Source organism: Neorhizobium sp. T7_12 (assembly GCF_002968535.1).
Classification (GTDB): Bacteria; Pseudomonadota; Alphaproteobacteria; order Rhizobiales; family Rhizobiaceae; genus Neorhizobium; species Neorhizobium tomejilense.
The window spans coordinates 1-93,124 of sequence record NZ_PVBK01000020.1 but is presented as its reverse complement, the minus strand read 5'-3'; the positions used below and the strand labels follow the sequence as shown (position 1 = coordinate 93,124).

General features: G+C 57.5%; 82 protein-coding genes and 3 pseudogenes. 38 read left to right on the top strand and 47 right to left on the bottom strand.

Going from position 1 to position 93,124, the window contains the following annotated elements; genetic code table 11:
• The 6 genes from C5J26_RS27740 to C5J26_RS27715 all read right to left on the bottom strand — a co-directional run.
• On the bottom strand, positions 1-548 hold a 548-nt coding region (locus C5J26_RS27740), incomplete at its 3' end, for an AMP-binding protein (RefSeq protein ID WP_371681958.1).
• A 170-nt stretch (positions 549-718) separates the two neighbouring features.
• A complete protein-coding gene (locus tag C5J26_RS27735) occupies positions 719-2,053 on the bottom strand; it encodes an FAD-binding oxidoreductase (protein ID WP_105404703.1) in 1,335 nt (444 codons plus the stop codon).
• Between the two features lie 179 nt (positions 2,054-2,232).
• Positions 2,233-3,111, bottom strand: coding sequence for an ABC transporter permease (locus C5J26_RS27730; protein ID WP_105404697.1), 879 nt, complete (start codon positions 3,109-3,111; stop codon positions 2,233-2,235).
• A gap of 35 nt (positions 3,112-3,146) precedes the next feature.
• Positions 3,147-4,097: an ABC transporter permease gene (locus C5J26_RS27725; RefSeq protein ID WP_105404696.1), complete on the bottom strand. Its 951-nt coding sequence runs from the start codon at positions 4,095-4,097 to the stop codon at positions 3,147-3,149.
• A gap of 66 nt (positions 4,098-4,163) precedes the next feature.
• Positions 4,164-5,834, bottom strand: a complete 1,671-nt coding sequence (locus tag C5J26_RS27720; RefSeq protein ID WP_105404695.1) for a peptide ABC transporter substrate-binding protein — start codon at positions 5,832-5,834, stop codon at positions 4,164-4,166.
• 37 nt (positions 5,835-5,871) lie between these two features.
• Positions 5,872-7,536, bottom strand: a complete 1,665-nt coding sequence (locus C5J26_RS27715) for an ABC transporter ATP-binding protein (RefSeq protein WP_105404694.1) — start codon at positions 7,534-7,536, stop codon at positions 5,872-5,874.
• A 228-nt stretch (positions 7,537-7,764) separates the two neighbouring features.
• Between C5J26_RS27715 and C5J26_RS27710 the strand changes: the two genes are divergently transcribed.
• On the top strand, positions 7,765-8,433 hold the full coding sequence (locus C5J26_RS27710; protein WP_105404693.1) for a FadR/GntR family transcriptional regulator: 669 nt from the start codon (positions 7,765-7,767) through the stop codon (positions 8,431-8,433).
• 413 nt (positions 8,434-8,846) lie between these two features.
• Here C5J26_RS27710 and C5J26_RS27705 read toward each other — a convergent pair whose 3' ends face one another.
• Positions 8,847-9,716 (bottom strand): LysR family transcriptional regulator, encoded by an 870-nt coding sequence (locus tag C5J26_RS27705; RefSeq protein WP_105404692.1) that lies wholly within the window; start codon positions 9,714-9,716, stop codon positions 8,847-8,849.
• A gap of 107 nt (positions 9,717-9,823) precedes the next feature.
• Between C5J26_RS27705 and C5J26_RS27700 the strand changes: the two genes are divergently transcribed.
• The 4 genes from C5J26_RS27700 (at position 9,824) to C5J26_RS27680 (ending at position 14,546) form a co-directional block, all read left to right on the top strand.
• Positions 9,824-11,035: a four-carbon acid sugar kinase family protein gene (locus C5J26_RS27700; protein ID WP_105404691.1), complete on the top strand. Its 1,212-nt coding sequence runs from the start codon at positions 9,824-9,826 to the stop codon at positions 11,033-11,035.
• Positions 11,032-12,006: a 4-hydroxythreonine-4-phosphate dehydrogenase PdxA gene (pdxA, locus tag C5J26_RS27695; protein ID WP_105404690.1), complete on the top strand. Its 975-nt coding sequence runs from the start codon at positions 11,032-11,034 to the stop codon at positions 12,004-12,006. The genes C5J26_RS27700 and pdxA overlap by 4 nt, the downstream gene beginning before the upstream one ends.
• Before the next feature lie 11 nt (positions 12,007-12,017).
• On the top strand, positions 12,018-12,734 hold the full coding sequence (locus C5J26_RS27690) for a 4-hydroxythreonine-4-phosphate dehydrogenase (RefSeq protein WP_105404689.1): 717 nt from the start codon (positions 12,018-12,020) through the stop codon (positions 12,732-12,734).
• 489 nt (positions 12,735-13,223) lie between these two features.
• Positions 13,224-14,546 carry an FAD-binding oxidoreductase gene (locus C5J26_RS27680; RefSeq protein WP_105404688.1) on the top strand — a complete coding sequence of 441 codons (1,323 nt, stop codon included), beginning with the start codon at positions 13,224-13,226 and terminating at the stop codon, positions 14,544-14,546.
• Between the two features lie 400 nt (positions 14,547-14,946).
• On the opposite strand, the gene C5J26_RS27675 is transcribed toward C5J26_RS27680, so the two are convergent.
• The 3 genes from C5J26_RS27675 to C5J26_RS27660 form a co-directional block, all read right to left on the bottom strand.
• On the bottom strand, positions 14,947-15,783 hold the full coding sequence (locus C5J26_RS27675) for a GNAT family N-acetyltransferase (protein ID WP_172723942.1): 837 nt from the start codon (positions 15,781-15,783) through the stop codon (positions 14,947-14,949).
• Between the two features lie 294 nt (positions 15,784-16,077).
• Entirely contained in the window at positions 16,078-16,431 is a 354-nt protein-coding gene (locus C5J26_RS27665; protein ID WP_105404685.1) for a cupin domain-containing protein, read from the bottom strand.
• A 108-nt stretch (positions 16,432-16,539) separates the two neighbouring features.
• The gene (locus tag C5J26_RS27660; protein WP_105404684.1) at positions 16,540-18,048 is read right to left on the bottom strand and encodes an NAD-dependent succinate-semialdehyde dehydrogenase; all 1,509 of its coding nucleotides are present in this window, start codon (positions 18,046-18,048) and stop codon (positions 16,540-16,542) included.
• 491 nt (positions 18,049-18,539) lie between these two features.
• Here C5J26_RS27660 and C5J26_RS27655 point away from each other — a divergent pair, with 491 nt between their 5' ends.
• The 5 genes from C5J26_RS27655 to C5J26_RS27635 all read left to right on the top strand — a co-directional run bounded on the left by C5J26_RS27655 (position 18,540) and on the right by C5J26_RS27635 (position 23,348).
• The gene (locus C5J26_RS27655; RefSeq protein WP_105404683.1) at positions 18,540-19,601 is read left to right on the top strand and encodes a homoserine dehydrogenase; all 1,062 of its coding nucleotides are present in this window, start codon (positions 18,540-18,542) and stop codon (positions 19,599-19,601) included.
• Complete coding sequence (locus C5J26_RS27650; protein WP_105404682.1) at positions 19,601-21,016, top strand: aldehyde dehydrogenase family protein; 1,416 nt, start codon at positions 19,601-19,603, stop codon at positions 21,014-21,016. The genes C5J26_RS27655 and C5J26_RS27650 overlap by 1 nt, the downstream gene beginning before the upstream one ends.
• Positions 21,017-21,061: 45 nt before the next feature.
• On the top strand, positions 21,062-21,940 hold the full coding sequence (gene dapA / locus C5J26_RS27645) for a 4-hydroxy-tetrahydrodipicolinate synthase (protein WP_105404681.1): 879 nt from the start codon (positions 21,062-21,064) through the stop codon (positions 21,938-21,940).
• A gap of 162 nt (positions 21,941-22,102) precedes the next feature.
• A complete protein-coding gene (locus tag C5J26_RS27640; RefSeq protein WP_105404680.1) occupies positions 22,103-22,888 on the top strand; it encodes a phosphotransferase in 786 nt (261 codons plus the stop codon).
• A gap of 16 nt (positions 22,889-22,904) precedes the next feature.
• Complete coding sequence (locus C5J26_RS27635; RefSeq protein ID WP_105404679.1) at positions 22,905-23,348, top strand: Lrp/AsnC family transcriptional regulator; 444 nt, start codon at positions 22,905-22,907, stop codon at positions 23,346-23,348.
• 315 nt (positions 23,349-23,663) lie between these two features.
• Here C5J26_RS27635 and C5J26_RS27630 read toward each other — a convergent pair whose 3' ends face one another.
• Genes C5J26_RS27630 through C5J26_RS27620 form a run of 3 tightly spaced genes read right to left on the bottom strand, consistent with a single transcriptional unit; the run spans position 23,664 to position 25,682 of the window.
• Positions 23,664-24,017, bottom strand: a complete 354-nt coding sequence (locus C5J26_RS27630; RefSeq protein ID WP_105404678.1) for a cupin domain-containing protein — start codon at positions 24,015-24,017, stop codon at positions 23,664-23,666.
• Positions 24,018-24,045: 28 nt separating this feature from the next.
• Positions 24,046-24,504: a RidA family protein gene (locus C5J26_RS27625; RefSeq protein WP_105404677.1), complete on the bottom strand. Its 459-nt coding sequence runs from the start codon at positions 24,502-24,504 to the stop codon at positions 24,046-24,048.
• The gene (locus tag C5J26_RS27620) at positions 24,504-25,682 is read right to left on the bottom strand and encodes a DSD1 family PLP-dependent enzyme (RefSeq protein WP_105404676.1); all 1,179 of its coding nucleotides are present in this window, start codon (positions 25,680-25,682) and stop codon (positions 24,504-24,506) included. The genes C5J26_RS27625 and C5J26_RS27620 overlap by 1 nt, the downstream gene beginning before the upstream one ends.
• A 90-nt stretch (positions 25,683-25,772) precedes the next feature.
• Here C5J26_RS27620 and C5J26_RS27615 point away from each other — a divergent pair, with 90 nt between their 5' ends.
• Positions 25,773-26,702, top strand: a complete 930-nt coding sequence (locus tag C5J26_RS27615) for a LysR family transcriptional regulator (RefSeq protein WP_105404675.1) — start codon at positions 25,773-25,775, stop codon at positions 26,700-26,702.
• On the opposite strand, the gene C5J26_RS27610 is transcribed toward C5J26_RS27615, so the two are convergent.
• Positions 26,696-28,123 (bottom strand): aldehyde dehydrogenase family protein, encoded by a 1,428-nt coding sequence (locus C5J26_RS27610; protein WP_105404674.1) that lies wholly within the window; start codon positions 28,121-28,123, stop codon positions 26,696-26,698. The genes C5J26_RS27615 and C5J26_RS27610 overlap by 7 nt on opposite strands.
• Before the next feature lie 529 nt (positions 28,124-28,652).
• Here C5J26_RS27610 and C5J26_RS27605 point away from each other — a divergent pair.
• Positions 28,653-29,969: an FAD-binding oxidoreductase gene (locus tag C5J26_RS27605; protein ID WP_105404673.1), complete on the top strand. Its 1,317-nt coding sequence runs from the start codon at positions 28,653-28,655 to the stop codon at positions 29,967-29,969.
• A 323-nt stretch (positions 29,970-30,292) separates the two neighbouring features.
• Here the strand turns inward: C5J26_RS27605 and C5J26_RS27600 are convergent, their stop codons facing one another.
• The 3 genes from C5J26_RS27600 to C5J26_RS32910 all read right to left on the bottom strand — a co-directional run bounded on the left by C5J26_RS27600 (position 30,293) and on the right by C5J26_RS32910 (position 32,591).
• Entirely contained in the window at positions 30,293-31,138 is an 846-nt protein-coding gene (locus C5J26_RS27600; protein WP_105404672.1) for a GNAT family N-acetyltransferase, read from the bottom strand.
• Positions 31,139-31,613: 475 nt separating this feature from the next.
• The gene (locus C5J26_RS27595) at positions 31,614-32,090 is read right to left on the bottom strand and encodes an Lrp/AsnC family transcriptional regulator (RefSeq protein ID WP_105404671.1); all 477 of its coding nucleotides are present in this window, start codon (positions 32,088-32,090) and stop codon (positions 31,614-31,616) included.
• A 312-nt stretch (positions 32,091-32,402) separates the two neighbouring features.
• Complete coding sequence (locus C5J26_RS32910) at positions 32,403-32,591, bottom strand: hypothetical protein (protein ID WP_172723943.1); 189 nt, start codon at positions 32,589-32,591, stop codon at positions 32,403-32,405.
• A 343-nt stretch (positions 32,592-32,934) separates the two neighbouring features.
• Here C5J26_RS32910 and C5J26_RS27590 point away from each other — a divergent pair, with 343 nt between their 5' ends.
• The gene (locus tag C5J26_RS27590; protein ID WP_105404702.1) at positions 32,935-33,807 is read left to right on the top strand and encodes a GNAT family N-acetyltransferase; all 873 of its coding nucleotides are present in this window, start codon (positions 32,935-32,937) and stop codon (positions 33,805-33,807) included.
• Positions 33,808-34,367: 560 nt separating this feature from the next.
• Here the strand turns inward: C5J26_RS27590 and C5J26_RS27585 are convergent.
• From C5J26_RS27585 to C5J26_RS27570, 4 genes are all read right to left on the bottom strand, one after another.
• Positions 34,368-35,705: an aspartate aminotransferase family protein gene (locus tag C5J26_RS27585; RefSeq protein WP_105404670.1), complete on the bottom strand. Its 1,338-nt coding sequence runs from the start codon at positions 35,703-35,705 to the stop codon at positions 34,368-34,370.
• A gap of 67 nt (positions 35,706-35,772) precedes the next feature.
• Positions 35,773-36,897: a phosphotransferase enzyme family protein gene (locus tag C5J26_RS27580; RefSeq protein ID WP_245437495.1), complete on the bottom strand. Its 1,125-nt coding sequence runs from the start codon at positions 36,895-36,897 to the stop codon at positions 35,773-35,775.
• A 164-nt stretch (positions 36,898-37,061) separates the two neighbouring features.
• Positions 37,062-37,730: a haloacid dehalogenase type II gene (locus tag C5J26_RS27575; RefSeq protein ID WP_105404668.1), complete on the bottom strand. Its 669-nt coding sequence runs from the start codon at positions 37,728-37,730 to the stop codon at positions 37,062-37,064.
• Between the two features lie 686 nt (positions 37,731-38,416).
• Complete coding sequence (locus tag C5J26_RS27570) at positions 38,417-39,013, bottom strand: TetR/AcrR family transcriptional regulator (protein WP_105404667.1); 597 nt, start codon at positions 39,011-39,013, stop codon at positions 38,417-38,419.
• A 103-nt stretch (positions 39,014-39,116) separates the two neighbouring features.
• Here C5J26_RS27570 and C5J26_RS27565 point away from each other — a divergent pair, with 103 nt between their 5' ends.
• Positions 39,117-40,193, top strand: coding sequence for a trans-acting enoyl reductase family protein (locus C5J26_RS27565; RefSeq protein ID WP_105404666.1), 1,077 nt, complete (start codon positions 39,117-39,119; stop codon positions 40,191-40,193).
• Between the two features lie 236 nt (positions 40,194-40,429).
• On the opposite strand, the gene C5J26_RS27560 is transcribed toward C5J26_RS27565, so the two are convergent.
• Together C5J26_RS27560 and C5J26_RS27555 are read right to left on the bottom strand one after the other, a co-directional pair.
• Positions 40,430-42,058: a thiamine pyrophosphate-dependent enzyme gene (locus C5J26_RS27560; RefSeq protein WP_105404701.1), complete on the bottom strand. Its 1,629-nt coding sequence runs from the start codon at positions 42,056-42,058 to the stop codon at positions 40,430-40,432.
• A gap of 32 nt (positions 42,059-42,090) precedes the next feature.
• Positions 42,091-43,278, bottom strand: coding sequence for an amino acid aminotransferase (locus tag C5J26_RS27555; RefSeq protein ID WP_105404665.1), 1,188 nt, complete (start codon positions 43,276-43,278; stop codon positions 42,091-42,093).
• A 133-nt stretch (positions 43,279-43,411) separates the two neighbouring features.
• Between C5J26_RS27555 and C5J26_RS27550 the strand changes: the two genes are divergently transcribed.
• Entirely contained in the window at positions 43,412-43,900 is a 489-nt protein-coding gene (locus C5J26_RS27550) for an Lrp/AsnC family transcriptional regulator (protein ID WP_105404664.1), read from the top strand.
• Positions 43,901-44,259: 359 nt separating this feature from the next.
• Here the strand turns inward: C5J26_RS27550 and hpaI are convergent, their stop codons facing one another.
• From hpaI to C5J26_RS27510, 7 genes are all read right to left on the bottom strand, one after another.
• Positions 44,260-45,069 (bottom strand): 4-hydroxy-2-oxoheptanedioate aldolase, encoded by an 810-nt coding sequence (gene hpaI / locus C5J26_RS27540; RefSeq protein ID WP_040124765.1) that lies wholly within the window; start codon positions 45,067-45,069, stop codon positions 44,260-44,262.
• Between the two features lie 9 nt (positions 45,070-45,078).
• Positions 45,079-45,882: a 2-oxo-hept-4-ene-1,7-dioate hydratase gene (gene hpaH / locus C5J26_RS27535; protein ID WP_105404662.1), complete on the bottom strand. Its 804-nt coding sequence runs from the start codon at positions 45,880-45,882 to the stop codon at positions 45,079-45,081.
• A gap of 1 nt (position 45,883) precedes the next feature.
• Complete coding sequence (locus C5J26_RS27530; protein ID WP_105404661.1) at positions 45,884-46,753, bottom strand: fumarylacetoacetate hydrolase family protein; 870 nt, start codon at positions 46,751-46,753, stop codon at positions 45,884-45,886.
• Between the two features lie 12 nt (positions 46,754-46,765).
• A complete protein-coding gene (gabD, locus tag C5J26_RS27525) occupies positions 46,766-48,232 on the bottom strand; it encodes an NADP-dependent succinate-semialdehyde dehydrogenase (protein WP_105404660.1) in 1,467 nt (488 codons plus the stop codon).
• A gap of 81 nt (positions 48,233-48,313) precedes the next feature.
• Positions 48,314-49,294, bottom strand: a complete 981-nt coding sequence (hpaD, locus tag C5J26_RS27520; protein ID WP_105404659.1) for a 3,4-dihydroxyphenylacetate 2,3-dioxygenase — start codon at positions 49,292-49,294, stop codon at positions 48,314-48,316.
• 93 nt (positions 49,295-49,387) lie between these two features.
• Positions 49,388-50,905, bottom strand: coding sequence for a 5-carboxymethyl-2-hydroxymuconate semialdehyde dehydrogenase (gene hpaE, locus C5J26_RS27515; RefSeq protein ID WP_105404658.1), 1,518 nt, complete (start codon positions 50,903-50,905; stop codon positions 49,388-49,390).
• Between the two features lie 56 nt (positions 50,906-50,961).
• Entirely contained in the window at positions 50,962-51,351 is a 390-nt protein-coding gene (locus C5J26_RS27510) for a 5-carboxymethyl-2-hydroxymuconate Delta-isomerase (protein WP_105404657.1), read from the bottom strand.
• Positions 51,352-51,471: 120 nt separating this feature from the next.
• On the opposite strand from C5J26_RS27510, the gene hpaR reads away from it, so the two are divergent.
• Positions 51,472-51,930, top strand: a complete 459-nt coding sequence (gene hpaR, locus C5J26_RS27505; protein ID WP_077979360.1) for a homoprotocatechuate degradation operon regulator HpaR — start codon at positions 51,472-51,474, stop codon at positions 51,928-51,930.
• 82 nt (positions 51,931-52,012) lie between these two features.
• Positions 52,013-53,428: an aldehyde dehydrogenase family protein gene (locus tag C5J26_RS27500; protein WP_105404656.1), complete on the top strand. Its 1,416-nt coding sequence runs from the start codon at positions 52,013-52,015 to the stop codon at positions 53,426-53,428.
• Between the two features lie 120 nt (positions 53,429-53,548).
• On the opposite strand, the gene C5J26_RS27495 is transcribed toward C5J26_RS27500, so the two are convergent.
• The 3 genes from C5J26_RS27495 to C5J26_RS27485 all read right to left on the bottom strand — a co-directional run bounded on the left by C5J26_RS27495 (position 53,549) and on the right by C5J26_RS27485 (position 56,138).
• Entirely contained in the window at positions 53,549-54,349 is an 801-nt protein-coding gene (locus tag C5J26_RS27495; RefSeq protein ID WP_105404700.1) for an amino acid ABC transporter ATP-binding protein, read from the bottom strand.
• A 52-nt stretch (positions 54,350-54,401) separates the two neighbouring features.
• Positions 54,402-55,304, bottom strand: coding sequence for an ABC transporter substrate-binding protein (locus C5J26_RS27490; protein WP_172723944.1), 903 nt, complete (start codon positions 55,302-55,304; stop codon positions 54,402-54,404).
• 72 nt (positions 55,305-55,376) lie between these two features.
• Positions 55,377-56,138, bottom strand: a complete 762-nt coding sequence (locus tag C5J26_RS27485) for an SDR family NAD(P)-dependent oxidoreductase (protein WP_105404654.1) — start codon at positions 56,136-56,138, stop codon at positions 55,377-55,379.
• Between the two features lie 178 nt (positions 56,139-56,316).
• On the opposite strand from C5J26_RS27485, the gene C5J26_RS27480 reads away from it, so the two are divergent.
• From C5J26_RS27480 to C5J26_RS27465, 4 genes are all read left to right on the top strand, one after another.
• Positions 56,317-56,982, top strand: coding sequence for an amino acid ABC transporter permease (locus tag C5J26_RS27480; RefSeq protein ID WP_105404653.1), 666 nt, complete (start codon positions 56,317-56,319; stop codon positions 56,980-56,982).
• 5 nt (positions 56,983-56,987) lie between these two features.
• On the top strand, positions 56,988-57,644 hold the full coding sequence (locus C5J26_RS27475; protein WP_172724408.1) for an amino acid ABC transporter permease: 657 nt from the start codon (positions 56,988-56,990) through the stop codon (positions 57,642-57,644).
• Between the two features lie 84 nt (positions 57,645-57,728).
• Complete coding sequence (locus tag C5J26_RS27470; RefSeq protein WP_051900455.1) at positions 57,729-58,460, top strand: GntR family transcriptional regulator; 732 nt, start codon at positions 57,729-57,731, stop codon at positions 58,458-58,460.
• Positions 58,461-58,464: 4 nt separating this feature from the next.
• Positions 58,465-60,051, top strand: coding sequence for an FAD-dependent oxidoreductase (locus C5J26_RS27465; protein ID WP_105404651.1), 1,587 nt, complete (start codon positions 58,465-58,467; stop codon positions 60,049-60,051).
• Between the two features lie 154 nt (positions 60,052-60,205).
• On the opposite strand, the gene C5J26_RS27460 is transcribed toward C5J26_RS27465, so the two are convergent.
• The 4 genes from C5J26_RS27460 to C5J26_RS27445 form a co-directional block, all read right to left on the bottom strand.
• Positions 60,206-61,708 (bottom strand): tripartite tricarboxylate transporter permease, encoded by a 1,503-nt coding sequence (locus C5J26_RS27460; protein WP_105404650.1) that lies wholly within the window; start codon positions 61,706-61,708, stop codon positions 60,206-60,208.
• Positions 61,709-61,711: 3 nt separating this feature from the next.
• Positions 61,712-62,401, bottom strand: a complete 690-nt coding sequence (locus C5J26_RS27455; RefSeq protein WP_105404649.1) for a tripartite tricarboxylate transporter TctB family protein — start codon at positions 62,399-62,401, stop codon at positions 61,712-61,714.
• 68 nt (positions 62,402-62,469) lie between these two features.
• Positions 62,470-63,450 (bottom strand): tripartite tricarboxylate transporter substrate binding protein, encoded by a 981-nt coding sequence (locus C5J26_RS27450; protein WP_105404648.1) that lies wholly within the window; start codon positions 63,448-63,450, stop codon positions 62,470-62,472.
• A 187-nt stretch (positions 63,451-63,637) separates the two neighbouring features.
• Positions 63,638-64,537 carry a LysR family transcriptional regulator gene (locus C5J26_RS27445; protein ID WP_105404647.1) on the bottom strand — a complete coding sequence of 300 codons (900 nt, stop codon included), beginning with the start codon at positions 64,535-64,537 and terminating at the stop codon, positions 63,638-63,640.
• Between the two features lie 110 nt (positions 64,538-64,647).
• On the opposite strand from C5J26_RS27445, the gene C5J26_RS27440 reads away from it, so the two are divergent.
• Positions 64,648-65,739: a 4-oxalomesaconate tautomerase gene (locus C5J26_RS27440; protein ID WP_105404699.1), complete on the top strand. Its 1,092-nt coding sequence runs from the start codon at positions 64,648-64,650 to the stop codon at positions 65,737-65,739.
• A gap of 392 nt (positions 65,740-66,131) precedes the next feature.
• Here C5J26_RS27440 and C5J26_RS27435 read toward each other — a convergent pair whose 3' ends face one another.
• From C5J26_RS27435 to C5J26_RS27425, 3 genes are all read right to left on the bottom strand, one after another.
• Positions 66,132-66,953 (bottom strand): DeoR/GlpR family DNA-binding transcription regulator, encoded by an 822-nt coding sequence (locus C5J26_RS27435; RefSeq protein WP_105404646.1) that lies wholly within the window; start codon positions 66,951-66,953, stop codon positions 66,132-66,134.
• Complete coding sequence (locus C5J26_RS27430; RefSeq protein ID WP_172723945.1) at positions 66,950-67,966, bottom strand: protein phosphatase 2C domain-containing protein; 1,017 nt, start codon at positions 67,964-67,966, stop codon at positions 66,950-66,952. The genes C5J26_RS27435 and C5J26_RS27430 overlap by 4 nt, the downstream gene beginning before the upstream one ends.
• A gap of 147 nt (positions 67,967-68,113) precedes the next feature.
• The gene (locus C5J26_RS27425; protein ID WP_172723946.1) at positions 68,114-69,103 is read right to left on the bottom strand and encodes an extracellular solute-binding protein; all 990 of its coding nucleotides are present in this window, start codon (positions 69,101-69,103) and stop codon (positions 68,114-68,116) included.
• A 131-nt stretch (positions 69,104-69,234) separates the two neighbouring features.
• On the opposite strand from C5J26_RS27425, the gene C5J26_RS27420 reads away from it, so the two are divergent.
• Genes C5J26_RS27420 through C5J26_RS27410 form a run of 3 tightly spaced genes read left to right on the top strand, consistent with a single transcriptional unit; the run spans position 69,235 to position 72,165 of the window.
• Complete coding sequence (locus C5J26_RS27420) at positions 69,235-70,287, top strand: ABC transporter ATP-binding protein (RefSeq protein ID WP_205412899.1); 1,053 nt, start codon at positions 69,235-69,237, stop codon at positions 70,285-70,287.
• Between the two features lie 2 nt (positions 70,288-70,289).
• Complete coding sequence (locus tag C5J26_RS27415) at positions 70,290-71,930, top strand: iron ABC transporter permease (RefSeq protein WP_105404642.1); 1,641 nt, start codon at positions 70,290-70,292, stop codon at positions 71,928-71,930.
• Between the two features lie 19 nt (positions 71,931-71,949).
• Entirely contained in the window at positions 71,950-72,165 is a 216-nt protein-coding gene (locus C5J26_RS27410; protein WP_105404641.1) for a hypothetical protein, read from the top strand.
• Between the two features lie 20 nt (positions 72,166-72,185).
• Here C5J26_RS27410 and C5J26_RS32905 read toward each other — a convergent pair whose 3' ends face one another.
• Positions 72,186-72,386 (bottom strand): hypothetical protein, encoded by a 201-nt coding sequence (locus C5J26_RS32905; protein ID WP_172746112.1) that lies wholly within the window; start codon positions 72,384-72,386, stop codon positions 72,186-72,188.
• Positions 72,387-72,388: 2 nt separating this feature from the next.
• Positions 72,389-72,823: pseudogene (locus C5J26_RS33400) on the bottom strand (NUDIX hydrolase); the annotation flags it as partial.
• Between the two features lie 113 nt (positions 72,824-72,936).
• Here C5J26_RS33400 and C5J26_RS27400 point away from each other — a divergent pair.
• From C5J26_RS27400 to C5J26_RS27395, 3 genes and pseudogenes are all read left to right on the top strand, one after another.
• Entirely contained in the window at positions 72,937-73,368 is a 432-nt protein-coding gene (locus C5J26_RS27400) for a hypothetical protein (protein WP_172746111.1), read from the top strand.
• 194 nt (positions 73,369-73,562) lie between these two features.
• Positions 73,563-73,709 carry an aldo/keto reductase gene (locus C5J26_RS33730; protein ID WP_371681957.1) on the top strand — a complete coding sequence of 49 codons (147 nt, stop codon included), beginning with the start codon at positions 73,563-73,565 and terminating at the stop codon, positions 73,707-73,709.
• A gap of 136 nt (positions 73,710-73,845) precedes the next feature.
• Positions 73,846-74,166: pseudogene (locus tag C5J26_RS27395) on the top strand (integrase core domain-containing protein); the annotation flags it as partial.
• A 258-nt stretch (positions 74,167-74,424) separates the two neighbouring features.
• Here the strand turns inward: C5J26_RS27395 and C5J26_RS27390 are convergent.
• The 3 genes and pseudogenes from C5J26_RS27390 to C5J26_RS27380 all read right to left on the bottom strand — a co-directional run bounded on the left by C5J26_RS27390 (position 74,425) and on the right by C5J26_RS27380 (position 79,313).
• Positions 74,425-75,461, bottom strand: a pseudogene (locus tag C5J26_RS27390) (IS110 family transposase).
• Positions 75,462-75,635: 174 nt separating this feature from the next.
• Positions 75,636-78,275, bottom strand: a complete 2,640-nt coding sequence (acnA, locus tag C5J26_RS27385) for an aconitate hydratase AcnA (RefSeq protein ID WP_105404640.1) — start codon at positions 78,273-78,275, stop codon at positions 75,636-75,638.
• Positions 78,276-78,425: 150 nt separating this feature from the next.
• On the bottom strand, positions 78,426-79,313 hold the full coding sequence (locus C5J26_RS27380) for a GntR family transcriptional regulator (RefSeq protein WP_105404639.1): 888 nt from the start codon (positions 79,311-79,313) through the stop codon (positions 78,426-78,428).
• Positions 79,314-79,523: 210 nt separating this feature from the next.
• On the opposite strand from C5J26_RS27380, the gene C5J26_RS27375 reads away from it, so the two are divergent.
• The 7 genes from C5J26_RS27375 (at position 79,524) to C5J26_RS27345 (ending at position 86,800) form a co-directional block, all read left to right on the top strand.
• A complete protein-coding gene (locus C5J26_RS27375; RefSeq protein WP_105404638.1) occupies positions 79,524-80,504 on the top strand; it encodes a tripartite tricarboxylate transporter substrate binding protein in 981 nt (326 codons plus the stop codon).
• A gap of 64 nt (positions 80,505-80,568) precedes the next feature.
• Positions 80,569-81,555, top strand: coding sequence for a tripartite tricarboxylate transporter substrate binding protein (locus C5J26_RS27370; protein WP_105404637.1), 987 nt, complete (start codon positions 80,569-80,571; stop codon positions 81,553-81,555).
• A 64-nt stretch (positions 81,556-81,619) separates the two neighbouring features.
• Positions 81,620-82,732: a beta-propeller fold lactonase family protein gene (locus C5J26_RS27365; protein WP_105404636.1), complete on the top strand. Its 1,113-nt coding sequence runs from the start codon at positions 81,620-81,622 to the stop codon at positions 82,730-82,732.
• Complete coding sequence (locus tag C5J26_RS27360) at positions 82,729-83,202, top strand: tripartite tricarboxylate transporter TctB family protein (RefSeq protein WP_105404635.1); 474 nt, start codon at positions 82,729-82,731, stop codon at positions 83,200-83,202. The genes C5J26_RS27365 and C5J26_RS27360 overlap by 4 nt, the downstream gene beginning before the upstream one ends.
• Positions 83,203-83,212: 10 nt before the next feature.
• Entirely contained in the window at positions 83,213-84,712 is a 1,500-nt protein-coding gene (locus C5J26_RS27355) for a tripartite tricarboxylate transporter permease (protein WP_105404634.1), read from the top strand.
• Between the two features lie 72 nt (positions 84,713-84,784).
• Complete coding sequence (locus C5J26_RS27350; RefSeq protein WP_172746114.1) at positions 84,785-85,282, top strand: tripartite tricarboxylate transporter TctB family protein; 498 nt, start codon at positions 84,785-84,787, stop codon at positions 85,280-85,282.
• Between the two features lie 12 nt (positions 85,283-85,294).
• Positions 85,295-86,800, top strand: coding sequence for a tripartite tricarboxylate transporter permease (locus C5J26_RS27345; protein ID WP_105404632.1), 1,506 nt, complete (start codon positions 85,295-85,297; stop codon positions 86,798-86,800).
• Positions 86,801-87,018: 218 nt separating this feature from the next.
• Here the strand turns inward: C5J26_RS27345 and C5J26_RS27340 are convergent, their stop codons facing one another.
• Positions 87,019-87,579 (bottom strand): TetR/AcrR family transcriptional regulator, encoded by a 561-nt coding sequence (locus C5J26_RS27340; RefSeq protein ID WP_105404631.1) that lies wholly within the window; start codon positions 87,577-87,579, stop codon positions 87,019-87,021.
• A gap of 77 nt (positions 87,580-87,656) precedes the next feature.
• Between C5J26_RS27340 and C5J26_RS27335 the strand changes: the two genes are divergently transcribed.
• Positions 87,657-88,520, top strand: coding sequence for an alpha/beta fold hydrolase (locus C5J26_RS27335; RefSeq protein ID WP_245441295.1), 864 nt, complete (start codon positions 87,657-87,659; stop codon positions 88,518-88,520).
• A 140-nt stretch (positions 88,521-88,660) separates the two neighbouring features.
• Here C5J26_RS27335 and C5J26_RS27330 read toward each other — a convergent pair whose 3' ends face one another.
• Positions 88,661-90,076, bottom strand: a complete 1,416-nt coding sequence (locus C5J26_RS27330; RefSeq protein WP_105404630.1) for a short-chain fatty acyl-CoA regulator family protein — start codon at positions 90,074-90,076, stop codon at positions 88,661-88,663.
• A 121-nt stretch (positions 90,077-90,197) separates the two neighbouring features.
• Between C5J26_RS27330 and C5J26_RS27325 the strand changes: the two genes are divergently transcribed.
• The gene (locus tag C5J26_RS27325) at positions 90,198-91,730 is read left to right on the top strand and encodes an acyl-CoA carboxylase subunit beta (RefSeq protein WP_105404629.1); all 1,533 of its coding nucleotides are present in this window, start codon (positions 90,198-90,200) and stop codon (positions 91,728-91,730) included.
• A gap of 10 nt (positions 91,731-91,740) precedes the next feature.
• Positions 91,741-93,124 (top strand): acetyl/propionyl/methylcrotonyl-CoA carboxylase subunit alpha (locus C5J26_RS27320; RefSeq protein WP_105404628.1); only part of this gene is annotated, 1,384 nt, incomplete at its 3' end.

Genomic DNA, 93,124 nt, shown 5'->3' with positions numbered 1-93,124 from the left:
TCGCAGGTGATCACGAAGGTGGACTGGCAGTCGATGATTCGGCCGGCCAGCGCTTCCGGCGAGAACCCGCCGAACACGACCGAATGCACCGCGCCGATACGGGCGCAGGCGAGCATCGCATAGGCCGCTTCAGGGATCATCGGCATGTAGATGGTGACGCGGTCGCCCTTCTTGACGCCGTGTTTCTTCAAGACGTTGGCCAGCCGGCAGACCTGATCGTAAAGCTGGTTATAGGTGATCTTCTTGTCGATATAGGGGTTGTCGCCTTCCCAGATCAGCGCCGTGCGCTCTCCATGGGTCTTCAGGTGACGGTCGATGCAGTTGTAGGAAACGTTGGTCAGGCCGTCCTCGAACCACTTGATCGAGACCTTGCCCTTGAAGGAGGTGTTCTTGACTTTCGTATAGGGCTTGAACCAGTCGATGCGCCTTCCATGTTTGCCCCAGAACTTGTCCGGGTCCTCAACGCTCTCCTCGTACCACTTTTCGTATTTATCCTTGTTGATAAAGGCGCGAGTCCGGATGGTTCGGGGCACGATGTATCGTTCGATGGCCACAGCTCAGCCTCCCTATTCTTTTGTTCGTGGGCATCGTTTCGCCGTTCAACGACGACCCTCGAGCCACTGTCGGCAGATGTCCTAACGCGAGCCGTCGTCTGGTTATAGTTTCAACTACCCACACCAGTGAAACGAATCCTCGGCCTGCGGTCACGGATTGCCGCCTACATCATTTCCGGACGTTTGATCGAGGAGCCATCTGTGAAACGGCTTAATCTGTAGGGTGAGAGGTCAGTCATCGGCCTATCGTTCAGCACGATCTCACTCACCAGCCGGCCAGCCCCTGGGCCGATTGCGAAACCATGGCCACTAAAGCCCGCGGCAATCACGTAGCCGGACAGTCCCTCCACTTCCGAAATCACCGGAATGAGATCGGGAGAGGTATCGATCAGACCTCCCCAAGCGCGCTCGACCCCGATCCCCTTCAGCGCCGGGTATTCCGTTTCAAGGTTCTTCACGGCCAGCTTGACGAGCTCCCCATCGGGCGCGGGGTCCAGAATGCGGTTCTTTTCGAACGGCGAAATCTCGTCATTCTCCCAGTTGCCAATGGCGTCGGGGCCATTCCAGAAGCTGCTGTTAAGGCGGTACTTGAGCTTCTTGCCGATCTTGCTGCGATACATCTGGTAGAATTTGAGCGCGTATCGCATTCCACGCGGTGTGACGTCGAGCGTGCCATGTCCGGGTACAGCGATCGTATAGGAACCGTCAATCCGCCGCCGCATCACGAAGTTTGAACCCGATAGGCATCCTGCTTGAACAACCTCGGGCGCCGGGGTTGTTTTGATCGCTGTCCCGGCGATGTTCGCGACCGGAAGCTCTATTCCAAGTCGATGAGAAAAGCGGGAGGCCCATGCACCTCCGGCACAAACCACTGTGCTGGCTTTCACAAGACCCCGTTCAGTCCACACTCCTGTAACGCGGCCGTTTGCAACGTCGAGGCCCCGAACGGCACAGTTTTGATGGAGCGATACGCCGTTTTCCTTTGCTGCCTCGGCAATGGCCGGCACAGCAAGACTGGGCTCCGCTCTCCCGTCAGACGGAGACCAGACTCCACCGACCCAGGAGGACGTGCCGCCTGAGGCCCGTTCGTTGGTCTCGGAAGCACTGAGTATCTGGCTATGAAATCCTTGAAGGCGCGCGGTCTGGCCCCATTTTTCCCAGCGGGCGACATCCGCCTGGTTCTTAGTGCAATAAAGTATCCCACTTCGACGAAAACCGAGATCGCGGCCGATCTCGGGGCCCAACTCTTCCCAGCGCCGCAAACTGTACATAGCAAGGGCTAGTTCATGGATGTCGCGGTTCTGTTGACGAACCCAGCCCCAATTGCGGCTCGACTGTTCGCCGCCAACGATGCCTTTTTCGAGCAGAGCAACGGACACCCCTCTGCGCGAGAGTTCATAGGCCGTGCAGGTACCAATAATTCCTGCGCCGATGACCGCGACGTCCACCTCGGTCGGAAAAGAGGCGCTGTCACTGACTTTTTGGACCTCGGCGGGCATAATTTTATTCCTTAAGGACATGCGTGAACGCCGTTATCTCCTATGGGAGCGTTGGGATTCACAATCGTTGTTCATCGAAAGCACGTGACGTTTCCGGCGCCTCGCCTATGGCGATCACCTCGAAACATGTTTCATCACCTCAGGAGCTTCGTCCGTTGGCGTTCCGGGTGCTCGTTTCCTCAGCTGTGATCAGCTCGAACATCGAACGCATCACGCAGTCCGTCGCCGATAAAGTTAAAGCTGGTGACCGCAATGGTGATGGCGGCACCAGGAATGATGGCCAGCCACGGCGCACTGTTTAGATACTGCTGCGCGCCATTCAGCATGTTGCCCCAGCTGGGCAGCGGCGGCTGGATTCCATAACCGAGGAAGCTGATATAGGCCTCCATGAGGATCGCCCGGGCAACGGTCAGAGTGGCAGCGACGATGATCGGACCGATGGCATTCGGCAAGATTTCTCGGAACATTATATGCGTGCCGCTCAGCCCCAGCATGCGCCCGGCTTGAACGAATTCGCGCTCGCGGAGCGACCGGACCTCAGCCTCGACAATCCGGGCGACCTCCATCCAACTGGAGGCTGCGATAACGACGGTAATCATGATCGGGCCGGGCTTCAGTGCTGCGGCGAGGGCAAGCACCAGAAAGATCGAAGGGAAGGATAGAAAACCATCCACTGTCCGCATTAGAATCGTGCCGATCCAGCCGCCACGGTATCCTGCGATGACGCCCACAAACGTTCCGATGAGCGTCGACAAGAGCATTGCCGAAAAGCCAACCAGTAGGGAGGTTCGTCCCGCCATGAAGAGCCGCGCGGCCACATCCCGGCCCAGCGGATCGGTGCCTAGATAGTGGTAGCCGGTCAGCGGCGGCGAAAATCGGGCACGTAGATCGATATAGAGCGAATCGTACGGCAGCAGGTGGGGACCTAAAACGCAAGCCAGCGTCAAACAGACGATCATCACCATTCCGAGCAGAGCCAGATGATGGCCCAAAAAGCGGTGTGTGGTTCGGCTGTTCCACCAGCGGTCCTGGCCCGATTTCGCAGCGATCGCGGTCATAGTGGTTGACTCCTTTTGTGCATCTTGTGGTGCGCCTAGCTCAGGCGGATGCGGGGATCGATGATTGCGACGACTATGTCGGTGATAAGATTGCAAAGAACGACAAGGATTGCGGAGAACATCAGCAAGCCCATGACAACCGGGTAGTCGCTATAGCCTAGACTATCCAGGAACAGTCGACCCATTCCCGGCCAGGTGAACACAGTCTCGGTGACCAAGGCGCCCGTTAGGACGCTGGGGAGCTGCATTCCAGCCAATGTGATCATCGGCAGCAACGCGTTGCCAACGACATGCTTCATCAAGATCCGGCGCTCGCTCAGTCCCTTCGCGCGTGCTGTCTTGACGAATTCCTGGCTGATAACGTCAAGCGTTGCGGATCGCATGTATCGACTCCAGATGGCGACATGGACCAAGGCCAGCACTATGCTCGGCAAAATCAGGTGGTGCATGTAATTTAAGGCCGAGCCATCCCCAATTGTGTACATGTTCCCGGCCGGCAGCCAGCCCAACTGGAGCGAAAACACGTAAATCCCAACCAGCCCGAACCAGAAGGTCGGGATCGACAGCGCCACCATTGCGCCGACCGTAGCGAGGTAGTCAAAGACAGAATACCGGTGCGTAGCACCGCGAATACCGATCCAGGTACCAATGGCGATCGCGATGATCGTGGAAGACCCCATTAGCAACAGCGTTGCAAAAAGGTGCCGTCCAATCACGTCCAGAACCGACGCACCGTCGCGGAAGGAATGGCCCCAGTCACCCTGCACAAGGCGCCAGGCCCAGTCTAGATATTGCATCCACAGTGGACGGTTGAGCCCCAGCTGTTCTTTCAGTCGGTTGAGGTCATCCTGGGTCATGCTGGGATCGAGTCCAAATTGCGCCAACGGGCCACCTGGGATCAGGTTCAGGACGACGAAGCCGATGACCGAAACGATCAGGAGAAGGACAAGGCTCTGGCAGAGCCGGTTAATCAGGAAGCCGCGCATTTAGGTCTCCTCATGACAACGTCAATAGATTGCCGCCGTCGCAATCCGCGACGGCGGCAGCGAAGGTCATCGCTTCCAATGCCATCCTGCAGCATGCCAGGAAGCTGTTCGAGTGTTGGCGTTAGACTCGGAGCCCTCTAGCCCTTCCTTGCGCCCGATCACATAGGTAGCGGAAAACAGCGGCAGAAACGGCAGGTCCTGCCGCACGATTTCCTGCACGCGAAGATAGATCGCGCGCCGTGCCTCCGGATCAAAGGTTTGGGCACCCTTTTTGAGCAGCGCGTCGACTTCGGGATTGGAGTACTGGCCGACGTTGGACCCCTTTCCGCCCTTCGCAACGATTGCGCTTGAATGCAGGCGGTTCGTTGCGTCCGGATCCGCTGCAATGAGATGGGCTACTCCGGAGATGGCCGAGTCAAACTGTGACTTAAGCCAGAATTCGCCAAACATGACTGCCGCTGGCAAATTCGATATGGTCATCTCGACGCCGATCTCAGCGAAGGTTTGCTGCAGGAATTGTTGCACCTGTTCCCGAAGATTATTGCCGGAAGTCGTTGAGTTGGCGAAGGCAAGTCTCACTCCATTCTTCCCCCGAACTCCATCCGGCCCCGGCAGCCATCCGGCTTCATCGAGGAGTTTGCGCGCGAGGTTGAGGTTGAATTCTTGCGCCGGCAGATCGGGATTGTAGTAGTAGGATTGCTGCGGCATGAAGGTCTCGGTGACGGTCCCGACGCCGTAGTAGATTGCGTCGATGATAGCCTTTCTATCGATCGCGGCATAAAGCGCACGGCGCACCGCCGGATCCTTGAATTGTGGCTTCTCAAGATTGAGATAGATCGACTCGACCGATGCCCCAGGCTGCAGCTTCACGACACGACGCGGCAGTTTGCTGGCTTCCTGGTAGTGATCAGCGGAAATGTATGCTTGGTCCGTAAGGTCGATATCGCCACTCTTGAATTGGGTGTAGAGTACCGTCATGTCAGGGATATATTTAAAGACGACCCGCTCGACATATGGGCCTTCCCCGAAATATTCGGTGTTGGCAACGAGTTCGATATGATCGCCTGCGATGCGCCGCGCCCACTTGAATGCACCAGTGCCGACAGGTGCCTGATTGAAGGCGGCCGCGTTAGGGTCTGCCTCTTTTTCCAAGATATGCTTGGGCACAATGAAGGTTTCGGCAAGAAACGACATGTATGGAGCGAAGACGCTCTCCATCCGCCAGGTGATCTCAGTCGGCGAGACCACCTTGATATCGCGGACCAGAGAATGCCCACCCGTGCGCCACGCGCGGAATTTCGGGTTGGTGATGAGTTCGAGAGTAAACTTCACATCGTCGGCCGTGAACGGCTTGCCATCGTGCCAGCGGACGTCGTCACGCAGACGAATGCGCCACTGGAGGCCGTCCTGCGAGATCCCACCATTCTTCTGGCTTGGCACCTCAGCTGCTAGATTGGGCTGAAGAACGCCCTTTGGGTCGATTCGAAAAAGCGCATCAAAGACCGAGAAATGCACGGCATCATCGACCTCGATATGTGCCATCAGCGGATTGAAGACGGTGGGTTCCTGGGAAAGCCCGACGACCACGCGGCCCGACGGAGTTGTTGGAGGGGTTTGCGCATAAGCAGGTTTGCCGAGCAGGTTGGGTGCGACAAAGCTCGCGACGCTGCCCGCTGCCATCAGGCGCAGCGCGTCACGTCGTGAATAGGTGGATTTGGTCGTTAGATCTTTAGTCATGATTTCTCCTCCCGAGTGACGCTAGGCGCCGTAGCTCTCAATAGTTCGCAGCATTCATCCGAGTGTTTCTCGGCCGCTCTCCTGGAATGGCCGCCACCAGCTCACGCGTGTAGGCCGATTGCGGATTCAGGAAGATTTGAGACGGCGGACCGTGTTCGACAATCCGCCCCTTCTGCATCACTGCGATCTCGTCGCAGATCTGGCTGGCGACGCGCAGATCATGGGTGATGAAGATCATCGATACGCCGGTCTCTCGTTGGATCTGATCCAGCAGCTCGAGAATCTGAGCTTGGATCGACACATCGAGAGCAGAGACTGCCTCATCAGCAACCAAAAGTTTTGGTTTGAACATCAAGGCCCGAGCGATCCCGATGCGTTGACGTTGGCCGCCGGAGAATTCGTGCGGGTAGCGCCCGTAGGCGCCTGCATCGAGGCCCACATGTGACAGCAACGCTCGTGCTTCCTCACGCGCCTGGGAGTAGGACATCCCGTGCGCTACGGGTCCTACAGTCAGGATTTGTCCGATGGTGGACCGCGGGTTCAGCGACGCGAAAGGATCCTGAAAGATCATTTGGATTCGAGGCCGCAGCGGACGGAACTCCGATTCCGAAAGCTTGGCGATGTCGTGGCCCTCAAACAGGATGCGACCACCATCGCTGTCCTGAAGCTTGATCAGAAGCCTTCCTAGCGACGATTTGCCAGAACCGCTCTCTCCGACGACGCCCAGAGTGTGCCCATGCGCCAAGTCGAAGGAAACATCGTTCACCGCATTCACGACACGCTGGCCGCCGAACAGCACGCTGCCGCTTCGATATGTCTTGGACAATCCCTCAACCTTCAAGATAGACCCCTTGCTGGCGGTCTCCTGGGGGACACGATCCTCGCCGGTCAGGCGCGGGACGGCGGCTATCAGGCGCTTGGTATAGGGGTGGGCGGGTGAATTCAGGACCTGCTCGGCGGTGCCTTGTTCGACAATACGCCCCTTCTCCATGACCACGACACTGTCGGCGATCTCTGCCACAACGCCGAAATCATGGGTGATGAACATCACGCTCATGCCTTTGCGGCGTTGAATGTCCCGGATCAGCTCGAGAATTTGCGCCTGGGTCGTGACGTCGAGTGCGGTGGTCGGCTCGTCGGCGATCAGGACGCTCGGTTCGAGCGCCAGGGCCATCGCGATCATCACGCGCTGGCGTTGGCCACCTGAAAGCCGGAAAGGGTATTGGAAATACATGAGTTCCGGATCGGGCAGACCCACTTCAGTCAGCAATTCGATGGCCCGGCTGCGCCGCGACGCCTTTGTGCCAACACCGTGTGCAGTCATGGCTTCCGTAATCTGTTCGCCCACCGTCATCAGAGGGTTGAGCGCCGACAGGGGATCCTGAAAAATCATCGATACGACCCGGCCGCGCATATCCCGCAGCTTTTGCGGCGACGCGTCGACGATGGCGGTTCCGTCAAGATGAATGGACCCCGACGAACACCGAATTATCTTCGGCAGGAGACCCATAATCGTGTTCGCCGTTACCGACTTGCCCGAACCAGACTCGCCGATAATGCACAGGATCTGACCCCGCTTGAGATCAAAGGAGATGTTTTCGACGGCGTGGGCTCGCTCCATGCCTTTCGGGAGGTCGACCGTCAGGCCGCGCACTGAAACTGCCGCGTCGCCTGCGTTAACAGCTTCTATTTTAGCGACCATCGATGCATCTCCTTTTCAACGCAGCATTTCATTTGCGATGTGTGTCGCGGCTCTAGGCATGCTGCCTCTGATTATCCTTCTTGGGGGCACTGCATAGCTTGTACCCCTTGGACTACGGCCGCCGTTCGCTACCAATCTGGCCCTGAACCGTGATTAATATAAGCATTGGTCTTGCTATTGGTGTCAATATAGATCAAATTGGTTTCGAAAATAAATATTGGAGGGCGCATGAGCGTGATGCTGAAAGACTTCATTGAGGCGGAAGGTCTGGAGCCGGGGGATCGACTGCCTCCTGAACGAGACTTGGCGCTGAAACTCGGGCTGCCACGCACCGCCCTTAGACGGATGCTTGGTGCTTTGGAGAAGGAAGGACGCCTTATCAGGCATGTCGGCAGAGGAACCTTTATCGCCGGGAGTGGCATGCGCTCAAGCGCCCTTCGTCGCCCGTTGAGCAATGAAGGAGACGCATTGCGTACCTATCCGGCTGAAGTTTTCGAGGCTCGGCTGATTATAGAACCAAAAATCGCCGCGTTGGCTGCGTTAAGGGCGACGAGGCAAGAAATCGAAGAAATGCAGAAATCGATCGGCCGAGGCAACTCCTCGGAATCGCTAAGCGAGTTCGAGAAATGGGACGCGGTTTTTCATCGCATTATCGTCGAAGCCGCGCGGAACGGTCTTCTTGCTTCCCTCTATGAAGGGATCCACGCAGTGCGCGCGGGAAACCTCTGGGGCAAAATGAAAGAACAATCACTGACCGCAGAGCGCATGAAGGCCTATATCACCAGCCATCAGGCAATTCTCGACGCGATCAAAGATCGCGATAGCAGAGAGGCTGAGCGAAACATGTACGATCACATCATAGAAGCCAGGACCAATATACTCGGTCCCAACTTATAAGATCCGATTGGGCGATTTGGTATTGAAAGCCGGCTATCGCCGCATTGCGACCGTCTCGGCCGCGATCCCAGCCATCTCGTCAGTGTGGTGGATGAATTTATCCGGCATCAGCCTCCAGGTAGCGAGTAAGAAAAGTTTCGATCTAATTCTGGCCTGCCAGTGGCCAAGCGGTGTTTGGAATCGTGGCAGGCGCCTGGTCAAATGGAATTCCCGGATTTGACATGAGATTGGCCAAACGCCCACGCTGGGCGCAATGGGGGCGCAGAAACAAACCTGGCGCGCCTATGGCACGAATTCTCCACCGCCTCCCCGATATTCGGTTCACTGGCTGGAGACGCCGGCAAACGGCAAGCGGTGAATAACCGCTGCAAAGAAGAACACGCGAGGTGAAGAGCCTAACGTACGTCTGCCCGTCAGGTGTTGAACTGCCTTCGGAGCCAGGAGAGGAAGTTTCGTTTCCGAGCGTCGTCTTCAATGGGAAGGCGACTTAACAGGATATATCTATACCCGTTGCTGGAGAACCCCCGCGGGGCGACCAGTTGTCCGCTTTTCAAAGCGTCGGCCACCAACGGCTCTGGACCAATCGCGGCGCCTAGCCCGGCGATTGCCGCCTCGATGCTTAAATAGAAATGTTCGAACACTTGGCTGGCGACGGGATTGGCATCTGGAATCTGATCGTCAGCGATATACCGCGGCCAGGCATCACGACGGGTGGCCGAATGAATGCGTGGCAACGAGAGGATATCCGTGCTGCCGGTGACCAACAGGTGGGGTGCGCACACGGGTCCAACGCGTTCTTCGACCACCGTTTCCACAAAGATCTCCGGCGCCCAGGAGAAATCGTTCCTCCGTAGCGCTAAATCGACATGGCTCCTGTCGAAATTCACCGGACCGCCCGCAGCCAACAGATGGACCTCGACATCTGGATGAAGCGCATTGAAATGCGGCAATCGAGGGATAAGCCAGCGTTGGGTGAACGTCGGTTCGCACGAGACCACCAGTGGTGCCGAAATCCCCACTCTGAGCTCATTGCAACAATCGCCAATGTTGCGGAACACATCACTCATCGTGGCCAGCAGGCGTCGTCCCGCCTCGGTGAGGAAAACGGCCCTGTTTCGTCGTTCGAACAAAGCTACTCCCAGATCTTCCTCAAGCGAGCGGATCTGCCGACTGATGGCACTGTGCGTAACACACATTTCATCGCCTGCGCGGCTGAAGTTTAGATGACGTGCTGCGGCTTCAAAGGCCCTGAGGGTGGACAGAGAAGGTAGTCGTGCGGCCATATCTGTAACTCTGAGGAACGGATGTCTGTTCGAAATCGTCGTTTTTTCGTCAGAAGTAATAGCGCTAATATCATCGTTGTTCGACAGAAACCTGACGGGTAGCGATCATGAAGGTAGGAATTTTAGCCGATGATCTGACTAGTGCAACCGATGGCGCTGCGCCATTCGTGAGCATGGGGCACAGATGTATTGTGTTCGCCGATCATCGGCAAACGCCACCGGAAGACGTCGCAATCATCTCAGTGAACAAGAAAAGCCGCACAGCATCCTTGGAGGACGCTGCCGAACGGGCGGCATGGGCGGCAAAGAGCCTGGCGTCGGCCGATGTCCTCTACAATACCGTGGATTCTACCATTCGCGGCCACCTTGAAGCTGAGATAACGTCCGCACTCGCGGCTTCCGGTCGGTCGCTGGCGGTTCTTGCTCCGGCCTTTCCCGATGGTGGGCGGACCACCGAAAAAGGGCGTCAGCTTCTCCACGGCGTGCCGTTGGAAGAAACCGAATTTGCAAGGGATCCCCTTCATCCCGTGAAGGACTCGGATCTTCGCGCTCTGTTTCCAGGTATCCCAGACACGGAAGTCCGTTATCTCAGGCTTGCGGAGGTTCGGACATTGAAGCCAGGTGATTTTGTCGCGGACGGCCGGACATTGGTGATTGCCGATGCGGTGATGCAGGATGATCTGGTCCTGCTGGTGAGATCGGCCGCGGATCCAAAATCCATCCTCTGGTGCGGCTCTCCGGGACTAGCGAGCGCCTTGGCGATCTCTGTGGCTCTGGCCGATGACACCGCACCATCTTCCCTCGCGGCATCGGTAAACCTCTTCGTCGTCGGCAGCGTCAACCCACGGAGCCGCGAGCAATGCTCAAAGCTCATAAATGCCGGCAATGTCAGGCAAATCACAATCGACGCTGCGGAGGCGTCGCGCTCTCCCCTTCTGGCGGCCCAAAACGCTGTTGGGCAACAAGACCGATCTGCGTCCAGTGGAGACATCCTTCTGACAACATCTGAGGGCGACACGTCCGCTGATCCCCGAGCGATCGCGATCGCTCTTGGCAAGGCAGCACGCGCGATCATCGAGCGTCATCCCGTGACAGGAATTCTTCTGACCGGCGGAGACACCGCCGAATCCATTTTAAGGGAACTTGAAGTCGGTTCGCTGGAGCTTCTAGGCGAGATCGAGCCCGGAGTTCCGATCGGACGCGTAACCGGTTCGAATCCGATTGGCATCATCACGAAAGCGGGTGGCTTCGGCTCACCGAATCTTCTGCTGAAATCAGCCGAAGTGCTTCGCGGCCTATGGCTTGGAGATAAGAAATGAAGAAACCAATTGGAATAACTATGGGCGATCCCTGCGGGATTGGCCCGGAAATTGTCGCGGGCGTTTTCGCGGACGGACTGCCGGAGCGGGCGGTGGTGATTGGTGACGCCAGGGTAATGGAACGCGCTGTCCGGGCGCTCGATCTGCCTCTTCAGGTGCAGCGCGTTGAGTCCGTCAGTGACGCTATCCTAGACGGCAAATTCATAGCCGTTCTCAACGTCTCCGATCTGCCCGACGATCTACCCATCGGTCAAGTCGACGGGCGCGCTGGCCGAGCCAGCTACGACTATGTCGTGAGAGCGGTGGACGAAGCACTGGCGGGCAATATTGGGGCAATCGTTACCGCGCCGATCAACAAGGAAGCAATGAAGAAGGGCGGGCTCAGCTATCCCGGCCATACTGAAATTCTCGCAGAACGGTCCGGGACCGACAAGTTTGCGATGATGCTGGCAAACGACGAACTGCGTGTCATCTTGGTTACGATCCACGTCTCGTTACGCGATGCCATCGAGCTGGTGACACAGGATTCTGTGCTCAGAACGATCGAATTCGCGCACTGGGCAGGCAAGGCCTATGGTGCAGCTTCGCCCCGCGTTGCCGTCGCCGGCCTCAATCCCCATGCCGGTGAAAACGGCATGTTCGGACGCGAAGATCTCGACATTATTGCGCCGGCGATCAGCCGAGCTCGGGAGCTTGGCATAGATGCATCCGGTCCGTGGCCCGGAGACACGGTTTTCATGCGGGCACGCAAAGGCGAGTTCGATATCGTCGTTGCGCAATATCACGACCAGGGTCTCATTCCGGTCAAGTATCTCGGCATCGACAACGGCGTCAACGTCACTATCGGTTTGCCCTTCATCCGTACCAGCGTTGATCACGGCACCGCATTCGACATCGCGGGCCAAGGTAAGGCCGACCATTCCTCTCTTCGCTACGCCTTCGATCAGGCACTGCTACTCAACGCAATCTAGGAGCGCTTTCGATGTCTCGGACTTCTCCCTCATTCATATTCATGTTGACCAATCAGGACAGGACCGTTGCCGACGCGGCTGAGCGCGTTAAGGATGTGCTTGCCGCGGGCATCACACATGTGGGGTTCAAGGATATTGGCTTGCCATTCGATGAACTTGTGGGCCTTGCTTCAGCAATCAGGGCAGCAGGTGCCACGCTCTACCTCGAAGTCGTCAGCCTCGACGAGGAGAGCGAGCGACAATCTGCGCAGGCCGCGCTCGACCTCGGCGTTGACGTCTTGATGGGTGGAACCCGACCGAATGTCGTTCTGCCGCTTATCGCCAGCAGGAACATCCGCTACTATCCGTTCCCTGGCAAGATTGAGGGTCATCCAAGCAAGCTCGAAGGAACGATCGATACGATCGTAGAAAGTGCTCGTCAATTGTCGGCAATCGACGGCGTCAGCGGCCTCGATCTGCTCGCTTATCGCTTCGACGGCGATGTCGAGGCGCTTATGACCCGGGTGTGCGAGGCCGTTGAAAAGCCAGTGGTTGTTGCCGGTTCGATCGACAGCCGCGAAAGAATGGCTGCCGTGGTACGATCTGGTGCAGCAGGGTTTACCATCGGAACGGCCGCGTTTAACGGGGCTTTCTCCGGTAGTTCCAATCTCCAGTTCGAGATCGAGACCGAGATTGCCGTCCTTGAGCGAATTAACGCCAACCAAGGCTATTTACACCAGCATCATTAATTCGCACCTGAATGGAGCCTTCGCAGAGCATTAATTTTCGCCGGTATGGTTTGGCGATAAGATGAAATCCGAATGGGAGATCGGGCGCATGTATCCAGCGACGATGGATGCGCCCGACGCCGTTTGGCGGCCGGACCAGGATCGAGATGCTGGAGACGCATCTTCTGGTTTTGGACGCGGACCGGTTTGGCGGGCAATTAACGCGGCTCAAAAGCCGGCCCGACGGCCTGAGGCGTGTCGCTTCGGCCATCTGAAGACCGGAACCGCGGCTGATCTCGTCGGGGTGACCGCCTATATCGCCGGCGCAACCAATTGGCCTCGCCTCGACCAGGTTTAGGTAGCACGGCTGGGGACGTCTGTCCGGCTCGCTCGGTCGTTCCGGTGCCCGAACTTCACTACAGCTATCTCGTCGAAGTCGATGCGATCGCCGAGCTCGCCGAAACGCTATTACCCAAAAACAATTCCGACTAACAACGCAGGTCAGACTCCATGTCACCACTCCTCAAACGCATACAAAGCGACGAAGAGCTTCCCGCGAAGGCGGACGTCGTCGTCATCGGCGGCGGCATTATCGGCGCGTCGGCGGCATTTTGTCTCGCAGAGCGGGGGCTGTCCGTTGCGTTGGTGGAAAAGGGCTATGTCGGTGGCGAACAATCGAGCCGAAACTGGGGCTGGTGCCGTCGGCAGAATCGCGATGAGCGCGAACTGCCGCTCTCGGGCATTTCCATGCAGTTATGGGACCAGCTGTCAGCCAAAATCGGCGAAGACGTCGGCTTCCGCCAATGCGGTCTGTTTTACGCGACAGATGACCCAAAGCAGCTGGCGGAATGGGAACAATGGCTGGATATCGCCCGGCAATTCAACGTCAACACGAAGATGCTAAGCCCACGAGAAGCGCATGACAGAATTCCGGCGGACGGCCGCCGGTGGCTCGGAGGGGTCCACTCAGTCGACGATGGCAAAGGTGAACCGGCCATTGCCGCGCCGACGATCGCCAACGGCGCACGCAAATTTGGCGCGACTGTCCACCAGGAATGTGCGGCACGGGGCCTTGATATCGTCAATGGTGCAGTCGCTGGAGTGATCACTGAAAAAGGGCTTATCAGGTCGCAGGCCGTTCTGAACGCTGGCGGTGCGTGGACATCCTTGTTCTGCCGACGGTATGGCGTTGAATTCCCTCAGGCAAGCGTTCGTCAGACCGCAGTTCGTACGCGGCCGACAGCCAATCTAGGCGAGGCGATCTATACTCCGGAGTGCTCGTTGACGCGCAGGTTGGATGGCAGCTACACGCTCGCCATCAGCGGCAGGGCGACCCTGGATCTCACGCCGCAAGGCCTGCGCTACGCGCGCTGGTTCATGCCGATGTTTCTGAAACGACTGAAAGCAGTCCAACTCGGCGTCGGCAAATCCATGTTCCGTGGCCCGGAGGCCTTTGCGAACTGGAACAATGATACGCTTTCGCCTTTCGAGCGGATCCGCGTTCTCGACCCGACGCCGAGCCGCCGGACGGTCGCAGCTATTTTGAAAGGTGTGACGGAGCAGTTTCCTGCACTGGCGGGGATCGAAGTCGCCGACAGTTGGGGCGCCTACGTCGATTGCACGCCAGACGCGGTTCCGGTCATCTCGCCGTCTGACCATGTGAAAGGTCTCTATTTGGCCGCTGGTGGTTCCGGCCATGGCTTCGGTATTGGCCCGGGCATCGGTCGCCTAGCCGCTGACCTGATTGCCAACGATAAGCCTTGCGTTGATCCCACGCCCTTCCGCCTGTCCCGGTTCTTTGACGGTTCCAGAGTCGAGGTGGGAGGGCTCTGATCGTGCCGAGCCGGCGGGAATCTGGGCACAGAGCACCTACTGGAAAACACTCTTAACGTCTCGTAGGAGTGGCAGCAATCAGCATCTACTCCAGTGTCCCGAACACTTCCGACGTTTGGATGCCCTCTACCCGAGCACGGTCCGCCGGGTCGAGGATGTGTCGGCGGTCATCCTTGCAGGATGGGTCGAAACTGGGAGCCACAACCAGGCCCCCCGCGCTTCCAAGGAGCTATTTGGTTGCTTAGGGAACAATCAGGGGAATATCAGCTTCCCAAGGCGGAGAAACGGCCGATTCACAACCTGACAACTTGAGGTTACGATTCGACGTCGGGCGTCTTGCGGGCCTCGCAAAAATGCACTGGTTTCGCACCAGGTATAACGACCGACGGTTAACCCACGGTCAGCCAATCGCCTGGCTCGCCAGGCAGAAAGTCCGACTTGGCGATATGCTGGACAGACGCTTTGCACCCCGAACCATTGCAACGACCCCACCCTCGCGGGGGAGTCCCCAGTCTTGGAGCACCGACGACAGGCCGCTCTGTTCGGGAATGTCAATTCGCACGAAGCGTCCTTCCTTGCCGGAGAGTATAAAGGAGATCAAATCCCTCGCCTGGTTAAGATTCGCTGCAACTACCGGACCGATGACTTCACCCATCCCGAACAGCCGCGTGGCCGCGAAGGCAACGATACCCTCCTCGTTCCGGATGGCGGCGAACGTACCCTCCTTCGCCAGGATGTTGTACAGGGCGTCGCGGTCGGCGCCGTAAGCTGCCCGATCAAGCGCTTTGATTGCCGGGATGGCTTCCGGCCCGACCGCTTCAATATTTTCAGGGGCATCAATCCGAGCAACGACACCCTGATGGGGGGCGATTTGATGCGTCGCAACGAACCCCAGCTTCTCGTATAGGGGCAAGCCATCATTTGTGGCCGTCAAACGGCATTCGCGTTCCCCAGCAAGTTCCATTGCTGCGGTGGTCAACTGTCTACCCAGCCCTCGCCCGCGCTGGTTTTCGTCGACAATGATCATATTGATGGTCGAGCATGTGTCGCCGAAGGGAGTCATGAGAGCTGTACCCACCACTAGATCACCTACGAGGGCAACATGTCCCTCGCTCAGGGACCATATCATTTCCCAGTCTTCTCTTCGGTGCGGCCAACCCGCTGCACGCGAAAGCGCCAAGGCACCATCCAGATGGTGAGCCTCGAAAGGCGCAAGAGTGTACGCTTCGGTTTGCATGGGTTGATCCATTTCATTGATCTCTAGTTCCCGTTGGAAACATCGACGGCTCGCGTTTCCAATGCCGGGGTGGAGTCTCGAAGGTTCGCGCTGTATCCAGACGATACCAACGTACCAGCCGCTATTAGAATGATTTCGGCTGCAAGCACGAGCGGGATTGAAAAGGTGATGGGCAGCTGGCCGCCCATCCTCTTCCGGATCAGCCGATCGAGAGCTCTGACTGCCAGATCGATCTGTTCCCACCATTGAATAGGGCGACAATCCACCTGCAAAAGGCTTCACCCGCTCCTTTGATCAGGTGACTGTGACGAAGATTTTTCGCACTGTTTCGATTGTTTTCCAAACCCCGACGTAACCGGGCTTCATCACGAAGCTGTCGCCCGCACGATAAATGATTGGCTCCTTACCCGTCTCGGTCAATTCGATCACACCATGAAGGAGATAGCAAAACTCGAAGGTTTCGCCCTTGATGGAGTGCGTTTCTCCGGGCGTCGCCTCGAAGACGCCGGTATTGACTCTGCCCTCCTTCGCTGTGTCCTGCAACCAGGTCTTGAAAGCGGGGCTGCCCGCGATGAGGCGATCCGGCTCGGCGGTTCGATGTTTTGGCTCAAACGATGGATCCGGGTCAATGGTTTTGAGTAAAGACATTGCTCTCTCTTTCTGGTTGGAGCCATGCGAGTCATCGTTGGATGACGACTTCCGATCGACTTCGCCACGATACATCGAGCCGCGACGACCTGCCTTGATCGCCGGGACCTACCACGTCGCGGCGATGTACTTTGCTTCGAGATATTCCAGCATACCGTGATGACTACCTTCGCGTCCGAGGCCGCTCTGTTTCACGCCGCCAAACGGCGCGGCAGCGTCGGAGACGACACCGCGGTTGATCCCGACCATGCCGCTTTCCAGGCGGCCAGCGACCGCAAGAGCGCGCTTGAGGTCCCGGGTGAAGACATAGGACACCAATCCATATTCGGTGTCGTTCGCCATCCGCACAACATCGTCTTCGGTTTCGAACGCAATGATCGGCGCAACTGGCCCAAAGATCTCTTCGCGAAGTATCTCAGCATCGGGAGAGACGTCGGCCAACACGGTCGGCGGATAATAAAAACCAGGGCCGCTGAGTTTGGTACCACCGCTCACGATACGAGCTCCCTTGGCAACGGCGTCGGTCACCAGGTCATCTATTTTGGCGACCGCAGCCCGGGTGATCATTGGCCCGAGCTGGTTGGCAGGTTCCAGTCCCGGCCCGACTTTGAGCGTCGCCATCTCTTCGGCAAACCGCCGTGTAAAATCTGCCAGAATTCCCTTCTGCACGTAAAATCGATTTGCGGCGGTACAGGCTTCGCCGCCGTTGCGCATCTTGGCAATCATTGCACCGGCGACAGCCGTCTCAAGATCGGCGTCGTCGAATACGATGAAGGGCGCGTTACCACCCAACTCCATTGAGCAGCTGATGACCTGATCTGCGGCTTCGTGCAGCAATATTCGACCGACATTTGTCGAGCCCGTGAACGAGAGCTTGCGCACCCGCTTGTCGTGCAGCATCGCGCTGACGACGGGGCCCGACCTCCTTGTTGTCACAATGTTGACTACACCGGCCGGAACGCCTGCCTGCTGCATGATCTCGCCAATTGCCAGCGCAGTCAGTGGGGTCTCCGCTGCGGGCTTGAGGATGCATGTACAGCCTGCGGCCAGTGCTGGAGCGATCTTGCGGGTCGCCATTGCTGCCGGAAAATTCCACGGCGTCACCAGTATGGCAATACCGATCGGCTCGTGGGTCACCATGATCCGGTTTCCACCTGCCGGCGCAGGCCCGAGTTCACCGGGCGCCCTGACGGCCTCTTCCGCATACCAGCGGAAAAACTCAGCCGCATAGGTGACTTCCGATCTCGCGTCCGGAAGCGACTTGCCATTCTCAACCGTGATCATTCGCGCCAGCCGTTCTGCCTGATCATGCATCAGGTGGAAACACTTCATGAGAATGTCCGAGCGCCGCCGCGGCGGAATTGCCTTCCAGCCCGCCGCGGCCTTTTCTGCCGCGTCAACAGCGGCAATTGCTTCCGGGACGTCGCCATCAGCGACTGAGGCGAGAACCTCTTCGGTCGAGGGATCAATGACGTCGAAGGTCCGGCCCCCTTTTGCGGAGATCCATTCGCCATCGATGAACAGCTGGGTGGGGACGCCGACTACTGCAAAAGCCGCCTGGGAAGGCGCGGCGCGGGAAATCTCATGTGTCTCATTTGTTTTCACGTTCAGCACCATTCGCTACCAATCGGGTTCATAATGCGATCAATATAGGATTGGTTTTGGTATTGGTGTCAATATAGATCAATTTGGTCGTGAACATTTTGTGCAGTTTTGGGTTTCTGATGACCCCGGGAAGCCCGAGTTCGCCGTCCCAAATCGTGAAAACCCGTCGGGCCCAAATGCGGTGACAGCGCGAACCGCGGGTAAAAAGCGGCGGCAAATTGCAGGACGAATGGGACAATTGAACGTGACGAAAGGCGAATGAATCATATTTGGTTCACGATCGGCTGGCATTTACAAGTGCGTCCCTGGAATAGTCGGCGGAGCCGTTCAAGTTTCCACTAATGCCATATGCAGCAAAGACTAATTACCCTGGCCGGCAGTCAAAGGGCAAGACGGCAGTGGACTGAGCATTGTGAGCTGCAGATTAGTCTGTTTGCTCTGTTCCGACTGAGTGATCCGCCTCTGATAATGTGCGCGTAAATCGCTTCATCGGAGGAAACCATATGGAAACGTACAACATCGCTCTCATTGGATTTGGTGGCGTCAATCGCGCGCTGGCTGAGCTCATCGCGACGAAAAACTCGCTGTGGGAGCGGGATCTCGGTTTCCGCCTGAATATTGTTGCTGTCAGCGACCTCTATCTCGGCTCCGTGATTTCACCAAACGGCCTCGACGCTAAGACGCTCGTTGAAGCGAATTTCGCAAAGGGCGGCTTTGGCGGTCTCTCTGGCGGCAGCGCGGAAGCGGACAACGCGACGGTCATTAATACCGCGCCGGCGGACATCGTCGTGGAAGCAACCTTCACAAACCCGAAGGATGGCGAGCCGGCTGTTTCGCACTGCCGCTGGGCGCTCAAGTCCGGCAAGCATGTGGTCACCACGAACAAAGGGCCAGTCGCACTCGCCGCCCAGGAGCTGAAGGCTCTTGCTAAAGCAAACCGCGCTCATTTCGAGTATGAGGGCTCCGTCATGAGCGGCACACCGGTCATCCGGATGGCAAAAAATTGCTTTGCGGGCGCGGAAATCAAAGGGTTCGAGGGGATCCTGAACGGCACCTCGAACTTTGTCCTCGGCCGCATGGAGAGCGGTCTCGATTTCGCCAGCGCTGTCGCAGAAGCCCAGGCGCTCGGATATGCTGAAGCCGATCCGACAGCCGACGTAGAGGGTTTCGACGTTCGCCTCAAGGTTGCGATCCTCGCGAACGAGCTGCTGGGGGCAAATCTCCAGCCGGAGAAAGTCTCCTGCCAGGGAATATCAGGCATTTCACGTTTCGACATCGAGGCAGCGGCAACGGCGAATAGCCGTTGGAAGCTGATCGGATCTGCCGTTCGCAATGCTGACGGGACGGTAACGGGCAGCGTTTCTCCCAGGCAGCTTCCGCTCGAGCATCCGCTCGCCGGCGTGAACGGCGCCACCAATGCGGTATCTCTTAACACCGAGCTGCTCGGGTCTGTCACGGTCACCGGCCCGGGTGCTGGCCGGATTGAGACCGCCTATGCCTTGCTATCGGACATTGTTGCCATCCACCGCGCCCAATCGGGCAACCTCGCGAAGGAGGCTGCGTGATGCCGAGCGCTGCCGTGAATAAGAAGACCTCTTCAGACGAGATCATCGTCAGCGATCCCTTCGACGGCAGCTTCGTAGGAACGGTGTCCGAGACCACTGCAAACGCGGTATACCTGCTGCTGGAGAGCGCCAAACGTGGGGCGCAGATCGCCCGGTCGCTCCCTCGTTACCGGCGTTCCGCAATTTTAGAAAAGGCTGCAGCGACCGTGGAAGCCCGTCAAGAGGAATTCGCGCTCCTGATCGTGCGGGAAGCCGGCAAGACAAAAACCCAGGCGCGAAAGGAGACGACTCGGTGTGTCAACACCTTGAAGCTCTCTGCGGAAGAAGCCAAACGGAACGCCGGCGAAGTCATTCCGTTTGATGCCTATGCGGGATCCGAATCCCGTCAAGGCTGGTACACTCGAGAGCCACTCGGCATCATCACGGCGATCACGCCTTACAATGACCCGCTTAACCTCGTGGCGCATAAGCTCGGCCCCGCGATTGCCGGCGGCAATGCTGTACTCCTGAAGCCCTCGGAGCTTACGCCTCTTTCGGCGATCAAGCTGGTGGACGTGTTGGTCGAAAGCGGCCTGCCGGATGAGGTGATTTCGGTCGCCGTCGGCGGCGCGGACGTGGGCAAGGCGCTCGTTTCAGCCAAGGAGGTTCGAATGATTTCCTTCACAGGCGGTTTTGCAAGCGGCGAGGCCATCGCAAAATCTGCCGGCATCAAGAAGCTCGCGATGGATCTCGGTGGCAATGCACCAGTTATCGTGATGGAAAACTGCCAAATCGACGCCGCTGTCGAGGATTGCGTGTCAGGTGCTTTCTGGGCGGCGGGCCAGAACTGCATTGGTACCCAGCGGATTTTGGTCCAGCGCCCGATCTATGAACGGTTCAAGACGGAGTTTGTGGCTCAGACCCTCAAGTTAAAGACAGGTAACCCGATGGAAGGTGACACTGACATTGGCCCAATGATCTCCGAAAAGGCGGTAAACCGCGCGGCTGCCATGGTCGACCGCGCGATTGTTGCCGGCGCGACGCTGCTTTGCGGCCACAAGCCCTCCGGCACCCTTTATCCTCCGACCGTGCTGGAAAACGTGCCGGCGACCTGCGACGTATTAAATGAAGAGGTCTTTGCGCCGGTCGTCATCCTGCAGCCGTTCGATCACTTGGATGAGGCGATACAGCTGGCAAACAGTCCGGAATACAGCCTTCAGGCTGGTATCTTTACCAACGATCTCGCCGCGGCGCTTGACGCCGCCAAACGGATCGATGCCGGAGGTGTCATGATCAATCAATCGTCCGACTACCGGTTCGACGCGATGCCCTTTGGCGGGTTCAAATATGGCAGCATGGGACGCGAAGGCGTCCGTTTTGCCTACGAAGACATGACCCAGCCGAAGGTCGTCTGCATCACCATGCTGCCGCGTTGACCGGCACCGTGGCCGATTAGCCCATTTTCACATTCGGAAGCTAAAATGTTCACAGGATCTATCACCGCGCTAGTCACTCCGTTTGCCGATGGAAAAGTCGATGACGCTGCATTTCGCAGCCTCATCGAATGGCAGATCACAGAGGGCACGTCAGGGTTTGTCCCTTGCGGAACCACAGGTGAAAGCCCAACCCTCAGCCATGGCGAGCACAAACGCGTCGTTGAAGTCGCCATCGAGACTGCGAAGGGTCGTGTTCCTGTTATTGCCGGTGCAGGCTCCAACAACACCGAGGAAGCAATCAGCTACGTGCGGCACGCGCAGGAGGTTGGCGCGGATGGTTTGTTGATCGTCGCCCCGTACTACAACAAGCCCACGCAGGAGGGCATTTATCAGCACTTCAAGGCCATCGATGCCGAAGCTTCAATCCCAATACTTATCTACAATATCCCAGGTCGGAGTGTGATCGATATCCAGGTCGAAACGCTTGCCCGTATTTTCAACGATTGCCCGAACGTCAAGGGCGTTAAGGATGCGACAGGCAATCTCCTGCGCCCCTCACTTGAGCGGATTGCCTGCGGCAAGCAGTTCAATCTCCTGACCGGCGAAGACGGCACGGCGCTGGGTTACATGGCTCATGGCGGTCACGGCTGCATCTCGGTGACTGCAAATGTAGCTCCCCGGCTTTGCGCGTTGTTTCAACGGGCATGCCTTAATCGCGATTACACCACTGCGCTGGCTCTGCAAGACCAATTGATGCCGCTTCACCACGCACTGTTCCTCGAGGCCAGTCCTGCCGGTGCGAAATACGCTTTGAACCGGCTTGGAAAAATCAGGGGCGACCTGCGCCTTCCACTCGTCGGCGTGAGTCCACCTGTTCAAGAAGCAATCACTGATGCAATGCGTCACGCTAGAATTTTGGACTAGAGAACTGCAATGGGAATTGAGCCCATCGAAAGCGGCCGGGCTCGCGAACGCCGATTTGTGCAGCGGAAGGTATCTGCCCCGCCAAGTCGAAGAGCTCTTCGATAAACGGGGCGCAGTTCAAGAATATGTCGCTGAGGTCGTCAACCGAATAAGGGGTCGGAAATGGCCGTTTTTACCGAGCTTTCTGACGAAGATCGTCAGTCGATCACTGCAGCCTATGGCCTCACCTCGCTTTTCTCGGTGATTGGGATCGCAGACGGCGACACCGAGACGACATACCTGTTCCGCGCCAAAGAAGGCGAATTCATCGTCACGCTTTTCGAGAACGGGGCGCAACCTTTAGATTTGGAAAGAGCTTTCGAGACCATGGAGGAGCTCTATCGAAAGGGCATTCCCTGCCCAAAGCCGTTGCGTACCGTCGAAGGCCACGCCACATGTCGGGCTGCAGGCCGATTGGTCGCCGTCGTCAGCTTCGTGCCCGGTTCCTCACCCACCATTGCAGGCCCGGCGAAATGCCAAAGCTTAGGGCATGTGATGGCTCGAATTCATACTGGCTTGGAGCGAAATGTAAAACGCACCTCAGCGGATCTTCCAACTGGAGCGGTCCATGGTGCCTTGGCCCAACAGAATGTCTTTTTTATCGGGGACCAAGTAAGCGGTGTAATTAACTTCAGGCTGCGTCACGATGGTGTACTTGTATCTGAGATTGCGGATGTACTTGTCGGCTGGACCGGGGAACCCAACGGAGAACTGAACAAGGAGAGGGCGTACGCCCTGTTGCGGGGTTACAAAGAAGTTCGGCCACTGACCGACGCGGAACAGGAGGCACTTCCAGGTTTCATAATGGCCTCGACGGCGAAGCACTTCGCAAGCCGGAAAAAAACAGCCTTCTTGCCTGAAATTGCCGTGTTAGCTTATCTGTCGGTAACGCCCGATTTCCTACGCTGATCACCGGTCACAATTCATGAAATACCTTCTTGATAAAGTGGATGAACAGATACTTGTCGAATTGAAGACAAACGGTCGAACTTCGCACGCGGAGTTGTCGGCGAAGGTAAATCTTTCGCGCAACGCCGTGCGAGCCCGGATTGAGCGACTTGAGCGAGAAGGTTTTATCAAAGGATACACCATCATCACTGGTGATGGAGGGAGCAGTCAACAGGTCACGACAGCACTGATCTTCGTCTACCGGCACGATCGCATGAGGGGTGGAGAGGTTATTCAGGCACTGAGAAAAATCCCCGAAGTCGTAGCCTGCGACGTGATGACTGGTGATTTCGACCTTCTCGTCAGAGTCGAGTCTTCCGAGGCTGACCGAATAAGGCAGATTTGGCAGTCGATAGCCGAAATGCCAGGCGTGCGCGATACCCTGACCGCGTTTGCTCTCTCTTCCGTGATTCGGAAGTAACCGTGCGGATAGAGGCGGGAGCGACCGAAGAGGTGTCAGACGCTCCAATTACCTAGGTGGTTTCAGTGCACCGTCAGCCTGCCCCAGGAGAGACGTGTGATGTTTGAGCGTATGCCGGAGTAGCCAATTGGTTGTCTTCGTAGGAGGCGCGCAACATTATCTTCACACCCTTGGAAGATCGGACGATAATTTGACAGAGTTCTGCCGCCTGTTTCCGGTGCGGGCGGCGGCCAGTGCCGCGGCGCAGAGGCCGCATCTTTTCGCTGCAGCACCGGCAATTTTTTCGCGAAGGACCGGCCGCAGGGCCATGGCCTGTTACGTGACCGTCGCGTAGATCTTCCGAACGGTCTCCACAGTGCGCCGGGTGCCGACGAATCCTGGTTTCATCACGAAACTGTCTCCCGCTCTGTAGGTAACCGGCTGCCCCTGATCTGGGGTTTTTTCAACGACCCCCTGAAGGATGTGGCAAAACTCGAAGGTCTCACCCTTAATAGAGTGCGTGAGGCCGGGTGTGGCCTCCCAGACACCAGTGTGAATCATTTCGCCTCTCGCTACATCCTGGGCCCATGTCTTGAATGAGGGGTCGCCGGATATGAGGCGTTCCGGCGCCGGCTTGGATTCACGCGGAGCTTCCGTGCTGGTCGGTACAATGGTCTTGAGAAGGGGCATGTTTTCTCCTTGCTGTTCTGTTTGTGGCTCAATAGCCGCGGTTGCGATCGACGAGACCGATCGCGTCGAGGCCAGCTTCGGTGTGTAGGGGGGCAGCGTTTTGCGTGAGGACGGCGATCGCATCGACTTCGACGAGATAGCCGTAGTGAAGTTCGGGCACCGGAACGACCGTTCGGGCCGGGCGGGCGTCCCCCATCCGCGCTGCATAAACCTGGTTGAAGCGGGGCCAATGGGTTACACCGACGATATAGGCAGTTACCCTGACGATATCAGCCGGGGTTCCGCCGGCAGCCACTAAAACCGCGAGCATGTTGTCGATGGCCTGCTCCGCCTGCGTTTCAAAACTGTCGTCTGCAAGCGGCTGCCCATCCGGGCGGACCGGGAGCTGCCCGGAAATATAAAGCTGCCCACCCGCCAGCTTCGCCTGCGAATAGTGACCCGCAGGTCTGGGTGCACGGTCGGTATCTACTGTTGTGGATTTCGACATCACCAACCTCCAAAACGCGGCCAACAGGCCTCGACGACATGCGAGCGACCGCGGACCACATGATAGACTGCATGCTGTGCAGCGGTCGCGCAGGCATGGTTCGGCAGGATCCGCACTCGGTCCCCAACTGCCAGATCGGGGAGGCGCGCGTCCGTCCCCGGCCGCACAGCGATAATGCCGTGCTCCTGGTTCGCGTCGGTAACGATGATGTCCCGATAGGCAGTGCCATCGATGTCACAGACAAGACCATACCCTTGATCGACGACCTGCTTGCCGGTACCCCGGTCCCGCGACAACGACATCCATCCACCATCGGTGATGATCCAGCCCTTCTCGCGCTGGTGGCTGATAACCGTCGCAAGAACGCTCAGCGCGACATCATCGACTTCGCAAATCCCGATGCCAGCCATCACCAGATCGAAGAATACGAACACGCCGGCGCGGACTTCGGTCACGCCGGCAAGATCCTTCGCGTGATGGGCCGTCGGGGTCGAACCGACGCTGACGAGGGGGCATGGCAGGCCAGCCTCGCGAAGAATCCGTGCTGCCTCCACCACGGCCAGCCGCTCCACCTCCGCATAGCGCTGCTGCGCCTCAACGCCGCCACCCTTGTAGCTATCGCCGGCATGGGTCAAAACGCCACGCAGATCGGCGCCTGCCGCCAGTATCTGCCCGATGTCCAGGAGTTGGGCGCGATTGGCGGGCATCACGCCCGAGCGGTGGCCATCGCAATCGATCTCGATCATCGCCGGGATGCGCATTCCGGCATCCCGAGATGCCTCGGCGACCGCCGTTGCCTGCTCGACGTTATCCAGAATGACCACGAGATCGACGCCTTTGGCGCGCAATTCGGCGACACGCGCCAGCTTTGCCGGCGCAATGCCGACCGCATAAATCATGTCGCGCACGCCTGCGGCGGCGAACTGCTCGGCTTCCTTCAGCGTGGAAACGGTAGCCGGCCCCTCAGGCGTGTTCATGATCCGCCGGGCCACCTCGATCGACTTCGTGGTCTTCAGGTGCGGCCGCAGCGACACGCCCAAGCCGTCCAGCCGGCTCCTGAGTCGTTTGAAATTCCGGTCCATCCGGTCCGCGTCCAAGACTAGGCAGGGCGTTTCCAGCGCCTCGAGGCTGGTAACGGTGGTCAGGCGGCTGGGCGCCTCGATCGTCGCTAGACTCATACTTCGGTCTCCCATCTCAGTTTGAGCTTGTCGCGAAACCATAAAGATGACAATTAATGCTATCTGAATGTTTGCTTCAGGTCTGGATTAATGCTGACATCCGACGATCTTGCCTTCTTTTCGGTCGTCATAGGATCGAAATCGCTGGCCGAAAGCGCGAGAAAGCTTAACGTTACGCCTCCGGCGGTGACCCAGCGCTTGCGCGCGCTCGAGGAGAAAGTGGGGGTCCGGCTGATCGACCGCTCCGGGCGACGACTTCTCCTGACGGAAGAGGGCTCGTTGGTCGCGTCACACAGCGTGATCGTCAGCGAAGCCATTGATGCGCTGGCTGAGGCGATAGCTGACCGGAGGGGTGCCGTTCGCGGGCATCTCCGGGTCGCGGCACCACATGGATTCGGACGGCTCTACGTCGCACCGGTCGTGGAAGCCTTCGCTCGAGAACACCGGGGCGCGACGGCGACCCTTCAGCTGTCGGACCACCCGATTGCTCTGCTCGTCGAGAGCTATGACGTTGTCGTGCACATCGGTGGTCCGGGACATCTGGACCAGGTCGTGACGACATTGGCACCCAACCACAGGATTCTCTGTGCAAGTCCGAGTTACCTTGCCTCCGCACCGCCGATTACAGCGCCCGCGGATCTTGCTCAACATCGCTGTCTGGCGGTTCGGGAGAACGATGAGGACGTGACATTGTGGCGCTTCAAAGGACCACGGACTGAAACCGCGACTGTGCGGGTCAATCCCGTCATGTCGAGCAACGATGGTGCCGTTATACGGGATTGGGCGCTGGCCAGCCAAGGGATCATGATCCGATCCGAATGGAACGTGGCAGAAGATCTCGCCGAGGGACGATTGAGGCAGGTACTCCCCAACTGGAAGCTTCCGTCGGCCGATATCGTCGCCATGCTCGGCTCGCGGCACGGGCGCAGCGCCCGAACTGCCGCGTTCCTGACGATGCTTCGTCAGTCGTTGAAGCCGCAGCCCTGGCGGGCGGACCGCGCCGCGTCGCCGCGTCAGTAGCCGAGGATGGACTTTGTCTCGAGATATTCCTCGAGCCCGTGAACGCCATACTCACGGCCGTTGCCTGAATGCTTGTAGCCACCGAACGCGGCAGCCCCGTTCCAAGCTGGATAATTGATATGAATCTGGCCGGCACGGATCCTCGCGGCAGCCCGCCGAGCCCGCTCCGGATCCGAAGATTGCACATGCGCGCCCAATCCATAAACGGTGTCATTGGCAATCCCAATCGCGTCGTCCTCGTCCATGTACGGCATGATCGAAAGCACGGGCCCGAAGATCTCCTCGCGAGCGATGCGCATGTCGGACGTGACCTTGGAAAAGATCGTCGGCTGCGTGAAAAAGCCCCTGTCGAGGCCCGCCGGACGCCCTAGCCCGCCGCACAGCAGCTTGGCGCCGTCGTCGATTCCCGCCTGGATCATAGCCTGCACCCGCTCAAACTGGGCACGATTTGCGATCGGTCCCATGCCGGTTGCCGGATCGAGCGGCGCGCCGACGGTGATGGCACGCGCAGTTTCGCTGGCTAATTCCTCCACTTCGACGAGCCGATGCGCTGGTACCAGCATGCGCGTTGGGGCGCTGCATGACTGGCCGACATTTCGCATGCCGGCCAGGACCCCCTTTGATACCGCCTCGCTGAAATTTGCGTCATCGAGCAAAATGTTGGGCGACTTGCCGCCGAGTTCCTGGACTACCCGCTTCACCGTCGGTGCAGCCGCCTGCGCGACGAGTACCCCTGCACGGGTCGACCCGGTGATGGAGATCATGTCAACCTCCGGATGACTCGCGAGCGCTGCGCCGACGCTCTCGCCAGTGCCGTTCACCAGATTGAATACCCCTGGCGGCGTACCGGCGTCGTGCATCAACTGGGCAAAAAGGAGGGCGCTGTAAGGCGACAGCTCACTTGGCTTGAGGACGATCGAGCATCCAGCGGCGATCGCTGGGGCTACCTTCGCGGTGATCTGGTAGAGTGGCCAGTTCCAGGGCGTGATCAGCGCGCAAACTCCGATCGCTTCCTTGGCGGTGGCGGTGTGCCCATCGATCGTCACGAAGCGGTATTTCTCGAGCACCTCCATCTGGACACGAATGTGTTCGGCAGCGAAGGGAACCTGGGAGGCTCGCGCGAAACTGATTGCGGCCCCCATTTCCATAACGAGCGCTTCCGCGAATATCTCCGCTCTGTCCTTCAGGAGCGAATGCATCCTGCCGAGCAGACCGAGCCGTTCGGAAACCGACGATTGAGAGAAGCCGGGGAAGGCTTTACGCGCCGCTGCAACCGCCAAGTCGACGTGATGAGCGCTTCCCGCGGCGATATGCCCAACAACCAGCTCCGAGGAGGGATCGACGACAGGCAGGCGGGCAACACCCGCAAATTCCTGCCATTCTCCGCCAATGAAAAACTGGCTTTCTCTTTCGGTCACCATGGTTCACCTCGCATCACGACTATGCGGCCAGTCCGAGCCACCGGTGGAAGATGCCTGAAAGGGCGCCACGATGGCAATTCATGTCGTCTGAATCGTTGCTTAAGATGGGCGTTAACAAAGGGATCACCGATCTCCTGTGACAGAAAATCTGCTGACCGAGTTGTTTCGGTTGGAAACATCGCCGCATCACGCTCGGCTACCGCTGAGCTGAAGTGCTCCTGAGACTGGACTGGCGAACCCTTGCGAAGCCGAGGGCAAGCATGCGTGGTTTATGTTGTAGCAGGTCCAGGGTGCGTGAACTCATTGATATGGAAGGTTTTGATTGTTTCGGTCTCATTCAGCAGCTGATGCGCCGGAGCGGGGCCAAAACGTCATTTTCTTCCGTATCACACCGATATCCAACATTAACTGTCCCGACATCCGCAGTCATCTGAAGCTGCGTGCCGACTATCCACCCACAGGGTCTCGTTGTTCGGCGGGTTTCGGATGCAGCGCCTCCTGCGCATACCACACAATGTGAGTGACAAGCATGTCTACCTTGAAAGCGCCCTTCTTCAGCGATGATGCCGTTGCCAGCCCCTTTTGGTGGGACGAGGCCCGCCCGGACGGAGCCAATGCCGATGATATCCCCGCCTCCACCGAGGTCGCAATCATCGGCGGCGGCTTCACCGGCCTCAACGCTGCGCTTGTTCTTGCACGGGCTGGCAAGCAGGTCACTGTCTATGACGCTGACGCACCGGGCTGGGGTGCATCTTCGCGCAACGGCGGGTTTCTAGGACCCGGCTGGGCCTTCTTCGATACGGCGATGACCTCTTTTGGCGTAGATATGGCTCGACGCGTCGTCGAGGAGAGCTTTCAATCGCTGCAATACGTCAAAGATGTTGTCGCAAGGGAACAAATCGACTGCGACCTCAAAGTGGTCGGATATTTCAAGGGAGCAATGACCCCGCGTATCTACGACAGGCTGGGCGCCAACATAGAACGCATTCGCAAGGTGCTCCCATGCGATGCCTATATGGTTCCGCGGGTGGACCAGCATAAGGAAGTCGGTTCCGAACTTTATCACGGCGGTGTCGCGATGCCTGGTTATGCTGGGCTTCATCCAGCAAAATACGTCAAAGGCCTCGCAAGGGCTGCCCAGCGCCTGGGCGTGCGCGTGTTCAGCAACGCGCGAGTAAGCGAACTTCAGCAAAAGGCTGGTGCTTTCAGTTTCAAAGTTCAGGGTCGAGATGTCACGGCAGGCCAGGTTCTGATCGCGACGAACGGGTACAGCGGCGCGCTGTTGCCCTATCTGAAGCGGCGCATCATCCCCGTGGGCAGCGGCTTGGTTGCAACGGAACCGCTGCCACCAGAGCTCATGAGAAAATTGATGCCGAAGCAGCAGATGCTTGCCGGCAGCCAGAGAGTTGTAACCTATTATCGCCCTTCACCTGATGGAACTCGGATCATCTTGGGTGGACGGGTCCTCAACATGAGCGGCACACTAGAAAGCAACACCAGGAACGCAACCTATCTTCGCAGCCTGCTGGTCAACATCTTTCCGGAATTAAATGCGCGCAAAATCAGCCACTACTGGCACGGCCAGTTGGGGTTCACCTTCGATCATTTCCCACACATCGACACCATCGATGGCATGTATTTCGCCGGCGGCTACAACGGTACAGGCGTCGCGCGCTCCAGCTGGCTTGGCGGTAAAATGGCCAACAAAATGCTCGGCAATGATCAGGGCAAGACCGTTTATAGCGAACTCAGCTTTGAGACCCGCCCTTATTACAACGGGAAGCCATGGTTTCTTCCCTTGGCCGTTTGGTACTATGGGATGTTGGACAAATGGGACCAGCGGTGACCGCATCCGCTGAACGCCGGTCTGGTCTTGATACTGCGCGGCACCGGGCATCGTTTTAGCAACCCGAACGAAACCCTTGTTGGCCGCGCATGTCTCGCTAGATCTTCACCTAGCCCGTCTTGCCAGCCACGGCAAACATGGGTGCTTGTTCAGAGAAGCTTGCGCGCATGGGACCAAGATTGCCTGGAACACCTCAGACGAACGCTGCGTCGAACTGCCCGATGGCTTTACCGCCACAAACGGCACAGAGCTGATGGTAGTATCGGCTCAAAGACCACCTCCCGACGAAGTCTGCTCGGCAGCAAAGCTTTGAGGCTGCGCAGCTAGCAAAACGACTGGTTTGCCACCGCATACATTCGAGCGGGGGAAACAGGCTCCGGTGCACTTCCCCGCACCATGGACACGGCCTCACCAACAAGCTGCAAGCCAGAACTCTGGAGCCAATCGCTCAACCCCTCCTGGGCATAAACGTCGATTCGAACAAATTGGCCGGCTAGGTTGCCAAGATGGGCAACGATCAGGCGCTTTGCGTCGGCAGCACAGTTGGCCGCAACGGGTCCGATCACATAACCACGACCGAATTTTCGCGCGATGGCATATCCGACAAATTGTCCATCCTGGATGATAACGAGCGTATCGCCGACATCGGTAAGCGCGCTCACCAGTTCCTGTCGAGGCATGCCGATTGCTAGCTGATCAAAAGTCTGGATGGCCGCTAAGTCTTGGTCATTGGCGGGGCGAATGTCCGCGTGAAGCTCGGTGTCTGGTGCAGCGGTCAACATGCCCTGATGCCGCAGGACCTTGCCCCAAGGCAGGAAGCCGCGGCGCTGATAGAGCGGCAGCCCCTCTTCGGTCGCGTTGAGCAGGACGTTTCGATCCTTGGTCGCTTCCAGTAAAGCGTTGAAAAGCCGGGAGCCTTGACCGCCACCTTGAACCTTCGTGGTTACGATGATCATTCCGGCGGTGGCATAGTTGGCGCCATAGCACCACCACAGCGCTGTTCCGACAACCTCGCCGCCGCGTTCCAACACGAAACCCTCCCCCCGACTGGCAGCGAATTCCCAATCTTCCAGGCCGTAGGGCCAAGAAAACTCCTGAGAAAGATTCAGCGCACCCTTTAGATGCCGAGGTTCAAGTTTGGAAAGGGTGATATAGTTGCTATCTTTCATTTAATGGCTTCCGCTAATTGGGATTTTGCCGTTGGCTCTGTTGTTCGAAAGGGCGAAAATGCCTTGTGATTGTCATCGCAAAAGCCCAAGTTTCCATGCTTTTTAGGCGCTCAATTCAGTGACTTCATGCGGTTTTAAGTTGCTGCTCGACGTTTCCTGTGTCGCATTGCTGCCTGAACGCTACTAAGGACACGTCGTTCGGCTAAGGAGACCGTCAAGGAGCTGCATGGCGGCCTCGGCTTACGTTGCAGATCCGCAACCCGTTTCGTCAGCACGCAATGTGCGACCTCACCGGCTGCTTCCGGTGGTTGCGCGACGTTCGAACACGGGAGAAGCCCCGCTACTGGGAGGTGACGCAGCAACGGCTACTGGCAAGGCTCACCCGGCACTGAATCCACGTTGGCGGCGTCCCAGGACATCGCGGGTGAGCCTGACCCCGCCGGCCTCAGGCTCGCCAAAAGTGATCTCTGCAGGCTCAATCGTGAAACAATGTCTTGAGGGGTAGATGATGCTTGATGAAAGGCGATTTCATCACAATGAAGCTGAAATATTTGTCTATACCGATTTCTGCTGTAAGCAGGCGCTCCATCAGCTCCTGATAGTCGCTGATGCTGGCGGTGACAAATTTTATCAGGTAGTCGTAGCCACCAGAAACCACATGGCACTCGATTGCTTCTTCGACCTTCTCGATGGCCTGTTGAAATCGGGAAAAGTCGTTGTGGCGGTGATTGCTCAACGTGATTTCGGTGAAGATGGTGACCGACGGGCCAAGCTTCGCCAGATCTATATGAGCCGAATAGCCGGTAATGTACCCCAACTGCTGTAGCTTTTTGACGCGCATAAGGCACGGACTGGCCGATAGATGCACGAGGTCCGCAAGCTCGACATTTGTCAGCCTGCCATTGCGTTGCAACTCATGCAGGATCCGGATGTCGATACGGTCAAGCTTCACGTCCGTTCCCTTGCTGTTTTCTCTCGGCTTCGTTTTCCGATGCCGAATAGTCACCCGCTGTCGCCGAAACCTCTGCGTCACCTATGCCCAGGTTCACCGATTCATATACCTTAAGTTCGAGTAGCCGCCCAACATGTTCGAGTTGCATCGGGTACCATTGTCATAGAATATCCGCTCGCTCTCACCGAGTTGGGGTGCAAGCTTTGATTCTGGCCCTCGAGGGTTGGTTTTCATACCGATCGCTCTATGGCCTCGCCCAACGAAAGTACATCCGGAACTCATGCGCCGGCGGGCTTCAGAACGAGATTTTCGTCAGATGCGGACTTTCGATGTTCCGACGACATGGCGCACATCCCGCACATGCATGCATGAGCTGTCAGTTGCTCCTTCACGCTGATAGCGGCTGAGGCGAAAAAGTTCCAGCGCTCTTGCTGCAGCAGCGAACGGAAACTTGAGGGACGAACGAATTCGGCGCCGGTTCAAGCCAAGCGGATCGAGCATGGTATCGTCACCGTCAAAATTGGCATTGCCCTGAACATGCCTCGCAGTTTTTTTACATCACGACGCCGCCACATAGTTGCTCCTCGAAAAGCGGGCTTAGTCATATTGCACCCGGCTAACAATGTGATCTTGATCGACAGGCTAGCCGTGACGGGGAAGGCTTCTGTGCGGAATGGCGTTGACATTCGGCAAAAGATATCGAACAGCATCCTCGGATGCGGTTGATCCTGCTGGCTTGCGGGCGCCACTATGTGGACGGTGACAATCGTTCTGGCTTTTTTGACGGGACCGGCTCTTGTTCCCTCGCAAGTTCGCCCGATCTGTCAAACACAAAGGAGTCGAAGTGGCAAAATCGGTTCGCGTGAAGTCCTTTGATTTGGTCGCGCAGGACATCGCCGAAGTTGACGTGCAATTGCTGCATGGGCTCTCGATTGGCGTCGGTTGGCCTCACAGGCCTGCGGATTGGGAATTCCTGCGACGCGTAGGACAAGGCATCGTCGCCGTCGATGGGATCGGGCGGGTTTTCGGCAGTGCGATGTGGTTTCCTCAGGGCGAGGATTTCGCCACCGTCGGAGTAGTCATTACGACCCCCCGCGCCCAGGCTCATGGCGCCGGTCGGTGGCTGATGGAGCAGGTGCTGGATCGTTGCCAAGACCGAAACCTCAGCCTGAACTCGACGAGAGCCGCTTACCCCATGTATGTCTCGCTTGGATTCGAAACCGAGGCAACGGTCTTCCTGCACCGTGGCATCGTTTGCGCGCTACCAGTGCTGCCAATCTTAGATGGAACGTTGAGTGAACTCCCGGCCGCCCGTATCAACGAAGTAACTTCCTGCGACACCGAGGCGTTCGGAACCGAGCGCGCGCGACTCCTGGCGCAGCTGTCAAAGGGGGCGGTGACTTGTGTACTTCGACGCGGTGGCGTGGTCGTTGGGTATGCCATGCGTCACAAATTTGGACCTGGTCATGTAGTTGGTCCAATTGTCGCTCGAAACGATGAGGATGCGATCCACCTCGCCGCGTGGCATCTGAATTTGCTGAAGGATCAGCACACGCGGATCGACACGCGAGAGGAAGGGCCTTTCGCGAATTTCGTAGAGCAGTGCGGTCTCGCTGTTTCCGAAACGACGATAACAATGTCTAAGGGCAGGAGGTTTCTGAACCGGTCGGAGAATGGCCCATGGGTTTACGGATTGGCCGGTCACGCACTGAGTTAGTCGAAGGCCAGCTGCCAGTCACACCCGTGCCACTTGTCTCACCACCACCTACTTATTTGGGCGCCATGGCGGACACATTCCTTATTCGGAGGCCAACGAAACGATGCTTTGTTCGATCAGAGCTCGTTGAACGCCATCCATAATTTGCCAGCACACGGCCCGGCGAGGTCGAACCGCTGTTTGGAACCCGGGGCTTTGGTGGCTCGCGCCGGGGGTCGAGCGGGCCAGAAAGCCGCGCGTGGATGGGTGCGCGTTGTTTTATTCTCGCCGGAGATAGTTTCACTAGTGCAGGTCATTTGACGACTCTCAGAAGCTCTGAGTTGACGGGTCCCTCCGAGAGGCCTGTGGGTTCTCCGCATCGAGCCGCGCGGACAGCATCCACGCCCCGCGCCGGGCAGTCTCCATCGAACCCATCGATCAGCGATGCGCACTGCATCGCGGCCAACAGCCCGTAGGCGCCACAGCGCTCTCTGACTACAGCCCGGATTTGACGTACTGCCGCAACTAGAATCCCGCAGTCGCCGTCTCGGCGCGGTCGAAGGAAGGGCAACTGCTCTCGGTTACGAAGCATAGCCTGCTACCTTGCTGAGGGCGCGCTCGAACGATGCAAGGAAAAGGTCGGCATGCTCTGCCTGGCAAACGAGCGGTGGGCGCACCTTCAGGGAATCCTCGTTGGCTCCCGTCGTGCTAACCAAAACGCCGTCGTCCCGCATTGCGTTGACCAAATCTAAAGCCATGGTGCGCCTGGCTGTTGCCGGTGCGCTCTCATGTCCAATGTCGATGCCGAAGAAAAGGCCAGCGTTTCGGATTGCGCGGATCGTGGAGGTCTGCTGCTCGATCTTCTCCAGTCCAGCCCGGAGATGCTGGCTCATGGAAAGTGCTCTTCTGGGGATCTGGTCACGCTGGAGGATGCTGAGCACGGCGTCCGCCGTCGCAATCCCAATGGTATTTCCTGCGAAGGTGTTTGAGTAGCGGGAGGTGGTACCGAATTGCTCCATTGGCGCCTTGCGACCAACGACAGCACCGATTGGAAATCCATTGCCCATGGGCTTGCCGAGAGTGACGAGATCCGGAACAATCCCGTGCCTCTCAAAACCCCACATATGCTCGCCAGTTCGGCCAAAGCCGGGCTGGACTTCATCGGCGATGACGAGACCACCTGCGTCCCGCACCGCGGCAACGCCGCTGGCAATGAAGCCAGCTGGATCTACCCAGACGCCATCGCTGGAAAAGATGCTATCGAGGAGCAGCGCTGCAACACCAATGCCCCGACGGTTCAGATCCGCGATGGCCGAGCGGATTTGTGCTTCGAAAAAATCGGCAGCTTGGCCGTCCGGGACGCCTGCTGGCCCGGGTATCGACACCATGCGCACGAACGGGCTGAGCTTGACAGCGTCGCCCAAGTTCGGGGAGACCGCGGCGGTCGCAGCGCTGGTGCCGTGATACGCATGGGTGGACACGATCACCCCTTCGTTGCCGCTCGCAAACCGCGCAATACGCAGGGCCAGATCGTTGGATTCGCTTCCCGTACACGTGAAAACCACCCGGTCCAGCCCACTTGGGAAAGTATCGACCAATCGCTCGGCATAGTCGATGAGCTTTGGCTCAAGATAGCGCGTGTTGGCGCTTATCCGGCCCGCCTGCTCAGCCATTGCGGCGTTTACTTCTGGGTGACAGTGGCCGAGAGATGGCACATTGTTGTAGAAATCGAGGTAGCCTCGGCCGTCTGGGTCGTAGAGCCACATGCCTTCACCTCGAACGAAATGCACAGGCCGACGGTACTGGAGCCGGTAAGAGGCCCCAAGAACTGCATCACGGCGCGCAATCAACTCCGACTCGCGTCTGGGAAGATCCGCTTCGCCGGGCCTGTAACGATTTGGCATGAGATCTGTGGACATGTGCTTCTCCCTGTTGCGAGGTAGCTTGATCAATTTCCGGGCGTCCGTCGGGCGAGCCAAGAGGACGTTACGGCCGCGACAACGACACCGCAGCGAGGACTGCCGACTCGCCCGCTGCAACGCCGAGAGGTCTCAGGATGGCAAGGCCCCGCTCGGCACGCGCAACATTTTTTTTGATATACTGGGCGTCGGCTGGAAAAAGATGGGATCGCCAATAATTGACCAGAAGCAGTGCGCTTTGCCGCGCCCGCATCAGTCCAACGAGCAGTTTTGCTTCCAGCGCCGAAAGTGGAGTGACGGAGGCATAGCCGGCAATAAGATGCTCGGCTCCGCCCAAAGGAAGGGTCGGATCCCTTACGACGTGGCTTGCGCCGATCGCCAGATCCTGGATCCTGGGGCTCCAGCAGCCGTCACCAAAATCAATGAATCCCATTTCCTGACCGGTCACCATCATATTGAATGGGCTGGGATCATTGTGGACTACCTGCCACGCCACATTCGAGATTTGTGGCTCGACGAACTCCACATAATCCGCCATCGCTATGCGCACGCAATCAGCGGTGAGCCCGGGTGGGAGGTATTGCTCCAGTTCGATCAAATGCGGCCAGCAGCCGAGCTGCCAAAGTATGGGACGGTGGGCCGCGGCCACACTGACCGGTTCAAGCGCTAAGTCCAGGCGAGCCAGAGCGTAGCCGGTTCGAAAGAGCAGGTCGGGAGTTGGCGTCGCCTGGTGCAACGGAATGCCATCAATCCGGGTCTGCAAATATCCGCATACTCCGTCCTGGTCAAACATCAATCCGCCATTGCTCGTGCGGAGCACCTCGGGTGCAATAAAGCCCGATGCCCCTTGTAGTTCGGATAAGGCCGCTGTTTGAAAATCAAAGCTGTCGACCGCCTCCGGTCTCATCGACGTCTTCAGGATCAGCCGGCGGCCGTCCGCCAAGTTCACCGCAACTGTGCGCTCGACCTCCGATGACAATGGCACAATCGATCCTGTCAATCCGTAGTGGCGCTCCAACAGTGCCCCCGATATGTCAGGCTCGCAGCTCGGCGGCACGGCCAACATTGCCGCGGCAGCGCGAAAATAGGCTTCAGTTGAGGCTACCGAGCAAGGTAAATGGTCGCCTTTCGCTGGCATGGAGCCATTGAATTGACCTGTTCCATCGGCGAGGAGATCACGAGAAGCACCCAATTTGAAGAATCCTCGTCCGTTGGGGAGGGTTGTTCTGACGCTGCGAGATCAAACGCTCCAGCGAGAACCCGCGAAGTTGCCTGTCTTGCAGCGTTCGGAAAGCTCCGCCGGCTACTCCCGGAATGGGCGCGTGCTTTGCAAGAGGCCACGCCCATTGCCGACCTTCAAAGCCCGAAAACGCCTGGCAGATGCTTCACATCAGGGATCTCGGTGTATTCGTAGAAGGGATTGGCTGGTTCATGGCCTCTGTTAACCCAGACCTTGCTCTTGATCCCCAAATCATAGGCAGACATCAGGTCGTGGCGGAAAGATGAGGAAACATGCGTGATGTCCTGCGGACCACAACCCAGCATATCGAACAAATATTCGAACGCCCTCAGGTGCGGCTTGTAGGCACCCGCCTGCTCGGCGGTGTACACAGCATGAAATGGCGCGCCAAGCTTTGCCACGTTGGACGGAATTTGGGCGACCATGGAGTTCGAAAGGATAACCAGCGGAATTTCTTTGGCCAGTTTCGCCAATCCCTCGGGCACGTCCTGATGTGGGCCCCAGGTCGGGATGCGGCTATAGATCGTCTGCGCGTCTTCGTCAGCGAATGGGACGTTGTTGCGGCGACATGTGCGCTCCAAGGCGTTGTGAACGACATCGGCATAAGGCTTCCAGTCCTGCAGCACCTCATCCACGCGGTAGGCTTGGAAATTTTTGATGAATTCAGCCATGCGCGGACCATCCAAAAGATGACCGAACAGATCCTTGGCGGCTTCTGCCATTTGGAAGTTGATCAGCGTGCCGTGACAATCGAACGTCACGTATTTCGGTCGGAAGACATCCATGTGCTTGGTTCCTGTCGCTTGTCTAACGGACCGACGATAGGCGCATGCCTGAGGTAGAATGTGCCGAAGTGCACAGGGATTCGGTAGAGGCGTCCTCCATTGAGTGAGAACCAGCACAACCTTCCGCTCCCGTGAATCACGCAAGCCTACACGCCCGATGGGCACAACGAGCCGAAACGCGCCGATTTCTTCCGCACATTAAGCTTGTGCGCATCACCCGGATCGAGAGGAAAGTGAACGAAGTATGCGAACTACCCTCAATCAGAGCGACGCTCTCCGCTCGGGCAATGGCCCCGAAGGCTATCTGCCAGAGGAAGGCATCGTAAACGACCTGATCGTGACGCTCGCAAACAAGCTCGCCCCCATTGCGTGGCAGTCTTACGAAAGGGATGTCATTCGAGCGAACATACGGCGCCGCTCTGGCCTGAGACGGTCGGCTGAACCTATAAGCAGTCCATGATGTTTGCGAGAAGGAAAACAGCCTGACAGTTGACCGGCGTCCGGAAAGCCCAGCAGTGGAAATGGGTCATGGAAGCCGTGTTGATTATTGAGGCTCCGGATGTGCGGAATTCACCGTGGCCACGGCATTACCGTGAGACCGCACACGTTGAAGCAGACTGCGCAGGAACTGAAAAAGCTCCTGCAAACACGGCGGGCCATCCCATGCTCAACAGTTCTGAGTTCAATCAGTCGTGACTGGCCGCGATCAAAGCATGGGCAGCATCGCGGAGCAAGCTGGTTGCCTCCCCGGGTTCAAAGACCTGCATGCTGACAAAGGCGCCGTTGATCAGGACCGCAAGCTGACCGGCAAGCCGGTCGGGTGCGGCAACCGCGAGCGCCTCGGCTATGGTCTTCAGGCGTCGCCGCAGCTCGCGCATGTGGGCCTTCGCGACCTTGCGAGCAGGATGATCCGCTTCTGGAAACTCGGCCGCCGTATTGATCTGTGGGCAACCCCGGTAGTGGTCCCGTCCGACCCGCTCGCCGATCCATTCGAGATGGGCGTCGAGTTCGGCTGCGGCATCGTCCGGATGCTGTTGCCTCACCTGCTCCCAGGTGCACCAGAAATCCAGGTCCTCGCGCTTGAGAAAAGCGGCGATCAAGTCGTCCTTCGTACCGAAATGGCGGTAGAGGCTGGTTTTGGCGACGCCGGATTTTTCCACCACCAGGTCGACGCCGACAGCGCGCACGCCACGCCGGTAAAAGAGCTCCGATGCTGCCTCAAGAATTCTGTCCCGGACCTCTTTCGTACCGGATGCGGGAGGGTTCGCTGTGTTCTTTGCCATGACTCGATCTCCAATATCCCCCTTGTAGCAGAAAGCTACTTGACGCGCTACAGACCTGTATGTTTTGGTAGCAACGGACCGGTCTGTAGCGAAGGAGAGAGCGATGACCATTGATCAAGCTGATATCATCAGGACACGACAGCCCGTAGCGGTCATAGGTGCGAGTGGCCATACTGGCCGATTTGTCGTCGCCGAATTGTTGCGGCGCGGATCCAAGCCGATCGCCATCGGCCGGAGCGGAGCGCGGCTGGCGGAGGCTGGCTTTTCCGAGCTGGGTATCGAACGCCGTGAAGCTGCAGTGGAAGACGACGCGGCGCTGGACCGAGCCCTTGCCGGGGCGGCGGCGGTCATCAACTGCGCCGGACCGTTCATGGATACGGCCGACGCTGCGGTACGTGCCGCGTTGCGAGCAGGCATCCACTATCTGGACGTGACGGCAGAGCAGCCCAGCGTGCAAACGACGTTCGAGCGCCACGAGATTGCGGCCCGCGATGCAGGAGTCGTCGTCATACCCGCAATGGGCTTTTACGGCGGCCTGGCCGATCTGCTCGTCGCAACCGTTATGGACGAATGGGATCACGCCGACGCCATCGAAATCCACGTTGCGCTCGACAGCTGGCTCCCCACAAGGGGGACCCGCGTGACCGGAGAAAAGAACACTGCGAAGCGCCTTGCCATCAGCGGCGGCCAGATGGAGCCAGTCCATCAACCACCTATGGAAAAGGTATCCGTCCTACCGGCCCCGTTCGGCCGGCAGACCTTCGTCGAGCTTCCCTTTTCGGAAGTACCACTCATCGCCCGTCACGTCCGGACGAAGGAGCTGCACACCTTTCTCAGCACGACCGCGCTTCGGGATCTACGCGATCCGGCCACGCCTGCACCGCAGCCTGTCGATGAAACCGGACGTTCGGCGCAGCGCTTCGCCGTCAAGGTCGTCGTCACGCAAGGAGCCCTTCACCGCCAGATCGTCGCACAGGGCCAGGACATCTACGCCGTCACGGCGCCGATCATATGTGAAGCGGTCCAGCGCATCCTGTTGGGCAACATCCTCAATATCGGCGCGAACCCGCCGGCCGTGATTTTCGATGCTGCCAGCTTCCTGCGTGCGCTGGACCCGCATCTGTCGATCGAGACATTGGAAATGTCGGCTGTGACAAGGGGCCCGCTTTATGAGGGATAGGATCGCTCTATTTTTCTAGTCACTCGTCAAGGAAAGAGTCCCCGAGATTGGTTGGCGTTGGTAGTTCGCCGCACTCCAATCGTGATCGCCGCAGTGCGATTGGATATTTTTCCGAGATCGCTCTCGCGATGACCTTGGAAAAAGCGTCGTCAACAGTTCACGACGCCTGGCGACGACGGTGTCGAAAACGGGACCGGAGGAGATGTCTATCCTTTTGAGACCCCAGTTGAGACTTCTTATGCAGCAGGCGGTGCGGGATGGATGAAGGGCCAGGGGCTTGCTTCGGATCCCTTCTCGATTGGCACTTCGATGAGAACGGGAGCGTTCAGCTCCAGAGCCTCGCTGACAGCCGATTTCAGTTCGCCTGGGGACGATACGCGATATGTTTTCACGCCAAAACTCTCGCCGAGTTTTACGAAATCAGGATTGGTGAGGTCTGAGCCAATGTATCGGCCGGAATAGGCTTGCTTCTGATCGCGCAATACGTTTCCGTAGGCATTGTTGTTGAACACGATTGCGACGACCGCGATATTATGCTGCACGGCTGTGGCCAACTCCTGCACACCGAACATGAAACCACCATCGCCCGACACTGAAACGACTGCCTTATCCGGATTGCCGACCTTGACTCCAAGCGCGGTATTGAAGCCGAACCCGAGGTTGTCCTGATAGCCACAAGTCACATACTGTCGGGGCCCGTAGACGGGGAAGGCAAACCGGGCGGTGAAGCCCATCTGACTGACTTCTTCGACAAAGAAACCATCGCGCGGCAGTGCCTCCCGGATCGCATTCAAATAATCGACCTGAGGCTGAACGGCTGAGAACCGTTCTTTCGCGTTGCGATTCAGGGCCGCGAACTCATCAGTTCGCGCCGCTCTGTCCGATGGTCCCACGGCTTTGGTCAAAGCTGCGGTGCCCGCCTTTGCGTCCGCGACAATTCCAACGTCCGGCTTCAACCGGACCATTTCCGTTGGATCGATATCGATCCGGATAACCTTGAGTCCCTTGGGAAGCCACTTCCACCGCATGAATTCGAGTTCAAGACGGCTACCGATACCGATGAGCACATCGGTATCTTTCCAGTAATCGAACGCAGCGACAAAATTCAGATAGTTGGGATGCTCGTCGCTTACGATGCCCTTTCCCGATCGATGGGACGTCACCGGCGCTTTAAGCGCTTTGGCCAATTCAGCAACTTCCGCACCCGCATCAACAGCGCCTCCGCCTACCATAATCAGAGGGTTTTTGGCGTTTGCCAGGATAGCAGCCGCAGCCTGAATACTGTCAGGATTGACTTGGGGGTCCGCGGCGCGTCTGGTTTCAGGAAGATCGAGCTCCGGGCCTGTCATTCCAAAGACATCCCAAGGCGCCTCGACCGCTCCGGGTCCCTGACGTCCGGAGAGCATTTTTCCGATCACCTCGGCCATGACCGTTCCGGTCTGGGACTGATGATCAATCCGCTCTGCGACCTTCGTGATCCCACGCATGGTCGCCAGCTGGTCGGGCAGCTCGTGGAGCTGGCCACGGCCCTGGCCGATCAAGTGCGACATGATATTGCCCGTCAAACACAGGACCGGGGAATTCGCTCCATAGGCAGTGCATAGGGCGGCGCCGGAATTGAGAACACCTGGGCCGGGCACAACCGTATAGGCGCCGATGCGTCCAGTGGACTTCGCGTAACCGTATGCCATGTAGCCCGCACCCTGCTCGTGGCGGGTATGGATAAAACGGATCTCGTTGCGCTTTTCATAGAGAGCATCGTTGAAATCGTACATATGGGCGCCGGGGATGCCGAAGACAGTGTCCACACCGTTTTCGAGGAGTGAGCGAGCGATGGCCTGCCCTGTGGTCTCTTTGTTTTTCATGATGATGTCCAAACCTGTTTTTTTAGGAATGCTCAGGCCGCCGAGCGGGTGCTCAGCGTGCCTTCTGCAGACAGAGCCTTGACGATCGCGCCAGCGTCGGAGGGCTGCATCCCCGCCAAATTCATGCGACCGGAATCCGCCATGTAGATCCCGTGTTTGTGGCGCAATGCGACCGCCGTGTCTTTCGACATCGCCAGGTTCGAGAAGAGCCCTCGCTGGTTTGCGATGAAGCCCAGTTCCAGATGGGCAGATGCAAGGGCGGCGCGGTTACCATTGACCCGAGCGCACATTTCAACCAGCTCCTGCTTCCAGATTTGGGTTAGCTCCGCGCTCTCCAGAATCACGCGTACGATGGCCGCGCCATGGTCCGGGGGCATCGACCAGTTGACGCGAGCCAACGAAGCCATGTTGCCATCGGCAATCTTGAGCTGCTCCGCGTTGCGGCTGACAAGGTAAAGGGCACCAACACGTTCGCGATAAAGACCAAAATTTTTGTCACACGAATAGGCGACAAGCGCTTCGTCTACTGCCTCGAGGATAAGGCGGGTTGGCTCCGCGTCCGCTTCGAGGCCATCGCCCAGGCCTTGGTAGGCAAGATCGATAAAGGGAAGGAGCTTGCGCTCTACGAGCGTTGCTGCGATCTGCTTCCACTGGTCGATATCAAAATCAATGCCAGTTGGGTTGTGGCAGCAGCCGTGTAGCAGGATCACATCACCAGCCTCGGCCGCGTCGAGAGCCTCCAGAACACGATCGAAGTCAATTTGCTGCTTGGCAAGGTCGACGAAACGATAGTCTTTGACGGTCAAGCGCGCCGACTCGAAAATTGGAGCATGATTGGGCCAGCTGGGTGTACCAAGCCAGACCTTCGCACCGGGTCTGGCTGAGGCGATGAGTTCAGCGCCCAGTCGCAGAGCGCCGCTTCCACCTGGCGTCTGAATGCCTACAACCTTGCCGGCATCATGATTTGCGCCGAAAATAATCGGTCTCAGGAGATTGACGAAATTCAGGTCCCCTTCCGGCCCGAGATAGCGCTTGCTGTCCTGGGTGTCGAGCAGCTGCTTTTCAGCGAGCTTGACGGCCCGCATGACCGGGGTCCGCCCTTGTTCATCTCTGTAGACGCCGACGCCGAGGTCGACTTTGTAGCCTCTGGGATCGGCTTGAAACGCCTTGATGAGCGCAAGTAGGCTGTCGGCTGGTTGCGCGGTGAGTTTCTCAAACATGTTGTCTACCTCCTAAGAACGTGGCCTAAGCGTACAGGCGCCTCAGTGAGGTAAGTTTGCAATTTTCAGCAGATATAGATATAATAGCGCATGAAAATCACCAACTTTCCGCAAATTATGCAGATATTTTGACATGACCTCAAAGTTACATACCCTAGATCAATTCGATATCCGTCTTCTCGCGGCTATTCAAAGCAATGCTGAGCTGACACAAACTGAACTGTCGCAAGTCGTCAATCTGTCAGCAGCTCAATGCTCGCGGCGGCTTGACCGGCTGAGAAGCGAGGGTCTGATCCAGAACGTTGTAGCGATTTTGAACCCGGAACGACTCGGTTTTTCCGTTGTCGCGCACACGCTGGTTAGCCTTCGGTCCCACACAGAGGAAGGGAATGCTCAACTGCATCGCTTCATCGAAACAGCGCCTGAGATCCTGGAATGCTATTCCCAGACGGGCGATGCGGATTTCCTGATGAAGATCGTGGCCAGCGATCTTGACCACCTCAGCATCTTTTTGGAACGTATGATCAAGGTCACGGGTGGACTGGCGTCGGTCACCTCCAGCATCGTGCTACGGACCCTTAAGAAGAGTACCGAACTCCCGTTGCAGATTATTCAGACCTAGCGGGATCAACTACAACGCCAAAAGCAGGCTATCGGCTACCTTCGATATCGCGGCTCGGTCGACGATTGCAATGACAGAACCTGAGGCTATGACCATTCCTCCAACTGAAGCTGTCAGACGAATGTAGCGACTTCTCCACCAAACCGACGCTTCAAGCTCGAATTTGGTGAACGCACTCGCTACAAAAATCATCCCAACGACCGCGGGAGCGGTCGCTGCGGATAAAGCATCCGGACGATAGGCCAGGATGAGCGAGCATATCGTAAGGGTGACCGACCCGAGGACCGCCAGAAAGTAACATACCCACCAGTCTTGCCGGGCGCGTACACGGTCTGCCCTGGTTTTTCCCAGATATGACATCAGTATACGCTGCCTGAGCTCGCAGTACCGGGGCTGGAAGCGGTACGACCGAATTCCTCAATCAGCCGCGTCGTGGCGTTCGCAAATAAAGTGACATCATTTCCAATGGCAACGAATGTTGCACCGAGATCGACGTAGCGCCTGGCAAGCGACAGATCGGCGGTCAAGATTCCTGCAGCTTTTCCATGGGACTGGATGCGCAGGAGGGCCTTCTCAACTTCTTCTTGGACTTCCGGGGCTCCCGGCTTACCAAGATAGCCCATGTCAGCTGCGAGATCAGCCGGGCCGATGAACACGCCGTCGACGCCGTCGATCGATGCGATTTCATCTAGCGCGGCCAAACCTGCGCGGCTTTCGATCTGAAGCAAGAGACAGATTTCGTCGTTTGCCGTCTGGAGGTAGTCCGGAATCCGGTTGAAGCGTGAGGCACGAGCCAGCGCTGCACCAACGCCCCGGACCCCGCGCGGGGGATAAGACACGGCCTTTACCAAATTCTCGGCGACCTCTTTGCTGTCAACCATCGGGATCAGGAGTGTTTGCGCGCCGATGTCGAGCAGCTGTTTTATGATGTATGTCTCGCCGATTGGCGGCCTGATAACCGCGTGACTGGCTGAACCTTTCATCGCCTGTAACTGGGCGACCAGGAGCGGGATGTCGTTTGGCGCATGTTCGGCATCGAGAAGGAGCCAGTCGAAGCCGGCGTCCGCTGATATTTCGACCGTGTAAGGATTTGCCAGAGCTTGCCAAAATCCGGTTTGAAGCCGCTTTTCCTGAAGCGCCCTTTTGAAGGTGTTGGTTGGAGCTGGCATGGTTTTCCCCTATTCGAAATACAGGCTTACAGTTCCGTAGGGCCCGAAATCGCCTACGATCGTGTCTCCATGACGTGCCTCAATCGGTCGAATGAACGACCCGGCAAGAACGACCTGCCCTGCTTCTATTCCGTCTCCATATTGCGACAGCCGATTGGCAAGCCACGCAACACCACGAGCAGGTTGATTGAGGACGCCCGCGCCAAGCCCAGTCTCTTCGACCTCCGCGTTGCGAGACACTATGGCACCCATCCAACGCATATCCAGTTGATCCGGGCGCACAGCGCGGCCGCCCGTTACGATGCCGGCGTTCGCAGCATTGTCAGAGATCGTATCGAGGACGTTACGGTTTTTCTTCGTCTGGGGATCCACCCGAAGAATCCGCGTGTCGAGAATTTCGAGGGCTGGAGTGACATAATCGGTGGCATTGAGCACATCGACGACGGTCACGTTCGGCCCCTTTAGGGGCGCTTTCATGATGAAGGCGATTTCAGCTTCGATCCTCGGCTGAATAAACCGGTCTTTTGGAACGACCGAACTGTCCTCAAAGACCATGTCGTCCAGCAAGACCCCTGAGTCTGGAATGTTGATGTTGAGGGCATATTGCATCGCCTTGGATGTGAGACCAATTTTCCAGCCCACCACCTGACGTCCGTCGGAAACTTTCTTTTTCACCCACGCAGACTGGATCGCATAGGCATCATCCATCACCATGTCCGGATGCTGAAGTGACAAAAGCCCGGTCTGAACGCGAGTTCGTTCGGCTTCGTCCAGCGCGGCAACAGCTGTTTCTATGTCTGCGGTGGACAGCATCTCAGATCCTCTCGTCGGCAATGGTGTTGCGCAACAGACCGATACCGTCGGCCTCGACCTCAACGATATCGCCCGGCTTCAACCAAATTGGCGGATCGAAGCGTGCTCCAGCGCCAGTAGGTGTTCCGCAGACGATCACGTCGCCTGGCACGAGTGTCGTAAAGGTTGAGACGTAATTGATGATCTTCCGGAATGAGAAAATCATTCGACTGGTCCGATCACTCTGGCGGACCTCGCCATTGACCCGCGTCTCCAGCTTGATGTCCGCTAGCTGACTTTCGTCAGTATAAGGAACTATCCATGGCCCAATCGAGCCCGAGGCATCGAAATTCTTGCCTTGGGTAACGTTGAACTTGGCGTGCCGGACCCAATCCCGCAGCGTCCCTTCGTTGCAGAGCGACAGAGCCGCTATGTGTGAGAGAGCCTCGCTTTCTGGAATGCGTCGGCCTTCTTTTCCGATGACGACAACTATTTCCCCCTCATAATCGAGTTGAGGGCTCTCCGGTGGCCGGATCAGCGGCTGATCGTGACCCGTGAAGGATCGCGGGAAGCGGATAAACAGCGACGGATTGGTGGGCGCTGTCTGCCCATCTTTGTATTCCTCGTTACGGTCCGGAAAATTGACGCCGACGCAGATGATCTTTTCCGGCGACGGGATTGGAATGTCCAATGTAACCGCAGCCAGGGGATAGTCGACGGGGGCCGATTGACCTTTCTCGGCCAGTATGTCCAAAGCACCTGCGGCGATAACTTCGCGCAGGGTCGGAAAACGCGGGCGGAACCTGACGGACAGGTCCACCACGCCATCTTCGCGGATTAGGCCGTAACCCTGGCGACCGGAATTGGAAAAAGATGCAAAACGGGGATGCATACGGGCTTTCCTTTATTGTTCTTTTGTTGTGATGCCACCAAGGCATACGTATTTGAGCTCGAGGTAGTCATCGATGCCGTATTTGGAGCCTTCACGGCCTAGCCCGGACGACTTTACGCCGCCGAACGGTGCTTCAGCAGTGGATATCAGGCCGGTATTCACGCCAACCATTCCATATTCGAGGGCCTCGGCAACTCGAAACACCCGCGACAGATCCTTCGCGTAGAAATAGGAGGCGAGACCGAATTCCGTGTCATTCGCCTTTTCAACCACATCAGTCTCATTCTCGAAGCGAAAGAGCGGCGCGATAGGCCCGAAGGTTTCTTCGGATGCCACGGCCATGTCTTGCGTGACGCCTGTGAGAACAGTCGCTTCGTAGAAGGTGCCGCCAAGTTCATGCGCTTTTCCGCCTTGAATGACGGTTGCGCCCTTCGATACGGCATCCTGAACGTGCTCTTCGACTTTCTTAAGAGCCGCTTCATCGATCAAGGGTCCGAGCGCAACACCCTCCTCGAACCCGTTTCCGGTCCGAAGCTTACTAACGGCTTTGGCCAGCTTTTCAGCGAACGCGTCATAGACCGTATCCTGGACGTACAGGCGATTGGCGCAAACGCAGGTCTGACCATTGTTCCTGAACTTCGCGATCAAGGCGCCTTCGACGGCTGCGTCGAGATCTGCATCATCGAACACGATGAAGGGCGCATTGCCGCCCAGCTCCAGACCAAGTTTTTTGATAGTGGGAGCAGACTGACGGTAAAGTTCGGCACCAACTTCCGTCGACCCAGTGAATGTGAGTTTACGTACGATGGGATTTGAGGTCATCTCGGCGCCGATTTCGCGAGATGAACCGGTGATCACGCTGAACAATCCTGCCGGCAATCCTGCCCGCTCCCCCAGTACCGCCAAAGCGATCGCGGAAAATGGCGTCTGAGCGGCGGGTTTCAATACCATTGCACATCCGGCTGCGAGCGCCGGGCCAGCTTTTCGTGTAATCATCGCGTTCGGAAAATTCCACGGCGTGATGGCCGCGACGACGCCAATCGGCTGCTTCATCACCAGAATGCGTTTGTCTCGCTGATGGCCGGATATAATGTCGCCGTTGATGCGTCTGGCTTCTTCGGCGAACCACTCGATGAAACTTGCCCCATAGGCGATCTCACCCTTTGCTTCGAGAAGCGGCTTTCCCTGTTCGAGTGTGAGAATGTGCGCCAAGTCATCCTGGTTGGACATCATCAACTCAAACCACTTGCGCAGGATTACGCTACGCTCCTTCGCGGTTCGCGCTGCCCATTCCTTCTGCGTTTCTTCGGCATGCGCGATCGCCGCACGTGCTTCTGCCGCCCCCAGTTTGGGAACGGAGCCGATCTTCTCACCAGTTGCGGGGTTTGTGACCGCAATGGCATCCGTATCGTTTGCTTCGATCCAGTCGCCACCAATGTAAGCGGCCTGGCGGAATAACGTTGGGTCTTTCAGGTGCATCGCTTGGTCACTCCGTGTGGGCTAAGAGAAACGGGACACAGGACTTGCCAATGTCCCTCGCCGTCTGTGTTCGCGACGAGATCAGGGCGCGATGATCGGTTGAGCCTTTAGAAGCGGCTCCTGGGTTGGAAGGTCGGTGAACAAACTGCCGTGTTCGAACCAAGACCTCGGCGCAGGTGCCCCCCACAGTGTCTGACGCTGTGGATCCTTCAGGTCCCATTTGATCGGCTCGAGATCGGGATCGACAGTCTGGTAGTCCGAGCAGTAAATCTCGATGCGGTGGCCGTCCGGATCAAGGATGTAGAGGAAAAATGCATTAGAGATGCCGTGACGGCCTGGACCCCGTTCGACGTTTGCGAGGTATCCAGTGGTTGACATAAGATCGAGGAGATCGATGATATTCAAAGGTGTTGGAACCCAGAATGCTGTGTGATGCAGTCGCGGGCCGACGCCGTTTGTGAACGCCATGTCGTGGACGCCACCCTTGCGATGCAACCAGGCGGCAAACAGTTTTTTGCTTTCTGCATCCTCAGTGTATTCCGTAACACGGAAACCAATGTCGTTGTAAAAGGCCACGGATGCGTCAACGTCTGGCGTGAAGCAGTTGAAGTGGTCGATCCGGAGTGGTTTGACCCCGTGATAAAGCGCGTACTTTTGATGGATAGGCGTCAGGCGATCCATTTTGAAGTAAAATTCAAGCGGGATGCCGAAGTTGTCATGGGTGCGCAGGGTGCGTCCCTGGAAAGGGCGCTCCACCCATTCCGTCTTGTGACTTTTTGTATCGAAATAGACCTTGGCTTTGTCGAGATCTTCCTCGGAATAGACCTTCAAGGCGAGGTAGCTGATTGCCGAAGTATCGCTCTTCTTGAGCACCATGCAGTGATGGCCGCGTTCTTCCATGGCACGCAGGTAGACAGTATCAGCGTCTTCGTCTGTGACCTGAAGGCCGAGCATGTCCACATAGAAGGCACGGCTGGCAGCGAGATCCTTAACAAGGAATTCGACATGGCTAAGCCGAACCGTGTTGAACGCTGGATAGAGATTGAATTGCGGGAGCGGCATGGTTTCCTCCTCGGGGCCGAGACAATCCGTGTTCGGCGCTTGTTGTTACGAAGCGGCCGCGTCCTTTGTTGACGCGCCAGTCGTGAAAGCCTGTCAGCTGCCCAATTTTTGGATGGCGTGGGCAGTCGTCGCGAAAGCGATGTTCTTGGTTTCCATGTAGAAATCGAACGACCAGTCTCCGCCGTCTCGTCCGATACCGGAATTCTTCACGCCGCCGAACGGGGTCGGCAGGTGGCGGACATTCTCTGAATTGACCCAGATCATGCCAGCCTCGAGCTGGTCGGTCAGCCTGAAAGCGCGCGTGACGTCGGAAGTCCAAAGATAACCGGTCAAACCGTACTGGACATCGTTGGCGATCTTCAAAGCATCCGCTTCATCTTTGAACGGGATTGCGGTCAGAACCGGTCCAAAGATCTCTTCCTGGGCGATCCGCATTTCATTGTTGGCACTGGTAAAGAGCGTAGGAGCGACGTAGCATCCGCCACCGGGTCCTTCGACCTTGTGGCCACCAGCGGCGACAGTTGCGCCTTCGGATTTGCCGATCTCGACGTATTCCAATACCTTGCGTTCGTGGACAGGGTGAATCAGAGGTCCGACTACCGTCTGCGGATCGAGCGGGTGACCGACCTTGATACGTTTGGCCCTCTCGGCGACCATTTCAGTGAACTTACTGTAGATGCTTTCTTCGACCAACAATCGGGATGAGGATGTGCAGCGTTCGCCGTTGAGCGAATAGATCATGAATACGGCAGCATCCGCCGCGCGCTCCAGATCAGCGTCAGCGAAAACAATGACCGGGTTTTTGCCACCGAGCTCGAAATGGACGCGCTTGAGCGTGTCGGCACCCTGCTTCATGATCATTGAGCCCGTCCGGCTTTCGCCAATAAAACCGATCGCCTTGATCAATGGATGTTCTGTCAGCGCTTTACCGGCGTCCTCTCCCAAACCGTTGACCAGGTTCCAAACACCTTTGGGAAGGCCGGCGCTTTCGGCAATCTCGACCAGCAGGCGTGCTGTAAGCGGCGAGTATTCCGCCGGCTTGTGGACGATCGTGCAACCGGCCGCCAAGGCCGGTGCAATCTTCCAGGTGGATAGCATGAATGGCGTGTTCCAAGGCGTGATCACACCGACCGGGCCTATGGGGTTCCGCGTTGTTACGTTTACCTGGCCTGGAATACGGATCGATTTGCCGTCTCTTGCTTCCGGTGCTCGGTCTGCGAAGAAACGAAAATTCTCTGCGCCACGTAGCGCTGCCTTCGCCATGAATTTCAGGGACTGTCCGGTGTCCATGCACTCGACGAAGGCGATCTCCTCGGCGCGGGCAACGATCGCGTCAGCGATCTTGTGTAGAAGCGCCTTGCGAGCGTCACCAGGGATTGCCGCCCAGGCGGGAAATGCCTCGGATGCGGCTTTGGCAGCACGATCGATGTCTGCCGCTTTGCCGTGGGCGACTTGCGCCAGAGGCTGCAAGTCGACGGGCGAGATTGTTTCGAACGTGGCACCATCTAAAGCAGGGACAGCCTCTCCGGCAATGTGGTTGAGGACGCCGCCGGCGCGAAACCGGGCAAGATAGGCATCGGCCTTTTTCTTGTTGTCTTCAAAATTCGTCATGAGATCTCCATCTCGAATGCAGCAGCATTCGCTCAGCCAATGTTCAATGGTGTTTTCTAAGTCCCCGCCCGAAGGCGCGCATGGATCGCATTGTCTTTCCAGCTTAGGGCTGGATCGATCTCGCGCACCTCAAGGGAGAGAGCAAAATGTGGCTCGCTGAAAAGGTCCAGCAGCTCGGCCTTGACGACTGCCATGATCGCGTTGCCAACACGTTTCTTTTCTTCGGACGATCTGCCCGCTCCAATGCGAAAGCTCATGTCGATGAAAGAATTGCGCTCGTCGAGGTCAGCGATCGCATAGTCATCGCTAAGCAGAACTCGGACGCGAACCGCGCCACGTTCGAACAGCCCACTGTCGAGGATCGCTTTATGAACGACCTCACACAGCGATTTGAAATCGACGCGCGGTTTCAGGTTCGCGGACCCTTCAATGACGAAATGTGGCATTTATCGCTCCTCAGATACTTAACACGTTAACAATCATTGAGCGTTTGTCAACCCACTGTCGGGTGATCTCGGCCTGATCGAATATTGACGGGCCGGTAAATTCTCACTTATTCACCTCATATGGATCAGGATAAAAATCACCCTCGCCTTCTGCGTAGCACCCGCCAGGCACTCCCAATCGCACTGTTGAAGGCGCGAGAAGCAGTGATGGGCCATTTTCGACCGATGCTTGCGCAGCACAATGTGACCGAGCAGCAATGGCGTGTGCTGCGGCTATTAAGTGAACGGGGGCAGATCGATGCCACCGAATTGGCGCAAGGTGCCGCGCTCCTTGCCCCCAGCCTGACAAGGATGATCAAGGCGCTTGAGGACCGTAAGCTCATCAGGACGACGAAGGATACTGCGGATGGCCGACGTCTGCTTGTCCGGATTGATGACGCAGGCGCTAAGCTCCTCGAAGAAGTGCGGCCCGAAAGTCTTAAAATTTATGAAGAGCTCGAGCTTCGGATTGGCCACGACAAGATCGAAGCCCTGATTTCACTGCTTAACGAGGTCACGGATAAGGCGACGACGCGCTAGTCGAGTTTGCGCCCTTGCTTTCCTTCGCTGATTTACTTAACATGTTTAGTAATTCAGCGACGGAAATAGGAGGAGTTTTCCCATGGTGGACCACCAATACAGGCTCGTTATCAACGGCCAGTCGATCGCAACCCAAGAAACATTCGAGGTGCTAAATCCCTCAGATGGTCAAGTCGTGGGGGCAGCGCCAAAGGCAACCGTGGCCCAGTTGGACCAGGCGGTTTCCGCGGCGCAAACAGCTTACGAAAAGTGGAGCAAAGCTGACGACGCGACGCGCCAGAAGGCCTGTGTCGCAATCGCTGACACCTTGCGCGATCATGCGGAGGAGCTGGCCCAGCTTCTCACCCTGGAACAGGGAAAACCCTTGAATGGAATGGGCTCCCGGTATGAGCTCGGAGGGGCCGAAGCTTGGGCGCGATACACTGCCGGTCTGGAGCTGCCGGTCAAGATTTTGCAGGATGACAATCAGGGCCGGGTGGAACTACACCGCAAACCGGTGGGCGTTGTAGGATCAATTACGCCCTGGAACTGGCCGTTGATGATTGCGATCTGGCACATTGTACCGGCCATACGAACCGGGAACACCGTTGTGATCAAGCCCTCCCCGCTCACCCCGCTGTCCACCATCCGGATGATCGAACTGCTCAACACAGTTCTACCCGCAGGTGTGTTGAATTGCGTGACGGGTGAAAACGACATCGGGGCCGCGATGTCCTCCCACCCTGGTATTGCCAAGATCGTTTTCACGGGTTCGACCGAGACCGGCAAAAAAATCATGGCAGGCGCTGCGGCGACATTGAAACGCCTGACTCTTGAACTCGGTGGTAATGATGCCGGCATTGTCCTGCCCGATTGCGATCCCCGCCAGATTGCCGAGGGACTGTTCTGGGGCGCTTTCATCAATGGCGGGCAAACCTGTGCGGCATTGAAGAGACTTTATGTTCACGAGGACATCTACGAGGATGTCTGCCGTGCGCTGACAAGCTTTGCAGCGACAGTCAAAGTCGGTGATGGACTTTCGGAAGATAGTGTCCTGGGTCCGGTCCAGAACCGCATGCAGTACCAGAAGGTCAAAGACCTGGTGAACGACGCGAAGGGGCGTGGCGGGCGCATTCTCATTGGAGGGAATTCTGACGACAACGCTCCTGGGAATTTCTATCCCGTGACGCTGGTCGCGGACCTTAATAACGGTGATCGTCTGGTGGACGAGGAACAGTTTGGGCCGGCTCTCCCGATCATCAAGTATTCTGATCTCGACGAAGTCATCAGGCGCGCGAATGACAACCCGAACGGTCTTGGTGGTTCCGTCTGGGGCAGAGACATTGCAAAAGCAAAGAAAGTGGCAAGCCAGCTGGAATGTGGATCCGTATGGATCAACAAGCATGGGGCTATCCAGCCGAACGTGCCGTTCGGTGGCGTGAAGGACTCCGGTCTGGGCGTAGAATTTGCTGAAGAGGGCCTGGCGGAATACACGACGATCCAGGTCATTTTTCAGTAAGAGCCTGGAGCGCGAGAAAAGAAAGGGACGCCGGGTTCGCCGGCGTCCCTTTTCTTATGTTGTTGCGGGATCGAAGGCTCCGAATTCTACCGACAGAGTGACCGTGTGCGCCCTAAGACTTCAAGCGATCTCAGATAGGAACCGTTGAGCACGTTCGGTCTTTGGGTTGTCGAGGAAATCGTTCGAAAGCCCCTCCTCGATGATCTCACCGCTTTCGAGGAACACGATGTGGTTCCCGACTGCCCGCGCAAAACCCATCTCGTGCGTGACCACGACCATGGTCATGCCTTCCTTGGCGAGATCTTGCATCACCGCCAAAACGCTTCCTCGCAGCTCGGGATCAAGGGCTGACGTGGGTTCGTCGAACAACATCGCCAGCGGTTTGGTGGCGATGGCGCGGGCAATGGCAACCCGCTGCTTTTGACCGCCCGACAATTGCCCGGGGTAATGTCCTTCTCTGTCGGCCAAACCGACTTTTGCGATCTCCTCGCGCGCGATTTCACGCGCTTCGTCTTTCGACATCCCTTTGCTGTGCACCAAGCCACACATCACGTTCTCTAAAACGGTCATGTGCGGGAAGAGATTGAAGTGCTGAAAGACCATGCCCGTCTCGCGACGAAGCCGCTGAAAATCACGGCTGTAACGGCGCTCTCGTGAGCGTGCCGAAAAATAGGCTTTGGCATCCCATTCTACAGAGCCGACCCGTAGTTGTCCCTCGTCGGGAATATTGAGCAGGTTCAAACACCTCAAAAGTGTGCTTTTGCCTGAGCCACTTGGTCCGAGCAAGACGACGACATCGCCTTCAAGAACGTCAAGCGATACCGAATTCAGCCCCCTCACATTGGGAAGGTCGCGACTGGGGAACCACTTGCTCGCATTCCGCAGTGAGATGACTGTTTTTCTTTCTTCTGAATTTTCCATGTTCCGCTCCTCGAAGAAGCGGGGCGGCCACTCGGCCGCCCCGACACGAATCTCACGCGTCCACTTTGAGAGGGCTGCCGCCCGGACCAACCGCAAGGTAAGGAAGGCCTGCGGCGATCGCATCTTTGCCGACATACTCGCGGAATACGGAGTTGAGGATCCCGCCTGCTGCATTGAAAAGCAACCAGTTGGTCACGAACATGTACATCTTCATGTCTCCCGTCGGCATGAAGAAGGTGTTGTGATCGACATAAGCCGGTTCCTTGCCGATTATCTGAAGCGCGACACCCTGTTTCTTGGTGTTCACGATAGTGAACAGCGACTGCAAGGTTGCGTTCGCACGTCCTGACATGACCTGACCGATGGCGCCCGTCTGGTCAGGGAATACCGACACGTTTGCCTTCGGGTAGAGCGCCCGGATCTTCGCTTCCTGCGAGCTTCCCTGAAGAGCGGCGAACTTGAACTCCGGCGAGTTCATCTGTTCGAAAGTCAAGTCTGACGCGTCGCGTCCAACGACGTAGACCGGTTGAAACGTCACGGCACAGCCGGCAAACCAGCCACGCAGCGAACGTGATGGCAAGATCGTTCCCGTTGTCATGATATCGGCACGGCCGGATTCGACGGCTGCAAACATCTGACCGAAATCCATGTCTGCGAATTCTACCTGGATATCAGGCGAGACATCTTTCATCATTCGACGGATGAGAGCGATCTCGTAGCCGTCCGGCTCACCCTTGTCATTGATGTACAGGTTTGGCGGATATTTGAGGCTCGCCGCGACCACGATTTTTTTGGTGCGGATCGCTTTGTCCAGGACGGATTCCTTCGCGGCATCCTGCGCGGCGGCCGGTGTCGTTGCACCAAGTGCAACAGCAGCTGCGCCGCCCACGAACAAACCTGCTGTCAGTAGCGAACGGCGGTTTGCCTGCATTCCATTATCTTGCTTCGTATCCATGAGCATTCCCCTTGTTGTTTCCACGATGAAGTTTTCGGCCTGGAACCCACGATCCGTGGGGTACAGCTTGTGCTAGGCGGTAAGACCGCCATCGACTGTCAGCTGCGCGCCATTCACGTAGCTGGCATCCTCACTCGCCAAGAAAAGCGTGGCTTTGGCGATTTCTTCGTATGTCCCAAGGCGACCGAGAGGGACCGTCGGCGCAAAGCGCTGGTCACGTGCTGCGACCTGTTCGGCCGACATTCGGGTCAATCTGTCTGCCATGACACTTTCAAGGACGCCGGGGCAGATCGCATTTGCGCGAATCCCTTTTGCTCCGTAGTCCCGCGCGATGGTGCGCGTCAGCATGATCAATCCGGCTTTGGAAACCCCGTATACCGCCTCGGCTGTCGAGGCCCGTTGACCCGCGATGGAGGCCGTGTTGACGATCACACCCTTGCCCGCCTCCACCATGTGCGGGATCGCTTCCCGGCAGAAGAGATAAGCTGACTTCAGATTTATGTCCAAAGCCTGCTGCCACATCGCGGGATCGGTCTGCGAGATCGTGCCTGTAGGATTGATGCCGGCATTGTTGATCAAGATGTCCAGGGATGAGAAGCGTGACCGGGCCAGTGCGACTGCTTGCCGTGAGGTTTCCTCGCGGGAAACATCGCCCACGAGTTCGACGACGTCCGCTCCCTCTCCGCGTAGAAGCAGCACCAAGTTTTCCAGCTGATCTTTTGCGCGATCAACGAGAACAAGCCTCGCGCCTTCATTCGCCAGTGCCTGCGCAACGGCGCGCCCGAGCCCACTTGCGACCCCGGTTACGAGGGCCGTTTTTCCTGAAAACCGCATGTCTGACTTCCCATTATTTGCTTTTTCGCGACCGCTGGGGACCGCTTTTTGACATCTATGACCTGAATCTATCTGTCTTGCAATATGAAATCATATATGATGTTGACGAAGCTCGCGCTCGGGTTTATCGATTGAGTCAGTACCGGAGAAGAAGCCGAGTAAAGAAAAAGGGAACGTCATGAACCTCGATTTCTCGATCATCCTGGCGCAATGGCCCCGGTTCCTATGGGGATTAGGGTATGATCTCTATTTCGCATTCGCGGGATTCGCGCTGGGCTGCGTTATCGGGTTCATCTCCTATCTTGGCTCGGCCTCCCGCTCGAAAATCGCCCGCGCAGTGTCTTACACCTACGTGCAGATCGTTCGGGGCCTGCCGATGTATCTGCTGCTGTTGTGGATTTACTTCGGGCTCGCAACAAAATTCGGCCTGGCACTGACGGGGCCTCAAGCGATAGTCATCGCCATCGCCATCATGAGCTCGGCATTTGCTTCCGAGATTTTCAGGACCGGCTATAATTCGATTGACGTCGGCCAGATTGAAGCCGGCAAGGCGCTCGGTCTTTCCGACCTCCGGATCAATCGCACTATCCTTTTTCCACAGGTCATTCGGGTCGTGATCCCGCCCCTGCTGAACGTCTTCGTGATCTGCTTCAAAGCGGCGACTTACGCGGCAGTGGTTGCTGTCCCGGAACTCGTCTTCACGGCCCAGGACATCAGTCTCAACCAATATAGGCCGTTCGAAGCCTATATCTCGGTCGCCGTCCTACTCATCGCGACGATGCTGGTTTTATCTTTGCTGGTCAAAGTCGTCGAAGACCGTCTCAATGACGGCAAAGGGGCTTGAAGCTCATGAATAGCTGGTACGTTGTCCTCAACCACCTGCCCGACATGCTCTACGGGCTTCGTTACACATTCCTGATCGCAATCGTCTCGCTCGCACTTGCAATGGTCTTCGGAGGGCTAGTGGTATCCCTTCTCAGGAGCAAATCTGCTGCCATCCGAGCGGTAGGATTTCTCTACATCCAGGTCTTCCGCTCACTATCGCCATATGTTTACGTTCTGCTCGTCTATTTTGCCCTCGCCGGAGCAACAGGCTGGAAAATGGATCCGATCACAGCCGCTATCATATCCCTGACGCTTCTGAATACCGCTTATGTTGCAGAAATCTATCGGTCCGTGTTGCTCACCATTGATGGCGGGCAATGGGAAGCGGCCGCCGCAATGGGTCTGTCACCCTGGAAAACAAACTCGATCATTATCTGGCCGCAGGCGCTACGGACTGCAATTCCACTCCTTCTGAACCAATTCATCGTCATCTTGAAGGATTCCGCGATCGTGGGCGTGATTGGTGTCAAGGACATCCTCTATGTGGCGAATGCCCAGGCATCGATCACCTACAAGCAGTTCGAGTATCTGACGGCGGTTGGGGTGATCTTCATCCTGATTGTCTTCGTCCTGTCGCGGTTGAGTATGAGCCTTGAGCGGCGACTGGCCTGGAAGCACTAGCACTTGCCGAAACCACCCGAAGTCATTAGGTCGAAAAGGAAATCAAATCTGATTTTCAATTTGATCACCGTTGGAGAGTGACGCATGGCAAAGGTGGTGGCACCCGTCACAGAAGCTAGAAGCAAACAGCAACTTGCTTACGATTATCTCAAGGCTGGGATAGATCGCGGCCTCTATGCACCCAAACAGCGGCTTGTAATTGACACACTCGCGAAGGAGCTATCGATCAGCCCTGTACCGGTGCGCGAGGCGATCCGTCGGTTGGAAGCAGAAGGCCTGATCATATTCAGTAAAAACTCCGGCGCAATCGTGGCTGGAGCCGATCCGGATCTCTGGGCTGAGCAGATGGAACTTCTGGCATTGCTTGAGGGCTACGTAACCGGCGCCGCCGCGCCGAGGATTACTGCCAGCGACATCAAGCAGCTTCAGAAAATCAACGAGGGCATGGAACAGGCGCTAGCTTCCTTCGACCTTTCGGGATGGACTCAGGGCAACCTGGACTTCCACTCCGTGATAAATCGGAGGTGCCCGAACGAAACAATCGTCGAGCAGATCGCGCAATTGAGATCGCGGATTGCGATGATCAATCGCTTCATCCAGCCGCGGACGGAAGCGACCATCTTGCATACTCTTGGAAAGGATAGCGGGAAGTCGACGCTTCAAGGGCACGAGTGGATCATTGCGGCCTATATCGCAAAAAAGTCTCCCGCCGAGATCGAAGCGCATGTTCGCACGAATATCATTCTGCTCACCACAGAAACGCACCGCAATCTGGTCAACAACCATGATCGGCGGGTAAGCAGATCGCAGGGATAGTCACATGCAACCGTCGGAATATGATGTTGTCGTCCTCGGAAGCGGCGGTGCCGGACTGGTGACGGCGCTCACCGCGGCGTCAAGGGGACGGTCCGTTGCCGTTTTCGAGAAGTCGATGCTCCTTGGTGGAACTACTGCTATTTCCGGCGGCGGCATCTGGATCCCCAATAATCATGTGATGCAAGCTTCAGGTTTCGAGGATCAGGAACCGGATGGCTTAACTTACCTTGTCCGACTAACCCTGGGGGAAATCGGCGTCGATCTGCTGCACGATTTTCTGAAGACAGGCCCCGAAATGTTGCGGTTCCTGGAGCGGCATTCCGATCTGCGCTTCTTCAGCGTGAATCGCCCCGACTACCATCCCGGGTGGCCAGGCGCACGCACGGGCCGCTCGGTCGAGCCTTTGCCTTTCGAGCCGACGATGGACGAGAAGCTGTTTCAGATGCTGCGCTATTCGCACCTGCGCCAACCGGTGACGTCGATAGAGGCTCGCAAGGGACTGGCGCCAGAAATCATCGCGGATCGTCAACAGCGCCGCGTTCGCGCGCAGGGTGCCGGACTGGTCGCGGGACTGGTGCAGGCGTGCGCCAAACTTGGAGTCCACTTTTACGTCAATGAAGCCGCCACGGGACTATCGTTTAGTGGTGATCGCTGCGACGGAGTCGTGACCGTTTCCGGTTCGACCTCCGCTCGCCTCGGCGTTGTCCTCGCCACAGGAGGCTTCGAATGGAACCCATCGCTCGTCTCCGCATATCTTCCTGGATTTTCAAGCGCGCCGACCACACCGCCGGGTAATGAAGGGGACGGTCTCCGGCTCGCCCTTCAAGCCGGCGCGGCCGTCGCCAACATGACGGAAGCTTGGTGGACCGCGGCCTACCAAATCCCGGGTGACGTCCTTGATGGCAAGGCACTGACGCGCAACATGGTGCGCGAATTGGCGCTACCGGGCTCGATCATGGTCAACCGGAAAGGCCAGCGCTTCGTCAACGAGGCGAGTTCCTACAATGATCTGGGCATGGCGTTCAATGCTTTTGACCCCGGTTCATTCTCCTACCCGAATCGACCGGCCTGGCTCATTTTCGATGACGCTTTCAAGAGACGTTATCCCGTCGCCTCTATCCCCCCTCAGCAGTCGGCTCCGGATTGGATGATCAGTGCGGGATCCATTGCAGAATTAGCCGAAAAGCTTCGCATGTCCGTCGAAGGCCTAAGCGCAACAATCGACCGTTTTAATGGATACGCTCTCCAGGGTCATGACCCAGATTTGGGCCGAGGTGACGACGTGCACGGACTCTACTATGGAGATCCTGGGCATCTCCCAAACCCCTGCCTAGGGACGATCGGTGTCGGTCCTGTCTACGCAGTGGAAATTCTGCCCGGAAACAATGGCACAAAAGGTGGGTTGAAGACAACGTCACGCGGCGAAGTCATCCGCCAGAACGGCTCTTTGATCGCCGGCCTTTTTGCTTGCGGCAATGTTGCCGCAAGCATATTCGGAAAAGGTTATCCAGGCCACGGTGGATCGCTTGGGCCGATCCTGACGGCAGCCTATAAAGTTGGTGTGGAAATCGGCGCGAACCCCACACCCTGAGCAGGCGGACTTCACGTTCAATCTTCCAATCCCGGGATGGGGTAAGGCTCGCACCGAAACGGTGCCTACAATCACGGATGGTGTCAAGGCAAACCCTAACTTCCTCATCGGGGATAAATCGAGAGCCGCAAGATTGTCGCGAGGATTAACAGCCCTATTCCGTGAACACCTCGTCCCTGTTTTTCCTTAGGCTTGGAAGCAACGCCATGGCTAACAGAAGCACTGAAATCGCCAATAGCACTGCTGATATCGGGTTCTCGATGAACGTCATCATGTCCCCGCGCGACATCAACAGAGCGCGCCGGAAGTTCTCTTCCATTAGCCTCCCGAGAACAAAGCCGAGGAGAAGTGGAGCTGGCTCGAAGCCTAGTTTGCTGATGGCATAGCCGACGATGCCGAAGAACGCGATCATCAGAACCTGCACCGGTTCGGAGTTGATCGAGAATATCCCGATACAACAGAACATGAGAATTGCGGGAAACAGCAGTTGGTATGGCACTTTGAGGAGCCGTACCCAAAGGCCAATCATCGGCAAGTTGATAATGAGCAGCATAAGGTTGCCTAGCCACATCGAGGCTATCATACCCCAAAATAGAGTGGGGTTGCTCGTCATGACCAGGGGTCCAGGCACGATGCCGTGGATGGTCATGGCTCCCACCATAAGGGCCATAACGGCATTTGGCGGGATTCCTAATGTGAGGAGAGGAATAAACGACGTTTGCGCTCCGGCATTATTCGCGCTTTCCGGCCCGGCAACGCCTTCGATAGCTCCCTTGCCGAACCGCTCCGGGTGCTTGGAAATCTTCTTTTCTAAAGAGTAAGAGGCGAACGGTGCCAGAACGGCTCCGTTACCTGGGAGGATTCCGAGAACAGAGCCAAGAAGAGTGCCCCGTGTGATCGGTGCAGCGGCCTGTTTGAACTCTTTCCACCCAGGCAAAAGGCGACCGATCGTTTGACGCACCACATCGCGCGTCTCAACGTTATCAAGGTTACGAAGTATTTCGGCGATGCCAAAAACGCCCATCGCCAAGACCGCGAAGTCGATTCCGTCGAACAGGAAGCTGAGCCCGAGGGTCATTCGGTCTTCGCCAGTTTCAAGATCGACGCCCACCGTCGACAGAAGGATGCCGACAAGAATCATCGCTATTGCTTTGATGATTGAGCCGTGGGCAAGCACAACCGCGAAAACCAGGCCCATCACCATCAAGGAGAAATATTCCGCGGGTCCGAAAACCAGAGCAAGGCCGGTAAGAGGTTTTGCCAGGGCCGCGATCACGATGGTGGCAACCGTTCCGGCGAGGAAGGAGCCAATTGCAGCAATACCAAGCGCGATTCCGGCTTGGCCTCGACGTGCCATCTGATGGCCATCGAGGGTTGTCACCACAGCAGTGGCTTCCCCAGGAATGTTTACCAGGATCGCCGTCGTAGAACCTCCGTACTGCGCGCCGTAGTAAATGCCGGCGAGCATGATAAGCGCGCCGACCGGATCCAACCCGAACGTTACCGGTAGCAACATCGAGATGGTTGCGATGGGGCCAACTCCGGGAAGGATGCCCACCAGGGTTCCAACCAAGCAACCGAGGAGGCACAGGAAGAGGTTATTGAATGTGAGCGCGACACCAAAGCCGAGAAAAAGATTTGAGAGCAGATCAAACACGTCTCAGTTCCTCACTTCATGTTTGGCGACTTCGATCCGCGAGCCGCTTCGGCCCTTCGTGAACCGGAACACAAGTATCGCGGCGGTGAAGAGAACCGCGGCTGTCACGCGAAGACTGGACTTGTAGCTCATGCCGCCAAATAGCGCTTCCGACAGAAAGCGGGGCAGGATGGGGATTGGGAGGTTTAGCATGTCGCCGAAAAGCAGCATGCAGAACGGGGTCAAAGTAAGAGCAAGCAGGAGGAGGTCCCGAAACCTGGCTTCACTTGACGCGTAGCCGCCAATGATGATCGCCATCGGACCCGCGAACATCAAGCCGAACTCGATAGTTTTCCAATTCCCAAAGTGATGTCCCTTGATGGTAGCCGCAAAAAGTCCAATTGAGAAGCTGACCAAAAGCGGTCCGCGCAGTGACCAAACCGGCGCGCCGTGTTCTGCGCGCCGTTTAAATCCTGCAATGAGAAGGACAAATCCGCAGGCCCCGATCAGAACCGCGATCGCTTGGGGCAACATTGCAGGCCCCACGGTTGTCAAGGTTCCCCGTGGCAGATCCAGAGTAAGCCACAGGGCGAACAAGGCGAGTGCGATGAGCACTAGACCACCCAGGACATTTTCCGGCGAGCGGACCGCAAGCCCGCCTTTTTCTGTCGGACGTACCGGTAGATCCCGTGTCGTCATGATGAAGGTCTCCATTCAGGTCGGGTCCGGCGCCAGGTTTTTGATGACGCCGGGACGAGCGATGCAATTTCAGCAGGAGATGGCTACTTGATGCTGATTCCGGTCTTGGCCAGAAATTCTGCCCAACGCTTGGATTCTGCAGCCATCATGGACGCAAACTCAGCAGGCTTGTTACCGACAATGGTCGTGCCTTCCGCTTCCAGGCGTTCCTTGATGGTAGAAGTGGCGAGAGCCTCGGTGGTCGCCGCTCTGAGCTTCTCGATGATCGGGCCAGGTGTGCCTTTCGGGACCACAAAGCCGTACCATGCCGCTGAGCTGTATTCGGGGAACCCGCTTTCAGCGATGGTCGGAACGTCCTTGTATTTCGGTACGCGTTCCGAGGTCGTAACTGCGACAGGGATCATGTCTCCACTGTCGATCAATCCCAGCACCGATGGAAGCGTCGTGATCATGAAATCACCGCGGCCACCGAGCATATCGTTAAGGGCCGGACCAGCGCCTTTGTAAGGAACGTGTACAGCTGTAATACCCGCTTGCGTAAGCAGCATCTCGGTAGCGAGATGGCTGGCGGATCCGTTACCGGCGGAACCGTAGGTGAGCTTCCCTGCGTTCTGCTTTCCGTACTCGACAACATCCTTGAAGCTCTTGTATGCCGAGCTTTTCGATACGACAACGACCAGCGGCGTCTGCGCGACGAGGATCACCGGATCGAAAGCGGCCAGCGGGTCGAGCTTCATGTTCTTGAAAAGGTGCGGGTTTACGACCATCGGCCCCTGGTTCGCCATCAGGACGGTGTAACCATCGGCGGCCGCGTTCGCAGCGGTCTGCGAAGCCACGTTACCTCCGGCCGTGCCATTATTTTCGACAACCATGGACTGACCGATCTTCGCACCCACGCCGTTCGCCACCAGTCGAGCGATAGCGTCAGTACCGCCGCCTGCAGCGTAAGGCACGATGAGCTTTATAGGACGTGTCGGGTAGTCGTCAGTTTGAGCAAAAACAGGCGCTGCAATCGCCACGCCAGCCAGAGTTACGAACGCACAGAATGTACGGCGATTGAACATCGTCACCTCCCTGTATGACTTGCCGCCTCCCAGCGAACAAGTGATGGATTCTCCTCGCGACCGCTTGGCGGCCACCGTCTCCACATGAGCCGATGCAAATGCTGTAAAGCGAAACCCTTTTTGCCGGAAATGCAAAGATTCGGATTATTGATCCTCTTTACGCATCAATCCGCCGCTCTGCTCAAGTTCAGTCTTTCGCCCAGGTCCCCACCAGCATCCCGAGAAAACGCTCGGCGGCCGGGGAGAGGGTGACATTGCGCCGTTTAACAACACCGATCGTCCTTGATACCTCCGGCCCCCCAATGGGGATCGCTTTCAGAATAGGATGGTCGCCTTGCGGCGTAGCGAGGCCCGGCAAGACAGATATCCCGAGCCCCGCCTCAACGAGGCCAAGAGACGTCGACAGGTGAGTGACCTCGTACGACCACTTCAGCTGGACGTTGGCCCGCGCCAGGGCCGCATCGAGCAGCGTGCGATTTGCACTTGATCTGTGGACCGAGATCATGGGGTGTTTCTCGAGATGGGCCCAGGTGACGCTTTCAAACTCCGCCAGCGGATGATCTTTCCGTACGGCGAGAACAAAAGGGTCTTCGATCAACCTGATGAAGTCGAGATCAGGGTCCAGATTTCCCATGATGTTGATGCCGAACTCAACCTCTCCGCGGGCCACCGCCTGGATGCCGCCAGTCGCGGTCAAGTCCATGATGCTGAAGCGGACGTGCGGAAATTCAGCGGCAAACTTCCGTATGACGGTTGGAAGGAAGTAGAAGGCCGCAGTCGGAATACACGCCATGTTCACTACGCTACTTCGCTGCAGCCCCGAGCCCCGGGCAGTGAACAGCGACTGATCGAACTCTTCCAACATTCGGCGCACAAGCGGGATCAGCTCCATCCCTAGAGCAGTGGCGGCTACTGACCTGGTAGTCCTCTCCAGCAGCGCTGCACCGACGACGCCTTCCAGCTTCTGAATCCTTCTGCTGAGTGCAGGCTGTGAAATGTTAAGCGCCTCTGCCGCTCGGTGAAAGCTTCCGAGGTCCAGCACATACATGAAGGCACGGAGATCCAAGATTTCGCAATTGATAGCCATACCGCATCAGTTCCTTCGAAATTGGCATTTCACTTAATAAAAGGCCTAGCGCATTTTGCAACAACGGAAACGATTGATGCGATTTGCTGAATAAAGGAACTGCCCGCGACATGAATGACCTGATGGCCATCCCGTGTGTTCTGATGAGGGGAGGCACCTCTAAAGGGCCGTTTTTTCTCAGCAACGATCTACCCGGCGACATCGCTGCGCGCGACGAGGTCTTGCTTGCGGCGATGGGATCTGGACATCCTCTACAGATCGACGGAGTGGGCGGTTCCAACCCTGTGACCAGTAAGGTGGCCATAGTAAGTCCTTCAGATCGACCAGATGCAGATGTCGAGTATCTTTTTGCCCAAGTCAGCGTACTTGAGCGCCGCGTGGATACATCGCCCAACTGCGGGAACATGCTCGCGGCAGTTGGCCCTTTTGCCATTGAAGCAGGCCTTATGCGAGCCTCGTCACCTCTTACTGTCGTGAGAATCTACAACGTAAACACCAACACGCTGATCGAAGCTGAAGTGCAGACGCCCAATGGACGGGTATCGTATCAGGGAGACGCATCAATCGATGGCGTTCCGGGAAATGCAGCCCCCGTTTCCCTCACGTTTCTGGACGCGAGTAATCCGGACACAGGCAATCTCTTCCCCACCGGAGCAAAGCTTGACGAGATCGGTGGAGTATCCGTAACCTGCATCAATGCGGCAATGCCCATGGTTTTGCTGCTCGCCGCCGACGTCGGTGCCACGGGTTACGAGACAGCAGCAGAGATCAACCAGAACATGGATCTGCTTGCAAGGATCGAGTCTATACGCCTGGCGGCCGGTGAACGAATGGGGCTGGGAGATGTTGCCGATCGGGTCATCCCAAAACCGGTACTTCTCGCACAACCGCGATCAGGCGGAGATCTTTCCGTAAGGTACCTAATGCCGCATACCTGCCACCCTGCCCTGGCGAGTACGGGCGCGGTCGGAATTGCGACGGCGTCGTTACATGAAGGGACCCTCGTGTCGGGTCTCCGGGGGATCAAAAACCCTCCAGCGACCGTGAGTATTGAGCATCCTAGCGGGAAGATTGACGTGCGATTTAGCTTTCGCAACGGGATCGCCGTGGCAGGCATCCTGAGGACGGCGCGACGCCTGTTCGAAGGACGGATTCTGGTTCCTTCGGAACCGTATGCCCGGTCTCTGGTCCAAGTCGCGTAATTGTCAGAGGCGATCGTCGGCTGGGCTCCAAATGAGTTTAACTTTTAGATGCTTAGGTGCCCATTGGTTCCCTCCCTCATGAGCGCGAATCCGAACGGATTACTATTCCGACTCCTTTACAACACTGAATTTTGCTGGTTCTGAAAGTCTGATTGCTCGTATTTTTTCGCTGCTGCATGTTGGGCATTACCTCGCAGCTGGTCCGTTGGAGTCTGCACAAGTGACCATCTGGAGGTCACGGCTTAGCAATCAAATGAAGGCGACAGGCACTTTGCCTTGAAGGGACGTGAACCGTCGACCAAAGGCTCCTTGTCGTGAGAAGCAATGACATACCAAGGTAGCCGCGAGCCAATCGCCCCGGTATTTCTCCTGAGAGGCACCGCGGCCGACACTCAGGCGTCAAGCACAATCACCTTCAAATCCTGAGGTACTGCTTCATACGTCAATCTCGACAATGCTTCTCCATTGGTGATGAGCACATCGACGGCGTTGAGATTCGTCACTCTATGCGGCGCGCGTTTGCCGAATTTCTCCTCGTGCGCGACAAGGATTATTTGTCGAGATTGAGGAAGGATAGCATGCACGAGTTCGACTTCGAGGGGATCGAATTCAAGCACCGCCCCATCCTCATCAATTGCGCTCGCGCCCAAAACAGCGATATCGAACTTGAAGCGATCTCGACTCCCATCAGGTACCGTTAGCACTGTCGGATCCTTGCTACGCACATACCCGCCGTAAATGTAGACTGAGGCGTCCGTCTTCATGGCGCAGCTATAAGCAACTTCCAGATTCGGAGTCGCAATAAACACCCCCGGATGCCGGGTTAAGATTTCGTGCAAAGAATCGAACGTCGTACCAAGTCCAACGAACATTGTCGAATTCGGCTGAACGAACTGCTCTAGAGCCTGAACAAGGCGCCTCTTAACCGACACCAGAAGATTTTGCCGTTCTCCTCGGCCATATTGAACGACGCCGGGTGACGCAAAGGCGCCCCCAAAACCCTTCTGCAGCAAGCCGTTGTCATTCAGTATTTTCAGGTCACGGCGAATGGTCTGCTGGGTGACGCCGAACTCCTTGGCCAGCTCACTGACGGAGGCAGATCCATTCCTCCGGACCGCCTCCAGGATCGCGGCCTGCCGGCCGGAGCGACGAGGGCTGTCGCCGCTTCCCTCAATTTCCCGGGACTCCGCTCTTGGCGAGGCCTTGCCGCTCATTTCAGTCTCACGCCAACATAGGTCCGATCATCCGTCCATTGCACGTCCGTCGTGCCCTTCGTACTCATGTACCGCCCTATCTTGAATGGATCTTCTTGCTCGACCTTCTCGAACGCCTCCTCCCAAGAGGCAATGCCAAATTCCGAGCCAGGCTCGAAATATCCGTCAGAAAACAATTCGATCGTATCGATTTCGGAAATCGGATAACGTCGTGCTTCGATAAACTTTGCCGGCAGCTTGAAGCCGTCCAGTCCACCATAACCAAGAACGCGGTCGGTAACGTTCTGAAAATTGCCTTGTCCGTGGGCTATACCGTGCTCAATGAGCTCCAAAATTTCCCATTCGGGTACGGATGGGAGACGGGCTCTGGATGCGTCAAGCGCTTTATGCTCAATCGCCTGCACGATCTCCGGTATCGCCGTGCCCGAACCAACGGGCTGATTGCGCGTGCCTTGCCACGTCATCAGGGCCGCCAAGCGATCACAGTCTTCCTTCGAGGCCCCCCTGCCTTCGAAGAACAACCACGCCTCCCGACGAAGGATCGCTGTTACATCGTCAAGCGGCTTCAGGGGCTGCAAAACTTCAGAGCCATTGATCCGTATGCCGCTGTCACCGACGGCCACGACCTGCAAATAATCACCGTCGTGCAGCGCAATCATCAGCGTGCAGCCGGCCCGCACCTTCCAGTCCGCTTCGGCCAGCGCCAACGCATTGTTGTCCACGTAGCCGCGATAAATTGCGTTCGCCAGATATTCGATCAGCGCCTCCGGCCCTCCGTTCTCGAACGGAGACCCCGTCGCGTCCTTATGGTCGAGCAGACGTTGCTCAAGCGCGTGCCGCACGGTCCGCGAGGCGAAACGCCCCGACAGCATGCCGCCATATCGCGTCCCGTTGCGATCCGTAACGCCGTCGATGACGGCATAACCGAGGTCAGGCATGACGACCATACTGTCTTCGTTGAGGTCGGGGTGCCCAATTTTTTTCCCAAGTGTGAAAGCCTCGATTTGCTTCATTTTCATGTATCCACGATTGATTGCCGCCGGCTGAGCGACGGGTTGATCCGCTTGCACTGTTGACTGACAGGGTGAAGAACACCCTCAGCAATTCCAGCCGTAACGGCCTGCCGACTCGTGTCTGCAGGCCGTGCATTTCAAACCGATTTACTGACCCGTGGCAGTTCTCCACTTCGTGAGGAGAGCTTCCTGACCGCCGAGATCGGCGATCGTCCTAAGGCTGACGATCTTTAGATCCGTGAGGTTCGGGAGGCCGGCAGGGCCGTTAACGTCGGTGCGCACGGAGCGACGACCGATTTCCTTCACCAGCGTCTCTTGCGTCGCCTTGGAGAGCGCCCAGTCGAGGAAGCGCTTGCCGCCTTCCGCATTAGGACCGCCCTTAACCAAAGCCACACCGTCCGGCGATAAGATTGTGCCGTCGGTCAAATGCACGATCGAAACAGGCGCTCCGCCACTGACATACTGCAAGGCGTTGTCTTCGAGCGTGAGGCCAAGCGAGGTCTCGCCGTCGGCAACGTATCGCGATACGGCGCCGGAACTGTCAGTCAGGACGAAATTCTTGGCGATCTGGTTGTACTTGTTCCAGCCATCATCGCCGAAGATTGTTAGGACACCCTGCATCTGCTGCAGGGCAGACCCGGAATTGTCGGCGCGGGCGGATGCGATCTGCCCCTTCCATTTGCTATCGGCGAGATCGGACCAGCTCTTCGGTGCGTCCTTTAGGGGTGTCATGCTGGTATTGACGGCCAACACGTAGACGACGCTGGTATAGGGCGTCCAGGCCGGGCTGCCGACCAGGTTCTTATTGATCTTGTCGAAATCCTTCGGAGCATAGGGTTCGAGGATCAGAGCAAGTTCCGTCAGCACGCTGCCGGAGATCGACCAGATGACGTCCGCTGCAGGCTTGCCGGCTTCTGCCTTGGCACGCTTGGCGACATCTCCGGAACCAAGCTTGACGACTTCCGCCTTCAGACCGGTTTCCTTCTCGAAAGCCGGGATCAGCTTATCGACGATCGCCGAAATATGCGCTGTGTAAATGACAACTGGCTTTTGCTGCGCGGTCGCAACACCGGTGAATGCGGCACTGGCGGCCAACAGAGTTGCCGCGGCTAATAGTGTTCGCCTACGAATATCCATTCTTTCCTCCCGTTCGTTTTTGATCATACTCCTGATCATTTCGATACTGAGCCGCATTCGAGAATGTTGCAATGCGAATATTTTGCGCCATTATCGCTCTCAGTGGGGAGGAACCAAGCATGGCATATCTGATGGTCGAAAAGGCCACGAAACAATTCACCCCGACGTTCAAAGCGCTGGATGAAGTGTCCGTCAGCGTCGAGAAGGGCGAGTTTTTCACCCTGCTGGGTCCGAGCGGTTGCGGAAAGACGACCTTGCTGCGCGCTATCGCGGGCTTCAGCGATCTAACCATCGGCAACATCACTCTTGCCGGCACCGATCTGCGCAAAGTTCCCCCGCACCAGCGCGACATCGGCATGGTCTTCCAGGACTATGCGGTGTTTCCGCACCTCAGCGTGTTTGAGAATGTCGCGTTCGGCCTGAAGCCGCGAAAGGTCGCCGAAGCGGAGCGCAAGGCCCGTGTCGAAGAGGCGCTGGCCACCGTTCGTCTTTCGGCGCTTGCCGAGCGCATGCCGGCTGCCATGTCCGGCGGCCAGCAGCAGCGCATCGGCATTGCACGCGCGATGGTGATCAAGCCGCGGCTGTTGCTGATGGACGAGCCTCTCTCCAACCTCGATGCCAAGCTTCGCATTGAACTGCGCGAGGAAATTCGCGACATCCAGAAACAGATCGACATCGCCGCGATCTATGTCACGCATGACCAGGAAGAAGCGCTGGCGATATCCGACCGCATCTGCGTGATGAGCGGCGGCCATGTAGAACAGGTCGGCAGCCCGCAGGATATTTACGGCAATCCGCAAACGTTGTTCGTCGCGAACTTTGTTGGCACGCTGAACAAGTTCAAGAACGGTACCGAACTCAGCCGATTGCTGCGGTCTGTCAGTCTTGGCGACGTGGCGGGAGAAACGTGGACGATCCGCCCTGAGCGACTTGTGCTTGCCGATGGCGCGGCCGAATCGCTTGGCAGCGGATTCGCCCTCAGTGGCACAGTCAGAAAATACACCTATCTTGGCCGTGAAGCCCATGTTCTGGTCGAGACCGGTGTCGGCGATCTCGTTGTTCACATCTCGAACCCCGGGAGGAGTGCCGGACAACATGCCGGTGAACCCGTTTCCGTGCTTGTACCGCGCGAGGCTCTCATGGGCTTCGATTCCGCCGGCAAGCGCATCGCGATCGGAGGATAGCCATGTCGCGCTTGAATTTCTGGTCCGGCGTCGCGATCTTCACCTGGATCCTGCTCGCTCTTCTCCTCCTGCTCCCAGTCGGCACCGTTCTGGTATCGAGCCTTTACGACCCTGCCGGTGATTTCACGTTCGGCAACTATCTCACCTTCCTCACAGAGACGCGCTTTCACAGGGCGCTGCTGAACACGCTCGTCGTCGGTTTCGGCGGTCTGGCCGGAGCGCTGCTGCTCGGCTCGATTATGGCTTTCTGCGTATCACGCTTCGTGATCTTCGGCGGACGCTTCGTATCGCTACTGGCGATCCTCGCTCTCGTCTCGCCGCCCTTCATCGGCGCCTATTCCTGGATCGTGCTCTTCGGCGCCGGTGGCCTCGTCCGAAGCGGGCTGCGCGAGATCGGCATCCAGATGCCGCCGATCTATGGCCTTGGCGGAATTCTGGTCGTTTTCTCGCTGAAGTTCTACCCTTACGTCTACCTGATGGTTTCCGGCGCGCTTTCCAACGTTAACCGATCGCTGGAGGAAGCAGCCGAAGGGCTTGGACTGACGCCCTGGCAGCGCACGTTCAGGATCTCGTTCCCGATGGTGTTTCCGGCGCTGTCGGCGGGCGGGCTGCTTGCCTTCATCCATGCGATCGCCGACTTCGGCACGCCCCGCCTGCTCGGCCGCGGATATACAGTGCTCGCCACCGAAGCCTTCACCCTCTATTCAGCCGAGGTCGGCTCGAACATGTCGATGGCAACGACCATCAGCGTCGTGCTGATCGTCGTCTCGATGCTGTTCGTCTTCTTGCAACGCTACATGTCGCGGCGCAACGTCTACCACGGCAACATGATCAACAAGCCGATCAGGATCCGGCTGAAAGGCTGGCGCAACGTGGCGGCTCATGTCGCCGTCTACCTGATCGGCCTGCTTGGCGCGCTGCCCGTCATCATCTCCATCATCTATTCCTTCCGACTGACCAATGGCCCCGTCTTCCAGCCGGGCTTCGGGCTGCAGAGTTACGCCCGCATCCTGTTCAACCTCGGTGATGTCGTGCGCAATTCACTGACCTTCTCCGTGGTCGCCGTCATCCTGATCGTGCTGGTCGGAACGATCGTCGGCGTCTATGTTGCGCGTCGCACGACGCTTAACACCTCGCTTCTCGATGCGGCTTTCATGATCCCCTATGTCATGCCCGGGATCGTCATCGGCATCGCCTATATCGCGATCTTCAACACGGGCCCGATCGTGCTCACGGGAACGGCTGCAATCATCATCTTGTCGATCTTCATCCGCCGCCTGCCCTATGCCGTCCGAACGACGGCGTCGTCGCTGCGGCAGATCTCGCCGAGCATGGAAGAAGCAGCCATATCGCTCGGATACAGCCCGTTTCAGGCGTTCATTCGCATCACGGTTCCATTGATCATTCCCGGTATCATCGCTGGCGGCATGCTGAGCTTCGTGACAGCGATCAACGAACTCTCCTCCTCGCTGGTCCTCTATGTCGGCAGTACCGTGACCATGCCTGTGCGCATCTACCTGCTGATCCTCGACGGGGATTTCGGGACTGCCGCGGCGATGGCGAGCATCCTGCTTCTCCTGAGCGGCGTGGCCGTCTATATCGCCTTCCGCTTCCTGGGCAGGAACGAACAGGCGCTCCTATAGCGGAGGCCCGCAGGATCCGATGATGCATATCAAGTGGCTTCTAACCCTCTCCGATCAAGAGCTTGAAGATGTGATGGGAGCGGTCGAGATCTGGTGTTCCAGCGAAGGCCAGGCAATTGCTAGCGATGTCGGCAGACAGGCGCTTGAACTGGCCGCCCAGCTGCGTCGCAAACGCGTGCTTTCCCAGACGCAGCTTGCACAACTTTTATCAAAGGAGATGCCGGAGAGACGCTGACCCGGCACTTTCGCATGAAATTACGTCTGGTGGCGCAGCGGCGCTTCGGCGAAAATACGGAAAGCCTGGACGACCATTCCGGTCGATACGTCGAGGCTACGGACCAGGCCGCAGCCTTTTAGCACGCCGCCGCGCTTGTTCGGGTCAGGCTCCCGAACGAGCCGCCACCGCCCAGTCCCATCGGCGCTTGTTCTTGTGATGCGGTTGAGCGCGACGAACATCGTTTCGGGTCCACCTCGCGGACACGTCGCGCGGCTTCGCCGGGGCTGACCCAGTGGAGCCGGCGTTGGCCGTGCTCCTTGAATCAGTTCGGATTTCAGAGACAGCGATTTCGAACTTCGCCATTATCCAGCTCTTTGAGAGAGGTGTAGCGGCCAACCGACTTCTTGAGCACATCGCCACGCACACCGGCTTCCTCCTAGGTCTCTATCGCCGCTGCCTCTTGTGGCTTGCGCCCTTCATCGGCCATCCCTGCGGGATCACCCAGTGCCCACTATCGCGCGAGGGAATCACCAGGATTTCGATGGCATCGGTTGGCTTTCTGGTGGCGAAAATACAAGGCACCGAACCGCTAGCGGAACTTGCCCTTGAAGAGCTAGTCCGGCGTCGCAGCCAGCTTTTGTAATAGCGGTTGCAACTTGGCGGGCTTTTCTTCCATGCCAATGTCGTAGCAAAATCCTGGTGTCCCGCAAGACGGATACGATCTATAGACTGCAAGCTAACCGTTGACGACATCTACTCTGACGTGCGTTCTGTATATGGGGGTAAGTCATGATTGATATAGAGTGGCTCAACGACGTCCGGCGCAAGCGCGGTTTCATGACAGTCGAAGACACCTCGGCGCTTTCGCCCGCGGGCATTGTGGTCCTGGATCCGTTCTCGACGCTCGTGTCGCAAGACGTCTTGCTTGGTCCCGGCGTGAACCTCCACACGAGCGACTGCGGAGCTATCGCGATCAGTTTCGATGCCCAGCTCTACCCGGGCGCTCGTCTCCTTGCCGCGAAAGGACGTATCACGGTCAGTGCGAGGGCTGAGATCGGCGAGGAAGGCGGCTTCACCATCAAGGCCGAGCAGCCGGATGCCGTGATCGAAGTTGGAGAAGGCGCGAGGTTGATCGGCGGCGGCTCGCTGAAGCTTAACAATTCGATAGGTGCCGGAGCGCAGATCCTTGGACCGATCCAGCTGCAGAACTGCGTGCTTTAGGGTGGCAGCACGCATCTCGAGCCAGACCCTGATCGGCGCGGGGCAGTTCTTAAGGGATCTGGCGTTGCCCGGCACATCGTTGTGCCAGCCGGTTCTGTCATTCAAGCCTTTGGGCTCTTCTCCGAAGCCCCGGTGCGCAAGCAATCTGGGGATTCGCAAATGTCGATCCACCCGACGAGCGTCAGGCTAGCGATTTGCTGAGCTACGCTGCAGAACTCGGGATCACGGTGTTCGATACAGCACCAGCTTGTGGCGCAAGCGAGACTATTCTCGGCCGCTTCCTCGCCGCGCTGCCCCCTGAGCGACGTTCGTCGCATTGCTCGGGAGGGGCTGGCCCGTGATGATATTGCAGGCTTGCTGTTTCATCTCGGCAAGGATTGCGCCGGCGCGCGCTCCGTCCTTCCCGCCGGCGCGCCACCCACAAAGGTGCCGGGCGACTACGAGCGCGACTACGTGCCGCTCGCCCGGTTCCGGGGCCATCCGTTCGACCGGGCATGCTGGCGACACGGCCTCGAGCATCGGCTGACCAAACCCAATCCCTGGACAAATGGCCAGGTCGAGCGGATGAACCGGACGATCAAGGAGGCAACCGTCAGACGTTATCACTGAGAAAGCCACGACCAGCCCCGCAGACATATCGGTGATTTCGTCTCGGCATACAATTTCGCCCGCCGGCTCAAGACCCTTAGAGGCCTCACGCCGTATGAATACATCTGCAGCATCTGGACAACAGAGCCCGAAGGATTCAGGCTCGATCCGATCCATCAAATGCCGGGACTTCCCTATTCGGCGTGTTAGGTCAAGCACTTTCAAGCTTCTTCAGCCGGAATTTCTGATGTCTTCGCGAGGCCATGCTTCTCTTCGGGATCGGCTATCAGCCTTCCCATCATGGGATCAGTTGGAATGAAAGGAGCAATCTAAACAACGTCCTCATCGCGTTGCCACAATGGATACGAGTCCCGGCACGCCCTCTTTTCATCCTCCGTCCCGCGAAGGACATTCATCCACCCCTGGCGGATCTTGTTATCGGTGTTTCGCCCAAATCGAGCGGGTATCTTACATGACGGAGCCAGCCTCCTCTCGCGCCCAACGGAACTCACTGCCGTCAGACCATATTCTATGCATAACGACAGCCAATCGGCGCGCAAGCGCGACAATCGCTCTCTGCCGGCTCCGGCGTTTGGCGACGTTCATCGCCCACGCCTTCAACCATGACCACTTCTTCACTACCGTTAGCAAAACTTGCGCCGCTTCATAAAGCAGCGTTCGCATCATGGGGTCGCCGCACAGAGAGACGCGACCCACACGACTGTCCTCACCGGATTGATGCAGGCGTGGAGTTAATCCGAGAGAGGGCCCCACGGCTTTCGAACTTCGGAAGCGGGCCGGAATGTCTATCGTGGCAGTGAAAGCCAGAGCGACGACAGGCCCAACGCCCGGAACTGTCATCAGCCGTCTGCAAACAGCGTCATCCTTCGCAATGGACAGTAGCCGCTCATGAAGGACCGTGAATTGCTCGCGAAGTTTCTGCCGGGCGGCAAGCAACGCCTCCATATGTCGCACAGTTCCGGTATGTCGCCGGAGAGATCCCGGACGCGTTCCTCAAACTTTACAGCGCCAACGATGCCAACCTTCAAACCGAAGTTGCGCAACAGACCACGGATGTCGTTCTCGATAGCAATAGCCTTTTCCTGAAGCAGTTTGCGTGCGGTCAGCAGAACGCGCCGCTTCTGGCTTGCCAGCGTTTTGACATGGACCGGTCGAAATAGGTTAACACGCATCATCTGTGCGATGCCGCGAGCGTCGTTTCGGTCGGTCTTGTTAACCTGCGCCTTCAGGAAGGCCTTCGCGTGCCGTGGCTCGATGCAGATCGTCGGCAACCCGGCTTCCGCCAGGCCACTGAACAACCATTGCGACAAAGGCTCAGCCTCAAGACCAATCCGCACGAAATTCCAGGAAGGATTGGTCAGAGCGTCAGCAAGGTCGTCAGGATGGCTGACAACCTTCATCTCGCGACAAATCTTACCCGTTTCGTCTACAATGCAAATGGAGGTCTCTTTGACAGAAACGTCCAATCCGGCAAAATGCTTCATGCTGCGCTTCCTCTCTGATGCTTGTGGCTGCGTCACACAGACCACGTTTATCATCAGCTTGAAGCGCAGCACCTCAACCCATCTCCGCTAGTTGGGGCGCCAGCCGAATATCCCATCTAAACAACTAGGGCCCTACCCCGTCAGCGAGCTTACCGCAAACCGATGTGGTGCCCCTTATGGAAACACCGCCTCCTGTTGGGCTTGGGTGCTGTCAACCGCGCCAAATTTGGCCAGAATCATCGGCAACAGCCCCCCCTGATGTAGCACCTTCACTTCAAGCGAGGTTTCGAGCGCGGCGACTGCTTCAAATGTTTCAACCTCGCCTGTCCAGCGCACTACAGTAACTGAGACGCTCGAGCGCGGCGCAATGCACGCAGGCTCCGCATCTATCAGAACCATATCGCCGACAGCGAGGTTGAGCGCCGTCGGCCCTCGGCCAACGGGCAAGCGGAGGGGCAGAATACCCATATTCACAAGATTGGAGCGATGGATACGCTCGAAGCTGGATGCTAGCACGGCACGCGCTCCGAGCAGAGCCGCACCTTTTGCCGCCCAGTCGCGCGATGATCCCATTCCGTAGCGCTCGCCCGCGACAATGACAACATTCAGCCCTTCCTGGCGATATAGCGTGGCGGCTCGCCAAAGTGGCATATCTTCTCCCGAAGGAGCATGAATGGTCCATCCGGGCTTTATCGTGGGCCGCAGAAGGTTGCGTACGGTCTTGTTGTCAAACAGGCCACGGAACATAGATTCCCAATTTCCACGGCGGGATGAATGGACATTTAGATCCTTTGGATTTTCGCCGCGCTCAACCAAGTAATTTCCGGTCTCGCTGCCAGCCAGAATCGCGCTGGCGGGGGAGATGTGATCTGTCGTGATATCGTCGCCAAGAACGAGGATGGGATGGGCCAAATACTGACCGAGCCTAGTCCCCTCTCCCAAACTCGCAAATGGCGGTCTTCGGATATAGGTTGACTTCGGGTCCCAGGGAAACAGCGCGGTTGAGGGAGCTTCGAGCTCCTTCCAGGCGATGCTGGCTTCCGCCGTGCCGTAAGCACGAGCATAATCGTCTGCATCGATGGCTGCCTCCAGAACGGCATCGATCTCGGCTCCATCCGGCCAAAGATCTGATAGGAAAACATCGCGCCCCTCCGGCGTGCGGGCAACGGGATCGCTGAGGATGTCGCGGTTTACGTCGCCGGCAAGCGCAAACGCAATGACAAGCGGCGGCGACGCAAGAAATCCCGCCTCTAGCTGCGGATGAATTCTGCCGGGGAAATTGCGATTTCCTGAAAGGACCGCGACCGGAACGATGGCATCCTTCGCCATCGAGTCCAATATCACAGCAGGAAGCGGTCCGGAGTTACCTATGCAGGTTGTACAGCCGTAGCCCACGATCCCGAATCCGATCGCTTCGAGATCATCTAGAAGTCCGGACCGTCGCAGATAGTGTTCGGCGGTCGGTGAACCCGGAGCAAGCGATGTCTTGACGTGTGGCGCAGGTTTAAGGCCGAATTGCCGCGCCTTGCGTGCCAGCAGACCCGCCGCGACAAGCAGCCTCGGATCCGTTGTGTTTGTGCAACTGGTGATGGCCGCTATCGCAATTGAGCCGTCGCCAAGTTTTCCTTCCCACCCAAGTTGATCTTGGCTGCTGTAAAGACCTATCATCGCAGCCTGCGTTGCGCTTGCCGGTATTCTGTCTTGGGGACGCTTCGGTCCTGCCAGACTGACCTCGACCTCCCCAAGGTCGATGTCGACGACTTCCGTGAAACGAGGTTCGTCAGTCGGCTCAAACCAGAGCCCCTGACGCTTGGCGTAGGCCTCCACCAGAGCAACTCGCTCCGTCGATCGGCCGGTCTCGCGCAGATACTTTAGGGTTGAATCATCAATCGGGAAGAAGCCGGAATTTGCACCAAACTCCGGGGTCATGTTGGCCACGACACAGCGATCCCCTGCTGAAAGATTCGAAACGCCGGGACCGAAGAACTCAACAAACCTGTCGGCAAGGTCGACCCGCCTCAGGCGCTCGGTCACCAGAAGCGCAAGATCGGTGGCGGTCACACCGGGCCGCAGCTTCCCGGAAAGTCTGACCCCGACAATATCCGGTACGCGCAGCATGATCGGCAGACCGAACATCACACTTTCGGCTTCGAGCCCGCCAACACCCCATGCCAGGACGCCGATACCGTTTACCATAGGTGTATGGCTGTCTGTACCGATCATCGCATCGGGCATCGCCCAATCTTCGCCCTCGATGACGTTATCTGCCACAACAGTTGCGAGCCGCTCGAGATTGAGAGTGTGCATGATGCCGGTCCCCGGCGGATGAACGCGAAAGTTGGAGAGGGTATTCGTCGCCCACTTCATGAACCGGTAACGCTCAGCGTTGCGGTTCATCTCCCGTGCCATGTTGAGCTGCAAGGCGCCATACTCTGCGTAAACATCGACCGCTAGGGAGTGATCGGTAGACACGTCGACGGGTAACACCGGATTGAGGAGTGTGGGATCGCGTCCCGCCTCCGAGAGCGAAGACCGCATTCCCGCGATGTCGACGAGAGCGGGACCACAAGTCGTGTCATGCATCATCACGCGCGTTGGGAGGAAAGGAATTTCCTCCTCGCTTCGTGCATTCTCAAGCCAGCCCAGGATGGCAGCCGCGCCCCTATCGCTGTCTTCCCCCCCTGCCCGTAATACATTCTCAAGGAGGATGCGAAGGATATGGGGTAGCCGGACAAACTGGTCGCCGCCTTCTCCTCGCAAATCGATCGTGCGGAAGGTCGAACCTCCCACTTCAAGATTCTGGTATCGCGTCATTCGGTCCAGTCCAAAGATAGAAGCCTGAGCTTTCGGCCTAAACCTTGATCCGCCTCGGCTCTAATGAAAGAGGAAGAAAGAAGCATCTCTTTCTTCGGGCATAAAATAGACTGATAAAGCAATAAAATGCAACATTCATTAGCTGAGGCGTCAGATGTCTAGGGCGGGACTCTTGATCGCGCTCGCACCGAGGATGTGCGCTTTCAAAAATTCCGAGGCTTTCAGCCGATCGCCGGCCTCGACCAGATCAAGGATGAGCAGATGTTCGCGTGACTGCAACGGGAGTCGGCTTCGGTCAATCGTCACGCGGTATTCCAGAAGGCGGCGCAGCCTGTTCACCCGGACGAGCGAATCGACGAAAAAGGTATTGCCGCTGCATCCCACAAGCATTTCGTGGAAATGTGAATTGATCTCGAACAATCGGGCACGCCCCATGCGTTCAAAGCCGCCAGCAAGGATCTCCTCCTGGAGGCTCCGAGCATTGGCAAAGGCCTGCTTATCGATCGTGAACGTGGGAAGCAGAAGGGCCTGGGATTCCAGAGCCGCGCGGAATTGATATGCCTGCTCATAGCTTTCGCGGGATGTCATCCGCGGTAGAAATTCCCACCCATTGCCTGGTAGACGCTCGACCCAACCCTCGTTTTGCACGCGGTGCAGTGTCTTTAGCATCCGCGTCCGCGGCACATCATAGAGCCGCACAAGCTCGCGTTCGCTTACTCGCTCCGGCAGCTTCCCTGACAAGCAATCTTCGATCAAGGCTCCATACAAAGCATCCTCCGGCTCTGCTACCGAATTGGCGGCGGGCGATACAGTCAGTTCTGCGGGATCCTTGACAAGGAAATATCCCCTGTTGCGTTCGAAACGAACGATCCCGTCCTTTGCCAGCAGCTTCAACCCTGCATTAACGGGTGCGCGCGAGACACGCAAAGCGTCTGCAAGCCACTGCGCCGGAAGGTGACGACCCTCGGATACGCTTTCGCTTTGAATCAGCCCAAGGATCCGGGCCGCAGTCTGCGATGATAGACTTGGTCTTGCCATAAATAAGCACCACTCCGAGAAAGGGCTCCCACACCGCGCAAGGTGTTAGCATAATTTGTGACCCCACAAAATTCCATGGGGCATATTGCATTATAAAGCTTATTAGTGCAATTTCTCACGACGGCGGGAGAGCCGGCGGCAAGTTGGTGCGTGGAAGCCCTGTGAAAGCCGTTGTTATGGTCCCCGGGCCGGAACCAAAGGGAGGAAAACATGACATACCTAAATCGCCGCCGCCTCATTGCGGCAGTTGCAGCTTTTGCGACTTTTTCGGCAGTCCCCAATTTTGTTGCCGCCCAAGAGCAGCTACCGGAACTAAAGATTACCGCTCCGGCCGGCGCTGGCGGGGGCTGGGATACGGCTGCCCGATCGCTTCAGCAGGTCATGACACAGATCGGCGCAGTCCGCAGTGTCCAGGTCGTGAACGTACCAGGCGCTGGCGGAACCATTGGGCTCGCCCAATTCTCCTCCCAAGCGGCGGGCCGCTCCGACGAGATGCTGCTTGGCGGCATCACGCTCGTCGGAGCCATCATCAGCAACAACGCTCCAGTGACGCTTGATAAGGTTACTCCGATCGCTCGATTAACCGGCGATCCGCTTGTGATTGTGGTTCCTGCCAAGTCGCCTATCAAAACGGTGGCGGACCTCACCGCAGCAATCAAGAAGGATGTCGCAAGCACCATCTGGGCCGGCGGATCAGCTGGTGGCGCCGACCACATCCTTGCAGCTCTCGCCACCAAGGCAGCAGGCGCGGATCCCGCCAAGACAAATTATGTCGCATTCTCCGGCGGCGGTGAAGCGCTGGCAGCTATGTTGGGCGGCCGCGTCACCGCCGGCGTGTCCGGTTATGGCGAATTCGAAAGTCAGATCAAAACTGGCGCTCTGAGGGCACTTGCTGTCTCCTCACCGGAACGCATTGCCGGTGTCGATGTGCCGACTTTGAAGGAACTCGGCCACGACGTCGAAGTCGTCAACTGGCGCGGAGTATTCGCCGGGCCGAACATCTCCGCAGAGGACAAACAGAAGCTCTCGAAGCTCATCGAGACGACGCTGAAATCGCCCCAATGGGCCGAGGTTCTGAAGGCGCGCGGTTGGTCTGATTACTATGCTCCTTCGGAGGACTTTTCTACCTTTCTCGCCTCTGAGCAGACTCGCGTCCGCGAAATCCTGAAATCTCTCGGTCTTGCCAAGTAGCCAGTGCTGCAGCGGTGGGCCACCGCCGCTGCACTAATCCGTCAGATCAAGGAAAGGAACGCAGATGTTTGCTCGTTGCCTGAAGTTCTGCCTCGCCTTCGCGTTGGCCTCTTTGCCTTTCTCTATTGCCACAGCGGCAGAAGAGAAATTTCCAACACGTACCGTGACAATCATTGTCCCTTTCGCGGCGGGGGGCGGTGTCGATACGATCGCCCGGCTCGTTGCGGAGGATCTTCGAGCCAAATGGTCGGTTACGGTTCTCGTCGAAAACCTCCCCGGCGGGAGTGGCATGATTGCCGCTCAATCTCTTACCAAGGCGGATGCCGACGGTTATACCCTCATGTTGGCCACTGCGGGTGAACTTGCTGTCAACTCTACCCTGCTGAACAAGCGCCTGACCTACGACGTGTCGCGCGATTTCGAGCCCGTTGTTCTCGCCGCGCGGATACCCAACGTCTTCGTGGTCGGAAAGAACAGCCCTTACAAATCCGTAGCTGACGTTGTTGCTGCAGCAAAGAAAAATCCCGGCGTCTTCACCTACGGCTCTAGCGGCGTGGGAAATCCACAGCATCTGACCGGCGCGTTGTTGGGCCATAATGCGAAGATCGATCTGGTTCATGTCCCATACAAGGGTTCATCACAACAGGTGATGGACACGATCGGGGGGCATGTCGACTCAACATTTGCAAGCGCGGCGGCCGTCTTGGCAAACGTCCAGGATGGTTCTCTCAGGGCGCTGGCCGTCACCTCAAAGGAGAGGATGTCGGTGCTCCCGAATGTACCAGCAATTTCCGAGACGCCCGGCCTGCAAGGTTTCGAACTGGTGAACTGGTTCGGCTTCGTCACCAAGAAAGGTGTGGATCCGAAGATCGCCTCGCTCTTGCATGATGCGATCGAGGAGTCGCTTCGCAAGGACGCGACGGCAAAGCGGCTTACCGCAATCGGCGCCGAGTTCGTACCCACGACCTCGCAGGAATTCTCAGGCTTCATAAAGGAAGAGACGACAAAATTTGCCGAAATCATCAAATCGGCTGCCATTAAGCCAGAATAGTTGGACGAGTTGCCGCGGCAGGCAGCTGCGGCAACTCGCTTGAGATGCGACAGGACAAAATCCAGTGGTCAGCAATATCGCATATGTCGGATGCCGTACAACCCGTGAACGCAATGCACGGGGTACTGGCATTTCCGTGTTCCGCATCGATGAGGACGGCCGCTGGGATTTGGTTGCGATCGAGGGAACGCTCCCCAATCCATCGTTCCTGACCGTCGACCAGAGCGGCCGGTATCTCTACGCCATTCACGGCGACCGGACGGAAATGTCTTCGTTCCGCATCGAAGAAGACGGCAAGCTCAAACCCATTGGCCATTCCACGACCGCGGGGCTGAACCCGGTTGACGCAACGATCGACCCGACGGGCCGCCATCTGATTGTAACAAACCATCTCTCGGGTTCAGTCATCGTTCATCGCCTGACTGATGGCCACTTCGAATATTTGACGGCCTACGCACAAATCGCAGGGCGGCTCGGGCCCCACCGCACAGAACAGATTTCGCCTAAACCGCACCAGGCCATTTTTGACAGGGAAGGAACGCGGCTTTTTGTTCCAAATAAGGGGACAGATACGATCTCGGTGTTTGAATTTGAAGCTGCACTAGGTTCATTGGTGGAGTGTCCTTCACACGGGGCACAACTGCGCGAAGGTACCGGACCACGCAACGGCGTGATGCATCCACGGATGCCGATCCTCTTTGTTGTCGGAGAATTGGACTCAACAGTCTACTCTCTTCGGGTTGGACGCGAAGGCGGCTTGCGCCCGTTCCAGGTCGCACCCTGTCTCCCGGACAACTTTATCGGCTTCAGTCGTGCTTCCGCGATCGTGCTTTCTCCGGACGGTACGCGATTGCATATTTCGAACCGTGGCCATGACAGTATCTGTACGTTCGATGTTGGAGAGGGAGGCCACCTAACATCGCCAAGATGGGCAGCAAGCAATGGCCGAACGCCGCGTTTCGCCTGCTACAATCCGGCCGGCACAGATCTGCTCGTGGCAAACGAGGAAGCCGATACGATCATCAGCATCCCGGGCGATGGCATTGGCCCAGCAACAGTGATTGCGCGCACGCCAAGCCCAACCTGCATGGTCTTTCGATATCGACATAGTGGGTCCACTCCCCCGTACTCGGTCACACATGCGGCGGAAGGCCGTTTAAAAGGAGTTTCGGCATGACAACCGGTTCAGTTCGACGCCCTGGGCGGGCGCCGCTCGTGGTTGGGATCATCCTCTTGGCGAGTGCCATCGTGGTGGCCCTCGACGCCAATCGAATTCAAGGTGGCTTCACCTACGGCATCAGTCCCGCGGCAGTGCCTTATGTGATTGCCGGGTTTCTTGCTTTGCTGGGAATCGGCCATTTTATTGCGGCTTTCCGATCGGAGGCTGCAGAGGTCGAAGCGGCTGACTGGAGGGCCGTCTCGCTGGTGGCGGGCGGGCTACTAGGCCTTATGGCGTCAATTGCGCTCGGAGGTGGCTTCATCGTCGGATCGGCGTTGCTGTTCGCACTAACGGCACGCTCATTTGGCCGGGGCGCGCTCCTGGCTGATCTCGCGATCGGAGCGGGGTTGGGCCTCGTCATCTTCCTCACATTCAACAAGCTGCTATCGCTCACCCTTCCAATGGGGCCGATCGAGCACTTCTTCTGAGTACCTGGCTATGGAATCAATATTTGCCCTCGCACAAGGCTTCCTTGTCGCCTTTGAACCGATGAATTTGGTATTCGCAGCGATCGGCGTCGTGCTGGGAACTGCAGTCGGCGTACTGCCTGGAATAGGGCCGGCGCTGACCGTGGCTCTCCTCTTGCCCGTTACCTTCCGGCTAGATCCTGGCGGCTCGCTTATCATGTTCGCCGGTATCTACTATGGCGGCATGTATGGCGGATCAACCACCGCTATCCTGCTCAATACACCTGGCGAAAGCGCATCGGTGGTAACTGCACTCGAGGGTAACCGGATGGCGCGAGCGGGCCGCGGAGGCCCCGCGCTTGCGACGGCTGCAATCGGTTCTTTTGTCGCAGGAACGCTCGCGACGATCGGCCTAGCCTTCCTTGCCCCAATCCTCGTGCAACTCGCCGTCAATTTCGGGCCGTGGGATTATTTCTCACTAATGGTCGTGGCGTTCGTCACCGTCTCCGCGACCTTTGGCTCATCGCCTCTACGCGGTCTTACAAGCCTCGCGTTTGGTCTTGTCCTCGGGTTGATGGGAATCGACCAACTGACGGGCCAAGCGCGCCTGACCTTCGGAGTGCCGGAGCTTCTTGACGGCGTTGAGGTAACCACACTCGCAGTTGGCCTCTTTGCGATCGGCGAAGCGCTTTACGTTGCTTCCAGGCACATTCATGCACCTGAAAAGCCGATCCCTGTCAAAGGGTCGCTGTGGATGACACGTGAGGACTGGAAGCGCTCGTGGAAGCCCTGGCTGCGTGGCTTCTGCTTTGGCTTCCCGATCGGTGCTTTGCCAGCTGGCGGCGCTGAAATTCCTACATTCCTCTCGTACACCACTGAACGCCGCCTTGCTAAAAACCAGGACGAATTCGGTCATGGCGCTATTGAGGGCGTAGCGGGACCCGAAGCTGCTAACAATGCCTCGGCTGCCGGAACGCTCGTACCACTTCTGACCCTCGGGCTCCCAACTTCAGCGACGGCGGCGATCATGCTTGCTGGGTTTCAACAATATGGGCTTCATCCAGGGCCGCTGTTGTTTACCGAACAGCCTGACCTCGTTTGGGGGCTTATTGCGTCGCTCTTCATCGCAAACACAATGCTGATAGTGCTAAACCTACCGCTGATCGGCATCTGGGTGCGTTTGCTCGCGATTCCCCTGCCATGGCTATATGCTGGAATTCTGGTGTTCGCTGCTATGGGAACGATTGCGGCCAATCCGTCGATTGTCGAGTTGGCGATGTTGATCGGATTCGGCTTCATCGGGTTCCTGATGCGCCGCTATGACTATCCGATTGCTCCTGCCGTAGTGGGCCTGATCTTGGGGCCGATGGCGGACAACCAGCTCCGCCGCTCGCTTCAGATGAGCCTCGGCGACCCGATGATCCTTCTGGAAAATCCTGGCTCCGCCACTCTGCTCGCGATCGCCGCAATTGCTCTAGTTGCACCTTTCATACTCAAGGGGCTCGGACGGTTCCAGGCTCAGGAAGACTAGCAGGCAGCCACAACGGATTACTCAGGGCGTGACCTTTGGCGCACGCCTATCCAAGTCATGGGGGGAACAACGATGATACATGCCGAGCCGGCAGGAAAGAACCGGTCACAAAAGTTATGGAACATGGTAGGCGGCATTATATTCGTAGCGATCGCCGTGGTGTTCGGGGCTGAGGCGACGAACTATGAATTCGGCCGCACTGTTCGCATGGGGCCCGGGTTCATCCCGCTGGTGCTGTCGATCCTGCTCGGCTGCTTCGGGGCTTGGATCGCTATCGCAGATTTTTCTAATCACCGCCCTGGAAGTAACCAGCCCGTCGCTTGGCGAGGAATCGTTCTCATCAGCGTCTCACTTCTTATTTTTGGTGCATATGTGCGGAGCATGGGGCTGGTGCCGTGCGTCTTCCTCTGCACATTTCTCACGTCGTTGGCGTCCTCCCGCAACACCGCTTTCCTCGCCCTGCTAAACGCTATTGTTCTTTCAGCGGTCTGCTGGTTTGTTTTCAAGCTCGGGCTTGAGATGTCGCTGCCAACGATTGGACCGGCATTCGGCCAGTTTCAAGTCTTGTGAGGAGTACAGGTTATGGACCTTATTTCAAACCTGGCGCTGGGTTTCGAAACAGCCCTCACCTTTCAGAACCTGCTTTGGTGTTTCATCGGCGTGCTCCTCGGCACGCTCGTGGGCGTGTTGCCGGGGATTGGCCCGACGGCGACGATTGCCATGCTCTTGCCGATCACCTTTTCGTTTTCGCCCGTCACTGCTCTAATTATGCTTTCCGGTATTTATTACGGCGCTCAGTATGGTGGCTCGACAACCGCAATCCTGATCAATCTTCCAGGAGAGTCATCTTCGGCCGTTACGGCAATCGACGGCTATCAGATGGCGAGAAAAGGTCGCGCTGGCGCGGCACTCGCAACCGCCGCCCTCGGCTCCTTTTTCGCGGGATGTGTCGCCACGCTTGTCCTTGCTGTTGCGGCCCCGCCGCTTACACGGGTGGCGCTTAACTTTGGACCGGCAGAGTATTTCGCTCTGCTGGTACTTGGTCTTCTCGTGTCGATTTCGTTGGCGCACGGGTCAGTGCTGAAGGCGCTGGCCATGATCATTCTCGGTCTCCTGCTCGGTTCAGTTGGGCAAGACGTGACCACAGGCACGCCACGGTACACTATGGGCTTTGATGAGCTTTATGGAGGTATCAATTTCGTCTCGCTCGCGGTTGGTATGTTTGGCGTCGCCGAAATCTTTAAGAACCTTGAAGCCGATAGCTCGCGTGAAGTCGGCGTGAAGAGCGTCACGAAGCTTTGGCTGTCCAGCGAGGAATTTCGGCGCATCATCGGTCCCGTCGTGCGGGGCACGGCAATAGGATCGCTTCTGGGGATTCTGCCGGGTGGAGGCCATGTTCTGGCGTCATTTGCGTCCTATTCAGCGGAGAAGAATCTGTCTAAGACGCCTGAGGAATTCGGTAAAGGAGCAATCGAAGGCGTGGCTGGTCCTGAGAGCGCCAACAATGCGGCCGCTCAGACATCTTTTATTCCCCTGCTAACACTCGGCATCCCGACGCATCCCGTGATGGCGTTGATTGTCGGCGCTTTCATTCTGCAAGGCATAACCCCAGGTCCTAACGTCATTAACGACCAGCCGGCTCTGTTCTGGGGGATTATCGCCTCGATGTGGATCGGCAATCTTCTGCTCGTGATCCTTAATTTGCCGCTTATCGGGCTTTGGGTGAAGATGCTGACGGTTCCCTATCGTATACTTTTCCCCGCCATTGTCGTCTTCGCCTCGATTGGGTGCTATTCAATCAACAACAATCCTTTCGACGTCTACGCAATTGTCGTTTTCGGAGTTCTGGGTTACGTCCTTTCCAGGTTCGGCTTTGAGCCCGCACCGTTACTACTTGGGTTCGTGCTCGGTCCTTTGCTGGAAGAGAATCTGCGACGAGCCATGATCATCTCTCGCGGGGATGCCATGATCTTTCTGACGCGGCCTTTATCTGCAACGCTTCTTGCGTTCGGTCTGGCTTGCCTGTTCGTCGCGGCGCTTCCCGCATTACGAAGAAAACGCCGGCAGATATTTGTTGAGGACGATTGAGCTAACGGAAGGATACGGGACCCATCCCTTCCGTGCACTCCGAGACGTCCATCCTGATCGGACGTGAAGCTGCTTCGTGAGCAGCTTCAAAACAAACTTCAAAGTTCGCAACATCGTGACGGTTTGGTTACGGCCGGAGCTGTCGGCTTTTCAATCAACTGCCATAGCCACTCATAAAAAATTGCGTCAAGTTTCTGACCGATGGAATTTGGCCGGCATCAGTCAGCCAACGACCCAGCTAGGTTCCGCGCAAGGACATCGAAAGCGGCCGTTGATTGCTGAACCTTCGCGATGAGCCAGGCGCCCTCCACCTGCAGCAACAAGAGTGTAGCGGCATCCTCTGGATCGCAAATACCGAACCTCATTGCGTGATGTGTGATCCTGTCGGTCCAGCCGGCCAAAGCGTCTCGTGTCGTGCTTTGTAGCTTGCTGTTCTCGTCACCTGCCGCCTGCGAGATGCTCATCAGCGGGCATCCAGCCAACTTCCCGCCATCTGTCGCCAAGCGTCCAACGTCGCGACAAAGCGCGGCGGCTCCCTCGGCAAAGGAGGATGCCGAAATGAAGCAAGCCTCGATCCGATCGGAGACGATCCGATTTGCAAGTCGTGCGGCCTCTTCCGCTAGCTGCTCCTTCCCGCCTGGAAAATGGTAATAGAGAGAGCCTTTAGGCAGGCCGGTCTCGAGGAGTATCTCGTTCACTCCGACGCCTTCGTACCCACGTCGGCGAAAAAGCGCCAAGGCAGTCCGGATGAAAGTGTCGCGGTTCCTATTACTGTTCATTCGTCGACCCCAAATCCTCTAGACCGAATGGTCTAGATGCTTTATTAGACCGATCGGTCTGATGAGGGACAGGATAGATGATAAGCGACGCATCCACGTTCAAGGAAATCGAGATCGACGCATCTGAGGCGCGCCTTGCAGGGCGTTTTTATCCTCCGGTCGGAATAGTGCGTGCGCATCTACTGCTCCACGGTGCGACCGGAGTGCGTCAACGTTATTATGCCGCCTTCGCACGATGGGCAGCATCCCAAGGGGTAGGTACCCTCACATATGACTATCGAGACTTTGGTGCCTCATCGCGCGCGCCCATGAAGCAGAGTACTGCGACTATGGCCACTTGGGGCATCGATGACCAAACCGCGGCTGAAGCAGCGTTGCGAAGAATTGCACCCGAAGGACCGCTCTGGCTCTTGGGTCACTCCATAGGCGGTCTGACATTCCCATTCAGGTCTCACGATAAAAGAGTTGCGCGGGTGACGACGGTGGGGGCTGGCTTTGGATATTATCGCGATCACCCGTGGAGTTATCTTCCACTCGTGCTAGCCTTTTGGTTTGGCGTGGGACCGTTGGCTACTGCTGTTGCCGGCTATCTGCCTGGCCGCCGCATCCTACTCGGAGCGGATCTTCCCGCTGGCGTCTATTGGCAGTGGCGACGATGGTGCACCAATCGGAGTTTCTTTCAACCCGATTTTGGACATTCGCTGCCTATCCCGGATTTCTCTGCGCCCAGCTTCGACATGCACATGATCACCATGGAAGATGACGTTGTTGTACCGCCGGTTTGCGTATGGCGTTACGCTGACTCTTTTCCTGCGGGCAGCGTCCGGCGAACTATGCTTAAACCGTCCGACTATGGGCTGAAGAGCCTGCGCCATATCGAGGTGCTCTCTGAACAATGCAAGTCTGCCTGGCCGACAATTGTCGGTCTGCCGAGATCTTAGAATGAAGAGCCGTCAAGGTTACGGCGGCACGGCGATCTCCGGCGTCCAAAACTGCCAATTCGTTCAGAATCGGGCTACAGCCCTGTGTTGCTGAGGCTGGGTCCAGCGGAGACCGTGCAGTGCCTGCAGTCGCCAATTCTTCAGAAGTCGACGATACGGTAGGGAAGTGCGCCGCGCGAAGAATGATCGACTTGAAGTCGTCGTTTCAAGGGGGGAACTGCTCTTTGTGTGCAATCGACACGCTCACAAACTCGGCATGAAACTCCAATCGGCTTGAACGAGGCGCGATTAGCAAGGTCAAGCGTATCAGCATAGACGAAATTGCCCGCATACGAGATTTCACATCCAAGCGCGATCGCATAGCGTGGGTTCTCAGTGTTGAAGCCGCCGACGCTCTTTTCGACTTGCATCGCGATCGAAAGGTACCGCACTCCATCGGGCGTCTGTGCAAGCTGGCGTATCATTCGCTCCGAGCTTTCAAATGCTTGATGAATGACCCAAAGCGGACAGGCCGCTCCAAATCGGGCGAACTGAAGCTTCGTGGCGCTATGTCTTTTGGTAATGTTCCCAGCTCGGTCAATGCGCGCGAAGAAGACCGGCACGCCCTTGAGGCCAGGGCGCTGCAAGGTGCTCAGTCGGTGAGCCACCTGTTCGAGGCTGGCTCCGAAACGCGCCGACAGCAGTTCCAGATCGTGGCGAAGATCCTGCGCGGCCTGGTGGAACTTTCGGTAGGGTAAAAGCAAGGCAGCTGCAAAATAGTTATAGAGCCCGATCTTGCAGATATCGCTCGCTTCCGCAGTCCGAAACCCTGCCGTCTCCAGAACCTTTTCCACTTCCTGAGACGCGTGTAACTGGGCGATTTGAAAAGCAACCTGAAAGGTCCGGGTTGGCGGAGGTGCGTAAGAACCAATGGTCAGGAGGCGGCTGTTTGCATCAAAGTGGCGAACTGACCGATCGACTGCATTACCCCTTACTACCCGGACGTCATATTCCTCGTTAAGATAATTGACGAGAGGCATGTAAGCCTCCCCGTCCTGCAGGTCCAACTGGTCTGAAAGGTTTTCAGCGAGGACATCGATTGCATCGATGTAGTTGTCGACAAAATGGAAGAAGTCGCGCACCTCCTCATAGGGTGTGGTATCCGTCAACGCAGCGCGCCCCAAACTGTCGTCGAGACGGGCGAGTTGCTCACTGTTCTGCCGATATGCCTGATGGGCACGCAGTAGCGCGTGTGCAAAGCCAGGTGCATTTTGGGTAATGAGCTTGAGTTCCTGGAGTCCAGGATCATAATCGGAAAACACCGGATCTTTCAAAGTTTCCTTCACCGCCGATAGGAGCCTGTCGCTCTCTCCTCCGGCCAGCTCCGCCATGTCCAATTGGAAACTTTCTGCGAGCGCGACCAGGGCGCTGGCCGATACGGGTCGCTGGTTGTTCTCCATCTGATTGAGATAACTCGGCGAAATACCGAGTCTTTCGGCGAACTGAGCCTGAGTCATCTTGGCGGCTTCCCGCAATGACCGGACTTTCCGACCAATATAGAGTTTCTTCGTGCCCATCTTCGCAACGTTGCAAAAGTCAATTTGCCATATGCAATATCGTTGCCTGCGTTCCTGTTCAAGGGTTCTGATCCGATTCATTTCCGTTTAAGCCACACTAGGTTTAGCCCCGGAGAACGCCATGCTTGCAGTCCTTGAACAACTCGAGTCCCGCCGGAGTGAGGCTCGTGCAGGGGGAGGGCCGCAACGCGTCTTGACCCAGCATGCCAAGGGCAAGCTGACGGCCCGCGAGCGCCTCGAGGTCCTGCTCGACGAGGGCTCCTTCGAGGAGTTCGACATGTATGTCACTCATCGGGCGGTGGATTTCGGCATGGATAGCCAAAAGGTCGCGGGCGACGGCGTCGTCACCGGCTGGGGCACCATCAACGGCCGCCAGGTCTACGTCTTTTCCCAGGACTTTACGGTTCTCGGCGGCTCCCTTTCCGAGACACATGCGCAAAAGATCTGCAAGATCATGGATATGGCGGTACGGGTCGGGGCGCCGGTGATCGGGCTCAACGACAGCGGCGGTGCCCGCATCCAGGAAGGCGTTTCCTCGCTTGCCGGCTACGCAGAAGTCTTTCGCCGCAATGCCGAGGCATCAGGCGTCGTGCCGCAGATTTCCGTCATCATGGGGCCTTGCGCCGGTGGTGCGGTCTATTCGCCGGCCATGACCGACTTCATCTTCATGGTGCGCGACAGTTCCTACATGTTCGTCACCGGTCCCGACGTGGTGAAGACCGTGACCAACGAGATCGTCACGGCCGAGGAGCTCGGCGGCGCCGGCACACATACGAAAAAATCCTCGGTCGCCGACGCCGCCTTCGAGAACGACATCGAGGCGCTCGAAGCCGTCCGCCAGCTCTTCGATTTCCTGCCGCTCAACAACCGCGAGAAGCCGCCGGTCCGCCCCTTCCATGACGATCCGGCCCGCCTCGAGAACCGTCTCGACAGCCTGATCCCGGACAGCGCCGCAAAACCCTACGACATGAAGGAACTGATCTATGCGATCGCCGACGAGGGCGATTTCTTCGAGATTCAGGAAGCCTATGCGAGAAACATCATCACCGGCTTCATCCGTCTCGAAGGCCAGACGGTCGGCGTCGTCGCCAACCAGCCGATGGTGCTGGCCGGCTGCCTCGATATCGACAGCTCCCGCAAGGCCGCCCGTTTCGTGCGTTTCTGCGACGCTTTCTCGATCCCTATCCTGACCCTGGTGGACGTGCCGGGTTTCCTTCCCGGCGTTGCCCAGGAATATGGCGGCGTCATCAAGCACGGCGCCAAGCTTCTCTTCGCCTATTCCGAAGCGACCGTCCCCATGGTCACGCTGATCACGCGAAAAGCCTATGGCGGCGCCTATGACGTCATGGCCTCGAAACATATCGGCGCCGATTTCAATTATGCCTGGCCGACCGCCGAAATCGCCGTCATGGGTGCCAAGGGAGCGACCGAGATCCTCTACCGCTCGGAACTCGGCGACCCGGAGAAGATCGCGGCGCGGACGAAGGAATACGAGGAGCGTTTCGCCAATCCGTTCGTAGCGGCCGAGCGCGGTTTCATCGATGAGGTGATCATGCCGCATTCATCGCGCCGCCGCATCGCCCGCGCCTTCGCTTCGCTGCGCAACAAGCAGGTGACGACGCATTGGAAGAAACACGACACGATCCCGCTGTGAGGACAATCCCATGATTAAGAAAATCCTCGTCGCCAATCGCGGCGAGATCGCCTGCCGGGTCATCAGGACGGCCCGCAAGATGGGCATAAAGACGGTGGCGGTCTATTCGGACGCGGATGCCGAGGCGCTGCATGTACGGATGGCGGACGAGGCTGTTCATATCGGCCCGGCACCGTCTTCCCAGTCCTATATCGTCATCGACAAGATCCTGGAGGCGATCCGGACGACCGGCGCGGATGCGGTGCATCCGGGTTATGGCTTCCTTTCGGAAAATGCCGCTTTCGCGCAGGCGTTGGAAAAGGCCGGCGTCGTTTTCATCGGCCCGCCGGTGAAAGCCATCCAGGCGATGGGCGATAAGATCACCTCGAAGAAGATCGCCGCCGAAGCCGGCGTCTCCACCGTTCCGGGCCATATGGGCCTGATCGAGGATGCCGAGGAGGCGGTGAGGATTTCCGCCTCGGTCGGTTACCCGGTGATGATCAAGGCGTCCGCCGGCGGCGGCGGCAAGGGCATGCGGATTGCCTGGAACGATGCCGAGGCGCGCGAAGGTTTCCAGTCCTCCCGCAACGAGGCGAAGAATTCGTTCGGTGACGACCGCATCTTCATCGAAAAATTCGTCGACCAGCCGCGCCATATCGAAATCCAGGTGCTCGGCGATCAACACGGCACCACGCTCTATCTCGGCGAGCGCGAATGCTCGATCCAGCGCCGCAACCAGAAGGTCATCGAGGAGGCTCCGTCGCCCTTCCTCGACGCCGAAACCCGGCGGGCCATGGGCGAACAGGCGGTCGCACTCGCGAAAGCGGTCGGTTATTTCTCGGCCGGCACGGTGGAGTTCATCGTCGACGGCGCCAGAAATTTCTATTTCCTCGAGATGAACACCCGTCTGCAGGTGGAGCACCCGGTCACCGAACTCGTCACCGGCATCGATCTTGTCGAACAGATGATCCGCGTTGCGTCAGGCGAAAAGCTGTCGCTCGGTCAGGACGACGTCGAGCTGAATGGCTGGGCGATCGAAAGCCGGCTTTATGCCGAGGATCCCTACCGCAACTTCCTGCCGTCGATTGGTCGGCTGAGCCGCTACCGTCCGCCGGCGGAAGGCCGGCAGGACGACGGCACCGTGGTCCGCAACGATACCGGCGTCTTTGAGGGCGGCGAGATCTCCATGTATTACGACCCGATGATCGCAAAACTCTGCACCTGGGCGCCTGATCGTCTGACGGCGATCGACGCGATGGGCAAGGCGCTCGACGATTTCGAGGTCGATGGCATCGGCCACAATCTGCCCTTCCTCTCGGCCGTCATGGATCACGACCGTTTTCGCTCCGGAAAGATCACCACGGCCTTCATCGCCGAGGAATTCCCGGAAGGTTTTTCGGGCGTGCATCCCGACG

Bases quoted from the DNA above. Each gene is read 5' to 3' on its own strand.
- C5J26_RS27345 (WP_105404632.1), top strand. From the start codon at position 85,295: ATGGACCTTATTTCAAACCTGGCGCTGGGTTTCGAAACAGCCCTCACC.
- C5J26_RS27680 (WP_105404688.1), top strand. From the start codon at position 13,224: ATGTCACCACTCCTCAAACGCATACAAAGCGACGAAGAGCTTCCCGCG.
- C5J26_RS27340 (WP_105404631.1), bottom strand. From the start codon at position 87,579: ATGAACAGTAATAGGAACCGCGACACTTTCATCCGGACTGCCTTGGCG.
- hpaR (WP_077979360.1), top strand. From the start codon at position 51,472: ATGGATCAGGATAAAAATCACCCTCGCCTTCTGCGTAGCACCCGCCAG.
- hpaI (WP_040124765.1), bottom strand. From the start codon at position 45,069: ATGCCAGCTCCAACCAACACCTTCAAAAGGGCGCTTCAGGAAAAGCGG.
- C5J26_RS27620 (WP_105404676.1), bottom strand. From the start codon at position 25,682: ATGAGTCTAGCGACGATCGAGGCGCCCAGCCGCCTGACCACCGTTACC.
- hpaH (WP_105404662.1), bottom strand. From the start codon at position 45,882: ATGCTGTCCACCGCAGACATAGAAACAGCTGTTGCCGCGCTGGACGAA.
- C5J26_RS27530 (WP_105404661.1), bottom strand. From the start codon at position 46,753: ATGCATCCCCGTTTTGCATCTTTTTCCAATTCCGGTCGCCAGGGTTAC.
- C5J26_RS27635 (WP_105404679.1), top strand. From the start codon at position 22,905: ATGAAATACCTTCTTGATAAAGTGGATGAACAGATACTTGTCGAATTG.
- C5J26_RS27705 (WP_105404692.1), bottom strand. From the start codon at position 9,716: ATGGCCGCACGACTACCTTCTCTGTCCACCCTCAGGGCCTTTGAAGCC.
- C5J26_RS27555 (WP_105404665.1), bottom strand. From the start codon at position 43,278: ATGTTTGAGAAACTCACCGCGCAACCAGCCGACAGCCTACTTGCGCTC.
- C5J26_RS27450 (WP_105404648.1), bottom strand. From the start codon at position 63,450: ATGTTCAATCGCCGTACATTCTGTGCGTTCGTAACTCTGGCTGGCGTG.
- C5J26_RS27350 (WP_172746114.1), top strand. From the start codon at position 84,785: ATGATACATGCCGAGCCGGCAGGAAAGAACCGGTCACAAAAGTTATGG.
- C5J26_RS27615 (WP_105404675.1), top strand. From the start codon at position 25,773: ATGCTGACATCCGACGATCTTGCCTTCTTTTCGGTCGTCATAGGATCG.
- C5J26_RS27330 (WP_105404630.1), bottom strand. From the start codon at position 90,076: ATGGGCACGAAGAAACTCTATATTGGTCGGAAAGTCCGGTCATTGCGG.
- C5J26_RS27625 (WP_105404677.1), bottom strand. From the start codon at position 24,504: ATGTCGAAATCCACAACAGTAGATACCGACCGTGCACCCAGACCTGCG.
- C5J26_RS27650 (WP_105404682.1), top strand. From the start codon at position 19,601: ATGCCGAGCGCTGCCGTGAATAAGAAGACCTCTTCAGACGAGATCATC.
- C5J26_RS27485 (WP_105404654.1), bottom strand. From the start codon at position 56,138: ATGCGGTTTTCAGGAAAAACGGCCCTCGTAACCGGGGTCGCAAGTGGG.
- gabD (WP_105404660.1), bottom strand. From the start codon at position 48,232: ATGCACCTGAAAGACCCAACGTTATTCCGCCAGGCCGCTTACATTGGT.
- C5J26_RS27465 (WP_105404651.1), top strand. From the start codon at position 58,465: ATGCAACCGTCGGAATATGATGTTGTCGTCCTCGGAAGCGGCGGTGCC.
- C5J26_RS27380 (WP_105404639.1), bottom strand. From the start codon at position 79,313: ATGGCAAGACCAAGTCTATCATCGCAGACTGCGGCCCGGATCCTTGGG.
- pdxA (WP_105404690.1), top strand. From the start codon at position 11,032: ATGAAGAAACCAATTGGAATAACTATGGGCGATCCCTGCGGGATTGGC.
- C5J26_RS32905 (WP_172746112.1), bottom strand. From the start codon at position 72,386: ATGTTCGTCGCGCTCAACCGCATCACAAGAACAAGCGCCGATGGGACT.
- C5J26_RS27720 (WP_105404695.1), bottom strand. From the start codon at position 5,834: ATGACTAAAGATCTAACGACCAAATCCACCTATTCACGACGTGACGCG.
- C5J26_RS27425 (WP_172723946.1), bottom strand. From the start codon at position 69,103: ATGGATATTCGTAGGCGAACACTATTAGCCGCGGCAACTCTGTTGGCC.
- C5J26_RS27605 (WP_105404673.1), top strand. From the start codon at position 28,653: ATGTCTACCTTGAAAGCGCCCTTCTTCAGCGATGATGCCGTTGCCAGC.
- C5J26_RS27420 (WP_205412899.1), top strand. From the start codon at position 69,235: ATGGTCGAAAAGGCCACGAAACAATTCACCCCGACGTTCAAAGCGCTG.
- C5J26_RS27470 (WP_051900455.1), top strand. From the start codon at position 57,729: ATGGCAAAGGTGGTGGCACCCGTCACAGAAGCTAGAAGCAAACAGCAA.
- C5J26_RS27335 (WP_245441295.1), top strand. From the start codon at position 87,657: ATGATAAGCGACGCATCCACGTTCAAGGAAATCGAGATCGACGCATCT.
- C5J26_RS27710 (WP_105404693.1), top strand. From the start codon at position 7,765: ATGAGCGTGATGCTGAAAGACTTCATTGAGGCGGAAGGTCTGGAGCCG.
- C5J26_RS27360 (WP_105404635.1), top strand. From the start codon at position 82,729: ATGACAACCGGTTCAGTTCGACGCCCTGGGCGGGCGCCGCTCGTGGTT.
- C5J26_RS27455 (WP_105404649.1), bottom strand. From the start codon at position 62,401: ATGGAGACCTTCATCATGACGACACGGGATCTACCGGTACGTCCGACA.
- C5J26_RS27490 (WP_172723944.1), bottom strand. From the start codon at position 55,304: ATGGATACGAAGCAAGATAATGGAATGCAGGCAAACCGCCGTTCGCTA.
- C5J26_RS27585 (WP_105404670.1), bottom strand. From the start codon at position 35,705: ATGTCCACAGATCTCATGCCAAATCGTTACAGGCCCGGCGAAGCGGAT.
- C5J26_RS27735 (WP_105404703.1), bottom strand. From the start codon at position 2,053: ATGCCCGCCGAGGTCCAAAAAGTCAGTGACAGCGCCTCTTTTCCGACC.
- C5J26_RS27570 (WP_105404667.1), bottom strand. From the start codon at position 39,013: ATGGCAAAGAACACAGCGAACCCTCCCGCATCCGGTACGAAAGAGGTC.
- C5J26_RS27630 (WP_105404678.1), bottom strand. From the start codon at position 24,017: ATGCCCCTTCTCAAGACCATTGTACCGACCAGCACGGAAGCTCCGCGT.
- hpaE (WP_105404658.1), bottom strand. From the start codon at position 50,905: ATGACGAATTTTGAAGACAACAAGAAAAAGGCCGATGCCTATCTTGCC.
- C5J26_RS27730 (WP_105404697.1), bottom strand. From the start codon at position 3,111: ATGACCGCGATCGCTGCGAAATCGGGCCAGGACCGCTGGTGGAACAGC.
- C5J26_RS27480 (WP_105404653.1), top strand. From the start codon at position 56,317: ATGAACCTCGATTTCTCGATCATCCTGGCGCAATGGCCCCGGTTCCTA.
- C5J26_RS27700 (WP_105404691.1), top strand. From the start codon at position 9,824: ATGAAGGTAGGAATTTTAGCCGATGATCTGACTAGTGCAACCGATGGC.
- C5J26_RS27445 (WP_105404647.1), bottom strand. From the start codon at position 64,537: ATGGCTATCAATTGCGAAATCTTGGATCTCCGTGCCTTCATGTATGTG.
- C5J26_RS27715 (WP_105404694.1), bottom strand. From the start codon at position 7,536: ATGGTCGCTAAAATAGAAGCTGTTAACGCAGGCGACGCGGCAGTTTCA.
- C5J26_RS27355 (WP_105404634.1), top strand. From the start codon at position 83,213: ATGGAATCAATATTTGCCCTCGCACAAGGCTTCCTTGTCGCCTTTGAA.
- C5J26_RS27430 (WP_172723945.1), bottom strand. From the start codon at position 67,966: ATGAAGCAAATCGAGGCTTTCACACTTGGGAAAAAAATTGGGCACCCC.
- C5J26_RS27690 (WP_105404689.1), top strand. From the start codon at position 12,018: ATGTCTCGGACTTCTCCCTCATTCATATTCATGTTGACCAATCAGGAC.
- C5J26_RS27675 (WP_172723942.1), bottom strand. From the start codon at position 15,783: ATGCAAACCGAAGCGTACACTCTTGCGCCTTTCGAGGCTCACCATCTG.
- C5J26_RS27725 (WP_105404696.1), bottom strand. From the start codon at position 4,097: ATGCGCGGCTTCCTGATTAACCGGCTCTGCCAGAGCCTTGTCCTTCTC.
- C5J26_RS27495 (WP_105404700.1), bottom strand. From the start codon at position 54,349: ATGGAAAATTCAGAAGAAAGAAAAACAGTCATCTCACTGCGGAATGCG.
- C5J26_RS27325 (WP_105404629.1), top strand. From the start codon at position 90,198: ATGCTTGCAGTCCTTGAACAACTCGAGTCCCGCCGGAGTGAGGCTCGT.
- C5J26_RS27550 (WP_105404664.1), top strand. From the start codon at position 43,412: ATGACCTCAAAGTTACATACCCTAGATCAATTCGATATCCGTCTTCTC.
- C5J26_RS27665 (WP_105404685.1), bottom strand. From the start codon at position 16,431: ATGTCTTTACTCAAAACCATTGACCCGGATCCATCGTTTGAGCCAAAA.
- C5J26_RS27610 (WP_105404674.1), bottom strand. From the start codon at position 28,123: ATGGTGACCGAAAGAGAAAGCCAGTTTTTCATTGGCGGAGAATGGCAG.
- C5J26_RS27560 (WP_105404701.1), bottom strand. From the start codon at position 42,058: ATGAAAAACAAAGAGACCACAGGGCAGGCCATCGCTCGCTCACTCCTC.
- hpaD (WP_105404659.1), bottom strand. From the start codon at position 49,294: ATGCCGCTCCCGCAATTCAATCTCTATCCAGCGTTCAACACGGTTCGG.
- C5J26_RS27660 (WP_105404684.1), bottom strand. From the start codon at position 18,048: ATGGTGCTGAACGTGAAAACAAATGAGACACATGAGATTTCCCGCGCC.
- C5J26_RS27475 (WP_172724408.1), top strand. From the start codon at position 56,988: ATGAATAGCTGGTACGTTGTCCTCAACCACCTGCCCGACATGCTCTAC.
- C5J26_RS27640 (WP_105404680.1), top strand. From the start codon at position 22,103: ATGGCCGTTTTTACCGAGCTTTCTGACGAAGATCGTCAGTCGATCACT.
- C5J26_RS27440 (WP_105404699.1), top strand. From the start codon at position 64,648: ATGAATGACCTGATGGCCATCCCGTGTGTTCTGATGAGGGGAGGCACC.
- C5J26_RS27600 (WP_105404672.1), bottom strand. From the start codon at position 31,138: ATGAAAGATAGCAACTATATCACCCTTTCCAAACTTGAACCTCGGCAT.
- C5J26_RS27410 (WP_105404641.1), top strand. From the start codon at position 71,950: ATGATGCATATCAAGTGGCTTCTAACCCTCTCCGATCAAGAGCTTGAA.
- dapA (WP_105404681.1), top strand. From the start codon at position 21,062: ATGTTCACAGGATCTATCACCGCGCTAGTCACTCCGTTTGCCGATGGA.
- C5J26_RS27375 (WP_105404638.1), top strand. From the start codon at position 79,524: ATGACATACCTAAATCGCCGCCGCCTCATTGCGGCAGTTGCAGCTTTT.
- C5J26_RS27655 (WP_105404683.1), top strand. From the start codon at position 18,540: ATGGAAACGTACAACATCGCTCTCATTGGATTTGGTGGCGTCAATCGC.
- C5J26_RS32910 (WP_172723943.1), bottom strand. From the start codon at position 32,591: ATGCTCGATCCGCTTGGCTTGAACCGGCGCCGAATTCGTTCGTCCCTC.
- C5J26_RS27575 (WP_105404668.1), bottom strand. From the start codon at position 37,730: ATGGATGTCTTCCGACCGAAATACGTGACGTTCGATTGTCACGGCACG.
- acnA (WP_105404640.1), bottom strand. From the start codon at position 78,275: ATGACGCGATACCAGAATCTTGAAGTGGGAGGTTCGACCTTCCGCACG.
- C5J26_RS27435 (WP_105404646.1), bottom strand. From the start codon at position 66,953: ATGAGCGGCAAGGCCTCGCCAAGAGCGGAGTCCCGGGAAATTGAGGGA.
- C5J26_RS27500 (WP_105404656.1), top strand. From the start codon at position 52,013: ATGGTGGACCACCAATACAGGCTCGTTATCAACGGCCAGTCGATCGCA.
- C5J26_RS27415 (WP_105404642.1), top strand. From the start codon at position 70,290: ATGTCGCGCTTGAATTTCTGGTCCGGCGTCGCGATCTTCACCTGGATC.
- C5J26_RS27400 (WP_172746111.1), top strand. From the start codon at position 72,937: ATGATTGATATAGAGTGGCTCAACGACGTCCGGCGCAAGCGCGGTTTC.
- C5J26_RS27565 (WP_105404666.1), top strand. From the start codon at position 39,117: ATGACCATTGATCAAGCTGATATCATCAGGACACGACAGCCCGTAGCG.
- C5J26_RS27510 (WP_105404657.1), bottom strand. From the start codon at position 51,351: ATGCCACATTTCGTCATTGAAGGGTCCGCGAACCTGAAACCGCGCGTC.
- C5J26_RS27370 (WP_105404637.1), top strand. From the start codon at position 80,569: ATGTTTGCTCGTTGCCTGAAGTTCTGCCTCGCCTTCGCGTTGGCCTCT.